101 protein-coding genes, 1 tRNA gene and 1 riboswitch are annotated in these 114,376 nt (G+C 67.0%); of the genes, 49 read left to right on the top strand and 53 right to left on the bottom strand.

What is annotated here, in order from left to right; genetic code table 11:
* Window positions 1-31: 31 nt before the first annotated feature.
* Genes tldD through AC13GA_RS06375 form a run of 4 tightly spaced genes read right to left on the bottom strand, consistent with a single transcriptional unit; the run spans window position 32 to window position 7,507 of the window.
* On the bottom strand, window positions 32-1,477 hold the full coding sequence (gene tldD / locus AC13GA_RS06390) for a metalloprotease TldD (protein ID WP_046983570.1): 1,446 nt from the start codon (window positions 1,475-1,477) through the stop codon (window positions 32-34).
* 59 nt (window positions 1,478-1,536) lie between these two features.
* A complete protein-coding gene (locus AC13GA_RS06385; protein ID WP_482997728.1) occupies window positions 1,537-5,388 on the bottom strand; it encodes a YhdP family protein in 3,852 nt (1,283 codons plus the stop codon).
* Between the two features lie 30 nt (window positions 5,389-5,418).
* Window positions 5,419-6,906, bottom strand: coding sequence for a ribonuclease G (gene rng / locus AC13GA_RS06380; RefSeq protein ID WP_482997727.1), 1,488 nt, complete (start codon window positions 6,904-6,906; stop codon window positions 5,419-5,421).
* Window positions 6,899-7,507, bottom strand: coding sequence for a Maf family nucleotide pyrophosphatase (locus AC13GA_RS06375; protein WP_046983567.1), 609 nt, complete (start codon window positions 7,505-7,507; stop codon window positions 6,899-6,901). Before AC13GA_RS06375 ends, rng begins: the two co-directional genes overlap by 8 nt.
* Window positions 7,508-7,636: 129 nt before the next feature.
* Here AC13GA_RS06375 and AC13GA_RS06370 point away from each other — a divergent pair, with 129 nt between their 5' ends.
* The 4 genes from AC13GA_RS06370 to AC13GA_RS06355 all read left to right on the top strand — a co-directional run bounded on the left by AC13GA_RS06370 (window position 7,637) and on the right by AC13GA_RS06355 (window position 13,810).
* The gene (locus tag AC13GA_RS06370; protein ID WP_046983566.1) at window positions 7,637-8,374 is read left to right on the top strand and encodes an SIMPL domain-containing protein; all 738 of its coding nucleotides are present in this window, start codon (window positions 7,637-7,639) and stop codon (window positions 8,372-8,374) included.
* 217 nt (window positions 8,375-8,591) lie between these two features.
* Window positions 8,592-9,248, top strand: coding sequence for an energy transducer TonB (locus AC13GA_RS06365; RefSeq protein WP_482997726.1), 657 nt, complete (start codon window positions 8,592-8,594; stop codon window positions 9,246-9,248).
* Window positions 9,249-9,439: 191 nt separating this feature from the next.
* A complete protein-coding gene (locus AC13GA_RS06360) occupies window positions 9,440-12,250 on the top strand; it encodes a TonB-dependent receptor (RefSeq protein WP_046983564.1) in 2,811 nt (936 codons plus the stop codon).
* A gap of 138 nt (window positions 12,251-12,388) precedes the next feature.
* Window positions 12,389-13,810, top strand: a complete 1,422-nt coding sequence (locus tag AC13GA_RS06355; protein WP_482997725.1) for a basic amino acid/polyamine antiporter — start codon at window positions 12,389-12,391, stop codon at window positions 13,808-13,810.
* A gap of 130 nt (window positions 13,811-13,940) precedes the next feature.
* Here AC13GA_RS06355 and AC13GA_RS06350 read toward each other — a convergent pair.
* From AC13GA_RS06350 to AC13GA_RS06315, 8 genes are all read right to left on the bottom strand, one after another.
* Window positions 13,941-14,017, bottom strand: a tRNA-Asn gene (locus AC13GA_RS06350).
* A gap of 22 nt (window positions 14,018-14,039) precedes the next feature.
* Complete coding sequence (gene rlmH / locus AC13GA_RS06345) at window positions 14,040-14,510, bottom strand: 23S rRNA (pseudouridine(1915)-N(3))-methyltransferase RlmH (RefSeq protein ID WP_180889768.1); 471 nt, start codon at window positions 14,508-14,510, stop codon at window positions 14,040-14,042.
* A gap of 64 nt (window positions 14,511-14,574) precedes the next feature.
* On the bottom strand, window positions 14,575-14,988 hold the full coding sequence (rsfS, locus tag AC13GA_RS06340; protein WP_012511764.1) for a ribosome silencing factor: 414 nt from the start codon (window positions 14,986-14,988) through the stop codon (window positions 14,575-14,577).
* Between the two features lie 58 nt (window positions 14,989-15,046).
* Window positions 15,047-15,712, bottom strand: a complete 666-nt coding sequence (nadD, locus tag AC13GA_RS06335) for a nicotinate-nucleotide adenylyltransferase (protein WP_480982611.1) — start codon at window positions 15,710-15,712, stop codon at window positions 15,047-15,049.
* Between the two features lie 3 nt (window positions 15,713-15,715).
* Complete coding sequence (gene holA, locus AC13GA_RS06330; RefSeq protein WP_482997724.1) at window positions 15,716-16,753, bottom strand: DNA polymerase III subunit delta; 1,038 nt, start codon at window positions 16,751-16,753, stop codon at window positions 15,716-15,718.
* A 9-nt stretch (window positions 16,754-16,762) separates the two neighbouring features.
* Window positions 16,763-17,347: an LPS-assembly lipoprotein LptE gene (locus AC13GA_RS06325; protein ID WP_046983559.1), complete on the bottom strand. Its 585-nt coding sequence runs from the start codon at window positions 17,345-17,347 to the stop codon at window positions 16,763-16,765.
* Window positions 17,348-17,483: 136 nt separating this feature from the next.
* On the bottom strand, window positions 17,484-20,126 hold the full coding sequence (gene leuS / locus AC13GA_RS06320; protein WP_482997723.1) for a leucine--tRNA ligase: 2,643 nt from the start codon (window positions 20,124-20,126) through the stop codon (window positions 17,484-17,486).
* A gap of 105 nt (window positions 20,127-20,231) precedes the next feature.
* Window positions 20,232-20,834, bottom strand: a complete 603-nt coding sequence (locus tag AC13GA_RS06315; protein WP_308518030.1) for a DUF998 domain-containing protein — start codon at window positions 20,832-20,834, stop codon at window positions 20,232-20,234.
* 124 nt (window positions 20,835-20,958) lie between these two features.
* On the opposite strand from AC13GA_RS06315, the gene trxA reads away from it, so the two are divergent.
* From trxA to AC13GA_RS06290, 5 genes are all read left to right on the top strand, one after another.
* Window positions 20,959-21,816: a thioredoxin gene (trxA, locus tag AC13GA_RS06310; protein WP_253079531.1), complete on the top strand. Its 858-nt coding sequence runs from the start codon at window positions 20,959-20,961 to the stop codon at window positions 21,814-21,816.
* A gap of 107 nt (window positions 21,817-21,923) precedes the next feature.
* Window positions 21,924-23,624 (top strand): FecR family protein, encoded by a 1,701-nt coding sequence (locus AC13GA_RS06305; protein WP_262921222.1) that lies wholly within the window; start codon window positions 21,924-21,926, stop codon window positions 23,622-23,624.
* Window positions 23,621-25,246: a CHASE2 domain-containing protein gene (locus AC13GA_RS06300; protein WP_046983554.1), complete on the top strand. Its 1,626-nt coding sequence runs from the start codon at window positions 23,621-23,623 to the stop codon at window positions 25,244-25,246. Before AC13GA_RS06305 ends, AC13GA_RS06300 begins: the two co-directional genes overlap by 4 nt.
* A gap of 76 nt (window positions 25,247-25,322) precedes the next feature.
* Window positions 25,323-25,775, top strand: a complete 453-nt coding sequence (locus tag AC13GA_RS06295) for a DUF4442 domain-containing protein (RefSeq protein WP_046983553.1) — start codon at window positions 25,323-25,325, stop codon at window positions 25,773-25,775.
* Between the two features lie 47 nt (window positions 25,776-25,822).
* Window positions 25,823-26,539 (top strand): hypothetical protein, encoded by a 717-nt coding sequence (locus tag AC13GA_RS06290; RefSeq protein WP_482997722.1) that lies wholly within the window; start codon window positions 25,823-25,825, stop codon window positions 26,537-26,539.
* 8 nt (window positions 26,540-26,547) lie between these two features.
* Here the strand turns inward: AC13GA_RS06290 and AC13GA_RS06285 are convergent, their stop codons facing one another.
* Complete coding sequence (locus AC13GA_RS06285; RefSeq protein WP_482997721.1) at window positions 26,548-27,861, bottom strand: hypothetical protein; 1,314 nt, start codon at window positions 27,859-27,861, stop codon at window positions 26,548-26,550.
* A 76-nt stretch (window positions 27,862-27,937) separates the two neighbouring features.
* Between AC13GA_RS06285 and AC13GA_RS06280 the strand changes: the two genes are divergently transcribed.
* The 9 genes from AC13GA_RS06280 to rnfB all read left to right on the top strand — a co-directional run bounded on the left by AC13GA_RS06280 (window position 27,938) and on the right by rnfB (window position 37,085).
* Window positions 27,938-28,621, top strand: coding sequence for a DUF502 domain-containing protein (locus AC13GA_RS06280; RefSeq protein WP_046983550.1), 684 nt, complete (start codon window positions 27,938-27,940; stop codon window positions 28,619-28,621).
* Entirely contained in the window at window positions 28,618-29,403 is a 786-nt protein-coding gene (locus AC13GA_RS06275) for a queuosine precursor transporter (protein ID WP_482997720.1), read from the top strand. Before AC13GA_RS06280 ends, AC13GA_RS06275 begins: the two co-directional genes overlap by 4 nt.
* A gap of 95 nt (window positions 29,404-29,498) precedes the next feature.
* A complete protein-coding gene (locus AC13GA_RS06270) occupies window positions 29,499-31,439 on the top strand; it encodes a DUF885 domain-containing protein (RefSeq protein WP_046983548.1) in 1,941 nt (646 codons plus the stop codon).
* A 16-nt stretch (window positions 31,440-31,455) separates the two neighbouring features.
* Complete coding sequence (locus AC13GA_RS06265) at window positions 31,456-32,526, top strand: serine hydrolase domain-containing protein (RefSeq protein ID WP_482997719.1); 1,071 nt, start codon at window positions 31,456-31,458, stop codon at window positions 32,524-32,526.
* Window positions 32,523-32,927: an SMU1112c/YaeR family gloxylase I-like metalloprotein gene (gene gloA2 / locus AC13GA_RS06260; RefSeq protein WP_482997718.1), complete on the top strand. Its 405-nt coding sequence runs from the start codon at window positions 32,523-32,525 to the stop codon at window positions 32,925-32,927. Before AC13GA_RS06265 ends, gloA2 begins: the two co-directional genes overlap by 4 nt.
* A gap of 424 nt (window positions 32,928-33,351) precedes the next feature.
* Complete coding sequence (locus AC13GA_RS06255; protein WP_136640082.1) at window positions 33,352-33,795, top strand: DUF2147 domain-containing protein; 444 nt, start codon at window positions 33,352-33,354, stop codon at window positions 33,793-33,795.
* Between the two features lie 102 nt (window positions 33,796-33,897).
* Window positions 33,898-35,979, top strand: a complete 2,082-nt coding sequence (gene metG / locus AC13GA_RS06250) for a methionine--tRNA ligase (protein ID WP_482997717.1) — start codon at window positions 33,898-33,900, stop codon at window positions 35,977-35,979.
* Window positions 35,980-36,055: 76 nt separating this feature from the next.
* On the top strand, window positions 36,056-36,646 hold the full coding sequence (locus AC13GA_RS06245; protein WP_046985603.1) for an HAD family hydrolase: 591 nt from the start codon (window positions 36,056-36,058) through the stop codon (window positions 36,644-36,646).
* A gap of 25 nt (window positions 36,647-36,671) precedes the next feature.
* Window positions 36,672-37,085, top strand: coding sequence for an Rnf electron transport complex subunit RnfB (gene rnfB, locus AC13GA_RS06240; protein WP_046985602.1), 414 nt, complete (start codon window positions 36,672-36,674; stop codon window positions 37,083-37,085).
* A 53-nt stretch (window positions 37,086-37,138) separates the two neighbouring features.
* Here the strand turns inward: rnfB and AC13GA_RS06235 are convergent, their stop codons facing one another.
* Window positions 37,139-37,486, bottom strand: coding sequence for a RidA family protein (locus tag AC13GA_RS06235; RefSeq protein ID WP_005418155.1), 348 nt, complete (start codon window positions 37,484-37,486; stop codon window positions 37,139-37,141).
* Between the two features lie 192 nt (window positions 37,487-37,678).
* On the opposite strand from AC13GA_RS06235, the gene mprF reads away from it, so the two are divergent.
* Window positions 37,679-40,243 (top strand): bifunctional lysylphosphatidylglycerol flippase/synthetase MprF, encoded by a 2,565-nt coding sequence (gene mprF, locus AC13GA_RS06230; protein ID WP_046985601.1) that lies wholly within the window; start codon window positions 37,679-37,681, stop codon window positions 40,241-40,243.
* A 170-nt stretch (window positions 40,244-40,413) separates the two neighbouring features.
* Here the strand turns inward: mprF and AC13GA_RS06225 are convergent, their stop codons facing one another.
* The 4 genes from AC13GA_RS06225 to AC13GA_RS06210 form a co-directional block, all read right to left on the bottom strand.
* Window positions 40,414-41,760, bottom strand: a complete 1,347-nt coding sequence (locus AC13GA_RS06225; RefSeq protein ID WP_046985600.1) for a virulence factor family protein — start codon at window positions 41,758-41,760, stop codon at window positions 40,414-40,416.
* A 78-nt stretch (window positions 41,761-41,838) separates the two neighbouring features.
* Complete coding sequence (locus tag AC13GA_RS06220; RefSeq protein ID WP_482997716.1) at window positions 41,839-42,456, bottom strand: DUF998 domain-containing protein; 618 nt, start codon at window positions 42,454-42,456, stop codon at window positions 41,839-41,841.
* Window positions 42,453-42,641, bottom strand: coding sequence for an oxidoreductase-like domain-containing protein (locus AC13GA_RS06215; RefSeq protein ID WP_136639565.1), 189 nt, complete (start codon window positions 42,639-42,641; stop codon window positions 42,453-42,455). The genes AC13GA_RS06220 and AC13GA_RS06215 overlap by 4 nt, the downstream gene beginning before the upstream one ends.
* 34 nt (window positions 42,642-42,675) lie before the next feature.
* On the bottom strand, window positions 42,676-43,278 hold the full coding sequence (locus tag AC13GA_RS06210) for an HD domain-containing protein (RefSeq protein WP_046985598.1): 603 nt from the start codon (window positions 43,276-43,278) through the stop codon (window positions 42,676-42,678).
* Window positions 43,279-43,507: 229 nt separating this feature from the next.
* Between AC13GA_RS06210 and AC13GA_RS06205 the strand changes: the two genes are divergently transcribed.
* Window positions 43,508-44,650 carry a transglutaminase domain-containing protein gene (locus AC13GA_RS06205; protein WP_482997715.1) on the top strand — a complete coding sequence of 381 codons (1,143 nt, stop codon included), beginning with the start codon at window positions 43,508-43,510 and terminating at the stop codon, window positions 44,648-44,650.
* A 7-nt stretch (window positions 44,651-44,657) separates the two neighbouring features.
* On the opposite strand, the gene AC13GA_RS06200 is transcribed toward AC13GA_RS06205, so the two are convergent.
* On the bottom strand, window positions 44,658-44,993 hold the full coding sequence (locus tag AC13GA_RS06200; protein WP_046985596.1) for a zinc ribbon domain-containing protein YjdM: 336 nt from the start codon (window positions 44,991-44,993) through the stop codon (window positions 44,658-44,660).
* A gap of 179 nt (window positions 44,994-45,172) precedes the next feature.
* On the opposite strand from AC13GA_RS06200, the gene AC13GA_RS06195 reads away from it, so the two are divergent.
* The 3 genes from AC13GA_RS06195 (at window position 45,173) to AC13GA_RS06185 (ending at window position 47,252) form a co-directional block, all read left to right on the top strand.
* Window positions 45,173-46,534 (top strand): Hsp70 family protein, encoded by a 1,362-nt coding sequence (locus AC13GA_RS06195; protein WP_482997714.1) that lies wholly within the window; start codon window positions 45,173-45,175, stop codon window positions 46,532-46,534.
* Between the two features lie 230 nt (window positions 46,535-46,764).
* Window positions 46,765-47,058, top strand: a complete 294-nt coding sequence (locus AC13GA_RS06190) for a YkgJ family cysteine cluster protein (protein WP_050559906.1) — start codon at window positions 46,765-46,767, stop codon at window positions 47,056-47,058.
* Window positions 47,059-47,069: 11 nt separating this feature from the next.
* Window positions 47,070-47,252: a hypothetical protein gene (locus tag AC13GA_RS06185; protein ID WP_012511788.1), complete on the top strand. Its 183-nt coding sequence runs from the start codon at window positions 47,070-47,072 to the stop codon at window positions 47,250-47,252.
* 49 nt (window positions 47,253-47,301) lie between these two features.
* Here the strand turns inward: AC13GA_RS06185 and AC13GA_RS06180 are convergent, their stop codons facing one another.
* From AC13GA_RS06180 to AC13GA_RS06170, 3 genes are read right to left on the bottom strand one after another with little or no spacing between them, the layout of a single operon-like run.
* On the bottom strand, window positions 47,302-48,183 hold the full coding sequence (locus AC13GA_RS06180; RefSeq protein WP_447782217.1) for a DUF4097 family beta strand repeat-containing protein: 882 nt from the start codon (window positions 48,181-48,183) through the stop codon (window positions 47,302-47,304).
* 10 nt (window positions 48,184-48,193) lie between these two features.
* Window positions 48,194-48,733 carry a hypothetical protein gene (locus tag AC13GA_RS06175; RefSeq protein WP_428710502.1) on the bottom strand — a complete coding sequence of 180 codons (540 nt, stop codon included), beginning with the start codon at window positions 48,731-48,733 and terminating at the stop codon, window positions 48,194-48,196.
* Window positions 48,730-49,308, bottom strand: coding sequence for an RNA polymerase sigma factor (locus AC13GA_RS06170; protein ID WP_012511790.1), 579 nt, complete (start codon window positions 49,306-49,308; stop codon window positions 48,730-48,732). Before AC13GA_RS06170 ends, AC13GA_RS06175 begins: the two co-directional genes overlap by 4 nt.
* 126 nt (window positions 49,309-49,434) lie before the next feature.
* Between AC13GA_RS06170 and AC13GA_RS06165 the strand changes: the two genes are divergently transcribed.
* Window positions 49,435-49,614, top strand: coding sequence for a hypothetical protein (locus AC13GA_RS06165; RefSeq protein ID WP_006382703.1), 180 nt, complete (start codon window positions 49,435-49,437; stop codon window positions 49,612-49,614).
* Window positions 49,615-49,649: 35 nt separating this feature from the next.
* Complete coding sequence (locus tag AC13GA_RS06160) at window positions 49,650-50,243, top strand: mechanosensitive ion channel family protein (RefSeq protein WP_136639571.1); 594 nt, start codon at window positions 49,650-49,652, stop codon at window positions 50,241-50,243.
* Window positions 50,244-50,807: 564 nt separating this feature from the next.
* Here the strand turns inward: AC13GA_RS06160 and AC13GA_RS06155 are convergent.
* Window positions 50,808-51,074, bottom strand: a complete 267-nt coding sequence (locus AC13GA_RS06155; protein ID WP_025879161.1) for a DksA/TraR family C4-type zinc finger protein — start codon at window positions 51,072-51,074, stop codon at window positions 50,808-50,810.
* A 158-nt stretch (window positions 51,075-51,232) separates the two neighbouring features.
* Window positions 51,233-51,790: a DUF2058 domain-containing protein gene (locus AC13GA_RS06150; RefSeq protein ID WP_482997713.1), complete on the bottom strand. Its 558-nt coding sequence runs from the start codon at window positions 51,788-51,790 to the stop codon at window positions 51,233-51,235.
* Between the two features lie 61 nt (window positions 51,791-51,851).
* Between AC13GA_RS06150 and AC13GA_RS06145 the strand changes: the two genes are divergently transcribed.
* From AC13GA_RS06145 to AC13GA_RS06135, 3 genes are all read left to right on the top strand, one after another.
* Window positions 51,852-52,352: a M48 family metallopeptidase gene (locus AC13GA_RS06145; protein WP_253079454.1), complete on the top strand. Its 501-nt coding sequence runs from the start codon at window positions 51,852-51,854 to the stop codon at window positions 52,350-52,352.
* Window positions 52,353-52,399: 47 nt separating this feature from the next.
* Window positions 52,400-53,098 carry an RNA pseudouridine synthase gene (locus tag AC13GA_RS06140; protein WP_482997712.1) on the top strand — a complete coding sequence of 233 codons (699 nt, stop codon included), beginning with the start codon at window positions 52,400-52,402 and terminating at the stop codon, window positions 53,096-53,098.
* 148 nt (window positions 53,099-53,246) lie between these two features.
* The gene (locus AC13GA_RS06135; RefSeq protein ID WP_447782223.1) at window positions 53,247-54,836 is read left to right on the top strand and encodes a phospholipase D family protein; all 1,590 of its coding nucleotides are present in this window, start codon (window positions 53,247-53,249) and stop codon (window positions 54,834-54,836) included.
* 3 nt (window positions 54,837-54,839) lie between these two features.
* Here the strand turns inward: AC13GA_RS06135 and AC13GA_RS06130 are convergent, their stop codons facing one another.
* Window positions 54,840-55,916: an HDOD domain-containing protein gene (locus tag AC13GA_RS06130; RefSeq protein WP_136639573.1), complete on the bottom strand. Its 1,077-nt coding sequence runs from the start codon at window positions 55,914-55,916 to the stop codon at window positions 54,840-54,842.
* Window positions 55,917-56,194: 278 nt separating this feature from the next.
* On the opposite strand from AC13GA_RS06130, the gene AC13GA_RS06125 reads away from it, so the two are divergent.
* Window positions 56,195-57,292 (top strand): Glu/Leu/Phe/Val dehydrogenase dimerization domain-containing protein, encoded by a 1,098-nt coding sequence (locus tag AC13GA_RS06125; protein ID WP_004153019.1) that lies wholly within the window; start codon window positions 56,195-56,197, stop codon window positions 57,290-57,292.
* A gap of 44 nt (window positions 57,293-57,336) precedes the next feature.
* On the opposite strand, the gene AC13GA_RS06120 is transcribed toward AC13GA_RS06125, so the two are convergent.
* The gene (locus AC13GA_RS06120) at window positions 57,337-60,180 is read right to left on the bottom strand and encodes a S8 family serine peptidase (RefSeq protein ID WP_482997711.1); all 2,844 of its coding nucleotides are present in this window, start codon (window positions 60,178-60,180) and stop codon (window positions 57,337-57,339) included.
* 183 nt (window positions 60,181-60,363) lie between these two features.
* On the opposite strand from AC13GA_RS06120, the gene AC13GA_RS06115 reads away from it, so the two are divergent.
* The 3 genes from AC13GA_RS06115 to AC13GA_RS06105 all read left to right on the top strand — a co-directional run bounded on the left by AC13GA_RS06115 (window position 60,364) and on the right by AC13GA_RS06105 (window position 62,573).
* Window positions 60,364-61,539, top strand: a complete 1,176-nt coding sequence (locus AC13GA_RS06115; protein WP_012511797.1) for a thiolase family protein — start codon at window positions 60,364-60,366, stop codon at window positions 61,537-61,539.
* 124 nt (window positions 61,540-61,663) lie between these two features.
* Window positions 61,664-62,005: a hypothetical protein gene (locus tag AC13GA_RS06110; protein WP_004153024.1), complete on the top strand. Its 342-nt coding sequence runs from the start codon at window positions 61,664-61,666 to the stop codon at window positions 62,003-62,005.
* Window positions 62,006-62,162: 157 nt separating this feature from the next.
* Window positions 62,163-62,573, top strand: coding sequence for a hypothetical protein (locus AC13GA_RS06105; protein ID WP_046985815.1), 411 nt, complete (start codon window positions 62,163-62,165; stop codon window positions 62,571-62,573).
* 279 nt (window positions 62,574-62,852) lie between these two features.
* On the opposite strand, the gene AC13GA_RS06100 is transcribed toward AC13GA_RS06105, so the two are convergent.
* Window positions 62,853-64,490, bottom strand: a complete 1,638-nt coding sequence (locus AC13GA_RS06100) for an acyl-CoA dehydrogenase family protein (protein WP_482997710.1) — start codon at window positions 64,488-64,490, stop codon at window positions 62,853-62,855.
* Window positions 64,491-64,603: 113 nt separating this feature from the next.
* Here AC13GA_RS06100 and AC13GA_RS06095 point away from each other — a divergent pair, with 113 nt between their 5' ends.
* From AC13GA_RS06095 to pdeM, 4 genes are read left to right on the top strand one after another with little or no spacing between them, the layout of a single operon-like run.
* Window positions 64,604-65,602, top strand: coding sequence for a ligase-associated DNA damage response exonuclease (locus AC13GA_RS06095; protein ID WP_046985813.1), 999 nt, complete (start codon window positions 64,604-64,606; stop codon window positions 65,600-65,602).
* Window positions 65,599-67,206 (top strand): ATP-dependent DNA ligase, encoded by a 1,608-nt coding sequence (locus AC13GA_RS06090; protein WP_482997709.1) that lies wholly within the window; start codon window positions 65,599-65,601, stop codon window positions 67,204-67,206. Before AC13GA_RS06095 ends, AC13GA_RS06090 begins: the two co-directional genes overlap by 4 nt.
* Window positions 67,203-69,662 carry a ligase-associated DNA damage response DEXH box helicase gene (locus tag AC13GA_RS06085; protein WP_046985811.1) on the top strand — a complete coding sequence of 820 codons (2,460 nt, stop codon included), beginning with the start codon at window positions 67,203-67,205 and terminating at the stop codon, window positions 69,660-69,662. The genes AC13GA_RS06090 and AC13GA_RS06085 overlap by 4 nt, the downstream gene beginning before the upstream one ends.
* Complete coding sequence (gene pdeM, locus AC13GA_RS06080) at window positions 69,652-70,293, top strand: ligase-associated DNA damage response endonuclease PdeM (RefSeq protein ID WP_482997708.1); 642 nt, start codon at window positions 69,652-69,654, stop codon at window positions 70,291-70,293. Before AC13GA_RS06085 ends, pdeM begins: the two co-directional genes overlap by 11 nt.
* 1 nt (window position 70,294) lies before the next feature.
* Here the strand turns inward: pdeM and AC13GA_RS06075 are convergent, their stop codons facing one another.
* The 9 genes from AC13GA_RS06075 to rlmD all read right to left on the bottom strand — a co-directional run bounded on the left by AC13GA_RS06075 (window position 70,295) and on the right by rlmD (window position 77,626).
* A complete protein-coding gene (locus AC13GA_RS06075; RefSeq protein ID WP_046985809.1) occupies window positions 70,295-70,564 on the bottom strand; it encodes a hypothetical protein in 270 nt (89 codons plus the stop codon).
* A 182-nt stretch (window positions 70,565-70,746) separates the two neighbouring features.
* Complete coding sequence (locus tag AC13GA_RS06070) at window positions 70,747-72,015, bottom strand: FAD-dependent oxidoreductase (RefSeq protein ID WP_046985808.1); 1,269 nt, start codon at window positions 72,013-72,015, stop codon at window positions 70,747-70,749.
* Window positions 72,016-72,116: 101 nt separating this feature from the next.
* Window positions 72,117-72,323, bottom strand: a complete 207-nt coding sequence (locus AC13GA_RS06065; protein WP_005410590.1) for a cold-shock protein — start codon at window positions 72,321-72,323, stop codon at window positions 72,117-72,119.
* An 88-nt stretch (window positions 72,324-72,411) separates the two neighbouring features.
* Entirely contained in the window at window positions 72,412-73,158 is a 747-nt protein-coding gene (locus AC13GA_RS06060) for an S-methyl-5'-thioinosine phosphorylase (RefSeq protein ID WP_046985807.1), read from the bottom strand.
* A gap of 82 nt (window positions 73,159-73,240) precedes the next feature.
* A complete protein-coding gene (locus AC13GA_RS06055) occupies window positions 73,241-73,795 on the bottom strand; it encodes a hypoxanthine-guanine phosphoribosyltransferase (RefSeq protein ID WP_006382796.1) in 555 nt (184 codons plus the stop codon).
* Entirely contained in the window at window positions 73,795-74,802 is a 1,008-nt protein-coding gene (gene nagZ, locus AC13GA_RS06050; protein WP_046985806.1) for a beta-N-acetylhexosaminidase, read from the bottom strand. Before nagZ ends, AC13GA_RS06055 begins: the two co-directional genes overlap by 1 nt.
* A gap of 162 nt (window positions 74,803-74,964) precedes the next feature.
* Window positions 74,965-75,660, bottom strand: a complete 696-nt coding sequence (locus AC13GA_RS06045) for a DsbA family oxidoreductase (protein ID WP_482997707.1) — start codon at window positions 75,658-75,660, stop codon at window positions 74,965-74,967.
* A gap of 112 nt (window positions 75,661-75,772) precedes the next feature.
* Window positions 75,773-76,258, bottom strand: coding sequence for a CYTH domain-containing protein (locus AC13GA_RS06040; protein ID WP_482997706.1), 486 nt, complete (start codon window positions 76,256-76,258; stop codon window positions 75,773-75,775).
* A gap of 33 nt (window positions 76,259-76,291) precedes the next feature.
* Window positions 76,292-77,626 carry a 23S rRNA (uracil(1939)-C(5))-methyltransferase RlmD gene (gene rlmD / locus AC13GA_RS06035; RefSeq protein ID WP_010482826.1) on the bottom strand — a complete coding sequence of 445 codons (1,335 nt, stop codon included), beginning with the start codon at window positions 77,624-77,626 and terminating at the stop codon, window positions 76,292-76,294.
* 127 nt (window positions 77,627-77,753) lie between these two features.
* On the opposite strand from rlmD, the gene AC13GA_RS06030 reads away from it, so the two are divergent.
* Window positions 77,754-78,482, top strand: coding sequence for a response regulator (locus AC13GA_RS06030; protein WP_046985822.1), 729 nt, complete (start codon window positions 77,754-77,756; stop codon window positions 78,480-78,482).
* 632 nt (window positions 78,483-79,114) lie between these two features.
* On the opposite strand, the gene recO is transcribed toward AC13GA_RS06030, so the two are convergent.
* The 9 genes from recO to rpoE all read right to left on the bottom strand — a co-directional run bounded on the left by recO (window position 79,115) and on the right by rpoE (window position 87,783).
* Window positions 79,115-79,834 carry a DNA repair protein RecO gene (gene recO / locus AC13GA_RS06025; RefSeq protein WP_046985804.1) on the bottom strand — a complete coding sequence of 240 codons (720 nt, stop codon included), beginning with the start codon at window positions 79,832-79,834 and terminating at the stop codon, window positions 79,115-79,117.
* Between the two features lie 18 nt (window positions 79,835-79,852).
* Window positions 79,853-80,749 carry a GTPase Era gene (era, locus tag AC13GA_RS06020; protein ID WP_006382863.1) on the bottom strand — a complete coding sequence of 299 codons (897 nt, stop codon included), beginning with the start codon at window positions 80,747-80,749 and terminating at the stop codon, window positions 79,853-79,855.
* Complete coding sequence (rnc, locus tag AC13GA_RS06015) at window positions 80,746-81,426, bottom strand: ribonuclease III (protein ID WP_046985803.1); 681 nt, start codon at window positions 81,424-81,426, stop codon at window positions 80,746-80,748. Before rnc ends, era begins: the two co-directional genes overlap by 4 nt.
* Window positions 81,416-81,799, bottom strand: coding sequence for a DUF4845 domain-containing protein (locus AC13GA_RS06010; RefSeq protein ID WP_006382889.1), 384 nt, complete (start codon window positions 81,797-81,799; stop codon window positions 81,416-81,418). The genes rnc and AC13GA_RS06010 overlap by 11 nt, the downstream gene beginning before the upstream one ends.
* A 52-nt stretch (window positions 81,800-81,851) precedes the next feature.
* Complete coding sequence (lepB, locus tag AC13GA_RS06005) at window positions 81,852-82,646, bottom strand: signal peptidase I (RefSeq protein ID WP_006382890.1); 795 nt, start codon at window positions 82,644-82,646, stop codon at window positions 81,852-81,854.
* Window positions 82,647-82,700: 54 nt separating this feature from the next.
* Window positions 82,701-84,494: a translation elongation factor 4 gene (lepA, locus tag AC13GA_RS06000; RefSeq protein ID WP_046985802.1), complete on the bottom strand. Its 1,794-nt coding sequence runs from the start codon at window positions 84,492-84,494 to the stop codon at window positions 82,701-82,703.
* 180 nt (window positions 84,495-84,674) lie between these two features.
* A complete protein-coding gene (locus tag AC13GA_RS05995) occupies window positions 84,675-86,210 on the bottom strand; it encodes a DegQ family serine endoprotease (protein ID WP_012511810.1) in 1,536 nt (511 codons plus the stop codon).
* Between the two features lie 74 nt (window positions 86,211-86,284).
* Window positions 86,285-87,166, bottom strand: a complete 882-nt coding sequence (locus AC13GA_RS05990; protein WP_046985801.1) for a sigma-E factor negative regulatory protein — start codon at window positions 87,164-87,166, stop codon at window positions 86,285-86,287.
* Window positions 87,163-87,783 carry an RNA polymerase sigma factor RpoE gene (gene rpoE / locus AC13GA_RS05985; RefSeq protein ID WP_006383094.1) on the bottom strand — a complete coding sequence of 207 codons (621 nt, stop codon included), beginning with the start codon at window positions 87,781-87,783 and terminating at the stop codon, window positions 87,163-87,165. Before rpoE ends, AC13GA_RS05990 begins: the two co-directional genes overlap by 4 nt.
* Window positions 87,784-88,017: 234 nt before the next feature.
* On the opposite strand from rpoE, the gene AC13GA_RS05980 reads away from it, so the two are divergent.
* From AC13GA_RS05980 to AC13GA_RS05965, 4 genes are all read left to right on the top strand, one after another.
* Window positions 88,018-90,081 (top strand): 3-hydroxyacyl-CoA dehydrogenase NAD-binding domain-containing protein, encoded by a 2,064-nt coding sequence (locus tag AC13GA_RS05980; protein ID WP_482997705.1) that lies wholly within the window; start codon window positions 88,018-88,020, stop codon window positions 90,079-90,081.
* A gap of 628 nt (window positions 90,082-90,709) precedes the next feature.
* Window positions 90,710-91,573, top strand: coding sequence for a pirin family protein (locus AC13GA_RS05975; protein WP_136639996.1), 864 nt, complete (start codon window positions 90,710-90,712; stop codon window positions 91,571-91,573).
* 124 nt (window positions 91,574-91,697) lie between these two features.
* Window positions 91,698-92,417 carry an aquaporin Z gene (gene aqpZ, locus AC13GA_RS05970; protein WP_136639984.1) on the top strand — a complete coding sequence of 240 codons (720 nt, stop codon included), beginning with the start codon at window positions 91,698-91,700 and terminating at the stop codon, window positions 92,415-92,417.
* 196 nt (window positions 92,418-92,613) lie between these two features.
* Window positions 92,614-93,072 carry a hypothetical protein gene (locus AC13GA_RS05965; protein ID WP_136639985.1) on the top strand — a complete coding sequence of 153 codons (459 nt, stop codon included), beginning with the start codon at window positions 92,614-92,616 and terminating at the stop codon, window positions 93,070-93,072.
* Window positions 93,073-93,155: 83 nt separating this feature from the next.
* Here the strand turns inward: AC13GA_RS05965 and AC13GA_RS05960 are convergent, their stop codons facing one another.
* The gene (locus tag AC13GA_RS05960; RefSeq protein ID WP_478473838.1) at window positions 93,156-94,007 is read right to left on the bottom strand and encodes a pirin family protein; all 852 of its coding nucleotides are present in this window, start codon (window positions 94,005-94,007) and stop codon (window positions 93,156-93,158) included.
* 215 nt (window positions 94,008-94,222) lie between these two features.
* Here AC13GA_RS05960 and AC13GA_RS05955 point away from each other — a divergent pair, with 215 nt between their 5' ends.
* Together AC13GA_RS05955 and AC13GA_RS05950 are read left to right on the top strand one after the other, a co-directional pair.
* Window positions 94,223-96,304, top strand: coding sequence for a carbon starvation CstA family protein (locus tag AC13GA_RS05955; protein ID WP_136639988.1), 2,082 nt, complete (start codon window positions 94,223-94,225; stop codon window positions 96,302-96,304).
* Complete coding sequence (locus tag AC13GA_RS05950; protein WP_006383180.1) at window positions 96,304-96,528, top strand: YbdD/YjiX family protein; 225 nt, start codon at window positions 96,304-96,306, stop codon at window positions 96,526-96,528. Before AC13GA_RS05955 ends, AC13GA_RS05950 begins: the two co-directional genes overlap by 1 nt.
* A 234-nt stretch (window positions 96,529-96,762) precedes the next feature.
* On the opposite strand, the gene AC13GA_RS05945 is transcribed toward AC13GA_RS05950, so the two are convergent.
* A complete protein-coding gene (locus AC13GA_RS05945) occupies window positions 96,763-98,013 on the bottom strand; it encodes a DUF819 family protein (RefSeq protein ID WP_136639989.1) in 1,251 nt (416 codons plus the stop codon).
* 134 nt (window positions 98,014-98,147) lie between these two features.
* Here AC13GA_RS05945 and AC13GA_RS05940 point away from each other — a divergent pair, with 134 nt between their 5' ends.
* The gene (locus tag AC13GA_RS05940) at window positions 98,148-98,558 is read left to right on the top strand and encodes a VOC family protein (RefSeq protein WP_136639990.1); all 411 of its coding nucleotides are present in this window, start codon (window positions 98,148-98,150) and stop codon (window positions 98,556-98,558) included.
* Window positions 98,559-98,661: 103 nt separating this feature from the next.
* Here the strand turns inward: AC13GA_RS05940 and AC13GA_RS05935 are convergent, their stop codons facing one another.
* Window positions 98,662-99,945 carry a sensor histidine kinase gene (locus AC13GA_RS05935; protein ID WP_136639991.1) on the bottom strand — a complete coding sequence of 428 codons (1,284 nt, stop codon included), beginning with the start codon at window positions 99,943-99,945 and terminating at the stop codon, window positions 98,662-98,664.
* Window positions 99,932-100,645, bottom strand: coding sequence for a response regulator transcription factor (locus tag AC13GA_RS05930; protein ID WP_482997704.1), 714 nt, complete (start codon window positions 100,643-100,645; stop codon window positions 99,932-99,934). The genes AC13GA_RS05935 and AC13GA_RS05930 overlap by 14 nt, the downstream gene beginning before the upstream one ends.
* A gap of 112 nt (window positions 100,646-100,757) precedes the next feature.
* Here AC13GA_RS05930 and AC13GA_RS05925 point away from each other — a divergent pair, with 112 nt between their 5' ends.
* From AC13GA_RS05925 to AC13GA_RS05910, 4 genes are all read left to right on the top strand, one after another.
* Window positions 100,758-102,479 (top strand): ArnT family glycosyltransferase, encoded by a 1,722-nt coding sequence (locus AC13GA_RS05925; RefSeq protein WP_482998087.1) that lies wholly within the window; start codon window positions 100,758-100,760, stop codon window positions 102,477-102,479.
* Window positions 102,480-102,590: 111 nt separating this feature from the next.
* Entirely contained in the window at window positions 102,591-103,358 is a 768-nt protein-coding gene (locus tag AC13GA_RS05920) for a phosphatase PAP2 family protein (protein WP_136639994.1), read from the top strand.
* Window positions 103,355-105,004 (top strand): phosphoethanolamine transferase, encoded by a 1,650-nt coding sequence (locus AC13GA_RS05915; RefSeq protein ID WP_482997703.1) that lies wholly within the window; start codon window positions 103,355-103,357, stop codon window positions 105,002-105,004. Before AC13GA_RS05920 ends, AC13GA_RS05915 begins: the two co-directional genes overlap by 4 nt.
* Window positions 105,005-105,539: 535 nt before the next feature.
* On the top strand, window positions 105,540-107,504 hold the full coding sequence (locus AC13GA_RS05910; protein WP_125895308.1) for a M2 family metallopeptidase: 1,965 nt from the start codon (window positions 105,540-105,542) through the stop codon (window positions 107,502-107,504).
* 119 nt (window positions 107,505-107,623) lie between these two features.
* Here the strand turns inward: AC13GA_RS05910 and AC13GA_RS05905 are convergent, their stop codons facing one another.
* The 3 genes from AC13GA_RS05905 to AC13GA_RS05895 all read right to left on the bottom strand — a co-directional run bounded on the left by AC13GA_RS05905 (window position 107,624) and on the right by AC13GA_RS05895 (window position 110,352).
* Window positions 107,624-108,016 carry a hypothetical protein gene (locus AC13GA_RS05905; protein WP_046985107.1) on the bottom strand — a complete coding sequence of 131 codons (393 nt, stop codon included), beginning with the start codon at window positions 108,014-108,016 and terminating at the stop codon, window positions 107,624-107,626.
* 70 nt (window positions 108,017-108,086) lie between these two features.
* Entirely contained in the window at window positions 108,087-108,983 is an 897-nt protein-coding gene (locus tag AC13GA_RS05900; RefSeq protein ID WP_046985106.1) for a siderophore-interacting protein, read from the bottom strand.
* Between the two features lie 142 nt (window positions 108,984-109,125).
* On the bottom strand, window positions 109,126-110,352 hold the full coding sequence (locus AC13GA_RS05895; RefSeq protein WP_447782265.1) for a multidrug effflux MFS transporter: 1,227 nt from the start codon (window positions 110,350-110,352) through the stop codon (window positions 109,126-109,128).
* 298 nt (window positions 110,353-110,650) lie between these two features.
* A riboswitch (glycine riboswitch) is annotated at window positions 110,651-110,753 on the top strand.
* Between the two features lie 62 nt (window positions 110,754-110,815).
* Between AC13GA_RS05895 and gcvP the strand changes: the two genes are divergently transcribed.
* Window positions 110,816-113,683, top strand: coding sequence for an aminomethyl-transferring glycine dehydrogenase (gene gcvP, locus AC13GA_RS05890; protein ID WP_482997702.1), 2,868 nt, complete (start codon window positions 110,816-110,818; stop codon window positions 113,681-113,683).
* A gap of 91 nt (window positions 113,684-113,774) precedes the next feature.
* Here the strand turns inward: gcvP and AC13GA_RS05885 are convergent, their stop codons facing one another.
* Window positions 113,775-114,185, bottom strand: a complete 411-nt coding sequence (locus AC13GA_RS05885) for a VOC family protein (protein ID WP_005410627.1) — start codon at window positions 114,183-114,185, stop codon at window positions 113,775-113,777.
* Between the last annotated feature and the right edge of the window lie 191 nt (window positions 114,186-114,376).

Below are 114,376 nucleotides of genomic sequence, written 5' to 3'. Positions count from 1 at the left end.
GGCCTGGCGGTGGCGCTGGCCATCGCCCGGTTCAGGCCTGGGTACCGCCGACGGTGATGCCTTCGATCAGCAACGACGGCTGGCCGACGCCCACCGGTACGCTCTGGCCGTCCTTGCCACAGATACCCACGCCTTCGTCGAGGGCCAGGTCGTTACCGACCATGCGCACCTTCTGCATGGTTTCCGGGCCGTTGCCGATCAGGGTCGCGCCTTTCACCGGCGCGGTGATCCGGCCATCCTCGATCAGGTAGGCCTCGGTGGCCGAGAACACATACTTGCCGCTGGTGATGTCGACCTGGCCGCCACCGAAGTTGACGGCATACAGGCCCTTCTTCACCGACCGGATCATCTCCTGCGGATCGTGCTGGCCGGCGCGCATGTAGGTATTGGTCATGCGCGGCATGGTCAGGTGCGCGAATGATTCGCGGCGACCGTTGCCGGTCGGCGCCATGCCCATCAGCCGTGCATTGAGGCTGTCCTGCATGTAGCCAACCAGGATGCCGTCCTCGATCAGCGTGGTGCACTGGGTCGGGTGGCCTTCATCGTCGATGTTCAACGAGCCACGGCGGCCGTCCAGCGTGCCGTCGTCGACGATGGTCACGCCCGGGGCAGCCACGCGCTCGCCGATGCGACCGGCGTAGACGCTGGTGCCCTTGCGGTTGAAGTCACCTTCCAGGCCGTGGCCGACCGCTTCGTGCAGCAGCACGCCGGGCCAGCCCGGCCCGAGCACCACCGGCATGACACCGGCCGGCGCCGGCACCGCGTCCAGGTTCACCAGCGCCTGACGCAGCGCCTCGCGGGCGAACGCTTCCGGACGTCCCTCGGCGAACAGTTCGGCATAACCATAGCGGCCACCGCCGCCGGCATAGCCCGATTCACGGCGGCCGTTCTGCTCGACGATCACCTGCACGTTCAGGCGCACAAGCGGGCGCACGTCGGCGCCCAGCACGCCGTCGGTGCGGGCCACCAGCACGGTGTCCACGCCGCCGGACAGGCTGACCATCACCTGCTTTACGCGCGGGTCGGCGGCACGCAGGTAGCCATCCAGGCGCTTGAGCACCTCGACCTTGGCCTCGTTGCCCAGGCTGTCGATCGGGTCCAGGGTCGGGTACAGCGCGCGCGCGTTGCCGCGCAGCAGCGAACGCCCGGACTGGGCACCACCTTCACGCGAGATCGCACGCGCCGACTGCGCCGCCGCCAGCAGCGCGTCGGCATGGATGTCATCGGAGTAGGCGAAGCCGGTCTTCTCCCCGGCAATCGCGCGCACGCCCACGCCCTGCTCGATGGAATGGGCACCGTCCTTGACGATGCCGTCCTCCACGCTCCAGCTCTCGCGGCGGGCGTGCTGGAAATAGAGGTCGCCGAAGTCGACACCAGGGCCGAGCAACTGGCCGAAGGTGCGCTCCAGGCCAGCGGTATCCAGGCCACCGGGGCGCAACAGGCGGTCTTGGGCAAGCGTCAGGGCGGTATCAGTCATGGTCTCGATCTGGGGATGCGGGGGCGCTCAGGCAAGCCCCGTGAACAGGAGGGCCACGCTCAGCGCGAGCGCGGCAGGTCGGTGACGGTCGGCGGAATGGCCGGCGCCGGCTTCGGCGCGGGCGGCGGAGTCTTGTCGCGGCTGCGTTCGATCACTTCCACTTTGGGCTCCTTCCATGGACCGGTCACCTTGTACGTGCGGGCGCCGATTTCGCCCAGTGGCTTGGACAATACCGCATTGGTGGCGGCACCGAGCGCAGCGCCCACAGGCCCGCCGGCCACCGCACCGACCACGGTCAGCAGGTTGCCGGCACGCGGGTTGACGTCGATGGTCTGGTCGAACTGCTGATTGCGAAGGTCGGCCTGGCCGCGGATGGTGATGTTCGCCGCCGGGCCCTCGATCAACACCTTGTCGGTACGTGCCATGCCCTGGCCGAACTGCATGCTGCCGTCGATCTGGTTGAACGCGAAGCCCTTGGAGAAGAAGTCGCGGAAGTCGAACATCAGGCGCCGCGGCAGCTGGGTGACGCTGAGCAGTCCCAGCACGCGGCCGGCACCCGGCTCCAGCTCCAGCAGCTGGCCGTTGCGTGCATGCAGATCGAGGGTACCCTGCAGGTTGCCCAGCTGGAAGTCCGACGGACCGCCGCTCCATGACGCCTGCAACTGCGCCCGGCCCGAGCCTCCGCGCAGCTGGCCGCCGTAGTCGAGGTTCTGCATGAGTCCACCGAGGTCTTCGCTGCGCACCTGCGCGGTCAGTTCGGTACGCGCACCACCACTGCGGCCCAGCCAACGGCCGCTGATGTCGATTTCCTGGTCCGGCGCGCGGAAGCGCAGCTCATCCACGTTCAGTCCGTTGCCCAGAGGCCGCGTACGCAGCACCGTCTGGCCGAGCACGACTTTGCCGAACTTGAGGTCGGCGATGTCCAGCGCGAACGGCGGCAGCTTGGCCGGGTCCATGTCATTGGCACCGGCCTGTACCGGCGCCGGCGCGGCAGCACCGGGGGACGGCGGCAGCGACTGCCAGTGCACGCGATCGAGCTGGCCACTGATGGTGCCGCCCTCGGCGTTGGGTACCGTCAAACGGCCTGCCAGCGTAGGTCCATCCAGGCGCACGTCCAGTGCCTGCGGGCCGGGCTGCAGCTGCAGCCGGGTCTGTTCGAAGACGCCGCCGATCAGCATCAGCTTGCCGACCTGCACATCTACCGCACGCAGCGGCATTGCATCATCGTCGCCACCACCACGGGCCAGGCTGATCCACTCCAGCGCGTCCAGGGTCGGGCTGCGGCCGTTGACGGTCAGCCCGCTCGGCGGGGGCTCCCGGTCAACATGATCGCTGCCCAGGGTGACCTGCACGCCGGTGCGGTTGTTGTGGCTGCGCGCAGCCAGGGCCAGCCGCTGGCCGAAGGCTACATCGATTCGGCCGGCGCCCATCGGCAACTGCGCAGCCACCGTGGTCGCCAGCGGCTCGCCGGCGGGTTTGTCCAGCGGCGCCGGCAGGTCAAGACGGGTGCCGACCAGGTCCGAGCTCAGCCGCAGTTCGCTGGGCGGGGCAGGTGCACCGGGCGCGACCTTCGGCAGGTTGACCGCGATGGTCCACGGCGAGACACCGCTGATGTAGGGCTTGAGCCAGGCCATCTCCGGCGCGCGGTCGATCAGCACGCCAGCGTCGAGGTTGGCCGACAGCTGCGATTCAAAAGCCAGTTTGCTGTCGTGCACAAAGCCGCCGGCCCGCAGGCTCAGGCGACCGTCCTGACCGAGATGGCGCACCGCTAGTTCCTCGGCGCCGAAACCACCGTTTCCGTAGCGCGCCTGCCCCTGCATGTTGTCGAAGGTCAGCTGGAAACGCTTGTCGACCAGCTTCACCCCCGCCAGATCTACCGTGCCCTGCAGGTGGCCGCCACCTTCATCATGGTGCAGCGGCTGCAGCAGGTCGAAGGTCACATGCGCCGGACCCGCCGCGGTCAGGTTGTCCAGGGTGTCGCCATAATCCTTGTGCAGCGGGCTCTGCCGCAGCATCGCCAGCAGCTTGCCTGCCTCGCTCTGCGTGTCGGCGCGCACATAAAGCGGCTGCTGGCCGAAGTCCGCAATGCCCGCTTCGAATTTCTGCACGGCCACACCGGCCAGGTCACCGCGCCCACGCATGTCGAAGCCCGGCCCGATGAAGGCAATATCGGCGTCGACCTGGCTCATCAGCGGCCAGTCGTGCTGGAAGCGGATATCGCCGTTGGTGATGTGGCCAGTGGCTTCGAAGCGGCCGTCATTGTTGTCGAACGGCCAGTCGTCCAGGTCACCACTGACCAGACCGATGCCGCCACGCACCTGGCCACCGGCCAGCGCCATGTCCAGCCAGTCGGTAGCGCCCTTGCTCATTCTGGAGTGGATCCAGAAGCGCTTGGCTGCGGTCATCGGCACATCGTCCAGCTTGGCCGCCAGCTGCAGCCAGGGCCGGGTGCCGTCGCCCTGGAACCAGACCCCGCCACGCAGGTCAGCGGCGTAGTCGGTGCCTTCCACGCGCATCGCCGCAGTGCCGATACGCCAGCCACCGCCCTCGTCGCGCCAACCCACCACCTGGCCGGCCAGATGCAGGTCATGGCGTACGCCAAAGCCGGTCGGCCAGTCGAACTGCAACTGGCGCTGCGGCTGCAGCTGCAGGCTGAAGCCATTGGCATCGCCCTCGAAGCGTCCGCCAAGGCCACGCAGGCCAGGCGAATGACCGACGCTGGCAAATCCCAGCGACTGCAGCTCGCCCTGTGCCCACAACGGGCCATCGCGGTCGCCGGACAGCTGCAGCTCTGCGACGTCCAGCTGCGGCTTGGACAGGAACAGCCAGCGGCGCAGGCCGGGGTCAAGGCGGTCGCTGAGCGCCAGTGCGCGCAGCGCGGTGCCGGCCTGTACTTCACCGGAGCTCATCTGCAGCTGCTTGCCGACCTGCAGCTGCAGGCCATCGAGCTGCTGCTCGCCCTCTTCCGTCTTCAAGCGCAGGCGCGGGACCTGCAGCGCCCAACCGTCGGCCTGGCGTTGCCAGCGCAGGCGTGCCTGCAGGCGCTGCAGCTGCAGCTGCGGTGCAGCCAGCTCCGGCATCGGCGCGCCGTCGATGCGTACGTCGCGCAGGTCCGAATCGGTGGTCAACGCCACCGGCGCGAAATCACGCAGGGTCAGCCACAGGTTCAGTTCGCCCTTGCCCTCGCGCAGGCGAACGCCGCCGGCCGCCAGCAGCGGCGACCAGGCATGGAAATCGACCGGGTCGGCACCCAGCCAGGCCTGGCCGTTGCCGCCTGCGCGGTCCACGTCCAGTACCGCGGTCAGCGGCAGCGCATCGGTCTGGGCCCAGGCCCGCACGCCCACCCGCAGGCGCTCGCCGTTGACGCGCAGGCGCAGGTCGATGCGTGGCAGCGTAGTGTCGATGCCGAGGCCAGGCGCATGCACGCCCAGACGACCACCGATCACCTGCAACTCGCCCAACCGGCGCAGTGCGTCCAATGGATCGCCACCGCTGTCGGATCGGGGCAGGCCGCGTACCGACCAGCGCCCGTCCTCGCCCTGCTGCAGGTCCAGCGCCAGCCCACGCAGGCGCAGCTCGGTCAGCGAGCGGCCCGGCAGCAGGCCGCTGTACATCGACACCAGCACTTCGGCCTCGCCGATGGCCAGGCCCCGCCCTGCACCGATGCGCAGGCCCTTCAGCTGCAGCAGCGGACCACGCCGGGTCCAGGCGGTCTGCAACTGATCGAAACGGACCGGCTGGCCGGCACGCTCGCTCAGCCACGCAGCAATCTTTTCAGGATGGCGCTCGGCCAGCGGCAGCAGCTGGCTGAGCGTTCCCACCAGCAGCGCAAGCCCGACCAGGCCGACCGCGCATGCGGCGATGAAATGACGGCGGATCCTTCGCAGTCGCAGGCGCGGCGGCGCGCTCATCGGCCACCGAAAGCAGACAGTCGGCCTGGATCAGAGCAGAACAACATCGAACTGCTCCTGCAGGTACTGCTCGTCCGCCTGGAAGCGGATGCTCTTGCCGAGGAACTCTTCCAGCTCGGCTACGGCCGTGGATTCCTCATCGGTGATCCGCGCCACAACCTTGCTGGACGCGATAACCAGCAGGCGCGCGGCATCGAACTGGCGCACCGCTCGGGTGATCTCGCGGAAGATCTCGTAGGTCACCGTTTCGGTGGTCTTGATGGTGCCGCGGCCACTGCACTGCGGGCAGGTTTCCGACAGCTGGCGCTCCAGGCTTTCCACCGTGCGCTTGCGGGTCATCTCCACCAGGCCCAGCGGCGAGAAGTCGTACACCGTGGTCTTGGCATGGTCGCGCGCCAGCGCCTTTTCCAGCGTGCGCAGCACCTGGCGGCGATGTTCGGCATCGTCCATGTCGATGAAGTCGATGATGATGATGCCACCCAGGTTGCGCAGCCGCAGCTGCCTGGCCACCGCCTGCGCGGCCTCCAGGTTGGTACGGAACACCGTCTCTTCCAGGTTGCGCTGGCCAAGGAACGAGCCGGTGTTGACGTCGATGGTGGTCATCGCCTCGGTCTGGTCGATCACCAGGTAGCCACCGGACTTCAGCGGCACCTGCTTGTCCAGCGCGCGGCCGATCTCGTCCTCCACCCCGAACATGTCGAAGATCGGACGATCGCCGCTGTACAGCTCGATCTTCTCGGCCAGCACCGGCATGTACTTGGCCACGAAGGCCTGCAACTGGGCGAAGGTCTCCTTGGAGTCCACCTTCACCTTGTCAACGTCCTTGCGGATGAGGTCGCGCACCGAACGCAGCGGCAGGCTCAGGTCTTCATAGATGTTGCTGCACGAGGCCGCCTCGCGGCCACGACGTTCGACCACGTTCCAGACCCGCGACAGGTAGGCGACGTCCTCGGCGATGGCCTCGGCCGGCTGGCCCTCGGCATTGGTACGCACGATGTAGCCGTAGCCGCCGTGCTGGGCTGACAATTCGGTCACCAGCGCCTTCAGCCGCGCGCGCTCGGTTTCATCCTCGATGCGCGCGGACACCCCCACCACCTTGGACTGCGGCAGCAGCACCATGTAGCGCGAGGGAATGCTGATCTGCGTGGTCAGGCGTGCGCCCTTGGTCCCGATCGGGTCCTTCACCACCTGCACCACGATGTCCTGGCCGTCGCGCAGCAGTTCGACGATCGGCACGCTGGACGGGGGTGGAAGCGTGGTGTTCTCGGTATCGGCACTGGCCACCGGCGCCGGCCGCACCACGTCGTTGGCGTGCAGGAACGCGGCGCGCTCCAGCCCGACCTCGACGAAGGCCGCCTGCATGCCCGGCATGACCCGCTGCACCTTGCCCTTGTAGATGTTGCCGACCACACCCCGGCGCCAACCGCGCTCGATGTGCAGTTCCTGCAGCATGCCGTTCTCGATCACCGCGACCCGGGTTTCGCGCGGGGTCACATTGACCAGGATTTCCTCAGACATCGGCAGCCTCCCTGGCGGCATCAGCAGTTGTGGCCGGCACGCCGCAGCGCGCCAGCAGACGATCGGTATGCAGAAGTGGCAGCCCCATGACACCGGAGTAGCTGCCGGAAAGATGTTCGATCCAGCGCTCGGCACCGCCCTGGATGGCGTAGGCGCCGGCCTTGTCCAGCGGCTCGCCGGTGGCCACGTAGGCGGCGATGTCGGCGCTGTCGATCGGCGCAAAGGTCACCTCGGAAACGACCAGCTCGCTGTCCAGTCCTTCCGCGCCGACCACCACCACCGCGGTCATCACCTGATGGGTACGCCCGGCCAGCCGCGCCAGCATCGCCCGCGCGTCGCCAGCATCGGCCGGCTTGCCGAACACCTCGCCGTCCAGCACCACTTCGGTGTCCGAGCCGAGCACCCGCGCCTGCGGGTCATCGGCCAGCACCCGGGCCAGGCCGGCACGTGCCTTGTCGGCAGCGACCCGGCAGACATACTGTTCGGCGCTTTCAGCGGGCGCGCGCTGCTCGACGACCTCCAGGTCCAGGGCCTGGAAGGGGCGTCCGAGTCGGGCCAGCAGCTGGTTGCGTCGGGGGGAGCGGGAAGCAAGATAGAGCATCGGCACAGCATAACCTGAGGCCGCCACCTGAATCGTCGGCAACCCCTCGCGGAACGCTTCCAACCCCGAACAGGCTCACAACGCGTTCATCGCTACGACACCACCCTCACCCCACAACAAGGAGATCCCATGCGCCTGACCGCCACCCCGCTGCTGCTCGCCCTGTCCCTCGCCCTTGGAACCTCGATGACCGCCCATGCTGCCCCGTCGTCGCCGTCGATCGCCGCCCCGGCCGAAGGCACCCTGCTGAACATCTCGTCCAACGCCGAAGCCACCCGCGTGCCGGACGTGGCTACCTTGTCGGCCGGCGTAGTCACCCAGGCCGCCGACGGCAACAGCGCGATGCGCCAGAACGCCCAGCAGATGGACAAGGTGCTGGCCGCGATCAAGGCTGCCGGCATTGCCGAGCGTGACGTGCAGACCAGCGGCGTCAGCCTCAACCCGCAGTACCGCTATGCCGACAACGAAGCACCGAAGATCACCGGCTACCAGGCCAGCAACACGGTCAGCCTGAAGGTGCGTGACATCGCCAAGCTCGGCAAGGTGCTGGACGCACTGGCGGCGCAGGGCGCCAACCAGATCAATGGCCCCAGCTTCGAGATCGACCAGCCGGAACCGGTCTATGACGAAGCCCGCCTGGCCGCACTGAAGAAAGCCCAGGCCCGCGCCCAGACCTATGCGAAGTCGCTGGGCCTGCAGGTCCGTCGCATCGTCAGCATTTCCGAGAATGCCGGCGGCGGCTATCGCCCGATGCCGATGATGCGGGCAATGTCGGCCGGCGCAGCGATGGACAAGGCCACCCCGGTCGCGCCGGGCGAGTCGACCGTCTCGGTCAACCTGGATGTGGTGTTCGAACTGGGTCGCTGATCCAGTTCGTCATTGCCGATAAAGGCGGATCCCGCAGGGGATCCGCCTTTTTTCATGCCCGCGGCCGGCACTGGCTGAAGGCCAGCCCAACGATCGCCCCCCTGCCTCTAGGCAGTAGCCGCCGCGCCGCGCTACTGATGCACTGCCAGCCGCGTGCGGCAACCCCGTGATCGGCCCTGGTGCGTTGAGGACTTCGTCACTGGCATGGAGGTGGACCATGGTTCGTACGTATCCCGTTGCATCCCCGCACTTCGACCCCGCCCGCGTTGCCGCCTGGAGCGCGGCCATCGCCCTGCATCTGATCGCGCTGCTGATGTTGCTGATCCCGGCGACCTACCACGCCGTCACCGCACTGCCCCGCGACAACACCACGGTGCGGCTGATCCCGAAGGAACAGCCCAGACCACCGGAGCCGCCCAAGCCGCCCACCGACCCGGAACAGGTACAGGTCAAGGCCGAGCCACGGCAGCAGACCGTGCCCACGCCATTGCCCGCTCCCACCGCCACTGCCGAGGAGGCACAGGGCATCATCCTGCCTGCTGCCGAGCCTGCGCCGGTGCAGGTGGCAGCGAGCATCGACAGCTCCACACCGCTGGCCGGTGCCCAGCTGCAGTACCGCAGCGCCCCGCCGCCGACCTACCCGGCCCCGGCGCTGCGCAACCACGAGCAGGGCACGGTGCTGCTGCGGGTGGAGGTCGACCGCAGCGGCCAGCCGGTGGCAGTCAGCATCGAGCGCAGCAGTGGCTCGCGCAGCCTGGACCAGGCCGCTCGCCAGCAAGTGCTCAGGCACTGGCGCTTCGAGCCGGCCCAGCGTGATGGCGTGGCCGTGCCGGCCATCGGCATGGTGCCGGTACAGTTCTCGCTGCCGGACTGACGTGATCGCCGGCCCGGCTATCTGCCGGGCCGGCCCTTCCGTCCGGGCGGGTACGGACGGAACAGGATCAACTGTTATCAATTAAGCAAAAATTCACGACTTCGTCACCTGTCGGAAACCTAGATTGGTCCGTCCCGGAACCTTCCGGAGACAGCCCTCAACGCTAAGGTTTTCCAGTTAGGAGAGAAGCTGTGAAACACCCGATCCAACGGCCCGCCAGCCGCCGCCGCTGCACCCTGGCATCGTCCATCACCCATATCCTTACCGGCGGCACCCTGCTGCTGGTTGGCGCCGTGGCTTCCACCTCCGCCTTCGCGCAGGAAAAGGCCACCAACCTGGACCGCATCACGGTCACCGGTTCGAACATTCCGCGTACCAACACTGAAACACCGTCCCCTGTGCAGGTGGTGACCCGCCAGGAAATCGACCGTACCGGCAAGACCACCCTTGCCGAGTATCTGCAGACCATCACCGCAGACGGCGCGGGTTCCATTCCCAAGACCTTCGGCAACGGATTCGCAGGTGGTGGCGCCGGCATCTCGCTGCGCGGCCTGGGTGCGGGTTCCACGCTCGTCCTGTTGAACGGACGCCGCATGGCCACCTACGGCCTGGCCGACGATGGTCAGAAAGTGTTCACCGATCTGAGCACCATTCCGCTCGATGCCGTTGAACGCGTGGAAGTTCTGAAGGACGGCGCCTCGGCGATCTATGGCTCCGACGCCATCGCCGGCGTGGTCAACATCATCCTGCGCAGTGACTTCCAAGGCGCCATCCTGCGTGCGTCCTATGGCCTGTCCGGCGATAGCGATGGAGATTCCAAGAAGGCGACCCTGACTGCTGGCACCGGTGACTTGGCCAGCGATGGCTGGAACGCGTTCTTCAGCCTGGACGTCGGCAAGACCGATGCGATCAAGATCAGCGATCGAAAGAACCGCAAGTGGATCGGCACCGGCGACACACGTCCGTGGGGCTACGACGCAGCCGATTCGCAGTTCCTGGGCGGCGCGTATCTGTCCAAGGGCACGGCAGGCGGCGTCGGCCCCAATGGTTCGGTCTTCGACGACCGCAATGTAACCAAGGACAATCCTGCCTTCCTGGTTGCGCTGCCGGGCTGTGCGAACCTCACCACCATTCCGGGCCAGACGGATGCAAGCGCGCAGGCGCAAGGCTGCCTGTGGGATCCGGCGCAGCAGTATCGCGACCTGACTCCCGAAGAGAAGTACATCAACGTGTTCGGCCGTGCCAGCTTCGCTTTCGGCGAAGGCGGCGAGATCTACACGGAGATCGGCTACTCGAAGAAGGAAACGATCTTCAGCAACACCCCGTCAGGCGCTGCGGGTACCTGGGGCTATCCGGGCGGCGTCGTCACCGCGAACAGTGGCTCCAAAGCCACCGTGCTCGGCCCGAACCATCCTGACAACCCGATTCCCGGCCAGGCCTCGAGGCTGCGCTATTCGGCTTGGGATGTCGGTCCGCGCGTGACCAACAACACCAACGAGTTCAACCGTTTCCTGGTGGGTGTCAAGGGCAACTGGGGTGACTGGAGCTACGACACCGCTTACCTGCATTCGGCGACCGACCTGGTCAACAAGCGCACTGGTTTCCTGCGCTACAGCGCCGTGCAGTGCGCACTGGGCAATCCGAACTGCGCAGGTGGCGTGTGGCGCATCGGCGACAATGCCAATCTGAATTCGCAGGCGTTGTACGACTACATCTCACCAACCATCAGCGCCCGTGCGAAATCCGGCCTGGACATGTTCGACTTCACCGTGTCGCGCAGCCTGATGGACCTGAAGGGTGGTCCACTGGGCCTGGCAATCGGCACAGAATGGCGCAAGACCAGCAACAGCCTGACCCCGCAGACCTACACCGACACGGGTGACATCATCGGCCTGGGTTACTCGGCCTACGATGGCACCCAGAACGTGTATGCCGGTTACGTCGAACTGTCCGCACCTGTGCTGGAACAGCTGGAACTGTCCGGTGCCCTGCGATACGACAAGTACGAAAGCGGTGAAGGCAAGGCCACGCCGAAGCTCGGCGTGAAGTGGACTCCTGCCGATTGGATCGCACTGCGTGCCAGCTATGCTGAAGGCTTCCGCGCACCGAACCCTGCCGAAAACGGTGACGGTGGCCTGGCTGCTTTCTCGAACGCATCCGACCCGGTTCGTTGCGCCATCGACTCCGACGAATGTACCGCCCGCACGGTGGCGATCATCACCCGCCCGAACAAGGATCTGAAGCCGGAGGAATCCAAGAGTTACTCGGTGGGCATCGTGCTGCAGCCGACGTCCTCGACCTCGTTGACCGTCGATGCCTGGCAGATCAAGCGCACCAACGAAATCGCCCAGGGCAGCACGACGGCAGCGATCCGGGCCGGCAACGTGGTGCGTGACATCAACAACATCGGCGGCGTTGCCAACAGCGGCAATATCCTCGCAGTCAACACGGCCTACGTGAATGCCAACTCTTCACGTGTTCGCGGCATCGATACCGACATCCGCCAGACCTTCGACATCGGCCCGGGCCAGCTGGAGATGGATCTGCAGTGGAGCCACATCCTGAAGTTCGAGCGAACCGAAGGCACTGAGACCGTCGACTATGCCGGCACCCACGGCAACTGCGACGTCACCAACTGCATCGGCACGCCGAAGGACAAGATCAACTTCGGCACCACCTGGCGGCAGGGACCGTGGAGCGTCAGCGGCGTTGCCAACTACATCGGCAAGATGGACAACACCGATAAGCGCGGCGGCACGTATCAGGCGTTCTATGCAGACGGCACGCCGGTGACGAAGATCTCCTCCTTCACTACGTTCGACCTGTCGGGGCGCTGGAACATCACCGACGCCTTCGAACTCAACGCCTCCGTGGCCAACGTATTCGACCGCATTGCTCCTCTCGATCCGACCACATATGGCGGTGTGAATTACAACCCGATGCACTTCTCTGGTGCGCTGGGCCGTTACTTCACCGTCGGTGCCAAGTACACCTTCAAGTAATACAGACACCATCCGTCAACACAGCAAATTCGAAGGCCCGGGCATCTGCCCGGGCCTTCGTCGTTCTGCCCCTTGCAGGCATGTTCACAAGCACATGGCTACCGTGTGCACGCGGCATCATCGCCGCAGGGGATCTCCATGACCGCGACATCGCAGCGCCTGGGCCTGCCCGCGTTGACTGCACTGGTGGTCGGCTCGATGGTCGGCGCAGGCATCTTTTCATTGCCGCAGAACGTGGCGCGCAGCGCCGGCCCGGCCGCCGCGCTGATCGGCTGGGCCCTGAGCGGCGCGGGCATGCTGATGCTGGCCTTCGTGTTCCAAGCGCTGGCCAACCGCCGGCCTGATCTCGATACCGGCATCTACGCCTACGCGCGCGAGGGCTTCGGCAATTACATCGGCTTCTCTGCTGCGTGGGGTTACTGGGTCGCCTCGGTACTGGGCAACGCCAGCTTCTTCGTGCTGATCTTCAGTGGTCTCGGCCACTTCATGCCGGTCTTCGGCGAGGGCAACACGCCCGCCGCCGTGGCGGCCTCGTCGCTGTTGCTATGGACCGTACACCTGCTGGTGTTGCGCGGCCTGCGCACCGCAGCCATCGTCAACGGCCTGGTGACCGTCGCCAAGCTGCTGCCGATCGCGCTGTTCCTGATCCTGGCCGCTGGCGCGTTCCGCATGGACGTGTTCCGCGCCGATTTCCTCGGCACGTCTGCACTGGGCGATCTCGGCCAGCAGCTGCGCGGCATGATGCTGGTCACCGTGTGGGTATTCATCGGCATCGAAGGTGCCAGCATCTACTCACGTCGTGCCGCCCGCCGCGCCGATGTCGGCCGCGCTACGGTGATCGGCTTCGTGGGTGTGTGGCTGCTGCTGGTGCTGGTCAGCCTGCTGTCGATGGGCGTGCTGTCACAGGCCGAACTGGCAGGCCTGCCCAATCCGTCGATGGCCTATGTGCTGCGCGCCATCGTCGGCGAATGGGGCGCGACGGTGATCATCGTCGGCTCGATTATTTCCGTGCTGGGTGCGCTGCTGGCCTGGGTGCTGCTGTGCGCCGAAGTACTCTATGCCGCCGCGGGTGACGGCACCATGCCCGCCTTCCTTGGCCGTGAGAACGCGCGTGGCGTGCCGGCCAATGCACTGTGGTTGAGCAACGGGCTGATCCAGTTGTTCCTGCTGTTGGTGCTGGTCAATTCCGGCAGCTACACCGGACTGGTGCTGCTGGCCGCATCGATGAGCCTGGTGCCCTACTTCCTGTCCACCGCGTTCGGTGTGCAGCTGGCCTGGCGCGGTCACGCCTACGCAGGTGAACCGGGTGTGCGCTGGCGCGATTTCGCGGTTGCGCTGCTGGCCAGCGCGTATGCACTGTGGCTGGTGTATGCAGGCGGCCTGGACAACCTGCTGCTGTCGGTGCTGCTATACGTACCGGGCGTAGTGTTGTTCGCGCTGACCCGGCGCCAACGCGGCGAACAGGTATTCACGCGTTGGGAGTGGGTGCTGTTCGGTGCGATCCTGATCGTAGCGATCGTCACGCTGGTGGCGTTCTGGCGAGGCAATCTCACGCTGTAGAACTGAGCCCACGCTCGGCTGGTTCATCCGCAGCAGTCGAGCATGGCTCGGTTCTACAACAGCAGTCGAGCAAGCTCGACTCTACAAAGACAAAAAAAAACCTGCATCTCGCGATGCAGGTTTCTCAAGGTGGCGCCCGAAGTTGGACTCGAACCAACGACCCCCTGATTAACAGTCAAGTGCTCTAACCGGCTGAGCTATTCGGGCAGACGACTAGTATAACCACTCTTCACGCGCGATGGTAGGGGTGATTTACCAACATCGCCGCAGCGCGATACAGCTGTTCGGCCACCACCAGCCGCACCAGCATATGCGGCAGCGTCAGCGGACCGATCGACCACTTCTCATCGGCCAGCGCCGAGACTTCCGGCGAATGTCCTTCCGGCCCACCGATCAGGAACGCGAGATCCCTGCCCTGCCCGCGCCAATGTTCCAGGCGCTGTGCAAGCTGCTCGGAACTGAGCTGGCGACCCGGTACATCCAGCGCCACCACGTAGGCATTCTTCGGCAGCGCAGCGATCACCCGCTTGCCTTCATCTTCGGTGGCGCGGCGCGGGTCACGGCCCTTGCCACGCAGGCCCGGCTCGATTTCCACCAGCTCGAAGGGCAGCCAGTGCGAAAGACGCTTCTGGTACTCGGCGAAGCCCTGCGCGACCCAGCTGGGTGCGCGCTCGCCGGTAGCAATCAGTCGGGCTTTCATCAACGGTCCTCCAAAACGTCGACGGCGCCATCGGCGCCGTCGAAGGGATGCATCAACGTGTGGCTCAGGCCACTTCGTCGTCGTCGCGGGACGGCGGCTGGTCGCCGACGGTCCACAAGCGCTCGAGTGCATAGAACTCACGCACGCGCGGCAGCATCACGTGGACGATCACGTCGCCCAGGTCCACCAGCACCCACTCGGCCTCGCGCTCGCCTTCCACGCCCAACGGCATGACATCGATCTTCTTGGCAAAACGCACGACTTCATCGGCAATCGACTTGACGTGGCGGGTCGACGTACCCGACACGACCACCATGTAGTCGGCGACGCTGGAGCGGCCACGCACGTCGATCTCGACCGGGTCCTTGGCCTTCAGGTCTTCAGTGGCTTGGCGGACGCTGGCCAGCAGTTCCGGCACGGACGGCGGCGGGCTGGGCAGATCGACCTTGATGGTCTGGGGCTGGGTCTGGTTGCTCAAAGTGGATCGACTCGATAAACGTAGGGGCGATTATACGGGGATGCTGCTGCCGCGCCATTCACGGCGTGGCCGGGCGGTACAGGCCGTGTGCAGCGACGTAGTCGGCCACGGCCGGCGGCAGCAGCGCCCGCCAGGGGCCGGAGGCGGCAATCTGGGCACGCACAGCACTGGCCGATTCTGCGCGCAGGGGATGGTGCAGGCGCAGGATACGGCCGGCCGGGCTGGAAAACAGGGCCTGCTCGCTGTCGGCCCAGCGCCCCTCCAGTGCCCGGCCCAGCTCGCTGTCCAGCGAGGACTGCAGGGGGCTACCAGGGCGCTCTGCCACCACGAAATGGGCCAATCCGAACAGGGCTTCCCACTCGTGCCAGCTGGGCAGGCCGAGCAGGCTGTCGGCCCCCACCAGCCAGGCCAGCGGCCGGCTGGGGCCAAGTTCCCCGCGCAGGTCGCGCAGGGTATCGACGGTATAGGACGGGCGGCCGGGAAAGCGTGCAGCGCGATCCAGTTCACGGCGGTCCAGCAGCAGGCCCGGCTCGTCGCCGATGGCCAGCGACAGCATGGTGCAGCGCTGTTCGGCGCTGGCACCGGGCAGCGCACGGTGCGGTGGGTCGGCCGCGGGCAGCATGCGCACCGCCACCTGCAGTTCGTCACGCGCGGCGCGCGCGATCGCCAGGTGGCCGAGGTGCACCGGATCAAAGGTGCCCCCGTAATAGATCCGCAGGCTCATTGCTCAGGCCCGCGCCAGCAGGCGCACGGCACGCGCTTCAGCCACGGCCACCAGCAGGCGCTCCAGCGCCAGCCAGGCATCGCCGTTGGCGCGTCCCTTGGCGATGCGGTCGACCAGCCCGGCCTCCGCCACGAAGCGTTCCCAGCGCTTGCCTTCCGGGTGCCGCTGCAGCGCGCGCTTGTACGGCGCCTGCCGCGATTCCCAGATACCACGGGACTTCATTTCGGCGGCCAGGTTGCCGCCACGCGCCTGCACCCGTGCCAGGCCGGCACCGGCCAGCAGTTCGCGGATCACGATCGGCATCAGTGCCGCCACGGCCTCGCCTTCACCACGCAGGCCCGCCAGCATGCGCAGCACCGCCGGCGCCTGGCCGGAGAAGGTGGCCTCCACCAGCCGGAACACGTCGTAGCGGGCCGCATCGGCCACCAGCGACTCCATCCGTTCTACATCCAGCGGCTGGCCATCGGCCAGCAGCGCCAGTTTGTCGATCTCCTGCGCGGCAGCCAGCAGATTGCCTTCCACCCGTTCGGCCAGCCGCTGCACCGCGGCCGGATCGGCGCGCAGACCCTTGCCACGCAGGCGGCGCTCGATCCAGTCCGGCAGTTCATGCGGCTTGATCGCCCAGGCCACCGACAGCACGCCGATACGGTTGACCGCCTCGGCCCACTTGCCCTGGTGGGCCTTGCTCCATTCGTTGGCGGTGATCATCAGCACCACGTCCGGCGCCGGGTTGGCACAGAACTGGCTGATCACCTCGGCCCCGTCCTTGCCCGGCTTGCCGCTGGGCAGGCGCACCTCGACCAGGCGGCGGGCGCTGAACAGGCTGGGCGCGTTGAATGTTGCGTCGAGCTGGTTCCAGTCGAAATCACGGCCGTCCGCGTCGAACACCTCGCGCTCGCCGATGCCAGCGGCACGTGCACGCGCGCGGATGGCATCCGCCGCCTCCAGCACGCGCAGGGTTTCCGGCCCGGCAATCAGATAGACCGGCGCCAGCGCGGTATCAGCGCCCTGGCTGGCCAGCTGCTCCGGACGCAGTTCCATCGTCGCGGCTCAGTGCTTCACTGCAGGGGCCGGCCCGGCCGGCACCGCGTCTTCGACCGGCGCGGTCTTCGGTGCCGACAAGCTGCCACCCTTCTCGATCTCGGCGCGGACCACGCTGTCGATGCGGCGGATGATCGAGGCCGACATCTCGCGGCGCAGCTCATTGGCCAGGATTTCGCGTTCGGTGGTGGTACCGGTGGCGTCGGTCGGCGGCGACACGTAGTCGCGCGACAGTTCGATCACCTGCTGCGGCACCAGCTCGCTGCCGTCCTCGCGGCGGAAGATGAAGATCACTGCGTAGCGCAGGCTGTATTCCTGTGCACGGCCCTGCGAATCGATGGCGATCGGCAGATCACCCCAGCGCTCGGACAGCACCTGCAGCTGCGCACTGGGTTCCTTGCTGTCCTCATCGGCCAACCTGGCGCCGGACGCCAGCAGGCTGCGGTTGAGCAGCTTGACCAGTTCGCTGTACGGCGCGGTGGAGACCACCTTCACCGGTGCCGTGTCGGTCGGCAGCATCAGCTTGCTGCGCAGATGGAAACCGCAGCCGGCAAGGCCGAGGACAAGAACGAGGGCAAGCAGGATTCGGGTCATGGAGACAGTCTGGCGGAGCCGGGCGATCACGGCAACATACAGCCTGCCCGAAGCCGCGTGAATGCAGGGCCATCAAGTGCCTGGCCCTGTACCGGAAAGAGCACCGGCCACCCGTGGGCGGCCGGTGCGGGAAGCATCAGGCAGCGACGATGTTCACGATCTTGCCGGGGACGATGATGATCTTGCGCACCGTCAGGCCTTCCATGAACTTGGCGGTGTTCGGCTCGGCCAGGGCCAGTGCCTCCACCTGCTCGCGCGCGGCATCGGCGGCCACATCGATCGTGCCACGCAGTTTGCCATTGACCTGTACGGCCAGGGTCAGCGCATCGCGCACCAGCGCGGCGGCGTCGGCCTGCGGGAACGGCTGGTCTTCCAGCAGCGTCTCGCCGTGACCCAGCACCTGCCACAGTGCGTGGCTGGCGTGCGGGGTGATCGGATTGAGCAGCAGCACGATGGCCTGCAGCGCTTCCTGGCGTACCGCTCGGCCCTGGTCGCTGCCATCGTCGAACTTGGCCAGCGCGTTCATCAGCTCCATCACTGCAGCGATGGCGGTGTTGAAGCTGTGGCGGCGGCCGTAGTCGTCGCCGACCTTGCCGATGGTTTCGTGGGTCTTGCGGCGCAGCGCCTTCTGGCTGGCGTCCAGCATGGCCGCGTCCAGCGCCGGTACGGCACCGTCGGCAGCGTGCTTCTGTACCTGCGCCCACAAGCGACGCAGGAAGCGGGCCATGCCGTCCACGCCCGCTTCGTTCCACTCCAGCGACTGTTCCGGCGGCGCGGCGAACATCGAGAACAGGCGCACCGTATCGGCGCCGTACTTGCCGACCATCGCCTGCGGGTCCACGCCGTTGTTCTTCGACTTGGACATCTTCTCGGTGCCACCGACCACCACCGGCTGGCCATCGGCGATCAGGGTGGCGCCGGTGATGCGGCCGCGCTCGTCACGCTGCACGTCCACGTCGGCCGGGTTGATCCAGTCCTTGGAACCGTCCGCGTTCGGGCGGTAATAGGTTTCGGCGATCACCATGCCCTGGCACAGCAGGTTGCGTGCCGGTTCATTGCTGTCCACCATCCGCGCGTCGCGCAGCAGCTTGTGGTAGAAGCGGAAGTACATCAGGTGCAGGATCGCGTGCTCGATGCCGCCGATGTACTGGTCAACCGGCAGCCAGTAGTTGCCGCGCTTGTCCACCGCATCACGCGCACCGGGAGAGGTGTAACGGGCGTAGTACCAGCTCGACTCCATGAAGGTGTCGAAGGTGTCGGTTTCGCGCTCGGCCGCGCCGCCGCATTCCGGGCAGGTGGTCTTGCGCCATTCCGGATCGGTCTTGATCGGCGAGCCGGTACCGGCGAAGGCCACGTCTTCCGGCAGCACCACCGGCAGCTGTTCTTCCGGCACCGGCACCGCGCCGCACTTGGCGCAGTAGATCACCGGAATCGGGCAGCCCCAGTAACGCTGGCGGCTCACGCCCCAGTCGCGCAGGCGGTAGTTGACGCGGCGCTGGCCCTGCGCCTTGCGCTCGAAACGCTCGGCCAGGGCTTCGAAGGCCCCCTGGAAGTCCAGGCCATCGAACTCGGCCGAGTTCACCAGCTCGAAGGCACGGTTCTTGTCGCTGTACCAGTCCTGCCAGCGGGTGGCGTCCCAGTTGCGCTCTTCTTCGCTGCGCGGATCCTTCAGCGCGATGACCTGCACGATCGGCAGGCCGTACTTGTTGGCCACTTCGTTGTCACGCTGGTCATGGCCGGGAACGGCCATCACCGCACCGGTGCCGTAGCCCATCAGCACGAAGTTGGCGACCCATACCGGCACCTGCTCGCCAGTGACCGGATGGATGGCGCGCAGGCCGGTGTCCATGCCGCGCTTTTCCTGGGTTTCCAGCTCGGCCTCGGACACGCCGCCCTGCTTCAGGTCGGCCAGCAGTGCCGCCAGTTCGGGGTTGTTCTTCGCCGCGTGCAGTGCCAGCGGATGCTCGGCGGCGATCGACACGAAGGTCACGCCCATCACGGTGTCCGGACGGGTGGTGAACACGCGCAGCGGGTCCAGCACGCCACCGTCGACATCACGCACGTCGAACTGGATTTCCAGGCCCTCGGAACGGCCAATCCAGTTGCGCTGCATGGTCTTGACCGATTCAGGCCAGCCGTCCAGCTCGTCCAGGCCGTCCAGCAGCTCCTGGGCGTAGTCGGTGATGCGCAGGAACCACTGCGGGATCTCGCGCTTCTCGACCAGCGCACCGGAGCGCCAGCCGCGGCCATCGATGACCTGCTCGTTGGCCAGCACGGTCTGGTCGACCGGGTCCCAGTTCACCACCGCGTTGCGGCGGTAGGCCAGGCCCTTGCGCATCAGGCGGGTGAACATGCGCTGCTCGTGGACGTAGTAATCCGGGCGGCAGGTGGCGAATTCGCGCGACCAGTCGATGGCGTAGCCCAGCGACTTCAGCTGGGTGCGCATGTGATCGATGTTCTTGTAGGTCCACGCCGCCGGCGCGGTCTTGTTCTTGATTGCAGCGTTTTCCGCCGGCAGGCCGAATGCGTCCCAGCCCATTGGCTGCAGCACGTTGTGGCCGGTCATGCGCTTGTAGCGGCTGATCACGTCGCCGATCGTGTAGTTGCGCACATGACCCATGTGCAGCGCGCCGGACGGGTACGGAAGCATCGACAGGCAGTAGTACTTCGGCTTGTCCGAGGCTTCATCGACCTCGAAGGCACGGGTGGCATCCCAGTACTGCTGGGCGGCGGATTCAACCTGCTGCGGATCGTAAACGTTGGGTTCGACGCTGGTCATGTAACACGCGGTTGCGGCGGCAAAGCGGTACAGCGTACCGCAGTGCGGCAAATGGCTCCAATCCCGCCCGCCCGACGCAGGCGCCGCCAGCGCCCGGAACCTGTCTCAGCGTGGCCGCGACAGCGGCAGGGCCAGCGCCAGCCAGACCGCCCAGCAGGCAAAAGCGACCCGCTGCGCCAGCGGTGCCGGCAGTACGCCCTGCAGGGCGAAAGCCGCCAACGCCGCCAGTACGCCGCAGGCAACCGCCACCCCGCCCAGCGCGCGGCCGCGCGCCTGGCGCAGCTGGGAGATGCCCAGCAACAGGGTGCCGGCGACGAAGCCCAGCACCCAGACCATCCAGGCACTGGCGTGCAGCTGGCTGGCCGGCCCGTGCAGATCGTCCACGTCCAGCGGCAGCAGGCCCATCGCGGCGAACGCCAGCCCGGCCAGCAGCAGCATCTGGCTGCCGACCCGCGGCGCCCAGCTGGCCGTGGCCGGCAGGCGCCGGCGCAGGCACTCGGCAACCACCACCGCCAGCAGGCCCGGCAGCACGAAGCCCAGCAGATTGAAGGCCAGCGCGTGCGGCACGCCCTGCGCACCCAGCAGCGCCACAGGGTGGCGCGCCTGCGCGTAGCCGTCCAGGCCGGCGCCGAAACCCAGCACCGCCACTACGAACAACAGCGCGGCAGCCAGACCGGACAGGCGCAGCAACGGTGACAGGGGCGACATGCGGGCTCCGGAAACGACGTCTATGGGAAGGCTGCATTGTCAGGTATTTGCCGCAACCCGGGTTGAGACCGGCATCGATCGTCACCATAGAATCGGTCTCCAGACGCCAAGCGATGCCTCCCCCATGACCGAGACGACCTACGTATTTGACGCCACCACTGCGACTTTCGAGGCCGAAGTCCTGCAGAAGTCGCTGCAGACCCCGGTCCTGGTGGACTTCTGGGCGACCTGGTGCGGGCCGTGCAAGACCCTGGGCCCGATGCTGGAAAAGCTGGCCGCTGAATACAACGGCGCCTTCGAGCTGGCCAAGGTCGATGTCGACGCCGAACAGCAGATCGCCGCCGCTTTCCAGATCCGTTCGGTGCCCACCGTGTTCCTGGTCAAGGGCGGCCAACTGGTGGACGGCTTCCCCGGCGCCATTCCCGAAGGCCAGCTGCGTGAGTTCCTGGCCCAGCACGGTGTGGTGCCGGCCGATGCTGGTGACACCCTCACCGAGGACGACGCGCCGCTGGACCCGCAGGCACAGGTGGACGTGCTACGTGCGCAGATCGCCGCCGAGCCGGACAAGGATGAGCTGAAGCTGGACCTGGCCTTGGCCCTGCTGCAGATCGGCGGCGTGGACGAAGCCGGCACGCTGATCGATGGCCTGCCGGCCAACCTGGCCACCGATGATCGCGCCGTGCGTGGCCGCGCCCGCCTGGCCTTCGCCGCTGCGCTGAAGGACGCCCCGGCCGCCGAGGTTCTGGAAGCGCGAATTGCCGCCGACGGCAAGGACCTCAAGGCCCGCCACCTGCGCGGCGTGCAGCTGCTGCTTGGTGGCCACGACGAGGCCGCGCTGGAACAGTTCCTGGAAATGCTGCGGATCGACCGCAGTTTCGAGGAAGGGCTGCCGCGCAAAGCGCTGATCGACGCCTTCAATGTGATCTCCGACGAGGACCTGGTCGGGCAGTACCGCCGCCGGATGGCGTCCCTGCTGTTCTGAACGGGAGCCCGCTTCGTTCAGAATCCCTGCACTGAACGCGGGCAATAATGCGCGGGATGGCGGCCGTACGGTCGCCACGATCCGTTCGGGGGGATGAGGTCGGGGCCATGGGGTCTTGCAGCTGCGCCCCCGCATTGCCGGGATTGCCAACTGTGACCTTCGTCCGCTCGCTGTCGTTTGCCATGCGCTTCAAGGGTGCGCTGCTCTGCGCCCTCCTCCTGCTGCCGACCGTGGCTGCGGCCCAGGACTGGAACTACCGGGTCCGCCCCGGCGATACCCTGTGGGACCTTGGTGGCGTTTACCTCAAGCCCTCGGTGCGCTGGCAGCAGCTGCAGCAGCACAACCGCATCGACAACCCCTACCAGTTGCCGCCCGGCCAGCTGCTGCGTTTCCCGATCAGCTGGCTGCGCATCGAACCGGCGCCGGCCCGGGTGCTGTCGGTACGCGGCAAGGTCGAACTGTCCGGCGCCGATGGCAGGGCTACCCGCGCCATTCTGGCCGGCGAGCAGTTGCACATCGGTGACACCATCGAGACCGAAGGCGATTCCAGCGTCACTCTCGAATTTGCCGATGCCTCGCGCCTGCAGTTGCGCGAATATTCCCGTTTGCGCCTGGACCAGCTCAGCCGCTACGGCCACACCGGTATGGTCGACACCCGCCTGCGCCTGCAGCAGGGCCGCGCCAGCAACCGCGTGACGCCAGCCCGCGGTCCTGCGTCGCGTTACATCATCGACGCACCCACCGCGACCAGCAGCGTTCGCGGCACCGTGTTCCGGGTCAGTGCCGGCGACACCCAGCATGTTGCCGCCACTGAAGTCCTGCAGGGCAAGGTACAGGTCGGCAACAGCCATGGCCGGCAGCTGGTCAAGCCTGGCCACGCCAGCCGCAGCAGCAGCGCCGATAGCGCGCCCGATGCGGTCTCCGCCCTGCTGCCTGCGCCGCAGCTGCGCAACGATGAACTGCGCCTGGCGCCGCTGCCGACCCGACTGGCCTGGGAGCCGGTCGACGGCGCCGCGCAGTACCGCGTTGAAGTGGTACAGGCGGCGACACCGGAGATCCTGCTGTTCGCCGCCACCACCACCGACACCCGCCTGTCGATCGGCGACCTGCCACCGGGCCAGCTGCGCATCCTGCTGCGCGCCGTCGATGCCCAGGGCGTGGAAGGCCTCGATGCCAGTGCCGATTTCGAACTCAGCGACCAGCCGCCACCGCCGTTGACGGTCGCACCGCTGCACGGCCAGACGATCAACAGTGACCGCCCGCGTTTCCGCTGGAGCCAGGCCCCCGGCGCGCACAGCAGCGTGCTGCAGATCGCCGCCGAACCGACCTTCCAGCAGCCGTTGCAGGAACAGACCACTCAGGACACCGACCTGCGCCTGGCACAGCCCCTGCCGCCGGGCCAGTACTTCTGGCGGGTGGCCTCGCGCGATGGCAACGACCACCAGGGCCGCTACGGCCAGGCACTGCCGCTGCAACTGAGCAATGAACCGGTCGATCCCGCCCTGCAATCACCCGAAGCCGCGCATGGCGCGCTGACCCTGCGCTGGCAGGCCGGCAGCGAGGGCCAGCGCTACCGGGTGCAGGTGGATCGCCATGGCGACTTCAAGGCGCCGCTCGTCGACGAAACCGTGACCGAGCCGCAGGTCAGCTTCAAGCGGCCGTGGAGCGGCACCCTGCACGTGCGCGTGCAGTACATCGATGACGACGGCCACGCTGGCGAGTATTCCCCTGCCCAGCAGATCAAGCTGCCTTGCCGCCTGTGCTACGGCGCCGGTGGTGGCGCCCTGCTGCTGTGGTTGTTGTTGTGAGGCGGTCGCCGCTTCCATGGTCGAAGCGGATCGTGCTGGCGCTGCTGGCAGGAATACTGACGATCGTGGCCAGCCATGGCCAATGGTTGTGGCGACAGGACGAAGCCGCCTACGACGCCATGGTCGGCAATTGGGATTACCGTCCCGATCCCAGCGTACTGATCGTGGCCATCGACGAGGGCAGCCTGCAGCGCATCGGCCAGTGGCCATGGCCGCGCTCGATCCATGCGCGGTTGCTGGATCGCCTGACCGATGCCGGTGCCGAGCGCGTGGCGCTGGACCTGATGCTGTCCGAACCTGATCGCCGTGACAGCCGCCAGGATGAACAGCTGGCGGCGGCCATACGGCGCAACGGCCGGGTGGTGCTGCCGGTCCTGGCCGCACCCGCAGCGGGTGATCGCATGGCCGAGGAAATGCTGCCGATTCCACGGATCGCAGCCAGCGCGGCGGCGATCGGCCATACCGACGTCGAAGTGGATGGCGATGGCGTTGCCCGCGGCGTGTACCTGCACGCAGGCATCGGCCGCGCGCACTGGCCTGCACTCGGGCTGGCGCTGGCCGATCTGCCGCCGGGCGCGGTACGCGGACTGCCCGATCCCGATCCTGGCGTGAACTCGCCCTATCAATGGCGGCGCGACGACTACGTGCGGGTGCGCTACGCCGGCCCCCCCGAACGCCTGCCCCAGGTCTCCTACGCCGACGTGCTCGATGGCCACGTGGACATGGCCATGCTGCACGGCCGTCGCATCGTGGTGGGCATGACCGCCAGCGGCGTCGCGCCGCGGCTGCTGACCCCGACCACCCGCGAATTCTGGATGAGTGGCAGCGAGTACCAGGCCAACATTGCTTCGATGCTGCTGCAGCACAAGCAGATCGACCTGCTGCCCCGCCTCTGGCAGCACGCCATCAGCGGCGTGCTGGTGGCACTGTGCGTGATCCTGCTCGGCTTGCGCCTGCCGTGGCTGGCTGCGCTGTGCTCGCTGCCGCTGGCGCCGCTGCTGAGCTGGCTGCTGCTGCGCGCCTGCGACCTGTGGTGGGCCCCGGCCAGCGCCATGCTGGGCATCACCCTGGTACTGCTGGCCTGGGCGACCTGGCGGATTTCGGCCTGGCACCGCCAGGCCAACCGCGATGCGCTGACCGGCCTCGGCAACCGCCTGCGCTTCGAGCAGTCGCTGCAGCAGGAATGCGATGCCGCGCGGCGCAGTGGCAAGCCGCTGAGCCTGGCGCTGATCGACGTCGACCATTTCAAGCGCCACAACGACCGCCACGGCCATCAGGTCGGCGACCGCGTGCTGCGCGATGTCGCGCGCCTGATCGGTGCGCATGCACGGCGCCCGCGCGACATGGCCGCACGCTATGGTGGCGACGAATTCGCGCTGGTGCTGCCGGATACGCCGGCCGAAGGCGCGCGCCTGGTGATCGAAGACCTGATCGCCTGCGTGCGGGCGTTGCCGGCGCCCGGTGAAGGCAGCGATGCCGGCGTCACCCTCACCATCGGCGTGTTCACCCGCGTGCCGGACGGCGAGCTGCAACCGCACGACTTCGTCGAAGGTGCCGACACCGCCCTGTACCAGGCCAAGGCCAATGGCCGCGACGGTTACGTGATCGACGGCGAGGCCTGAACACCGGCCGGGGTGCAACATACGCATGCGAATGGCTAGACTGTAGGCCTCGCCCCGCGCCCCCCCCCGGACCCACATGAACGCCCGCCTGTTCCGCTTCGGCATCAACCTCTGGCCACCGTTCCTGTTCACCGGCATCCACGTCACCCGGGTCTCGCCGGACTACCGGCAGATCGACGTAGAACTGCGCATGCGGCCCTGGAACCGCAACTACGTCGGCACGCATTTCGGCGGCAGCCTGTTTGCGATGACCGATCCGTTCTGGATGCTTGGCCTGCTGCACATCCTCGGCCGCGACTACTACGTGTGGGACCGTGCCGGTGCGATCGATTTCCTCAAGCCCGGCCGCGGCACCGTACGTACGTCGTTCCGCATCGATGACGCACTGCTGGACGAACTGCGCGCCGAAGCGGCCAGCGGCGACAAAGTGCTGCGCTGGTTCAGCAACGACGTGGTCGATGAAAGCGGCGAAGTGGTCGCACAGGTACGCAAGCAGGTCTACCTGCGGTTGAAACCACACGCACGCTGATCGGCGGCATCGGCGCTATTCTCTGCCTCCCCGCCATGGAGGCTCCGATGCGCCCGTTCGCCCTTGCTGCACTGCTGACCCCGCTGTCCTTCGCCGCCCACGCACTGGATGTGCCTCCGGTGCAGTACCCGACGCTGCCGGCGCAGGCGGCCGATGCGGCCGGCTTCGTGCCCAAGGGCTGGACGCTGGAAACCCGACTGGAAGGTGACCTCGACCACGATGGTCGCGCCGACCTGGTGCTGGTGCTGCGCCAGCAGGACCCGCGCAACGTCATCGAGCACGATGGCTTCGGTCCTTCTCCGTATGACAGCAATCCGCGCATCCTCGCCATCGCCTGGTCGCGCCCGTCCGGCTACGTGCTCGCGGCGCAGGACCACAAGCTGATTCCGCGCCCGGAAAGTCCCGTGCTCAGCGATCCGCTCGAAGATGGCGGCGTCAGCATCCAGCGCGGCACGCTGAGGGTTGCGTTGTTTTCGTTCGCCAGCGCAGGCAGCTGGTCGATGGGCACGACCGCGTTCACCTTCCGCTGGCAGAACGGCGCCTTCGCCCTGATCGGCTATGACCGCCATTCGGTGATGCGCAACTCCGGGCAGACCGAGTCGTTGAGCGTCAACTTTTCCACCGGCAAGGTGAAACAGGTTGAAGGCAGCATCGAGACCGATACCGACAGCGTGCGCTGGCAACCGCTGCGCAGCAGTCGGCGCTGGACGCTTGAAACGGTCGGCGATGGCTGGGGATTCGATCCGTTGGTCGGGGCCGGTTGAACCTGCCCTCAATCGCGTGCGGCGGTTGAAGGCGCACCTGCGGCCAGTGGTACCGACAGCCAGGCGCTTTCATCGTTGCTGCGCGGCGGCGAGCGGCGTGGCACCTGCAGGCGGCTGCCATCGGCCGACAGGCGCGGGGTGCGTACCGGCGAGCGGAACTGCGCGGGCAACCGCTGCAGTGCATCGACCGGATCACCGGCCTGCTGGCGCAGCCAGCGTTGTGCACCCAGCAGGCGCAGCATCGCCGCAGCGTCCTGGGTCCGGGACGAATACGCGGGATAGATCGGCGCCGCAATGTCGGTCAATACGCAACCCATGACGTTGGACAGGCAACCGAAATCCCGCTGCGGCGGTGTCTGCACCGGCAACGGTCGATCTGCTTCCAGCGCCGCCATGGCGGTGGCACCACAGGCCCAGCCGAGATTGCCGGCCACGCGTGCCAGGGTGCTGCTGCGGTCCAGCACCAGTACGCCGCCGAATTCGCTCGCCGAGGTTTCAATCGCTGCCCGGCTCATTGCGTACTCCCCCTGTGTCGCGCGGCACAGACTTTGTTCGTCAGCCCGCATCGGCTGCATCGCCTGCTCGCACTCGACCGGCAAGGGATGGTCGGCGGGCAGTTCCGCCAGCATGTCGGCCAGCAGCTGGGCGTTGGCCTGGACCAGGCTGGCACCGACGATGCTTTCGACCAGGTAGCTGCCCCCGGGCACCAGCCGACGGCCCAGCTGCAGGCCACGGCAACTGCCGCGCAACGCACCCTCGACGTCGCCCTGCACATAGGCCAGCGCGCGGGCGCTGGTGGCGTCCACCACCAGGCCATAGGTCGGCAACGGGACGAGAATGCCCTCGCCCTTCGGCTGGAATGGGGACACGAAGTGGTCTGCTTCAGCCAGTTGGTCCAGGCGCGTGTGCAACTGCTGGTGCCCGGCGTGGGCGTCCACGAAGCGTTGCGGGTCGGCGCGCACCTGGGCCAGGCAGTTGCTGGCGGTCGGCCCGCAACTGGCACCCGGCCGTGAGTGCAGCTCGGCGTGGCTGGCCGCCAGGTGGGTCTGGCCAATACTGCCGCCCCGCGGGTCGGCCGCCCAGCGCCGCGCGTCCTCGGCCAGCGCCTGCTCACGCTGGCGGGCATCCAGCCCGTCAAACGGAAGCGTCCACAACAGCGCATAACCATTGCGCCCGGTCGCCGGCAGGCGCGCCTCCAGTCGCTGCTGCGCCAGCACCCTCGATTCGGGCACGGGCCACATGCGCGAGGCGCACCACACCACGATCGCCAGCACTAGCAGGCCGCCCAGGGTCCAGGCCAGTCCGCGCAGGATCTTCAACACAGCTTCCCTTCCATGTGCCGTTGCCGCAGTCGATCACCCAGCGTAATCGACCGGCAGTGACCGCTACAATGCGCGCATGTCGCTCGAAGCCCCCGCCCTGGTCCCCCGCCCCTCCCTGCAGCGCCTGTTTCTCACCGGCCTGCTGACCCTGCTGCCGATCTGGCTGACCTGGGTCGTGGTCAAATTCGTGTTCGTGCTGCTGTCGGGCATTTCCAGCCCGCTGGTGGTGCCATTGTCCGAGCAGATCGCGACAAACTTCCCGCATTATCTCGGTTGGGTCCGTGCCGAGTGGATCCAGGACATCATCGCCCTGCTGGCCACCCTGCTGGTGATCCTGGCGGTGGGCGTGGCCAGCCGCCGCGTGCTCGGCCAGCGCCTGCTGCGCTGGGTCGGCGCGGTCATCAAGCGCATTCCACTGGCCAGCATCATCTACGACAGCGCCAAGAAGCTGCTGGACATGCTGCAGACCGAGCCGGGCAGCACCCAGCGCGTGGTGCTGATCGACTTCCCGCACCGCGACATGAAGTCGGTCGGCCTGGTGACCCGGGTCATCAAGGAACACGGCACCGATCGTGAGCTGGCCGCGGTATACGTGCCGACCACGCCGAACCCGACCTCGGGCTATCTGGAGATCGTGCCGGTCGAGCTGCTGACCCCGACCGACTGGACCGTGGACCAGGCGATGAGCTTCATCATCTCCGGCGGCGCGGTTGCCCCGCCCACCGTGCCGTTCACCCGCGCCGGCGATCGCGCCGAATGACCGCGGCGCCATTCGAGCGCCCGCTGCAGGATCGTGCGGTCCTGTTGTTCATCGTGCTGGCCGCGTTCTTCTGCGGCAACGCGGTGCTGGCCGAGCTGATCGGGGTGAAGATCTTCGCCCTCGAAGACACGCTCGGCATCGATCCGCTGAACTGGAACCTGTTCGGCCAGACCGGCTCGCTCAGCTTCACCGCCGGGACCCTGTTGTGGCCGGTGGTGTTCATCATGACCGACACCATCAACGAGTTCTTCGGCAAGCGCGGCGTGCGCTTCATCTCGTGGCTGGCGGTGGTGCTGATCGGCTACGGTTTCCTGTTCGCCTTCGCAGCGATCTCGCTGGCACCGGCCAGATGGTGGGTAACGTCGATGAACGGCTACGGCGTGCCCGACTACCAGGCCGCGTTCGCTGCGGTGTTCGGCCAGGGCATGTGGACCATCGCCGGTTCGCTGGTGGCCTTCCTGCTCGGCCAGCTGATCGACGTGGCGGTGTTCCATCGCATCCGCCAGGCTACCGGTGAGCGCCACGTGTGGCTGCGTGCGACCGGCTCGACCGCGATCTCGCAGGTGGTGGACAGCTTCGTGGTGATCTGGATCGCCTTCGTGCTGGGCCCGCAACACTGGCCGACCTCGCTGTTCCTGGCAGTCGCCAGCGTCAACTACGTGTACAAGATGGGCTTTGCGATTGCCCTGATTCCGTTGCTGTACCTGATGCGGCGGGCTATCACCCGCTATCTGGGCGCCGATCGCGCGGCGGCGTTGCGCGCCGCCGCGGCGGCTGACTGAAGCCCCAGCGCCACCAAGCTGACTGCGCCTTCACGCTGGCCGTACGCGCGCGGATCGTGCAAGCTCCACGGTCTGTGTTCCACGGAAGCTTCTTGATGCCGTATTCCCCCCGCGCCCTGGCCGCCGCCATTGCCGCGTTGTTCCTGTTCAGTGCCGTTCCGTCGGCCGAAGCAGCGAAGAAGAAGGCCAGCCGCCCTGCCGCCGCGCAGACCCGCCAGGCCGCCAAGCCCAAGGCCAGGCCCGCCCGCGCCACCGCGCCGGCCCGTGGCAGTTCGGCGCGCCGCGCTGCGCCACGTCCCGTCGCACCGGCCCGCGCCGTGCCCAAGCAGGTGCAGCTGGAGCGCCTGTACGACGAGTACTGGGATGCCTCGATGCGGCTGAATCCGCTGCAGGCCACCTTCCAGGGCGAGACCCGCTACAACGACCAGCTGCCCAACATCCTGTCCCCCACCTGGCGCCAGCAGTCGCACGACTTCACTACCGAATGGCTGGGCAAGGTCGAGAAACTCGGCAATGACGGCCTGCAGGGCCAGGACCTGCTCAGCTACGAGATCTTCGTGCGCGATGCGCGCGCCTCGCTGGCCGCCGAGCGTTACCCGAGCTGGATGATGCCGATCAGCCAGTACTACAACGTCGGCAGCATCATGGCGATCCTCGGTTCCGGTGCCGGCGCGCAGCCGTTCAATACCGCGCAGGACTACGACACCTGGTCGCGCCGCTCGCTGGGCATTCCCGAGCTGTTCGACCAGGCCATCGACAACATGCGGCAGGGCGTGAAGGCCGGCGTGGTTCAGCCGCGCGACCTGATGGAGAAGGTTATTCCGCAGTTGGATGCAGTGATCAAGCCAACCGCTGAGGAGAGCATCTTCTGGTCGCCGATCCGCACCATGCCGAACACCATCGCAGCCGAGGACAAGGCGCGTATCAGTGCCGAGTACAAGCGCATGATCGAACTGCGCATCATGCCGGCCTACCGTGCCCTGCGCGGCTTCATCGCCACCGAGTACCTGCCGGCCACCCGCGCCAGCAGCGGCTTGGGCGCATTGCCCGATGGCCAGGCCTGGTATGCCAACCTGATCGTGCAGACCACCGCCAGCGACCAGACCGCCGCGCAGCTGCACGCGCTGGGCGAGCAGCGCGTGCAGGAGCTGCAGGCTCAGATCGCCACGGTGATGAAGGACGCCAAGCTGCGCGGTACGCCGTCCAAGCTGCTGCGCAGCATGCGCAACGACCGCCAGTTCCAGTACGGCGACGCCAATGCGTTGATCAACCGCTATCGCCAGGTGCAGCAGCAGGTCAACGCGCGCCTGCCACAGGTGCTGGACACCCTGCCCAAGTCCACACTGGAAATACGCGCGGTGGAGCCCGAGCGTGCACTCACCTCCGCTGCGGCGGCCTACCAGCCGTCGCCGGCCGGGCAACCGGGCCTGCTGTACGTCAACACCCGAGACCTGCCCAGCCGCAAGCGCTGGAGCGTGCCGGTGCAGTACCTGCATGAAGCCATTCCCGGCCACCACGTGCAGCTGGGCCTGCAGCAGGAACTTGCCAAGCTGCCGCGCTTCCGCCGCCTGGGTGGCGACCTGGCCTTCGTCGAAGGCTGGGGCCTGTACGCGGAAACCCTGGGCGAGGATCTCGGCATCTACACCGACCCTTATGACCGCATCGGTTATCTGTACTCGCGCCTGCTGCGCGCCGCGCGCGTGGTGGCCGACACCGGTGTGAACGCGCAGGGCTGGAGCAAGCAACAGGCCGTGGCCTACCTGCAGAAGACCGTGGACATGAGCAGCGATGACGCCAACGCCGAAGTCGAGCGGATCATGGCCCAGCCCGGCCAGGCGCTGTCCAACGTGGCCGGCCTGACCACCATCGTGGCCCTGCGCGACAAGGCCAAGGCACGGCAGGGCGCAGCCTTCGACCTGCGACGTTTCCACGCCGAACTGCTGAAGGACGGCTCGATGCCATTGGACGTACTGAGCCGCAAGATGGAACGCTGGATGGCGCAGCCGGCCAGCACCACGCCCACGCCTTCGCCCTGACCCCTCTGGAGCCGTCATGCGCCCTGCCGTCGCCCTGTTCGCTGCCGTGCTGGGCCTGCTGCCTCTGGCGGGTGCCGCCGCACCGGTGCTGACCCCACCGGATACGGGCATCGACGGCCTGATGCAGGCCTACGACGGCCAGGTGCCCGGCGCCGCCGTGCTGGTGCTGCACGACGGCAAACCGGTGTTCCGCCGCGGCTATGGCCTGGCGGTGGTGGAAGACCGCACCGCAGCCACTCCGGCCAGCAACTTCCGGCTGGCCTCGGTCAGCAAGCAGTTCACCGCCGCGGCTGTGCTGCTGCTGGTGGAGGATGGCCGGCTTGGGCTCGACCAGCCGGCCCGACGTTGGCTGCCGGAGCTGCCCCCGGTGGCGGCGGACATCACGATCCGCCAACTGCTCTCGCACACCAGTGGCCTGCTCGATTACGAAGACCTGATGGACCCGGCCGGCACCCGCCAGGTGCACGATGCCGATGTGCTGGCCCTGCTGTCGCGCGCGGACCGCTTGAACTTCGCACCCGGCACGCAATACCGCTACAGCAACAGTGGCTACGCGCTGCTGGCGCTGATCGTCGGCCGCGCCTCCGGCCAGGATTTCGCGGGCTTCCTGCAACAGCGGATCTTCCGCCCGCTGGGCATGGCCCATACCGTGGCCCACCAGGACGGCGTCGATGTGGTGGCTCAGCGCGCCTATGGCTACAGCGAGCTGGACGGCCACTGGCAACGCACCGACCAGAGCACCACCAGCGCCGTGCTGGGTGATGGCGGCATCTATTCCTCGCTGGATGACCTCGCCCGCTGGGATGCCGCGCTGTATGACGACCGCCTGCTGTCGAAGGCCTCGCGCCGCGCGATGTTCAGCCCGGCCACGTCGACGCCCGAAGCCGACGTGCCGCACTACGGCTTCGGCTGGCGCCTGAACGGGCCGGTGCAATGGCACAGCGGCGAGAGCATCGGTTTCCGCAACGTGATCGTGCGCCATCCGGAAAAGCACCTGACCGTGATCGTGCTGAGCAACCGCAACGACCCCGAACCCTATCCGCTGGCGCAGAAGATTGCCCAGCGCTGGCTGGCCACCCTGCAATGAGCGATGACGCCTGCGCCCTGCTGGGCATCCACCACGCCGCACTGATCTGCAGCGACTACGCGCGCTCGAAAGACTTCTACGTGCGCATCCTTGGCCTGCGCGTGCTGGCCGAGAACCACCGCAGCGCGCGCGACTCCTGGAAGCTGGACCTGGCACTGCCCGACGGCAGCCAGCTGGAACTGTTCTCCTTCCCTTCCCCGCCGCCCCGTCCCAGCCGCCCGGAAGCCCAGGGCCTGCGCCACCTCGCATTCCGCGTCGCCATGCTGGAACCCTTCATCGAGCGCCTGGCCGCGCATGGCATAGCCTGCGAACCGATCCGCGTGGACGAATACACCGGCCGCCGCTTCACCTTCTTCGCCGACCCCGACGACCTGCCGCTGGAGTTGTACGAAGTCGGTTGAGCGTGTGTGTCGGGGTCAGATCCCTTTTCCAATGGAAAAGGGATCTGACCCCGACGCCGCCACGGAAAGTCCCATCAACACATGGCGTGGATTTACCGTGTCGACCAAGGTCGCCCCCCCCCAAGAGCAGGCAATGCCATTCCAACCGATCGCGGAACCTGTCGAAGGCGGGGTGGGTCCGGTTGCGGGGGTGTCCGCGGCATGGATGCCGCGGCCAAGCCCCCATGGATGGGTTTACGGCGTCCCCCGCCACCGGACCCACCCCGCCACCGCACGGAATGCACGCCGTTGCCGTTGACGTTGACGTTGCTGTTGCGGGTGCCGGGTGCAACCCGGCCAAAGCCCCCCTTCCCCATACCCCGCCGAATGGGTATACAGTCGAACCATACCGGCACCGTGCCGGAATGAACCCTGGGAGGGGACCATGCGCAAGACCTTCAAGACCCTGCTGCTGGCACTGCCGCTGTGCCTGGCCGCCCTGTCGGCGCAGGCCGCCGACAGCGCCGCCGGCCGCTGGAAGACCATCGACGACAAGACCGGCAAGGTGAAGTCGATCGTCGAGATCACCCAGGCCGCCAATGGCACGCTGTCCGGCAAGGTGGTCGACATCCTGCACTCGGACAAGGGCCCGAACCCGGTCTGCGACGGCTGTGAAGGTGCCAACAAGAACAAGCCGGTGAAGGGCATGACCATCCTCTGGAACCTGAAGGCCGACGGCGCCAACAAGTGGTCCGGCGGCACCATCCTCGACCCGGCCAACGGCAAGACCTACAAGTCGAAGATGGAGCTGCAGGCCGGCGGCACCAAGCTGGACGTGTCCGGCTGCATCGCCTTCATCTGCCGCGCGCAGACCTGGCAGCGCGAGTAAGCGCCACGTCCCCCGCTTCACACCCGTGACCCGGCCCCGGCCGGGTCACCTCGTTGCGGGCATGCGATACTCTGCGGTTCCCCTCGGCTTCACCCCGCGACCATGACCCGTACCGCACTCGTCACCACCGCCCTGCCCTACGCCAACGGCCCGCTGCACCTGGGCCACCTGGTCGGCTACATCCAGGCCGACATCTGGGTGCGCGCGCGGCGAATGAGCGGCGGCAAGGCCTGGTTCGTCTGCGCCGACGACACCCATGGCACCCCGATCATGCTGGCCGCGGAAAAGGCCGGGGTCACCCCGGAAACCTTCATCGCCAACATCCAGGCCAGCCACGAACGTGACTTCGCCGCCTTCGGCGTGGCCTTCGACCATTACGACTCGACCAATTCGGCAGCCAACAAGGCACTGACCGAGCAGTTCTACCTGAAGCTGGAAGCGGCCGGCCACATCAGTCGCCGCTCGGTCGCGCAGTTCTACGACCCGGCCAAGGGAATGTTCCTGCCCGACCGCTACGTGAAGGGCATCTGCCCGAATTGCGGCAGCGCCGACCAGTACGGCGACAACTGCGAAGTCTGCGGCGCCACCTATGCGCCGACCGACCTGAAGGAGCCGCGCTCGGTCATCTCTGGCGCCACACCGGAAATGCGCGATTCGGAGCACTTCTTCTTCGAGGTCGGCCACTTCGATGCGTTCCTGCGCGAATGGCTGGCCGGCGATGTCGCCCTGCCGGGCGTGAAGGCCAAGCTGGGTGAGTGGCTCAATGCCGAAGGTGGCCTGCGCGCGTGGGACATCTCGCGCGATGCGCCGTATTTCGGCTTCGAGATTCCCGGCCAGCCGGGCAAGTACTTCTACGTCTGGCTGGACGCACCGATCGGCTACCTATCCAGCTTCCAGACCCTGTGCGGCAGGATCGGCGAAGACTTCGAGGCGCACCTGCGCGCCGACACCAGCACCGAGCTGCACCACTTCCTCGGCAAGGACATCGTCAACTTCCACGGCCTGTTCTGGCCGGCGGTGCTGCATGGCACCGGCCACCGCGCGCCAACCCGCCTGCACGTCAACGGCTACCTGACCGTGGACGGTGCCAAGATGAGCAAATCGCGCGGCACCTTCGTAATGGCGCGTACGTTCCTCGATGCCGGCCTGGAACCGGAAGCGCTGCGTTATTACTTCGCGGCGAAGTCCGGTGGCGGCGTCGACGACCTCGACCTGAACCTGGGTGACTTCATCGCGCGCGTCAATGCGGACCTGGTCGGCAAGTTCGTCAACCTCGCCAGCCGCTGTGCCGGTTTCATCAGCAAGCGTTTCGACGGCCTTCTGGCTGCGCAGCTGCCCGACGCGGCCCAGTACCAGCGCTTCGTCGATGGCCTGGCACCGATCCGAGAAGCGTACGAGCGCAACGACCCGGCCGCCGCCATCCGCCTGACCATGACGCTGGCCGACGAAGCCAACCGCTATATCGATGATGTAAAGCCGTGGGTGATCGCCAAGCAGGAAGGCGCCGATGCGCAGCTGCAGGCCGTATGCAGCCAGGGCCTGAACCTGTTCCGCGTGCTGGTCACCGCACTCAAGCCGGTGTTGCCGGCCACCGCCGCACAGGCCGAAACCTTCCTGGCCGCACAGGTGAACGACTGGACCGAACTGGCGCAGCCGCTGCTGGGCCATCGCATCGCCGATTACACCCCGCTGTTCACCCGTATCGACCCGAAGAAGATTGACGCCATGATCGACGCCTCCAAGGACACCCTGCAGACCACCACCGCTGCAGTCCCCACCGCCAAGAGCGAAGCTGCCAAGCCGGCCGCGCCTGTCGCCGCCAAACCCGAAGCGAACAACGCCGATGCACCGGCCACGATCGGCATCGACGACTTCGCCAAGCTCGATCTGCGCATTGGCAAGGTGCTGGCGTGCGAGTTCGTGGAAGGTTCGGACAAGCTGCTGCGCTTCGAACTGGACGCCGGCGAACTGGGCAAGCGCCAGATCTTCTCCGGCATCCGCGGCAGCTATGGCGAGCCGGAAAAGCTGGTCGGCCGCAGCGTGGTGTTCATCGCCAATCTGGCCCCGCGCAAGATGCGCTTCGGCCTGAGCGAAGGCATGATCCTGTCGGCCGGTTTCGACGGCGGCGCACTGGCGCTGCTGGACGCCGACAGCGGCGCACAGCCGGGCATGCCGGTCCGCTGATGCCCGCGGCGGGCGTGGCCTATGGCCGCGCCCGCCGGCACCGGCCCGGGGAAGCAACGCGATGGGAGGCAACGCAATGGAACTGGCGCTGTTCGACTTCGACCACACCGTGACCACCTGCGATACCTATGGCCGCTTCCTGCGCCGCGTCGCCACGGCCGAACAGCTGGCACAGGCATGGTGGAAGATCGGCCCGTGGCTGGCTGCGTACAAGCTGAAGCTGATCTCGGCAGAACGTATCCGCGCACGCGTCACCCGCCTGGCCTTCAGCGACCGTCATAGCGATGACATCACCACGCTGGCAGCCGGTTTCTCGCGTGATGTGCTGCCCGAAGTGGTGCGGCCGGAGATGCTGGAGCAGATCCGCTGGCACAAGGAACAGCAGCACACCGTGGTGATCGTGTCCGGTTCGCTGGACCTGTACCTGAAGCCGTGGTGCGAACAGCTGGGCCTGCAGTTGATCTGCAACCGGCTGGAAAGCCAGGACGGCCGCCTGACCGGCCGTTATGCGGGCGGCGACTGCGGCCCGCGCAAGGTCGAGCACATCCGCCGCCAGTTCGATCTGTCGCGCTACGTACGCATCCATGCCTACGGTGACAGTTCCGAAGACAAACCGATGCTGGCGCTGGCGCACGAGCGCTGGTTCCGTGGCAAACCCCTGAAGTAACCCCAACGCGCAGCCTTCGCCACGCATGAGCCTGACCCCGCCCTTGACCGAACGCCTCGACCGCCTGCTGCCGCAGACCCAATGCGGGCAATGCGGCTACGACGGCTGCCGCCCGTATGCGCAGGCGATGGCACGTGGCGAAGCCGGCGTGGACCGCTGCCCACCCGGAGGCGACGCAGGCGCGCGCGCGTTGGCGCAGGTGCTGGGTGTGCCTGCGGCTGCGTTCGACCGCACGCGCGGCGAACACAAGGCGCCGCAGGTGGCATTGATCGTGGAAGCCGACTGCATCGGCTGCACCAAGTGCATCCAGGCCTGCCCGGTGGATGCCATTGTCGGCGGTGCCAAGTACATGCACACGGTGATCGCCGATCTGTGCACCGGCTGCGAGCTCTGCATCCCGCCGTGCCCGGTGGACTGCATCGAGCTGGTGCGCCTGTAACAGGGGGTCAGATCCCTTTTCCTTCGGAAAAGGGATCTGACCCCGTTCAATGATTACGGTACGGCCGCCGTCACCACGATCTCGACCTTCCACTCGGCGTGGGCCAGCTTGGCTTCGAACGTTGCGCGGGCCGGCGTTGCACCCTCGACCACCCACTCGTCCCACGCCTTGTTCATGCCATCGAAATCGGCGATGTCGGCGAGGAAGACTTCCGCACGCAGCACGTGCTGGCGATCACTGGCCACCAGCGCCAGCAGCTTGTCGATCTCGGCCAGCACCTGCCGGGTCTGCCCGGTGATGTCCTGGCTGGTGTCTTCCGGAATCTGGCCGGAGAGATAGGCGACCTTGTTGTACACGGTCATTTCGGACATGCGCGGTCCGACGTCGTAACGCTCCATCATGGGCGTGGCTCCTGCGGGTGATCAGGCCTGCATTGTCCTCCAAACCAGCCAACGGTGGGTGCATGGACGCTTTCCACGCAATGCCACTACCGGCCCATGACAGTTCTGCTGGTCAAATGCCAGCGACAGGCGCACGATGCGCCACGCCCGCGTTGACACCGCCCTCGCCCCTGCTGCCGCACCCTTGCGCCGATGACCGCCCCCTCCGATTCCATCGCTCCCCCTTCCACGCCCACCTGGAAGCGGGTGGCCACCATCGTCATCCCGCTGCTGATCCTGGCACTGGCCCTGCATGGCCTGGCCGGTGAGTTCGACGAGCATGGCTACCGTGCCATCCGCCAGGCCTTCCGCCAGCTCAGCGGTACCCAGATCGCGCTTACCGTGGTACTCGGCCTGGCCAGCTATGCCTGCCTGATCGGCTTCGACGCCATCGGCCTGCGCCGCAGCGGCATCCGCGTGCATCCGGCGCGCATCGGCATCACGGCCTTCCTCGCGCACACCCTCGGCCAGACCGTGGGCTTTGCCGCACTGACCGGCGGCGCCGTGCGCCTGCGCGGCTACCGCAGCGCCGGCCTGGACCTGGCGCAGATCGGCCAGGTGGTGCTGATGAGTACGCTCGGTTTCGTGTTCGGTGCGTGGCTGTTGATCAGCGTGGCGTTGTGCATGGAGCCTGCAGCGGCGGCATTGGCGTTGCCGTTGAATCCAGACGCGGTGCGCGTGGTCGGCGTGGCCGCCCTGCTCGCATTTGTGGGCACCGTGTTGCTGGTCGGCCGCGAGGGACGGCAGTTCAGCGTGTTCGGCCATGCACTCTGGTTGCCCGACCGCCGCACCATGCTGGGTGTCACCGTACTCAGCGTCATCGAGCTGGTGCTGGCCAGTGCTGCGTTCTATGTGCTGCTGCCCGACTCCACGCCCACCGGCCTGCCCGGCTTCGTCGGCCTGTACCTGGTGGCGGTGCTGGCCGGCCTGGTCTCGACCGTGCCGGCGGGCCTGGGCGTGTTCGAGTGGAGCCTGCTGAAGCTGCTGCCACAGGTAGCCCCGGCAGCGGTGCTGGCCGCAGCGCTGATCTACCGCGTCACCTACTACGTGCTGCCACTACTGCTGGCCACCCTGCTTGCCCTCGCGCCCGCGCTGCGGCAACCGCTGCAGGCCAGTGCTGGGGCAACCCGTGCCGGCTGGAACGCGCTGCGCCCATGGCTGCCGCAGATCATCGCGCTGGCGGTGTTCAGCATCGGTGCCGCGCTGGTCATTGACGGCACGCTGCCAACACCACGTCGTCATCTGGTCGGCGCCTCGCTGCCGATCCTGGAAACCTCGCACCTGATCGGCAGTCTCAGCGGTGTCGCCCTGCTGCTGATCGGACAAGGCCTGGCCAGGCGCAGCCACGCCGCGTGGATGCTGGCGATGGCGGTGTGCGTGATCACCCCGTTGCCGTTGTGGCTGCGCGGTGGCCAGCTGCTGATCGCGGTTTCTGCGCTGCTGGTGGCGATGGCGCTGTGGGCCGCACGCCGCGAGTTCTACCGCCAGGGCGCACTGCTCGATGAAGCCTGGTCATGGCCATGGCTGCGCAACCTCGGCCTGGTGCTGGTGGCGGTCACCTGGCTGCTGTTCTTCACCTACAGCCACGTCGAGTACCAGAACGAGCTGTGGTGGCAGTTCGCAGTGTCGGGCAATGCACCGCGCGCACTGCGTGCGTTGCTGGTGGTCGCGATCGCGCTGGTGATGTTCGGCCTGGCGCGATTGCTGCACAGCACGCGCAGCCCACTGCAACCCGCCGACGAGGCTACGTTGCAGTCACTGGCACCCGTGCTGGCTGGCGCCACTGATACCCAGGCCTGTCTGGTCCTGACTGCCGACAAGGCGGTTCTGCGTGATGAGGCCAAGCAGGGCTTCGTGATGATGCAGCGCTATGGCGGTTCGCTGATCGCGATGGGCGATCCGGTCGGTCCGCCGGACGTGGCGCGCGCCTTGATCTGGCGCTTCCGCGAGGAAGCCGACCGGCTCGGGCTGCGGCCGGTGTTCTACCAGGTCGGTGAAACCTATTGGCAGACCTATCTCGACCTCGGCCTGGGACTGGTCAAGCTGGGCGAAGAAGCGATGGTGCCGCTGCATGATTTCGGGCTGGAGGGACGCGAGCGTGCCGACCTGCGCCAGGCCTGGAACCGCGGCAAGCGCAGCGGCCTGTCCTTCCGCGTGGCATCGGTGGAAGAGATCCCAAGCCTGCTGCCGCGCCTGCACGCGATCTCCAACGCATGGTTGGAAGACAAGGCCGGTGACGAGAAGGGCTTCTCGCTCGGTAGTTACGACCCGGATTACCTGGTCCGCTTCCCGGTGGCACTGGTCGAAGCCGAGGGCCAGATCGTGGCCTTCGCCAACCTGTGGCAGGCACCTGCCGGTGCCGAGCTGTCGGTGGACCTGATGCGCCACGTCAACGAAGCTCCGAAGGGCACGATGGACTTCCTCTTCATCGAGCTGTTCCTGTGGGGCCGCGCACAGGGTTATGCGCGTTTCTCGCTGGGCATGGCGCCGTTGTCCGGGCTGGCCCAGCATCGACTGGCCGGGCGCTGGAACCGGCTGGCCGGCCTGCTGGCGCGGCATGGCGAGCGCTTCTATGGGTTCAGTGGCCTGCGCCGCTTCAAGTCCAAGTTCGACCCGCAATGGCGGCCGCGTTATCTGGCCGCACCCGGTGGCATGCACCTGCCGGCCGCGCTGCTCGATGCCACGCGGCTGATCTCGCTGGATCCGCGGCGGAATTGAGGCCGCGATCCGCCGGGCATGGCCCGGCGCTACTTGCCACCCGGTAGGTGTCGACCTTGGTCGACATGCTCGACGCTACATGCGCCCGGTAGGTGTCGACCTTGGTCGACACGCTCATCCCCAAGGCGCCCTCAGCCCCAGCGCCGACCAAGGTCAGCATCTACCAAGCGCTACATACCGCCCTTCAGGATCACTTCGGCGAGGCGGTCATAATCGCCACCGAAATGGTGATCGCCGGGCAGCTTTACCTTCTTCACACCATCATTGGCCGGCAGATCCGGGCACAGTGCGTCTTCGTCCTTGTCGCCATACACGCACACGGTCTTGGCTGCCGGCAACCTGGCCACTTCCGGTGCGATCGGCAGGCCGTCGCCACCACCGCCCAGCCAGTTGCTGACGTGGAACTCGAAGTCGGCCTTCTTCCCGACCGACAGCAGCACGATACGATCCAGCGAGTCGCGCGTACTGGCATCGAGCTGGTTGATGGTGGCCGGGAGTACGTCGGCGCCCTGCGAGAAGCCGATCAGCATCACCTTGTCGCGATGCCACTGGGTGCGGTAGTGGTCGATGATCTTCTGCAGGTCACCGGCAAAGCCCTTCGGCGTGCGCTCGCTCCAGAAGTAGCGCAGCGAATCGATGCCGACTACTGCCACGCCCTGCTCGTTGAGCGCAGACGCAACGTCCTTGTCCAGGCCGGCCCAGCCGCCGTCACCGGAGACGAACACCGCCAGCGTGTCACCGTTGCCGGAGGCCGGCACTTCCACTACTGGCAACCCCTTCAGCACAGCTGGTGGCGGGGCCAGGCTGATGCCCGCCTGTGCGCCAATCACCCGCGCCGCAGCCACCAGGCCCGGTGATGCATCACCACGCGTGGTGCGCTTGAACTCGCGCGCCATCGCGACCTGCTGCACGAACGCGCTGGCCTGGCCGACCTTGCAGCCGCGGTCGCCAGCCGCGCTCAACCACGGGAAATTCAGTTCGGCCGGTTGCAGCGCGTTGTGCTTGACCCCATCGCCGCAGACCATGCGCTGATGGTTGTGGTCCGGGCAGAAGCCAGTGGTCAGCAGGCCGGCGAACACCTGGGTGTCGGCCTGCGCCGCCAGCGTGTAGGCCATCTCGGCACCTTCGCCATCGCCGCCGACCAGCGGCAGGTGGTAGCCGGGCAGATGCAGGGAGGCCTGCAGCCAGCGCGAGAAATTCTCCACATCGCCGGAGCCGAACGAACAGGTCGGATCACCTTCGCGCTTGAGCACCCCGCGCAGGTGCGCGATGTCCACCGCCGCAACCAGCGCGCCGTCTGCACGCAGGGCCTCGATCGGCAGGCGGCTGGTGTCGCCACCGGCGGCGGGCTCATGGAACCAGATCACCACACGCTGCGGCGTGCCGGCCGGCATGTGCACCGGGATCTGCTCGAAGCGCCCATGACTGAACTGCTGTGCGGTGACCGCCGCTGTCGCCGGCAGTGCAGCCAGCGCCAGTACCACTCCCATTGCCCTGCCCAGCCCTGCATGCTTCATGTCGCAACCCCGGTGGAATGCGCACACGATACGCCGCTGCCGCGTGCACGGCATGTACCGGCGCAGTCCGTTGGGGATTCAGTCGGCTGCGGCCTGACGGCCGCGGCGGTACAGCGCCAGGGCCAAGTACAACAGCCAGCCCACGATCACCGCGATCACCACCTTCTGCCCCAGCCCGCGCGGCGGCCCGGCGCGCCACAACACATGCAGCCACAGCAGCACGAAGGCCAGCCAGGCCCAGCCCCAGAGCAGGCCGGCGGCGGTCTTCCAGCCCGGTTCGCGGCGCATGTACCAGGCCTGCAGCAGCATGCCGACGCTGGCGCACAGGAACGCGGTATTGGCCGCCAGCCCATGGATGAAAGGGGCCAGCAGCGGTGTTGCCTCGGGCAACCAGCTGTCACCGATGGCGACCGTGGCCAGGCCCAGCGCGGACACCGTGAACAACAACGGCGCCGCCGAACTGCGCCGTGGGCCGATGCTGCCGCGATACAACGCGATGCCCAGCACGGCGATCGCCAGCGCGAGCAGGCAGTACGCACTTCGCAGCAGCAGCCCCCACGGTCCGTGCAGGTAGAGGCTGAGCGTTGCCCGCACCCAGTCCAGGTCGGTGCGTGCGAACTGGGTCCACACCGCTGTGGCCACGAACAGCAGCAATGCCGCCATCGCCAGCAGCGCCGCAGGCCGCATGCGGCTCATGGCGTCGCCTCCGGATGCCGCGCCTTCCACTCGGCCAGCGCCTTGCGATAGCGCTGCAGCTCGTCGGCATACAGGTCGAGTACGCACAGCGGGCAGCCACTGCCACAGCATTCGTTGGGACCGGGTTCTTCCGGCGGCACGGGGCGGGGATCGGGATCAGTGACGGACACGGTGGCAAACGGCAATCGGTGGAAACAGGCCCCAGTGTAACGGGCGGGCTCAGGCGCCCAACTGGCGGCGCAGGTTTTCACGGGCCGCTGCGTCCAGGCGCTGGTGGAAGAATTCGCTTAGGAAGATGCGCGGCGCGCGCAGCAGGCCCTGCAGGAATCGACGCCGGCCGGCACGGTACAGGAAGCCTGGCACCACGCCCTTGTACTCCTCGGCCACACCGCGGTCGTAGGCCGTGAACACCGGTTCCGGCGCGGCCAGGATCGCCATGTCGCAGTCCAGGAACAAGGCCGCTTCGGCGTCGACATCGTCCAGCCCCAGCGCGCCATGGCGTGCGGTCAGCAGGATCAGCTGCTCCACCCGGGCCGCATCGACGCCGGCCAGTTCTGGCGCCTGCGCGATGGCCTGCACCGCCAGCTGCGCCGAACGCGCCTCGTTGTCCTTGCGCCCGGCCTGGTAGACCGCATCGTGGTAGAGCACGGCCAGATAGACCTCGGCCGGTTGCTGCCAGCCCGGGCCCTCGGCCACCTCCTGGCAGTGCTGCAGCACCGCGCGCACATGGCCGAAGTGGTGGTAGGCCCGTGGCGGCGTTGCATAGCTGTCCTGCAGCGCCTGCCACTGCGCCGGTGCAAGCGTCAGCGGAGAGAAGTCCATACCCGGATCATCACGCCTGTGCTGGCACCGGGCAAGCTGGCGGTTTTTTCACCACACCCTCACGACGCTTGCCAGGCGCGGCCTGGACGCGGTTGTCCACAGCTTTGTCGAGCGCTGGTCCACACCGGTTGTGGATGGATGGCGCTGCCGACCAACGGTGACGACGGCGGCCTCCTCGCGGGTCTACACTCGCCGCAGGCGGGAGCGCCCGCCGCTGTCGGGAGCCGTCATGTACCATCCTGCCGCTCGCTTCCTGTTCCTCGCACTGACCACGCTGGCAGCGCCGCCCGCGCTTGCACTGGGCCCCGCCGGGGCCGATGCCACCGCGATCGCCGCCTCCCCCACCATTCCGTCGCCGCAGCAGGTATCGGCGATCCCCGCTGAGATGCGCGAGATGCTGCGCACGCAGGTGATCAATCGCGGCTACTCGCGTGAGCAACGCCTGCAGGGACTGGTGGAGATGATCTTCGACCGCCACGGCATGGACCTGCAGTACGACGCCGACGCGACCCTCACCGTCAGCGAGATCTGGCAGCAGCGTCGTGCCAACTGCCTGGCCTTCACCCTGATGTTCGTTGCGCTGGCACGCGAGGCCGGCATCCAGGCGCGCGTGCAGGAAGTGGGCCAGGTGGTGTCCTGGTACCAGGACCAGGCGCAGGGACTGGTTTACAGCGTGGGCCACGTCAATGCCGGGGTTGGATTCGGCGGGCGCTTCGCCACCGTCGACCTGGACCGCAACGTGCTGTACGACCGCCACGGCCCGCAACCGATCAGCCAGGCGCGTGCGCTGGCGCATTTCTACAACAACCGCGGCGCCGAACGCATGGCCGCTGGCGACATTCCCGGCGCGCGTGCGTTCTACGCGGCCGCGCTGGGCCAGGACAGTAGTTTTGCCGCCACCTGGAACAATCTGGGCGTGCTGGAAAACCGCAGCGGCGATGTCGCTGCGGCGCGCCGTTCACTGGAAATGGCCCTACGCCTGGATGGCCGCCATGACGCCGCGTTGAACAACGCCAGTGCGCTGTACCGCAAGATGGGGCTGGTGGCCCAGGCGCAGGTGCTGGAACGGCGCCTGCAGTGGGTCCAGCGCGAAGATCCGTTCGCCCAGTACATGCTCGGCGCCAAGGCCGAACGCGCGGGCCAGCTGGATGCGGCGATCCGTTATTACCGTCAGGCAGTACGCCTGTACGACACCGCGCACCAGTTCCACTTCGGGTTGGCGCGGGTGTATTTCCTGGCCGGCCAGCTCAGGCGCGCCGACCGTGAACTGCTGCGTGCGCAGGAACTTGGCGGAGCCCCCGAGCAGGCGCGCTACCAGGCCAAGCTGGACAGCCTGGCCCGCTGGCGCGCGCAGCAGCAGGCCCGGCGCTGAACGGCGGTCAGGCCTTCTTGAGGAAGCAGGTCTTCAGGACCAGTCCCTTGATCTTGTCCGAGTTGCCTTCGATGTGCTCGGCATCATCCTCGACCAGGCGGATGTTGCGGATCACGGTGCCCTGCTTCAGCGGAATCGAGGAGCCCTTGACCTTCAGGTCCTTGATCACCGTAACGGTATCGCCGGCCTGCAGGGTGTTGCCGTTGCTGTCACGCACGACCAGGGTCGAACCGGAACCTTCTTCGGCGGTCCACTCGAAGCCACAGTCGGCGCAGATCCACAGCGCGCCATCGGCATAGGTGTTTTCCAGGGTGCACTGCGGGCAGGCGGGAACAGAAGACATCGGCAAGTACCTCGAAATGAATCAACAGCCTGCATTGTAACCGCCCGGCCTTTTTCCCATTTCCACGGGTGGTGCCTGAGGGTGCCCCGTTCCAGCCCGGCCCGCGAGGACGCAGGAACTTGCAGTCGGCCGCGAACTGCAGCAGAGTGCGCGGCCCCTGATCGTCCCCGGAACCCCCCATGCGCCTCGGCATCGACTTCGGTACCAGCAACTCCGCCGCCGCCATCGTGCGTGACGGTGAACTGCTGCCGATCCGCTTCGGTGACGCCGAGCAGTTCCGCACCAGCGTGTACTTCCCCGGCGTGGTCCCCGACCCGGACGACTTCCAGCTCGATGACGGCCAGGAACACCAGCTGCAGCAGATGATCGACAGCGCCGCGCGCGCGGCCCGCGCCGCCGGCCAGGAACGCACGCCGCAGGCGCTGCGTCGCGAAGCCCTGCGCGCCCTGCGTCGCGAATGGATGGAAGCGCGCGCCGGCAAGGAACGCAGTGCCAATGACCTGCTGCAGAACGCGATCTACGGCGATGAAGCGCTGGAAGCCTATTTCGAGGAACACGAGGGCAACCTGGTGCAGAGCCCGAAGTCGATGCTGGGCTACAACCTGCACCCGCGCGCGAAGCAGACCATCACCGGTATCGCCGCGCACATCCTCGAACACATCCGGCTGACCGCCAGCGCCCAGCTCGGCCAGCCGCTGCGCGCCGCCCTGCTTGGCCGCCCGGTGCAGTTCCGCAGCTCGATCGGCGCTGCAGGCAACGACCAGGCGTTGGACATCCTGCGCGAGGCGGCCACCCAGGCCGGCTTCGACCAGATCGATTTCCTCGAAGAACCTGCGGCGGCGGCCATGCACTACCACGCCGAAAGCCGTGAGCGGCACCAGGCGGTGATCGTCGACATCGGCGGTGGTACCACCGACATCGCCCACGCCGAAGTTGGTGGTGAAACCGCTCCGCGCATCCACCGCGCCTGGGGCATCGCACGTGGCGGTACCGACATCGACCTGGCGCTGAGCCTGTCCGGCTACATGCCGCTGTTCGGCCGCGGCATCACCCGTGTGCCCGCCCACCATTACGTGGAAGCGGCCACTGTGCAGGACATGACCCGCCAGCGCGACTTCCGCCAGCACAACTACGACCACGTCGACGCGCCGTGGGGCGCGCGCCTGCAGGCACTGCAGGACACCGGCAACACGGCCCGCCTGTACCGCGATGTCGAGCGCGCCAAGATCGCGCTCAGTACCAGCAGCGAGCACCGCAGCACGCTTGACTACATTGCCCGCGACTTGCACGCCGACAGCAGCGCCGATGGCCTGGCCGCCGCCGCGCATGGCTACCTGGAGCAGATCCGGGAACTGCTGGCCCAGGTCCGCAATGACATTGGCGGCGACCCGGATGCGGTGTTCCTGACCGGCGGCCTGTCCCGCGCAGGCTACCTCCGCAAGGCGGTGGCCGAGGCCTTCCCGGGTGCCCGCATGGTCCATGGCGAACCCTCGCTGGGCGTGGTCCAGGGCCTGGCGCTGGCGGCAGCCAGCCAGGATTAACAAAACGTTACGCGGTCTGCGCTACCCTTGGCCGGCTAGAAAACCGCTGCACCGTCCACTGGCCTCGCCGGTGTGTGTACCCATGGTGCAGCCTGGCCCGCCCAGCGGGCCTGGCGACCATGCCCTCTGGCTCGATCATGGTCCGCGTACTACCCGAGCCGCCATCGAGACCCGCTTTGGGCACCCGCCAGGCCCCTGTGGCCGTACAACCTGACGCTGAACCAGCACCCATCGACTGCCGCCGTTGTGACGCGGTCTGTTGCCGGTTGCCGGTCCTGCTGCAGCCCGGCGACCACGTGCCCGGCCAGTTCCTGTCGCGCGACACCCACGGCCGTGCCGTGATGGCGCGCAACGAGGAAGGCTGGTGCGCGGCGATCGATCCGTATCACCTGCGCTGCACGATCTATTCGCAGCGCCCGGCGATCTGCCGCCAGTTCTCGATGGGCGGCGACGACTGCCGCCGCGAGCGGCAGGACTACCTGCGCCAGGCTGAGTCCTGCGCGCTTTCCTCCCCTTCCACCTGACAGGAGCCACCATGCCCCGCAAGGCAAAGACCCCCGCGAAGGCCAGCAACAGCATCCGCAGTGAACGCAAGGGCGCATCCGCCAGCACCGTGGTCAGCAGCGACTCGATCGCTTCGGACCTGGCCGCGTTCCGCAAGAGCGGTGGCAAGATCGAAGTTCTCGGTACCACCTGGGCGCTGAAGAAAGCCAGCTGACCCTCCCCCGACCGCGGCGGCGCTGCCGCCGCGGCCTGCCGGACCGCGCTCAGCGATCCAGGCGTACCTGCACACTGCCCGAGTGCGACTGGATGCGGATGTCACCATCACCGCCGCCCAGCCGGGTGTCCAGGCGGCTGCCCGGCCCATAACGTGGCCGCTCGACGTCACCGGCGTCACTGTTGATCGAACCACTGAAGCTGTTCACCGACAGCTGTGCCGACACCGTGCGCGGCAGGCGCAGGTTGACCGATGCACTCACCGACTCGACATTGATGCGGCCACCCGGCGCCAGTCCGGCCGCGGCCAGGTCGATGCTGCCCGACACGGTTTCCACTGCCAGGCGCTGCACCCTACCCGCATCGACATCGACCCGGCCCGATACGGTCTGCGCACCGATATCACCGGACACGCCGCCGCCCGCTTCGATGCGACCACTGACCGTGTTCACGTCCAGTCTCGGCGTCTGCAGCCGTGCATTGACGCTACCACTGACCGTATTGAGCTTGCTGTCGCCACTGCGCCCTGACGCGCTCAGGCTGCCGCTGACCGTGTCGGCCTGCAGCCGGCGAACATCGATGCCACTGATGTCCTGACTGGCGCTGACCGTGCTCAACAGCAGCTCCACCGAACGCGGCACGTTCAGCACCAGCGTGGCGCCACCGTTGTTGTTGCGGCGCGGGTATTCGATCTCCCAGCGCACGCGGTTGGCACTCTTTTCCTGGCGCAGCTGCAGGCCATCGCTGAGCGTGCCGGTGAGCTGCACGTCGTTGCGGTCCCAGCCGCGCACGGTCACCTTGCCGGCTACGTTGCTCAGCTCGATGCGGCCGCCCGGGGCCAGGTTGTGCCGCTCGTCGATCCGCGTATCGGCCAGCGCCACGGCAGGCACCAGCAACAGGGCGGCGCAGCAGGTCATCAGGATTCGGGTCATGGGGGTCTCCTCAGGTCGTCAAGCCGGACTCGGCGGCATAGGCCGCCTGCCGGGTCAGTTCCAGCCGCAGCGCGTAGGTGCGCTTGAGCTGGCCAAGCAGGTGCGGGGCGCGCGGATCCTGCGCCAGTGCGGCACGGATCTGTGCCGCGCTTTCATCCAGTTCGTGCAGGGCTGGCTGCCATTCCGGCGCCCGTCCATCGGGCAGCGAAGCGACGGCCTGCTGGTACTGCTCGGTCATTGCCGCCGCCTGCAGCTGCAGCGCTGACTGTGCCGGCATCGGCGCATCCAACTGCGCATGGCGCCAAGGAGCCACCGCGTACAGCGCCAGACTGGCAGCCAGCGCCGCGCCCACCGGCAGCCACCAGCGGCGACGCGGGCGCAGCGGCAGGGCCACCACGTTGTCGGCCGGCGTGGGGTCCGCGGGCGCTTCGCGCGGCGGCAACTGCGCCGACAGGCGCGCCCAGCCATCGGTGGGTACGCTGCGTTCGGCTGGCAGCGCGCGCAGGCGTGCCAGCAGGTCGTGGTCGGAATCGTGGTCGTGTGTACTCATGTCATGTCTCCCAGCCGTGCGCGCAACAGGCCGCGCGCACGATGCAACTGTGCCTTGGAACTGCCGACGGCCATCTGCAGCTGTTCGGCGATTTCCTGGTGTTTCCAGCCTTCGATGTCGTGCAGCACCAGTACCGCACGTGCCCGTGGTGGCAGTGTCGACAGCGCCCGTTCGAGGTCGCGTTCGGTGCCGGCGCAGCGGTCGTGTACCGCCAGTTCCTGCAAGCCTCCGTCCACTTCGTCGAGACTGTCGTGATCCTGCCCGGCAGCACGCCCACGCAGTTCCATCAGCGCGGCGTTGACACCCAGGCGATGCAACCAGGTCGACAGGCTGCTCTCGAAACGGAACCCCGGCAGCGCCTTCCACGCCTGCAGGAACGCTTCCTGCAATGCGTCTTCGGCACGCGCCTGCTGGCCGCCGCACAGCCGCCACAGCACAGCGAATACACGGGGCGCATGGCGCCGGTACAGCAGTTCGTAGGCAGCGGTATCGCCGGCAGCCGCCGCCCGCACCAGGGCGGGTTCGTCGACGGCGTCGTTGGCGGCAGGCGGCGCGGGCATGGTGGTGTCGAGCATATCGCTTGGATGCACCGACCCGGAAAAAGGTTTAGAGGCAATCGACCGCCAACGCGATGCAACCTTTTCGGCGGCTGCTGCATCCATGGTAGGTCTTTCATGAAAATGACGTCCGGGAGCCCTGCCATGTCCAGCCCATCCTGCGCCGCCCTGCTGGTGATCGCCGCCTGCGTCGTGCTGCAAGCACTGGGCCTGTCGCTGCAGCTGCGCCCCGACAACGGCCGCGCCTGCCTGCAGCAGCATCGCCAGGAACTGGTCTGCCTGGCCTGGACACCCACGGTCGAATCGCCGGCACGCGCCGGGTAACATCAGAGGTTGTTACCGCCACCTGTTGTCGTCCCATGATGTTGTCGCTGAAGGATCACCTGCCCCCCTGGACCTACCCCTGGCTGCATGACGTGGGTATCGCCGTGAAGATCCTGCTGACCCTGCTTGCCGCCTGGCTGGTGAGGGTGCTGGCACGGCGCCTGATCCGCCGCTTTGCCGAGCACTACACACTGCCGCCGGAGATGGCGATGGGCGCGCGCCGGATCAGCAGTTTCGTGGTCTATTTCAGCGCGCTGCTGTACATCCTCAGCCTGCTGGGCGCGTCACCTTCGGTGCTGTGGACTGCGTTCACCGGTTTCGCTGCCGTGGGCGCGGTGGCCTTCTTCGCGGCCTGGAGCGTGCTGTCCAACATTTTCTGCACGCTGCTGATCTTCACCACCCGCCCGTTCCGCCTGCACGATTACATCGAAGTGCTGGAGAACGGCGAGAAGCCGGGCCTGAAGGGCCGGGTGATCGACGTGAACCTGATCTACACCACGCTGCAGGAAACCGGCGACGGCCACGAGGGCACGGTGCTGCAGCTGCCGAACAACCTGTTCTTCCAGCGCACGGTGCGCCGCTGGCGTGACCCGGCGCAGGCCCCCGGTGGCATCCAGGGCGACGGCTGAGGGGATTGTTCGGCAGGGCTGCGCCCTGCACCCGCAGAGGCCTTCAAACCAAGGCAACGTCAACGTCAACGTCAAAAGCCGGCATTCCGTGGGATGGCAGGGCACAGTGGGTGTGCGGGGACGCCGTGAATCCATCCCTGGAGGCTTGGTCGCGGCATCCATGCCGCTCACACCCCGCAAACCCACAGCGCCCCGCCTTCGACAATTCCCGGCTGCTGTTGGTAGGTGTCGACCTTGGTCGACACGTAGATCCACGCCACGCGTGGATGCTCTTCGATCCAATATCGAAATATTGATTTCCATCGAAATTCATCCACGCGCAACGTGGATCCAACAGACATCAGGAAACTGCCAGAGGTGGGGCGGTGTCGGATTGCGGGGTGTCCGCGGCATGGATGCCGCGGCCAAGCCTCCAGGGATGGATTCACGGCGTCCCCGCAATCCGACACCGCCCCGCCATCCCACGGAATGCCGCTCTTGCTGTTGCTGTTGCTATTGCTCTCAAGGTTGCCGGCCAGCGGCCGGCACTACCGCGGGTGCAGGGCGCCGCCCTGCCGACCACCCTTACCGCAGTTGGCTGTCCTTGCTGCCCCGGCGGTTGTAGCCACTCTGCGCCTGTTCCTCTTCGTCGTGCGCCTGCTGACAGTTCACGCACAGCCGTACGCCAGGCACTGCCTGACGCCGCGCCAAGGGAATCGGCGCGTCGCATTCCTCACAGTGTTCCAGACCCGGGCCTTGGCGCAGCTGGCGCCGCGCGCGGGCAATCGCATCGTCGACGGTGGCGTCGATCTGGTCCTGGACCGCGCCATCTCCGGCCCAACCGGTAGCCATGGCCATCCTCCGCAGGTGTGTCGCCTGATATGGGGACAATACACCCACGGAAAAGGCATCTGCGTCCGCAGCGCTTCAGCAACCTGAGCAGAAAAGGGGACGGAGGGGATTACGTCGTTTGTGGCAGAAACGACGCAATCCCCTCCGTCCCCATTTTCTTACCAGACCAGGTCGTCGGGGACCTGGAACTGTGCGTAGTAGGCGTCGTCCTCGGCGTTGCCGGTGGAGATCTCGGCGCTGGAGCCGGGCGTGCCATGGTCGACGATGATGGCTTCCGGGGCGCGTTCACGCACCTTCTCCGCTGCCGCGCGTGGCAGCACCGCGTAGCCATCGCCATGGGCCACAATGACCAGCACGCCCACCGACAGTGCCTTGCGCAGCTTGGTATCGATCAACAGGGTGCGGATCACCGCGCCATCGCTGAAGCGGTACTCGTCCTCGCCCTTGTGCGGCACGGCGTGGGCGCTGATGATCTGTTTGGCCTGGGCTTTCTGTTCAGCCTGCTTGGCCTGGGCATTGCGCTCGGCCGCCAGCGCGCGATCGCGCTCGATCTTCTCCGCGCGGGCACGTTCAGCCTCACGCTGGACCTCGGCCGAGGTCGATTCGGCCTTGCCTTGGCGGGCCTTGGCCTGCGCGCTCGCGGCGGCGCTGGCCTGCGACTTCTTGGCCAGGCCGGCCTTGAGCAATTGTTCCTGCAGCGCGTTGGGCTTTGCCATGGTCGATGCGTACCGCGTGTAATCTGGAGGCCCCATTCTACCGACGCCCCGCCGCCCCTGCATGGCAGTCCTGAAGTACCTCACCGGCTATCCCGAACCCCTGGTCGCCCAGGTCAGCGAACTACTGGCGCAGGGCAAGCTCGGCCCCTGGCTGCAGCAGCGCTATCCCGATCTGCATGAAGTGCGCAGCGACCGCCAGCTGTACGACTACACGCAGGACATGAAGGACCGCTACCTGCGCAAATCGGTGCCGCTCAACAAGGTCTGCTACGACAATACGCTGGAAGTCATCAAGCACGCACTGGGCACCCACACCGCCATTTCCCGCGTGCACGGTGGCCGCCTCAAGGCCAGCCGCGAGATCCGCATCGCCACCGTGTTCCGGCAGGCGCCTGCCGCATTCCTGCGCATGATCGTGGTGCACGAACTGGCCCATCTGAAGGAGGCCGACCACAACAAGGCCTTCTACCAGCTGTGCCAGCACATGGAGCCGGATTACCTGCAGCTGGAGTTCGATACCCGCCTGTACCTGACCGAGCTGGCCAACCGCGGCCAGCGCTGAACCGGCGTTGCGGCTACACTGCGCGCCCCCTGCCTGACCTTTCCGCCATGGAACCGACCCGTCTCGACAAACGCCTGTCCGCCCTGCTCGGCATCCCGCGCGGTGAAGCCCGGCGCTACATCGAAGGCGGCTGGGTCAGCGTCAATGGCGAGGTGGTCGAGCAGCCGCAGCGGCCGGTCGATGAGAGCGCGGTGATCGTGGTGGCCGAACAGGCCAGCGATGACAAGGCCGAGCGGGTCACCATGCTGCTGCACAAGCCTGCTGGCGTCGCGGCCGAAGCGCTGTGTGCGTTGATCAGCAGCGACAGCCGCAGTGAACTTGATGCCAGCGGTACCCGCCCGTTGCAGCGCCATTTCCATGGACTGCAGCTGGCTGCCGCGCTTCCGGCCAGCGACAGCGGCCTGGTGGTGGTCAGCCAGGATCCGGCGACGCTCGCCCACCTGCAGCGCAATCTCGGCCGCACCGAGCAGGAGTACCTGATCGAAGTGGCTGAAGGCGGACCCGAACGCGGGCCCTGGTTGATGGCGCGGCTGCAGCACGAATCCGGTGGAGCCAAGGTCAGCTGGCAGAGTGAGCAGCGCCTGCGCTTCGCCGGCAAGGGCCTGACGGCCAAGGGCCTGCGCGTGGCGGTCGGCGCCGCGGGGCTGCAGGTTGCCGCAGTGCGCCGCTTGCGCATCGGCCGCGTGGCGCTGGGGCCGATGCCGCCGGGGCAGTGGCGCTACCTGGGCAGCGACGAGCGGTTCTGAGGCCGTCCAGGGTCGGATCCCCTGCCGCAGGCAAGGGCTCTGCCCCTTCAACCCTCGGGGTCGGATCCCTTTCCGCGGGAAAGGGCTCTGACCCTATCCACGCATGGCGTGGATCTACGGCGACAGGTCTGTTGGCTTTCATCCACGCATGGCGTGGATCTACCATCGGGGCATGAGCCCGCCCAAGCCCCTGTGGCGACGCCTGCTGCGCGTCGCTGCGATCCTCCTCGCAATCCTGTTGCTGCTGGTCCTGTCCGGCCTGCTGCTGGCCGACCACCTCACCCCGCAGGCGCGTGGCGTGCCCTCGCAGGTGCTGCCACTGCAGCCGGCGCAGACCCGTATCGACCAGCAGATCGCGCCGCTGCAGGCGGCCCATCCCGGGCAATCCGGCGTGGCCTTCCTCAGCGATGGCATGGACGCCTTCGCGGCGCGCGCGATGATCACCTCGCATGCGGGACGCAGCCTCGACCTGCAGTACTACATCTGGCACGACGACCTGATCGGCCACCTGATGGCCAAGGCGCTGTACGACGCCGCCGAGCGCGGTGTGCGCGTGCGGATCCTGCTCGACGACATGAACGCCAAGGACAAGGACGCGCTGATGATGGCGCTCGATGCGCATCCGAACATCGAGATCCGCCTGTACAACCCGTTCCGCAACCGCAGCGGCATCGCGCGTACGCTGGAGCTGGTGCAGCGCGCTTTCAGCGTGAACCACCGCATGCACAACAAGAGCTGGATCGCAGACGGCCGCATCGCGATCGTCGGTGGCCGCAACATCGGCGAGGAATACTTCAGCGCGCGCGACGACGTGAACTTCCAGGACCTGGACCTGGTGGTGGCCGGGCCCGCCGTGCAGCAGGCCAACCAGATCTTCGACGACTACTGGAACAGCAGCGCGGCCATCCCGATTTCCGCGCTGGCGTCATACAGCGATGAACAGCTGCGACAGCTGGTACGGCAGTCGGACCTGGATGCGATGCATGCCAAGGCGCAGCCCTATCTGCAGCGTGTGGCCGACTCGCGCCGCCTGCAGCGGCCCAGCCCTGAGCCGCTGCACTGGAGCGCGAACGTACGCATCGCTTCCGATCCACCGATGAAGCACCGCGACGATGATCGCCGCGGCTGGCTGGTCAGCACGCTCAGTGAGGAACTGCGCAGCACCCGTCGCAGTGCATTGCTGATCTCGCCGTACTTCGTGCCTGGCGTGGAAGGCGTGGAGGGTTTGGCGGCAATGGCTGCGCGCGGTGCGCAGGTCGGCGTGGTCACCAACTCACTGGCCGCCAACGACGTGGCGGCGGTACACGGTGGCTACATGGGCTATCGCGTGCCGTTGCTGAAGGCCGGCGTGCAGCTGTACGAGCTGAAGGCGCATGGCCAGCTGGATACCAGCCTGTTCGGCAGCAGCGGCGCCAGCCTGCACACCAAGGCGTTCGTGGTCGATGATCGCCGCGGCTTCGTCGGCTCGTTCAACCTCGACCCGCGCTCGGCCTACCTCAATACCGAAATGGGCGTGTTGTTCGACGACCCAGTGCTGGGGGCGCAGCTGCGCGATGAATACCTGCGCCTGGCCAGCCCCGAACACAGCTGGTGGCTGGCACTGGGCCGGAACGATGCGCTGCGCTGGCTGCAACGGCAGCCGCCGCCGCACTGGGTCGAAGCCGAACCCGGTGCCAGCCTAGGCAAGCGCTGGACCGCGCGGGTGATCAGCTGGCTGCCGGTGGAATCGCAGCTGTAGCGCTCAGGGTGCCGTTCCGGCCTCATCCTGTGCGGCTTCATCCAGCGTTTCCACGCTGCGGCCGTGCAGGCGCCGCCAGATCCAGCGCAGCGCATGCGGTGGTGCCGACGGCAGTTGTTCAAGCAGGGCCAGCATGCGGCCCTGGCTGGCATGGCCATGCCGGCACAACAGGCTGGCCGCAGCCGCCGCGCTGGCCAGGCGGAGACTGTCGGCCAGTGGTCCGTCCGCCTCCGGCGCCAGCGCCTGGTGCACCGGCTCGGGCAGTTCCCATGCCGCTGCCACGCGCTGTGCCAACGGCAGCGACCACTGCTGCAGCAGCTGCAGGGCCAGCGCCGGCTCCACAGCTTCTCCGCGTGCCTGGGCTTCCTGCAGCAGCTGGCGCATCACCAGCGCCGCACCCAGCCCCTGCACCAGACCCAGCCACTGTGCAGCGAAGGCATCACCGAAGGTGACCGTGCGCGCGTGGTCGGCAGCCGCGCGCGAAGCCAGCAGCGCGTGCTCCCAGATGATCGTGCTGAACTGCGGGAACGCATCGCACTGCATCTGCATCACCGGCTGCACCAGCACTGCACTGATGATCTGCCGCACGCCTTCGGTACCGACCAGGGTCACCGCCCGCTGCAGACTCTCCACCGGTCGCTCGTGCACTTTGTAGGCCGGGCTATTGGCGATGCGCAGCAAATTGCCGGTCAGCACCGGGTCCTGGCCGATGATCGCGGCCATTACCCGTGCCGAGGCGGCATCGTCGTTCACGGTCTGGATCAATTGCGGCAGCAGCTGCGGACGGCGTGGAAGCTGCCGGGTGGCCCAGTCGCGGTCCTGCAGCGCGCGTGCCACCGCTTCCCCCAACGCCGGATCCTGCACCGGCGCCGGCTCACCGGCCAGCCGAGGGTAGAGCGCCAGCGCGTGCAGGCCGCGCTGCAGATGTGCCGCGATCTCCGCCGATGGCAGGGCTTCACCCTGCAGGCTGGCAGCTGCCGCCGCCACTGCCTGTCGCGATACAGCCGCCAAGCGGGACGGTGCGGCTCCGGTCGAGCGCGCCAGCCAGCCGCGCAGCGATCGCCACCAGGCCGGCGTCATCGCCGCCCGCCCTGTCGTTGTGGTGCCCGTGCCGTCACTGACTGCCCTGCCTCTTCACACGAATCCGGCTACCCGCCGTCGTCGCAGCATCGGCCGCACTTTCATCTTCTTTAACCGGAAGGCTGCCGATGTCGACGGCACCGGCCGGGGGAATGGACTAGAATGGCGCCGCGCGACCCGTCCCCCTGCACCGACGACGTCGCTTTTTTTGTTTTGGGACCCTACCGTTCACTGGCCGTTCGCTGCAGTTCGCCGTTGTTCGCGCCATCGGAGACGCCATGCTATTCGAAACCCTCGCCACCACCGGCCACGAACAGGTGGTGTTCTGCCACAACCACGACGCCGGCCTGCAGGCGATCATCGCCATCCACAACACCACCCTGGGCCCGGCCCTGGGCGGCGTGCGCATGCGTCCCTACGCCAGCACCGACGAGGCACTGGCTGACGTGCTGCGGCTGAGCCGGACGATGACCTACAAGAATGCGCTGGCCGGCCTCAACGTGGGTGGCGGCAAGGCCGTGATCATCGGCGACCCGAAGGTGGACAAGACCGAAGTTCTGTTCCGTGCCTTCGGCCGCTATGTCGATTCGCTCGGTGGGCGCTACATCACCGCCGAGGACGTCGGCACCGACGTCAACGACATGGAGAACATCTACCTGGAGAGCCAGTTCGTGACCGGCGTTCACCAGGTCCATGGCGGCTCCGGCGATCCGGCGCCCTTCACCGCCTACGGTGCGCTGCAGGCGCTGATGGCGGCGATGCGCTTCAAGTTCGGCCATGAGGAAGTGGGCAAGACCAGCATCGCGGTGCAGGGCCTGGGCCACATCGGCATGGAACTGGTGAAGCTGCTGCGCGATCGCGGAGCCAAGCTGTATGTCACCGATCTGGACAGCGCGCTGGTTGATCGCGCGGTCAGCGATTTCGGCGCCGAAGCAGTCAAGCCGGACGAGATCCACGAGGTGAACGCCGATGTGTTCGCACCGTGCGCACTGGAAGGCGCCATCAATGCCGACACCCTGCCGCGGATCAAGGCGAAGATCATCTGCGGTACCGCCAACAACCAGCTGTCGAGCCTGGAAATCGGCGATGAGCTGCACGCGCGCGGCATCCTGTATGCGCCGGACTATGCGGTCAACGCCGGCGGCGTGATGAACGTGTCGCTGGAGATCGATGGCTACAACCGCGAACGCGCGATGCGCCTGATCCGCAGCATCTACCACAACCTCACCCGCATCTTCGAACTGTCGCAGCGCGAGAACATCGCGCCGCAGCGTGCAGCCGACCGCATCGCCGAAAGCCGCATCCTGTCGATCGGCAAGCTGAAGATGCCGCTGGGCCGCAGCACCCCGCGCCTGGGCAACCTGCGCGGCGGCTGAGCCTGCCGTGGTCGCGCCGGGCATTCCCCGGCGCGACCCGATCCTCAGAAGCCGGTGCTGTAGCGCAACGCGGCCTGCCGCGCATCATTGCCACCCACGCGCTGGTCGAAGCCCAGGCTCAGGCGTCCATTGCGGCCCCACCACGATTCCAGCGCCACACCGAACAGCGCACTGCCGCGCGGCGCATCCCAGCCGGCCAGCGGCGCCCAGGCATCGACGCCGACGAAACTGGCCTGCCAGTCCGCGTCGCGTCCATCCAAGCGCTGCTGCCATTCGGCGTGACCACGCAGGGTCCAGCGTCCCCACGCGCGTTCACCACGCAGGCCGGCCAGCATCTGGCTGCGTTGCACGCGGTTGGCATCACCGCGCAGGCCGAAGCCGAACCCGCCCAGCTCGTTGAACGCATCAGTATCGACGCGGGTGCTGCTGGCCCCCAGATACGGCGTCAACGATGCCCCTGCGCGACCGAAGCGATAACCGCCTTCGACACTGGCACTGCTGAAACGGCCGCCGTAGCGTGCAGACACGCCATACGCGCCAGCGCCCAGCAGCAGCTGGCGGTCCAGCGCGCGGGTGAACTGGCCGCTGCCGAACTGGGCCAGCGCGTAGCCACGCCCGAGGGTCCAGCCGGCATACAGCTGCGCCTGTGCCTGCCGGTCGCGGCCGCGATCACCACCGAAGCTGCTGCCACCGTTGCTGCGGGTCTCGCCGAAGGCCACGCCCATCAAGCCGTTGCTGCCCAGCGGCAGATCCTGGCCCGCCATCCAGCCACGGCTGTCGGCGGTATTGCCCGCGAAGCTGCCCTGCCCGGCCTCGCCCAGCGCGCTCTGCCAGGTGCCGCGCAGCCGCGGTGCCGCCTGCACGCGATCGAAGCGCTCGGCGATCGCGCGCCGCGACATGTCGATGCTGTCGAACGTCGCCGCCTCGGCCCGCGCATGCGCCTGCCCGGACAGGCTCTGCAGGCTGTCGGCGAGACCCTGCTGGCCACCGCCGGTCCACTGCAGCGCAGCGGCTGCCGCACCGAACTGCGATCCCTGCAGGCCGGGATTGCCATCGAGCACAGCGAATGCGCCTTGCACGCGCTGCGCGGCCGCCTGCGCCGAGGTACTCAGTCCACTGGCCGCGGCAGTGACGCTGACCTGGGTCAGGTTCAACCAGGCGTTTTTGCTGTCATAGCCATAAGTGGATGACACCAGGGAGAGTCCCTGCAGACCGGTAGACGTGGCCGGGGTGCTGAAGGTGCCGCTCAGGCTGCCCGCCGCATGGATCAGATCCTGGCGGGCGCCGTTCTGCGGCACGTAGCCGGTGACCATGCCGTGCACGCGTACGCCGCCGTCGATCTTCGCGTTGCCGGTGACCTGCAGCGCATTGGCGCCGAGAGCGATCATCAGCTGCGCACCGGCCTGCTGGGTGTAATTGCCCTCGATGGTGCCGGTGGTATTAGCGGTGGTGAGGAACACACTGCTGCCGTTGGTCACGTCCCCGATCACCCGTGGCGTGCCACCGTTGAACTGCAGCCCAGTGGAGTCCGGATCGGGCTGGCCGAGAATGGTCACGTTGGAGCGGATGACGCCGCCGTTCTGCAGCGACAGGATGCCGCGCTCGATGCGGGTGGCGCCGGCATAGCTGTTGTTGCCGACCAGCACCAGCTTGCCGCCGCCCTGCTTGACCAGGCCACCGCCGCCGGTGATGTCATTGCTCCAGATCGAATTGGTCGAGCCCGCATCCACGTTGGCGACCACATCACCCCAGTCGAAGCGGCCGGGACCGTTGATCGCACGGCCGATGTCGAGCAGACCGTAGCCAAACACCGGGTCCACGCCGGGCGCGCCGATGTCCTTGGCGGTGCCCAGCAGGGTCTGCCGTACAAGGTTGTTGTCGAAGTATGGGAAGCGCTGCCAGACCAGTGCGGCAGCGCCGGAAATCAATGGCGCCGCGAACGAGGTGCCGTAGTTCCAGTAGTAGCTGCCGCCACCGGCATCGGGATAGACCGCGCTGCCCGGTGCCGCCAGGCAATAGCGTGCGGCCTGCCCACAGGCATTGGCGTAGCTGGCCAGGGTACCGGGCGCATAGGGATCCACGGCGGTGGCCACCAGCCAGCCGCGCTCGAGGTCGGCCGCGGGCAGTGAACCGGCCACGCCCTTCTGGCTGGGCAGCGCGGCCAGGCTGCTCGGCTCGCTGCGACCATCGTTGCCAGCGGCGAACACCACCAGGCCACCGTGACTGATCACGAACGGCCGGTACTCGGCAGCCACCTGCGCAGTGGTCGGCAGGTCGGTCCAGTACAGGCCGCCCCATGAGTTGTTCATCACCTTCACGTTGTAGCTGATCAGGTCCTGGTGGACCTGGGCCACGCCCAGCGGGCCGCTGAAGGAATTGCCCTGGCCACTGCCGTCATCGGTCGGTGGCTTGTCGGAAATGATCCGTGCCGACACGATCTGGGCGCCCGGCGCGATCCCCCCCGGCCACGACCCCACCGCTGCGCCGGCGGCCAGGCTGGCCACCGCGGTGCCATGGCCGACCACGTCGTCAACGCCCAGATTGTTCCTGGCCGGATCGATGTAGTTGAAGTTGGCCAGCACCCGTCCATTCAGGGCCACCGCATTGCGCTGAACGCCCGAGTCAACGATACCGATGCGCACACCCTGGCCAGTCAGTCCGGCGGCCTGTGCGGCACGCGCGTTGGTGACTGCCAGATGCGCATCGAAGGTCGGCTCCTGCGGTTTGGCCGGCGGCGGCGTGGTGGGTGGCGGCGTGGTCGGCGGCGGCACGGGGGGAGCAGGCGGATCGATGCGCACGTTGCTGCCGCCACCACCTCCACCACAAGCAGTCAGCGACAGCGCCAGCGCGGTTGCCAGGACAGACCTCATCATCGTCGTGCGTTCCATCGATTCCTTCCCATGAACGTTGGCCTGCCTTGATCCTGGCAGGCATGCGGCGGCGCCCAGCGGCGGCCCTCCCCGACCCTCTATACTTGGGCCGACCCCCACGCAGTCTGCCGGGAAACCGGGACGCTTCCAACGGCCCCCGGTTTCCTTTCCGAACATTGCTTACGCATCAACGAGATTGCCATGTCCAACATCGTCATCGCCGCCGCCAAGCGCACCGCCATCGGCTCCTTCCTCGGCCAGTTCACCGGTGTGCCGACCCCGACCCTCGGCGCGGCCGCCATCGCCGCCGCCCTGGAGCAGTCGGGTGTCCCGGCCAGCGACGTTTCTGAAGTCCTGATGGGCTGCGTGCTGCCGGCCAACCTCGGCCAGGCGCCCGCCCGCCAGGCCGCGATCGCTGCCGGCATCCCGCTGTCGGTCGGTGCCACCACCCTCAACAAGGTATGCGGCTCGGGCATGAAGACCATCATGCTCGGCCATGACCTGATCAAGGCCGGTTCGGCCCGCATCGTCGTCGCCGGCGGCATGGAATCGATGTCCAACGCGCCGCACATGCTGCCAAACTCGCGCACCGGTAACCGCTTCGGCAACTTCCAGGCGGTCGATCACATGGCCCACGATGGGCTGGTCAACGCATACGACGGCAAGGCGATGGGTGAGTTCGCCGAATGTGCGGTGGACAAGTACCAGTTCAGCCGCGAAGAGCAGGACGCCTACGCCATCGAATCGGTCAAGCGCGCGCAGGCGGCACAGGCCAACGGTGCGTTCGCCGATGAAATCGTCGCGGTGAAGGTCGCCACCCGCAAGGGCGAGGTTGAGGTCGCCACGGACGAGCAGCCGGGCCGTTCGGACATCGCCAAGATTCCGACCCTGCGTCCGGCCTTCAAGAAGGACGGCAGCGTGACCGCCGCCAGCTCCTCCAGCATCTCCGATGGCGCTGCTGCAGTGGTCCTGTTGACTGAGGAAGACGCCGCGGCGCGCGGCATCACGCCGCTGGCCCGCATCGTCGGCCACGCGACCCATTCGCAGGAACCGGAGTGGTTCACCACCGCCCCGATCGGCGCGCTGCACACGCTGCTGGACAAGACCGGCTGGTCGCTGGACCAGGTCGACCTGTTCGAAATCAACGAGGCTTTTGCCGTGGTCGCAATGGCGCCGATGCGCGAACTGGGCATCCCGCACGACAAGCTCAACGTGAATGGCGGTGCCTGCGCTTTGGGCCATCCCATCGGTGCCTCCGGCGCACGCCTGGTGGTGACCCTGGTCAACGCCCTGCGCACGCGCGGTGGCAAGCGCGGCATTGCCACCCTGTGCATCGGCGGCGGCGAAGCAACCGCAATCGCCATCGAATTGATTTAAAAAGATTTAACGATGATTTCGCAAAAATGAATGCGGGATCGCTTGACACCCAATCTTGGCTTGTCATCATGTTGTCGGCGCGCAGCATGCGCGTTGCCTAATTCTAACGACGAGGATTTACACAATGAGCATCAACAAGCTGCTGGTCGCGATGTCCCTGGCTCTGGCCCTGGCCGCCTGCTCGAAGCAGGAAGCTGCCCAGGACGCCGCTGCTTCGGCCAACGAAGCCGCCACCGAAGCCCAGGCTGCTGCCGACCAGGCCGCCGCTGCTGGCGCCCAGACCGCCGACGCTGCCCAGCAGGCCGCTGACACCGCCGCCACCGCTGCTGACGCTTCGGTTGACGCTGCTGCCCAGGCTGGCGCTGCTGCCACCGACGCCGCTGCCGGCGCCGCTGCTGACGCTGCCAAGGCTGCTGAAGGCACCGCTGAGAAGGCCAAGGACGCTGCTGAAGAAGCCAAGAAGTAATAACTTCTTTCTTCACGCTGTTCTGGAAAAGCCGCTGGTTCGCCAGCGGCTTTTTCTTTTCCCGAATGCGCGCGACTGAGCCGCTGCATCGCGACCCCGTCTTCACAACGGCATGAATAGGCTGGCGTCCCCATCCATTGCAGTACCGGAGACCGCCATGAAGATTCGTCCGATCACCACCACCCTGCTGGCCGCCTCCCTGCTGCTGGCCTTGGCCGCCTGCAAGGGCCCGGAAGCCGAACAGGCCAAGCAGGACGCACAGCAGGCCGCCGACAGCGCTGGCGCTGCCGCCCGCGACGCCGTCGACAAGGCTGCGGCTGCCACCCGCGAAGCCGCCGACAAGACCGCCGCCGCCTCCGAGCAGGCCGCCGCCGATACCCAGCAGGCGCTGGACAAGGCAGCAGACGCTACCGCCAACGCTGCCGACAAGGCCAAGGACGCTGCAACCGACGCCGCCGCACACGCCAGCGACGCCACCGCCAACGCCGCGCAGAAGGTTGCCGACAAGGCCCGCGATGTCGCCAACGACGCGAAGACCAACGCGGCCAAGGAAGAAGCCAAGCACTAAGCCCTACCGGCAGCCGAGCATCGACTCGGCGATACAGGAAAAGCCGCGGCATTGCCGCGGCTTTTCTGCTTTTCGCTCTCCGCTCTTTCTGTTGATTCCGTGGTGGACGGCACGGAAACCGCCCAAGGACGCGCGGGTGGGCTGCGCAGGGGTGTCCGCGGCATGGATGCCGCGGCCAAGCCCCCAAGGACGGGTTCACGGCGTCCCCTGCGCAACCCACTCGCGCGGCCACCGCCGATATCAGCGCCCACCACGAGGGGCTCCGCCGTTGGCCACCTCCTACGGCAGCGCGCGTGCCAGCATCGCCGACAGATCCAGCCCCATCGGCAGCGTCCCGAACGCCAGCCCGTGCTCCCCTTCCAACCGGCTGCGTATGAATGCCTCCGCCATCGGGCTGCACGCACGCAGCAGCAGCGCGGCCTGCAGCAGCAGCGCAGTGCGCTCGCAGAACAGCCGCGCCTGCGACTCGTCCGGCGGCGCCGCCGCTGCCCAGCGCTGCAATGCCGCTGCATAGCGCGCATCCCGGTCGGCCACCGACGCCAGTTCCGTGCGCAGCGCCTCCAGCGCCTCCGGCTCACGCGCCAACGCGCGCAGTACGTCCAGGCACTGGATGTTGCCGCTGCCCTCCCAGATCGAATTCAACGGCGCCTGCCGGTACAAGCGCGGCAGCATCGACTCTTCCACATAGCCCGCGCCACCCAGGCATTCCTGCGCCTCGTTGACGAAGCCCGCCGCACGCTTGCAGACCCAGTACTTGCCCAGCGCCGTACCCACCCGCGCCAGCGCCGCCTCATTGGCGTCCACACCGGCACGGTCCACTGCACGCGCGATGCGCATCGACAGCACCGTGGCCGCCTCCGACTCCAGCGCCAGGTCGGCCAGCACGTTGGCCATCAGCGGGTGCTCCACCAGCAGCTTGCCGAACGTGCGCCGATGGCGTGCATGGTGCAGCGCCTGCGACAAGGCCATGCGCATCTCCGCCGCCGCGCCCAGCATGCAGTCCAGGCGGGTCATCATCACCATGCCGATGATGGTGGCCACGCCGCGCCCCTCCTCGCCCACGCGCCATGCCTGCGCACCGCAGAACTCGACCTCGCTGGACGCGTTGGCCCAGTCACCGAGCTTGTCCTTCAGCCGCATCAACCGGAACGCATTGCGGTCGCCATCGGCCAGCCGGCGCGGCATCAGCAGGCAGGTCAATCCCCCCGGCGCTTGTGCCAGCACCAGGAAGCCATCGCACATCGGTGCCGAAAAGAACCACTTGTGGCCAACCAGCCGGTAACGCTCGCCATCGATCGGTTCGGCCCGCGTGCTGTTGGCACGCACATCCGAACCGCCCTGCTTCTCGGTCATGCCCATGCCGAGGGTAATGCCGGCCTTGTCCGTTGCCGGTACATCGCGCGGGTCGTAGACCGGCGCGGCGGCCTTGCGCGCCCACTCGGCAAGGTGCGGCTGCGACTGCAGCACCGCCACCGCTGCGTGGGTCATGGTCAGTGGGCAACTGGTGCCGGCCTCGGCCTGGTGGTGCAGGTAGCTCAGCGCCGCCCGCGCGACATGTGCGCCGGGCTGTGGCTCGTGCCAGGACAATCCAGCGACGCCGTGCGACTTCGCCGTACCCATCAGCTGGTGATAGGCCGGATGGAACTCCACCGTATCGATGCGGTGGCCCTGCGCATCGTGCGTGCGCAGGCGCGGGCGATCGCGGTTGGCATCGAAGCCGAGCCGGTACAGCTCATCACCGGCCAGCGCGCCGTACACCGCCAACCGCGGCGCGAAGCTGCCGGCGCCTTCGCGTTGCACCGCCTCCATCAACGCCACATCGTCGGTCCACAGCTGGCGGCCGGCAAACGGGGGTGGCTGGTTGAGCACCACATGGGTTTCGAAGGGCGCATTGCTGCTGAAGCTCGGTCCACTCATCCGGTCCATCCTGGCGGCAAGAAGTGTGCGTCCCGATTGTGCCGCATCGCCCGCCAAGCCCGCGTTCAGGCCGATTCTCACCCCGTGCACGAAGCGCGCGCCACAGTGATCGCATGGCAGGCAACGACGATCTGGTGGTACTGCGCCCGGAAGGGCTGTACTGCGCCGCGGGTGATTTCCATATCGATCCCTGGCGGCCGGTGCCGCGCGCGGTCATCACCCATGGCCATGGCGACCACGCCCGCCCGGGCATGGGCGAATACCACTGCAGCAAAGGCAGCCTGCCGATCCTGCGCTGGCGGCTCGGTGATGTACCGGTGCAGGCGCATGCCGAAGGTGTGCCCTTCCAGCTCGGCCGGGTGCAGGTGTCGCTGCATCCGGCCGGCCATGTACTCGGTTCGTCGCAGGTGCGCATCGATGACGGCGAGCAGGTCTGGGTAGCCTCCGGCGATTACAAGCGCCAGCCTGATCCCACCTGCACGCCGTTCGAAGTGGTGCGCTGCGATACCTTCATCACCGAGGCCACCTTTGCCTTGCCGATCTATCGCTGGCCGGACACCCCCGCAGTCGCTGCAGAGATCGTCGCCTGGCGCCGCGAATGCGAGCAGCGCGGCGAGGCCGCGATCCTGCTCTGCTATGCCCTCGGCAAGGCGCAGCGGGTGCTGGCTGAACTGCTGCCGCTGGATGATCGCCCGGTTTGGCTGCACGGCGCCATCGCCAATGGCGTGGCGGTCTACCGGCAGGCCGGCGTACCGATGCTGGAGACGCTCGCCGTGGCCGAACAGGGCCGCCAGCCGGACGCGGCGGGCCAGTTGATCCTCGCCCCGCCCTCGGCCGCGGGCACGCCATGGATGCGCCGCTTCGGCCGCCACCAGCTGGGTTTCGCCTCGGGCTGGATGCAACTGCGTGGCAACCGTCGTCGCCGCAATGTCGATCGCGGTTTCGTCATTTCCGACCACGCCGATTGGCCCGCACTGCTGCAGACCATCGAACAGACCGGCGCGCAGCGGGTAATCGCCACCCATGGCAATACCGACGCATTGATTCCCTACCTGCGCGAGCGCGGCGTGGCTGCCGAAGCCTTCCGTACCGATTTCGGGAGCGAGGAATGAAGGCCTTCGCCGCGCTCTACCAGCGCCTGGACCGCAGCACCGCGACACTGGACAAGCGTGCGGCGCTGGTCGACTACTTCCGCCATGCACGTGCGCATGATGCGGCGTGGGCGCTGTACCTGCTCAGCGGCGGCAAGGTAGGCGGCGCACGCCGCAAGATCGCCGCCAGTGGCGAACTGCGCGCCTGGATTGCCGAAGAATCGGCGCTGCCACCGTGGCTGGTCGAAGACAGCTATGCCCAGGTCGGAGACCTGGCCGAGACACTGACCCTGCTGCTGGATGATCCAGCGCAGCCTTCGCTCGACCGGCCATTGGCCGAATGGATCGAACAGCACCTCCTGGCGGTGGCCAACCAGCCCGAACCGGTACGCCGCGAGGCGGTGGTCTCGGGCTGGCAGCAGCTGTGCAGCCGCGAACGCCTGGTGTTCAACAAACTGCTCACCGGCGCCCTGCGCGTGGGTGTTTCGCAGCGTCTGGTGCAGCAGGCGCTGGCCGAATGGTCCGGCCTGGACATCGCGCGCATCGCCCAGCGCATGGTCGGCGCCTGGGTGCCCTCACCCGGGCTGCTGGGCCAGCTGTTGTCGCCGGACGAGCTGCCACTGGACCGGCAACAGCCCTACCCGTTCTTCCTCGCCTCGCCACTGGAAGGCACTCCCGGCGATCGCCTCGGTCCCGTCGACGACTGGCTGCTGGAATGGAAATGGGATGGCATCCGCCTGCAACTGCTGCGCCGGCGTGGCGAAGTGGCACTGTGGTCACGCGGCGAGGAACGCCTGGACGGCCGCTTCCCCGAGATCGAACAGGCGGCGATGAGCCTCCCCGATGGCTGCGTACTGGACGGCGAGCTGCTGGCCTGGGATGAGGCCACCGGCCTGCCGCGCGCCTTCACCGCGCTGCAGACCCGCATCCAACGGCGCAAGCCCGGTACGGCGACGTTGCGCAACACACCTGTACGGGTGCTGGCCTACGACCTGCTTGAACAGGAGGGCGCGGATCTGCGCGGACTGCCGTTGCAGCAACGGCGCATGCGCCTCGCCGAAGTCATCGGCGCACTGGGCGACACGCGTATCCAGCTCTCGCCCGAAGTTCCCGCCGATGACTGGTCGCAGGCTGCAGCACTGCGGGAAGCAGCACGCGAGCGTGGTGTCGAAGGATTGATGGTGAAGCGGCGCGCATCGGCTTACCAGTCCGGACGACGACGCGGCGACTGGTGGAAATGGAAAGTCGATCCACTCACCATCGATGCCGTGCTGTTGTACGCGCAGGCTGGACACGGGCGGCGCAGCACGCTGTACACCGACTACACCTTCGGGGTATGGGACGGCGACACGCTGGTGCCGGTAGCCAAGGCCTATTCGGGTCTGGACGACAAGGAGATCCTGGCTCTCGATCGCTGGATCCGCGCCAACACGCGCGAGCGCTTCGGGCCTGTGCGCAGCGTGCGCGCCGAACAGGTATTCGAACTCGGGTTCGAAGCGGTCAACCGCAGCAGCCGGCACAAGTCCGGGATCGCCGTGCGTTTTCCGCGCATCCTGCGCTGGCGGCACGACAAACCGGCCAGTGAGGCCGACCAGCTGGCCAGCCTGCAGGCGCTGGCGCGATGACCCGCAGCCAGGCGCTGCGCCGGCTGGAAGACTGGTTCGCGACGCGAGGCTGGCGCTCACTGCCGTTCCAGCGCGCGATGTGGCGGCATTACCTGGCAGGAGAATCCGGCCTGCTGCACACACCCACCGGCAGCGGCAAGACGCTGGCGATGTTCGGCGGCCCCTTGCTGCAGGCGATGATCGATCCGCAGCCGGCTCCCCGCCGCGCCAGTGCGGTGCGTCCGCTGCAGGTGCTGTGGGTCACGCCTTTGCGCGCATTGGCCAGCGATACCGCCCGCGCACTGCAGACCGTGGTCGATGGACTGGGACTGGGCTGGCGCGTCGGGCTGCGCAGTGGCGACGCCAGCAGCCGCGAACGCCGACAGGCACGCGAGGGTCGCGTCGATGTGCTGGTGACTACGCCGGAATCATTGGCGCTGCTGCTGAGCTATCCGGATACGCTGCCGCGCATGCGCCAGCTGCGCTGCGTGGTGGTGGACGAATGGCATGAACTGCTGGGCAACAAGCGCGGCGTGCTGCTGCAGTTGGACCTGGCGGTGCTGCGCGACGCCGCCCCCGCGCTGCAGCTGTGGGGGCTGTCGGCCACGCTGGGCAATCTTGCCCAGGCGCGCGACGTGCTGCTGCCCGACCGTCCGGACGCACCGATCGTGCAAGGCGTCCGCCCGCGCCCGATCACGGTACGCAGCCTGCTGCCCGAACCAGGCGAACGTTTTCCGTGGGCCGGGCATCTTGGCCTTGCACAGCTGCCGCGTGTGCTGGACGCGCTGATGCAGGCGCGCAGCAGCCTGTTATTCACCAACACCCGCGCGCAGGCCGAACTGTGGCACCAGGCGTTGGCCGCGGTCTGGCCGGAAGATCCACACACGTTGGCGCTGCACCACGGCTCGCTGGATCCGGTGCTGCGCCAGCAGGTCGAGGAAGGACTGCGCGCCGGCGCATTGCGCTGCGTGGTCGCCACGTCCAGCCTCGACCTTGGCGTGGATTTTCCAGAGGTCGAACAGGTGCTGCAGCTCGGCAGCCCTAAGGGCGTGGCACGCCTGCGCCAACGCGCAGGCCGCGCGCGCCATCGTCCCGGTGCCAGCGGCACCGTCCTGTGCATTCCCAGCCACGCGCTGGAACTGGCCGAGTACGCAGCCGTGCGCCGCGCGTTGCGTGAAGGCGTGGTCGAAGCACGGCGACCGCCGACACTGTCGCTGGATGTACTGGCCCAGCATGCGGTCAGCCGCGCGCTCGCCGGCGGCTTCGACAGCGATGCGTTGCTGGCGCAGGTACGTCGCACCCATGCCTTCGCCGCGCTTGCTGATGATCAGTGGCAGGCGGTGCTGACATTCATCGTGCAGGGCGGCCAGGCGTTGGCCCAGTACCCCGATTTCCACAAGGTCGTGCAGGACGCCGATGGCCACTACCGAATGCATGATCGCCGCCAGGCGCTGCGCCACCGGTTGTCAATCGGCACCATCAGCAGCGATGGCAGCGTTCGCGTGCAGTTCCTGCGCGGCGGAGGCCTGGGCGCGGTGGAGGAACAGTTCGCCAGCCGTCTGCGCCGCGGTGATCGTTTCCAGTTCGCGGGCCGCCTGCTTGAGCTGGTGCAGCTGCGCGACATGACCGCCTTCGTGCGGCTGGCGCGCGGAGCTGGCGACGGCGTTGTGCCGCGCTGGCAAGGTGGCCAACTGCCGTTGTCGATGGCGCTCGGGCACGAACTGGAAGCGGTCCTGTCAGGGGCCGACGCGAGTGCCGAATCACGCTGGCTGGCACCGCTGCTGGCACTGCAGGAGCAACTGTCCGCACTTCCGGGGCAGGACCGCCTGCTGGTGGAGGAGGTGCGGCGCCGCGAGGGCCAGTTCCTGTTCGTGTTTCCGTTTGCCGGCCGTCACGTTCACGAGGCACTGGCCGCACTGCTGGCACTGCGCATCACGCGCCGGCAGCGCAACAGCATCGGCTATGCGGTGAACGACCACGGCCTGGTGCTGGCACCGGCACAGGCGGTCGATCTGGACGCGCAGCAGTGGCTGGCCCTGTTCACCACCGATCAACTGCTCGATGACCTGCGTGCAGCGGTGAACCTCGGTGAGCTGGCGCGTCGGCAGTTCCGCGGCATCGCGCGCGTGGCCGGCCTGCTGGTGCCGAGCCTGCCAGGCGGCATGCCGCGTTCGCTGCGCCAGCTGCAGGCCTCGGCGGGCCTGCTGTACGACGTGCTGCGCGAGCACGATCCCGACCATCTGCTGCTGGCATTGGCCGAACACGAAGTGTTGCACGACAGCCTGGACCTTCCCGGACTGCAGCAGGTACTGGCGAGGATCGGCACGAAGTCCCTTTTGGTGCAGCGCCCTTCATCACTCACGCCTTTGGGGTTCCCGCTGTGGGCCGAGCGGCTGCGCGGGCAGTTCAGCAACGAAGACTGGCGGACCCGCGTGCAGCGCGCCGCACACCAGCTGGAACGCCGCCATGGCCGATGAACTTCCGCTACTGCTGGCCGGCGAGCCGATGATTGTTGCCGGCACGCGCGCACTGTACTGGCCAGCGCGGCAGGCGCTGCTGATCGCCGACCTGCACCTGGGCAAGGCTGATGTGTTCCGCCGCGCGGGAATCGCGCTGCCGAGCGGCGGCACTTCGGAAGACCTGCAACGACTGCAGGTGTTGCTGGACGAGCATGCCTGTCGCGAACTGTGGATTCTCGGCGACATCCTGCATGGGCCAGCGCATCGCGCAGCGTGGTACCAGCAGTGGCTGGGCTGGCGCGAACGGAATGCCGGGCTGGAGGTGCATGTGCTGCGCGGCAATCACGACCGTCAGCTGCCGCACGCCCAACTGCAGGTGCAGATCCACGAGGAAGCGCGACTGCCGCCATTCCTGCTCCGCCATGAACCAACACGGGATGCGGCGTTGCACGTGATCGCGGGGCATCTGCATCCGCAGGTTGCATTGCCTTCGCTGCGCCGGCGCTTTCCCGCCTTCTGGCTGCGCGAGCGGATCACGGTCCTGCCCGCGTTCTCCGCGTTCACCGCTGGCATCGTTCCTGCACCGGCACGCGGCGAGCGCATGCTGGCCTGCGTGGAAGGCAGCCTGGTGCAACTGCCAGCGCCATGACTCAGGCCGGGCGGATGTCCAGCTCCGGCATCACGCGGAAATCCGGCGTGTCATCGTCACGCCGCCGCGGCAGTGCCCGGATCGCCGCAAGCATCTCCTGCGCACAGGCGCGGATACGCGCGTGATGCTCCTGCGATGCGTGGCTGATCAGGCTGCCGACATGGAACTCGAACACGTCCTCCAGTACGTCGGGCTGGTCCTCGTGCAGCATCTGCAGCAGACCGCGCAGCTTGCAGATTTCCGATTCCAGCTCTTCGACCGCGAACAACATGGCGTCCTCCTCTTCAACATCGGGCGGCACATCCGGGCCGCAACAGGCTGCAACGGCAGGACCGCCCGGGCCACGCGCGATGTTGATCACGGAAAGGAAAACGGGCGACGCGACGTTTGCGTGCTCCCTTCTTGTCGCATATCCGCAGTGAGGCAACCGTTAATTCACGTGACGACGCGGCTTCACGCGAGTGCTTTTGCCGTGCTGATGCGGTGTGGCTCGGCAACATCGGCCAGTGCATCGATGAAGGCGGGATCGAGTGCCAGCGAGCCGAACCAGCCGTGCTGGGTGCCGCTGAGCACACGCAGCATGTGCCCACGGCCACCGGGCAGGCGCCCCATCGGTCCCAGCAGCACGTCGCGTGCCTTCGCCCACACATCACGATCGGATTGGAACAGCGGCGTCAGCCAGCGGCTCCAGCGCTGGTATACGGCCACGTGCGCACGCCGCTGCGCCTGGTAGGCCTGCAGCGCGATCGCACCGCCGCCGTGCGCGCGCAGCGCATCACGCAGCGCCAACGCATCCAGCAGCGCCATGTTCACGCCCTGCCCCAGTTGCGGGCTCATCGCATGCGCGGCGTCACCGGCCAGCACCATCCGGCCGTGATGCCAGCGCGTCATCACCGCATCGCGATAGACCGCGCGCGCCAGCTGTCCGGCGCCCTGCAGATGCGCGAAGCGCGCACTGGCCTGCGGCCACAGCGTGTGCAGTTCATCCAGCCAGGGGGCCATGCCATCGGCCTGCCAGCGTTCGAAGTCGGCGCGTGGCAGGCTCCAGAAAAAGCTCAGTCGCGGCGTGTCGTCGCCCGGGCGGGTACCCACCGGCAGCAGCCCGATCATCTTGCGCGCAGCCACATAGCGCTGGCGCAGCTCCTGTAGATGCGGCCAATCTTCGGCCGGCAACAGGCACCACAGCGCGCCCCACGGATACACACGATCCAGCCCGGCGCCCCCCTCGATGGTGCCGCGCAGCGAAGACGCTGCGCCATCGGCAGCGATGACCAGATCGAACGGGCCGTGCTGACGCCCTTCGCTGTCGCGCAGGCGGCCGTGCTCGGCATCCACCTCGACGATGGTCGTTCCGGCATGCAACTGGCCCGCGCCGGCGCGGGCTTCATCCAGCAGCGAGAACAATGCCCCGCGCTGCATCCCCAGGCCATGCAGGCGCGCGTCCAGGCCGTCGTAGCGCATGTCCATCACCGCACGCTCGCAGGGCGTATCGCCATACAGGCGATGTACCGGTGCGGCATGCGCACGCACGGCCTCGAGCAGGCCCATCTGCCACAGCACCTGCAGGCCGCTGGGCTGCAGCAGGAAGCCGGCCCCGACCGGCCCGGGCGTGGGCACACGCTCGAAGATCTCCACCTCGTGGCCGTCACGGGTGAGCAGGATGGCCAATGCCTGGCCAGCGGTGCCGTAACCAATCACGGCGATGCGCAGTCGTTCCGTCATGCCCGCATTGTGCCCGAGCCGGGCCGATGGCGAACGGGTCGCAGGCGGCAATGCAAAAAAAACCCCGCCGAAGCGGGGTTTTCAACGCACTGTCGAGTGGATCACTCGGCCGGCGTGATGTTCGAAGCCTGGGCACCCTTCGGGCCCTGGGTCACGTCATAGGTGACACGCTGGCCTTCCTGCAGGCTGCGGAAGCCCTTGGAGTTGATGGCGGAGAAGTGCGCGAACACGTCGGCGCTGCCATCCTCCGGCGAGATGAAGCCAAATCCCTTGGCGTCGTTGAACCACTTGACGGTACCGTTCGGCATGGTGATGCGAGACCTTATGCAATGAATGGGTGGTGTACGCTGAACCCGCGCACAAGCTGAGTATGCAAAGCTTGCTCAGCGAAGACAATCACCCCCGTGCCAATTCGCCCACCAGTTCCGGAAGTCCGTTGCTGGCCGCCTGCACGTTGGCCAGCACTTCGGCCATCGTGATCTCCTCGCCGTCCCCACAGCCGGCAGCCCAGTTGGCGATGATCGCCAGGCAGGCGTAATCAAGCCCCAGCTCCCGTGCCAGCGCGGCTTCCGGCATACCGGTCATGCCCACCAGGTCGCAGCCATCGCGGCGCATGCGGGCGATTTCGGCGATGGTTTCCAGGCGCGGGCCCTGCGTCGCGCCGTAGCAGCCACCGTCATGGACCGTGACACCGGTCACTTTGGCCGCCGCCAGGATCTTGCTGCGCAGCATCGGCGTGTACGGATGGCCGAAATCGACGTGGAGCACGTCGCTGCCCTCTTCTTCACAGAGGGTGCTGATGCGGCCCCAGGTGTAGTCGATGATCTGGTCCGGGCAAGCCAGCACGCGCGGACCGAAGTCGTCGCCGATGCCACCCACCGTGTTCAACGCAAGCACCCGCTGCGCACCGATCTGCTGCAATGCGGCCAGGTTGGCGCGATAGTTGATCTTGTGCGGCGGCAGCGAATGGCCCTCGCCATGCCGTGCCAGGAACGCTACGCGATGGCCGAGCAGCGTGCCCACGCGTACAGGGCCGGAGGGACGACCGAAACGCGTGTCGACCTCATGGGTCTGCACGTCGTCGAGCTTGGCCAGGTTGTAGACACCGGTACCGCCGATCACGGCCAGGGCGATCTGTTGCATTCGAAGCACTCCATGAAAAGACGAACGCCGGCACCCGAGGATGCCGGCGGTGGAAGAAGACACGCCGTGGGCGGCTGCGCCGTTATTCCTTCATCGCGTAGATGGCCGGCACGCAGCGCAGGGTTTCGTTGACGTCCATGCCGAAGCCGAACACGTAGCGGTCCGGCAGTTCGATACCGGCGTAGTCGGCAACCACGTCCGGCAGCGCGCGGTCATGCTGCTTCACAGTCATCGCGGCGATGCGCACGTCGGTCGCGCCCTGCTCCAGGCACCAGGTACGCACGCCCTGCAGGGTGTAGCCTTCGTCGAGGATGTCGTCGACCAGCAACACGCGGCGGCCGAACAGCGAGGTGGCCGGCTTGTGCTTCCATACCAGGTCGCCGCCAGTGGTTTCACCGCGGTAGCGGGTCGCGTGCAGGTAATCAAACTGCACGTCCTGGCCGCGCGCGCCCAGTTCCAGCGCCAGCTGGCCGGCAAACGGCAGCGCGCCGTGCATGATGGACAGGAACAGCGGCACCTCGCCCTTGTAATCGCGCGCGATGGCGTCGGCGATACCAGCGATGGCCTTGTCGATGGTGGGGCGGTCGACCAGCAGGTCAGCCTGGGCCAGGGCCTGGGAAATGGTGAGGTTGGGCATCAGACGGTTCTTCCAAGGGTTTCAAGCAAATGGGATTGGGTGTCACCATGGCGGGCATCGGCCAACAGGCCGTCCCAACCAAGCGCGCCGCGACCGAGCAGGCCCAGCAGCGCAGCAGTATTCAGGGAGCGTCCCTGCACCGCATGCAGGGCTTCATCGACCAGTTCCGGATGGCAGACCAGCACCACGTCGCAGCCGGCATCCAGGTGCGCATGCACGCGTGCCGGCACACCACCGGCACTGTGCGAAGCGGCCATGCCGATGTCGTCGGAGAACACTACGCCGCGGAAGCCGAGCTCGCCACGCAGGATGTCCTGGATCCAACGCGGCGAGTAGCCAGCGGGTTCCGGTGCCACCTGCGGATAGATCACGTGCGCCATCATCACCGCGTCAGCGCCTGCGGCGATGCCGGCCTGGAACGGCACCAGGTCCTGCGCGCGCAGCTCGTCCAGCGCGCGCGGATCGATCGCGGTATCGACGTGGGTATCTTCCAGCACGGTGCCGTGGCCGGGGAAATGCTTGAGCGTGGCGGCCATGCCGACCGCGTGCATGCCACGCACGTACGCTGCGGTGAACGCCGCCACCACGTGCGGGTCTTCACTGAAGGCACGGTTGCCGATGGCGCGGTTGCCACGACCAAGGTCGACCACCGGCGCAAAGCTGAGGTCCAGGCCGCTGGCACGCACTTCGCTGGCCATCAGCCAGGCATGCTGTTCGGCCAGGGCCAGCGCCTGCTGCGGATCGGTGGCGTACAGCGCACCGATGTCCTGCAGCGGCGGCAGCTCGCTGTAGCCTTCGCGGAAACGCTGCACACGGCCGCCTTCCTGGTCCACGCAGATCAGCTGCGGGCGCGGGGCGGCGGCACGGATCGCCGCGCTCAGATCGGTCACCTGCTGGCGCGAGGCGAAGTTGCGCTTGAACAGCACCACCCCGGCCACGGCATCGTGCTGCAGCCAGTCACGCTCCTGGGCAGTCAGTTCGGTGCCGGCAACGCCGATCAGCAGCATGGTCGATCTCCACAACGCGCGCCCGCATGGCGCAGTGCCGCATTGTCGCAGAACCGGCCGACAGGCGCAGTGGTCAGAAAAGGGGACGGAGGGGATTAAGTCGCAATCGGCCCCTACGGGCTGGATACGTCTTAATTCCCTCCGTCCCCTTTTGGGGTGCGCTCAGACCTTGCAGCCGTCCGGGCCGCAGGCCTCGTCTCCGTCAGCCGAAGCTGCCGGAGCGCCCTGTTCGGCAGCGATCTGGCGCAGCGCGTTGGCGAAGGCCTCCGGCGGCTGTGCCCCGGAAATGGCCCACTTTCCATCGATGACGAAGGTCGGCACCGAGGAAATGCCCAGCGCATGGGCCTGCGCCAGCTTGGCTTCGACCTCGGCCAGGCCGCGGTCGGAGGCCAGCATCTGCGCGATTTCACCAGCGTCGAGGCCGCCAGCCACGCCGGCCTTGATCAGCACCGAGGGGTCCGCCAGGTTCTGGCCATGCTCGAAGTGGGCGCGGAACAGCGCTTCGCCGACCGCATCCTGCACGCCGTGCTGGCCGGCCAGCCACAGCACCCGGTGCGCCGGCAGCGTGGTCACCCGCACCTGGCCCTGGCCGAAATCCATCGGCAGGCCTTCTGCACGCGCAGTGGTCTGGGTCTGGCCGAGGATCTGCTCGGTGCGCTCGACGCCACCGAACTTGCGCACGTAGGCCTCGCGCAGCGGGACCGGGGTGGCGTCCGCGTCCGGGTCCAGCTGGAACGGCCGCCAATGGATGTCGAGTTCAGGCGCGTCCGCGCCCAGCAACTGCACACCATGCTGGAAACGATGCTTGCCAATCCAGCACCACGGGCAGACCACGTCGGAGTAGATGTCGATTCTCATCCTTTCCACATGGGGGCCGACACCCTCGATAAAAGGGGACGGAGGGGATTAAGTCGCTTTCCGCACAGATGGGGTAAAGGCGGCTTAATCCCCTCCGTCCCCTTTTCAGGGTTCACCACTGTGAATAGGGGTGGTTGGCGAGTGCGACGTTGTAGTAGCGGGCGTCGTCGGTGACTTCGTTACCAACCCAGTCCGGCAGGTCGATAGCCTGGTCAGCGCTGTCCAGCTCAACCTCAGCCACCACCAGGCCGGCGTTGTCGCCGAGGAACTCGTCCACTTCCCAGGTCAGGCCGGCGTATTCGACCAGATGGCGGCGCTTGTCGATCAGGCGACCCACGCACAGCGCCAGCAGTGCGCGGGCATCGTCCACCGGGATCGGATAGTCGAACTCCTGGCGGGTGTGGCCGATGGTGCGCGACTTCAGGTTCAGCGCGGCATGGTCGCCTTCGATGCGCACGCGCACCGAGGCGTTCTGTGTGCCGCGATCGAGCGCGCCCAGGTCGTTGATGTACCCCTGCGCCATCGGGATGACCCGGTGCGCGGCGGCGCGCCAGCCCTCGCTGCTGACGAGGAATTTGCGTTCGATTTCGATGCCCATCGCGCCATTATGCGCGATGGGGATGACAGCCGTTCAGCGCTTCTCGAACACCGCGATGCTTTCCACGTGCGCGGTATGCGGGAACATGTCCATGGCGCCGGCGCTGACCAGGGTGAAGCCCTGCTCGTTGACCAGGTAGCCGGCATCGCGTGCCAGCGAGCCCGGGTGGCAGCTGACATAGACGATGCGCTTGAACTGCTTCAACGGCAGCTGCTGCAGCACTTCGATCGCGCCCGAACGCGGCGGATCCAGCAGCAGCTTGTCGAAGCCCTGGCGCATCCACGGCGTGCTGCGCTGGTCCTGGGTCAGATCAGCGCTGAAGAACTGGGCATTGGCCAGGCCGTTGCGTTCGGCATTCTCACGGGCGCGGGCGACAAGGCCGGCATCGCCTTCGACACCCACCACTTCGCGCACGCGGCGGGCCAGCGGCAGGGTGAAATTGCCCAGGCCGCAGAACAGGTCCAGCACGCGCTCATCCTCGCCGGGCTCCAGCAGGTCGAGGGCATGGGCGATCATCTTCTCGTTGAGCTTGGCGTTGACCTGGATGAAGTCCAGCGGACGGAACGCCAGCTCCACGTCCCACGGCGCCAGCCGGAACGACAGCGGCACGCCCTGCCCGTCCAGCGGCTGCACGGTATCCACGCCACCGGACTGCAGGTAGATCACAAAGCCATGCTGCTGGCCAAAGGCGGCCCAGGCAGCACGGTCGGCATCGCTCAAGGGCTGCAGGTGGCGCACGGTCAGCACCACGGCCTGGTCACCGGCGATGAATTCGATCTGCGGGATGTCGCGCTTGCCATCGAGCGACTCGATGAAGGTCGACAATGCCTCGACCTTGGTACCGATTTCCGGGATCACGGTCAGGCACTGGCTGAGATCGGCAACGAAGCGCGGATCCTGTTCACGGAAGCCGACCAGGGTCTTGTCCTTCTTCTCGACCCGGCGCACCGAGAAGCGGCCCTTGCGGCGGTAGCCCCAGCTCTCGCCGACCAGCGGCGCCAGCACGGTGCCCGGCTTCACATGGCCGATCCGCTCCAGGTTGTCCATCAGCACGCGCTGCTTGGCGACGATCTGCTGGTCTTCGTCCAGGTGCTGCAGCACGCAGCCAGCGCAGGTGCCGAAGTGCGGACACTTCGGGGTGACGCGCTGCGGCGAGGCCTTCAGCACTTCCACCGTACGCGCTTCGTCGAAATGGCGGCTGCGGGCGGTCTGTTCAGCCATGACCACCTCACCCGGCAGGGCGCCGCTGACGAAGGTGACCTTGCCACCCTCGCCTTCACGGCGGGCGACGCCGCGACCATCATGGCTGAGGTCGAGGATTTCGGTCTGGAACGGGGTACGGTCGATGCGGGAACGGGATCGGGCCACGTGGCGACAGGCTGCGGGCAAAAATGGGCGCGTATTGTCGCAGATCCTGACCGGCAGGGTCCGGACCCGCTTGCGCCCGCCGCCGCCGTGCTTGATGATTACAGCAGCTGACATGGAGGCAGCCCTGATGCAGATGACCCCGCGGGCCAGCCGGCCCCGCTTCCTGCTTGTCGAGGACGACATCATCAGCCGCGGTTTTTTCAAAGCGGCGTTGGAAACGTTACCGGCGGACGTGGACACCGCAGACTCGTTGGCCAGTGCCCTGGCCAGCGCCGAGCCCGGCGCGCATGACCTGTGGCTGATCGACGTCAACCTGCCTGACGGCAACGGTGCGCAGCTGTTGCGCGAACTGCGCCGTTCACACCCCGATACGCCGGCGTTGGCGCATACCGCCGACGGTGATACCTCCATTCATGCCCGCCTGCGCGAGGCCGGGTTCAGCGACACCCTGGTCAAGCCACTGGGCCGCGACCAGTTGCTGAAGGCCGTGCGCCGCGCCCTGGTCAACAGCCCCGCCGGGATCGTCATGGCACAGGTGCCGGCGGCGGTCGAGCTGCAGGTCCAGGACTGGGATGAGACGGCGGCGCTGGCCGCGCTCAATGGCCAGCGCAACCATTTGATCGCCCTGCGCGAGTTGTTCCTGGCCGAATTGCCGGGCGTGCGGGATGCGGTCGAGCAGGCGGTGGACCAGCACGACGAGCGCCAGCTGCGCAGCCAATTGCACCGGTTGCAGGCAAGCTGCGGCTTCGTGGGCGCGGCACGCCTGGCCCGTGCGGTGCGCCAGTTGCATCATGCGCCGGAGTCCGGGCAGGCCCAGGCGGGGTTCCGCGACGCGGTAGCTGCCCTGCTGCATTGAGGGTCGCTCGGCAGGGCTGCGCCCTGCACCTGCCGAAGCTTCAAGCCAGGGCAACGTCAAAGGCCAGAGCCAGAGCGGCTCTGGCTTTCTGCTTGTTGGGCGGGGCGGTGTGGGTTGGCAGGACACGCCGTAAACCCGTCCATGGGGGCTCGATGGCGCCATCCATGGCGCCAACGGTCCTGCCAACCCACACCGCCCCCCCCCCCCGACAAATTTCCGGTGACGGCTGGTAGATCCACACCGTGCGTGGATGAATTTCTGTCAGATATCGAAATTCAAACTGGGGTCAGATCCGTTTTCCTTCGGAAAACGGATCTGACCCCATGCCATTCCGACAGATCGCGGGAATCTGTCGAAGGCGGAGTGGGTCCGGTTGCGGGAGTGTCCGCGGCATGGATGCCGCGGCCAAGCCCCCAAGGGTGAGGGTGCTTTGCTTGCGAAGCACTGCTTCGCAAGCGCCCGAACGCACAGCCGCCAGCGGCTGGGCCGGACCGCGGAGCGGGGTTCACGGCGTCTCCCGCAACCGGACCCACCCCGCCATCCCACGGAATGCACGCTGTTGCTGTTGCTCTGGCTCGTGCCTTGGCCTTGGCCTCGGCAGGTGCAGGGCTGCAAGCCCTGCCAAACACCCCTCAACGCCTGGGAGCGAGCTGCTCGAGCATTTCCCAGGACTTCAGTCCCCGCGGCCCGAGGTGATGGGCCAGCACCCGCCGCATCGGCAGGCGCAGGCTCGCCAGGTCGGCGGCATCAGGCTCTTCATCGGCGGCCAGCGCCAGCAGCGCCGAGCCGGTCGCGGCTGCGCGGCGTTCGCCACCGCGCTCGCTCAGCAGGCGCTGCGCGCCTTCCTGTGGGTCCAGTTCATAGCGCGCGGCCGGGTCGATCGGCTGACCGTCGCTGGCACTGTCCAGCTCAAAACCCAGGCCCAGCGCGGTCAGCAGCTCGCGTTCGAACCGGCGCAGAGTCCAGGCCAGGCCCGCCCCCACTCCCAGTCGCGCACGCGCTTCGCCGTAGGCCAGGTACAGTTCCGGCAGCGGGTCCTGGCGCGGGGCCAGGCGCAGGGTCAGCTCACTCAGGTAGAAGCCGGCCAGCATCGCCTGGCCAACCAGACGCGGTGCCGCGTCCAGCGCCTCGGCGCCACGCAGCTGGGCCAACTCACCGCGCTGCAATGCGCTGAAGCGGATCCACTGCAGTGGTTGCAGGGCGGCGCGCAGCACCTGGCCCTTGGCAGTGGACACACCGCGCGCGAGCAGGCCGATGCGGCCATGCTGCGCGCTCAATACCTCGACCAGCAGGCTGGTCTCACGGTAGGCCCGTGCATGCAGCACGAAGCCGGTATCGTCCTCGATCAGCATCGAAGCGACCGTTCCGGGTTACTCGTAACCGAAGGCCTTCAGTGCGGCCTCGTCGTCGGACCAGCCTTCACGCACGCGTACCCAGGTTTCCAGGAACACCTTGGCCCCGAACAGACGCTCCATCTGCAGGCGGGACTTGGCCCCGATCTCCTTCAGGCGGGTACCACCCTTGCCAATCACGATGGCCTTCTGGCCCTCGCGCTCGACCCAGATCACCGCACCGATGCGCAGCAGGTTGCCATCTTCGGTGAAGCGTTCGATTTCCACGGTGGTGGCATACGGCAGCTCTTCGCCCAACTGGCGCATCAACTGTTCACGCACCAGCTCGCCGGCCAGGAAGCGCTGGCTGCGATCGGTGATCTCGTCTTCGCCGAACATCGGCGGCGCTTCCGGCAGCAGTGCCAGCACGTCGCGCACCAGGGCTTCCAGGCCGTTGCGCTTCTGCGCCGAGATCGGATGCACGGACGAGAAATCGCGGCCGGCCGTGACTTCCTGCAGGAACGGCAGCAGCGCCCCCTTGTCCTTCAGCCGGTCGATCTTGTTGACCACCAGCACCACCGGGATGCCGGCGTCGCGCAGCACATTGAAGGCCAGACTGTCTTCTTCGTCCCAACGACCCGCTTCGATCACCAGCAGGCCGGCGTCGACGCCTTCCAGCGAGCCGCGCGCGGCGCGGTTCATCACCCGGTTCATCGCCCGCTTCTGCACCTTGTGCAGGCCGGGGGTGTCGACCAGCACCAGCTGGCCTTCCGGATAGGTGGCGATGCCCAGCAGGCGATGGCGCGTGGTCTGCGGACGGTTGGAGACGATGCTGACCTTGGCGCCGACCAGGGCATTGGTCAGGGTCGACTTGCCCACGTTCGGGCGGCCGATGACGGCCACGCTGCCGCAATGATGGGGAGTTTGTTCGCTCACTTGGAATCCAGTTGTTCTAGGACGGCCGCAGCCGCCTGTTGTTCGGCAAGCCGCCGCGAGGCGCCTTCGCCCTCGGTGCTGGCGGCCGGGTCGGCTACGATGCAGCGTACCCGGAAGTGTTTGGCATGGTCGTCACCGGATTCTGACACCAGTTCATACTGCGGCAACGCCTTCTGTCGGGCCTGCAGCCATTCCTGCAGGCGGGTCTTGGGGTCCTTCTCGGGCCGGCCGGAGGCCGGCAATGCCTCGATCGAAGCGCTGAACCAGGGCAGTACCACTGCCCGGCAGGCCTCGAAGCCAGCATCCAGGTAGATCGCGGCCACCACGGCTTCCACCGCGTCGGCCAGGATCGAGTCGCGACGATGACCGCCGGACTTCATTTCGCCCGGCCCCAGGGTCAGCCGTTCGCCCAGTTCCAGGGTGCGCCCGATCACCGCCAGCGCGCCTTCACGCACCAGCTCGGCACGGGCACGGGTCATCGCGCCTTCGTCAGCCTTGGGCCAGCGCTGGTACAACGCCTCGGCCGCCATCATGTTGACGATGCTGTCGCCGAGGAACTCCAGGCGCTCGTTGTGCGGCGCACCGGCACTGCGATGCGTCAGCGCCTGCTTGAGCAGGGCCGGATCGCTGAAGGCATGACCGATCAGGTCGCCACGTTGGATGAATTTACTGGGCACCGCTTCGTGTCAGGTCCTGGGAAGAATCGAATTTGCCAACCACATCGAGGTTGCCGACCAGCGGCCGGCGCACTTCGTAGTTGACCTTGAGGGTCCAGCCATTGTCGCGACGATCAAACTTGACGTTGGCCGGCTTCACGTTGTCCGAGTAGTTGATGTACAGGCGCTTGAAGAACAGGTCCTGGATCCGCGACGGCTCCATGCTGCCCACGCCCGGCTCGTTGGCCAGGCTCTTCATCGCCGAGCGCACCGCGTAGTACTCCTGGTACATCGGGAACAGTTTCATGCCGATGTAGAGGAAGAAACCGACCACGATCAGGACCGCCAGGAACGAGGTCAGGGTCATGCCACGCTGCGTGTTCATCGTCTTCATTGCGTTCTCCCCAGATACGCGTTGGATGTGAAAATACTCAGTTGATGCCCGATCAGTTGATGCTCGAACCGATCCGCGACGGCTCGAAGCCATCCTTGCAGAACCAGCCCTGGCAGTTGAGCCAGATCAGGAATGCCTTGCCGCGCAGGTTCTCTTCCGGCAGCAGGCCCCAGAAACGACCATCGTCGCTGTTGTCGCGGTTGTCGCCCATCACCAGGTACTTGCCGGCAGGCACGGTCCACTGGCCCTGGCCGCGCGGATAGTCGGTCTCCAGCACGGTATGGGTACGGCCCGGGAGGTGCTCGACCAGCAGGTTGGCACCTTCGCCCTGGCCCTTGTGGCCGGCGTAGATACCCTTGTTGTCGTACTTCAGCGGCTCGCCGTTGAGGATCACGCCGTCGCCTTCGAAGACCACGGTGTCGCCCGGCACGCCGATCACGCGCTTGATGAAGTTCTCGCCCTTGGCCGGATCCTGGTCGCTGTGGCCCGGGAAGTGGAACACCACCACGTCACCGCGCGACGGTTCACCGACCGGCACGAACTTGGTGTTGCTGATCGGCAGGCGCAGGCCATAGGAGAACTTGTTGACCAGGATGAAGTCGCCGATCAGCAGGTTCGGCATCATCGAGCTGGACGGAATCTTGTACGGCTCGGCGATGAAGCTGCGCACGATCAGCACGATCGCCAGCACCGGGAAGAACGCGCGCGAGTAGTCCACCAGCACCGGCTCGGAATCGAGCAGGCCCGCGCGCTGGGCGCGGCGCTTGGCGAGATACAGCTTGTCCGCGAGCAGGATCAGGCCCGAGGACAGGGTCAGCACGACCAGGAGGATCTCAAACAGTTTCATTCAGGGTCCTTTGCAACGTCACCAGACGACCGGCCCCGCAGGGCCGGTGCGGGCTTACTTGTTGTCCATCTGCAGCACGGCCAGGAACGCTTCCTGCGGGATCTCCACACGGCCGACCTGCTTCATGCGCTTCTTGCCTTCCTTCTGCTTTTCCAGAAGCTTCTTCTTGCGCGAAACGTCGCCACCATAGCACTTGGCCAGCACGTTCTTGCGCATGGCCTTGACCGTGGTACGGGCGATGATCTGCGAGCCGACGGCAGCCTGGATGGCCACGTCGAACTGCTGGCGCGGGATCAGGTCCTTCATCTTCTCGCACAGCTCGCGGCCGCGGCGGTCGGCGTGACTGCGGTGCACGATCAGCGACAGCGCATCGACCTTGTCACCGTTGATCAGCACGTCCACGCGCACGAACGGGCCGGCATCGAAGCGCACGAAGTGATAGTCCAGCGACGCATAGCCGCGGCTGACCGACTTCAGCTTGTCGAAGAAGTCCAGCACCACTTCGGCCATCGGCAGCTCATAGCTGATCTGCACCTGGCTGCCCAGGTAGTTGATGCCGATCTGGCTGCCACGCTTTTCTTCGCACAGCTTGATGATGTTGCCGATGTACTCCTCGGGGGTGAGCACGTTGGCGCGGATGATCGGCTCGCGGATCTCCTCGACATGGTTCACCGGCGGCAGCTTGGCCGGGTTGTCCATGTTGATGATGGTGCCGTCGGTCTTCAGTACCTCGTACACCACCGTCGGCGCGGTGCTGATCAGGTCCAGGTTGTACTCGCGCTCCAGGCGCTCCTGCACGATCTCCATGTGCAGCATGCCGAGGAAGCCGCAACGGAAACCGAAGCCCATTGCTTCGGAGCTTTCCGGCTCGAAGCGCAGCGCAGCATCGTTCAGGCGCAGCTTGTCCAGCGCTTCGCGCAGGTCCGGGTAGTCTTCGGCATCGACCGGGAACAGGCCGGCGAACACGCGCGGCTGCATTTCCTGGAAACCCGGCAGCGGCTTCGGCGCCGGGTCGGCGGCCAGGGTCAGGGTGTCACCGACCGGCGCACCATGCACGTCCTTGATGCTGGCGGTGACCCAACCCACTTCACCGGCGCGCAGCGCCGGCAGCACCTTGCGCTTCGGGGTGAACACACCGACGTTGTCGACCTGGTGGTTGCGGCCGGTGGACATCACCTGCAGCTTGTCACCGGCCTTGATCTCACCCTGCATCACGCGCACCAGCGAGACCACGCCCAGGTAATTGTCGAACCAGGAGTCGATGATCAGCGCCTGCAGCTTGTCAGTGTCACGCGGCTTTGGCGGCGGGATGCGGTGCACGATGGCTTCCAGCACGTCCTGCACGTTCAGGCCGGTCTTGGCGCTGACCGGCACGGCGTCGGCGGCATCGATGCCGATCACGGCCTCGATCTCGGCCTTGGCGCGCTCGATGTCGGCGGTGGGCAGGTCGATCTTGTTGATCACCGGCACCACTTCCAGGCCCTGCTCGACGGCGGTGTAGCAGTTGGCCACCGATTGCGCTTCCACGCCCTGGGCGGCGTCGACCACCAGCAGCGCGCCTTCGCAGGCGGCCAGCGAGCGGCTGACTTCATAGGAGAAGTCGACGTGGCCCGGGGTGTCGATGAAATTCAGGTGGTAGGTCTGCCCATCCTTGGCCAGGTATGGCAGCGACACCGACTGTGCCTTGATGGTGATGCCACGCTCGCGCTCGATCGGGTTGGAGTCGAGCACCTGCGCTTCCATCTCGCGGGCCTGGAGGCCGCCGCAGAGCTGGATGATGCGGTCGGCCAGCGTGGACTTGCCGTGGTCGACGTGGGCGATGATGGAGAAGTTGCGGATGTTCCGCATCGAATCAGAAGACATAGGTGGCGGCGGCGCGCGGCGTCGTCAGGGTAACGGTCGATTATCGCACGCCCGGGGCCCGGCCGCGAAAACGGCCTCATCGGGCCGGGTCCGGAATGCCCGAAGCCCCGCCAGGGCGGGGCTTCGGGGGAGTCGCAATGGCCGCCAGGGCGGCCCCGGCAGGCCTTACTGGCCGGCCTTGACCGCCACGAAGGCACTGTTGCCGTTGCCGGTACGTACCAGCAGCATCACCACATCGTCCTTCTTGTAGCTGGACAGCGCGCGGTTCAGGGCATCCACGCTGCCGACCGTGGTGCGGCCGACCTGCAGGATCACCATGCCCGGCGACAGGCCCGCATCACGTGCCGCCTGGCCCTTGACCCCGGTGATGCGCACACCTTCGTTGCCGTCCAGGCCGAACTGCTTGCGCTGCGGCGCGGTCAGATCACTGACATCCAGGCCAAGCAGTGCATTGGCACCCGCCTGCGGGGCCGCATCGGGCTTCGGTCCTGCGGCCGTGCGGGCATTGCCCTGGCCGTCTTCGCTCAGCGCGGTCAGCGTGGCGCTCAGGTCACGCGGCTTGCCGTCGCGGATCACGCCCAGCGTGACCCGGCTGCCCGGCGCCATCGCACCGATCAGCGGCGGCAGGTCCGACCAGCTGTTGACCGGGCTGCCATTGACCGAGCGCACCACGTCGCCGATCTGCACGCCGGCCTTTTCCGCGGCACTGCCGGCCACGATCTGGTTGACCAGCGCGCCGCGGCTGTCCGGCAGGCCCAGGCCCTGCGCCTTCAGCGCATCGATCGGCTCAACCACCGCGCCCAGCTGGCCACGGGTGACCTTGCCACTCTTCTTGATCTGCTCGACCGCGCTCATCGCCAGGTCGATCGGAATTGCGAAGCTGATGCCCATGTAGCCGCCCGAGGCGGAGAATATCTGCGAGTTGATACCGACCACTTCGCCACGGGTGTTCAGCAGCGGGCCGCCGGAGTTGCCCTGGTTGATCGCCACGTCGGTCTGGATGAACGGCACGTAGCGCTGATCGGCGCCACCGGTGCTGCGGCCAAGCGCGCTGACGATGCCGGCAGTGACCGAGTGGTCGAGGCCGAACGGCGAGCCGATCGCGACAACCCACTGGCCCGGCTTCAGGGTATTGGAATCGCCCACGCGCACGGTGGGCAGGTTCTTGCCGTCGATCTTCAGCAGGGCCACGTCGTACTGCTGGTCGCTGCCCACCACTTTGGCGTTGAATTCGCGGCTGTCACCCAGCTTGACCTTCACCTCGCTGGCGTCAGCCACCACGTGGTAGTTGGTCAGCACGTAGCCGTCGGGCGAAATGATGAAGCCCGAGCCCATGCCGCGGCCCTTGATGCTGGGGCCACCGTCCTGCCCGCCCGGCCCCTGCCCCGGCATCGGGAAGTCAGGCCCGAAGAAGCGACGGAAGAATTCCGGCATGTCATCGTCGCCGCCCATCGGGCCACGCGAGGCCTGGCGGTTGTTGCGCACGATGGTGGTGTCGACGTTGACCACGCCCGGCCCGACCTGTTCGACCAGGTGGGTGAAATCGGGCAGGCCGCTGACCAGCGGCTGCGCCGGCGCGCGCGGGGCTGCCGCAGCGGCGGCCTGGGGCTGGGCGGCAGGCGGCGCTGGCTGGGCACAGGCCACCAGCGGCAGGGTCAGGGCGAACAGGCCAATGGCCTGCGTGCGGAGTCGGGGAGTCATCGGACGGCAACCTCCGGGTCGGATGGAAAGAGGAATACGGGCCCCGCCGACGGCGGGGCGTGAAAGCGCCCGGCTCAGTCGCGCGGGCGCGGCGGCACCGGCAGGTCATCCTGCAGGCGCGGCTCGAACGGGTAGAACGCGGCGCCACCGGCGTGGGCCGGGAAGCTGGCATTGAGCGCGCCACCGGCGGCGGGCGCCAGGCTGGAGCGCGGCCACGGTCGTGCCTGCAGGCCACCAACCTCGCCGAACGGCAGGTTGCGGCTGGCGTTGGCCGGCACGCTCGGGGTCAACGGCGCCTGCGCGGCAGCCACCGCACGCTGCGGTACATCGTCACGCTGCGCGGCACGCGCGGCCTGCTGGCTGCGGGTCGCACTGGCACGGCGAGTGTCCTGGCGGCGGCCGGCAGCGGCCATCGCCACCGCCGGGGCAGCAGCCACGGCCATCGCTGCGGTATCCACCGAGGCTTCGGTGACCGGAGCCGGGTTGCTCGGTGCCGGCGCCAGCTCGGCCTGGCTGGCGATCACCTGCGGCGCCAGCGGCTCGCCCGGCGTGGCTTCCTGCAGCTTCTCGCCGCCCATGAACAGGGCCACGGCCGCCACCGAGGCGGCCAGTGCGGCACCACCGCCCCAGGCCCGCCAGCCGGTACGCCGCACCTGGCGGCGCGGCTCGGCCTGTGGCGCGGGTTCGGCAGCGATGGCGGCGGCCACAGCGGCTCCGAAGCCGGCAGGCGCCAGCAGCGAGGCCTGGCCGCGCATCACGTCGCCGAGCAGCTGCCAACGTTCCTGGCAGCCCGCCAGTTCGGGGTCATGTTCCATGCGGCGCAGCAGGAAGCGCGCTTCATCGGCGCCCAGCTCGCCATCGACCAAGGCCGACAGCTGCTCGCGGTGGCGCTGGTCCAGGCGCTGCCCGGCAGGCGATTGATGGTTCTGCGATTCGTTGAACGGATTACTGGTCATACGCGGCTCTTCTCACGGGTGGCGCTGCCGATGTCCAACAGCGGCCGGAGTTCGGTGTCGATCGCCTCGCGCGCCCGGAAGATCCGTGAACGCACGGTGCCGATCGGGCACCCCATTTTCTGCGCGATTTCGTCGTAACTCAGTCCTTCCACCTCGCGCAGGGTGATCGCCAGCCGGAGTTCTTCCGGCAGCGCGTTGACGGCCTTCATCACCGTCTGTTCCAGCTCCTGGCGCATCAACTCGCGTTCGGGCGTGTCGGTGTCGCGCAGGCGCGTCCCGCTGTCGAACTGCTCGGCGTCGCCGATGTCGATGTCATCGGTCGGCGGGCGGCGATTGTGTGAAGCCAGGTAGTTTTTGGCGGTATTCACGGCGATTCGATGCAACCAGGTTGAGAACTGGGCATCGCCACGGAAACTTCCGATCGCGCGGTAGGCACGGATGAAAGTGTCCTGGGCGACGTCCTGACATTCGCTCCAGTCGGCGATGTAGCGACCGACCAGGGCCACGACCCGATGCTGGTACTTGCGCACCAGGACATCGAAGGCGGCACTCTCGCCGTGCTGCACGCGCCGGACCAGTTCCAGATCCAGCTCCTGAGGTGTATCAACATCGGCCATGAGGGGCCGCACTCCTGTCAGCCCAACCGACGTCGGGCAATGAGACTGCCAATCCCGGGAAAAGTTCAGTCGCCGATCACCTGGCGCCGCACCAGCTTTTAACCACCGTTCCGTTAGCGTCCCGGTTCCAGGCTCTGGATCCGGGGGCTGCACCCCCTGCTATTGGGATTTGACGCGGGGGAAACAACCTCTGGATCATAGCCGCTTCTCCATACACAACCGGATGGAACGTCCATGCTCTCAGGCTTCGATGGTCTCCGCTTCAGCCACTGGCTCCCCGAGATCCGCGACGACGGCGTGGTGGTCCTCTCCCTGGATCGTCAGGACAGCAGCGTCAACGCAATGTCGCAGGACGTGCTGCTGGAACTGGGCGACCTGCTTGAGCGTATCGCCATGGACCCGCCCAAGGGCGTGGTGATCCAGTCGCTGAAGAAGGCCGGTTTCATCGCCGGTGCCGACCTGAAGGAATTCCAGGAATTCGACCGCCGCGGCACCGTCAACGATGCCATCCGCCGCGGGCAGTCCACCTACCAGAAGCTGGCCGAGCTGCCCTGCCCGACCGTGGCGGCGATCCATGGCCACTGCCTGGGCGGCGGCACCGAGCTGGCGCTGGCCTGCCGCTACCGTGTGGCTTCGAATGACAGTTCGACCCGTATCGGCCTGCCGGAAACCCAGCTGGGCATCTTCCCGGGCTGGGGCGGCAGCGCGCGCCTGCCGCAGCTGGTCGGCGCCCCGGCGGCGATGGACATGATGCTGACCGGCCGCACCCTGTCGGCCTCGGCCGCGCGTGGCATCGGCCTGGTCGACAAGGTGGTGGCACCGGCGGTGGTACTCGATACCGCCGTGGCGCTGGCGCTGTCCGGCACCACCCGCCCGTTCAAGCAGCGCGCGACGGCCTGGGCCACCAACACCTGGCTGGCGCGCACGCTGCTGGCGCCGCAGATGGTCAAGCAGGTCGCACGCAAGGCGAAGAGGGACCAGTACCCGGCCCCCTACGCGTTGATCAGCACCTGGCAGCGCAGCGGCGGCAAGCCGATACAGGCGCGGCTGGATGCCGAACGCCGTGCCGTGGTGAAACTGGCCAGCACGCCGACCGCACGCAACTTGATCCGCATTTTCTTCCTTACCGAGCGCCTGAAGGGCCTGGGCGGTGGTGACTCCGGCATCCGCCACGTGCACGTGGTCGGCGCCGGCGTGATGGGCGGCGACATTGCTGCATGGGCTGCCTACAAGGGCTTCGAGGTCACCCTGCAGGACCGGGAGCAGCGCTTCATCGACCCGGCAATGGAACGCGCACAGGCCCTGTTCGCCAAGAAGGTGCGCGACGAAAGCAAGCGCCCGGCGGTGGCCGCACGCCTGCGGGCTGATCTGGAAGGCAACGGCGTGGCCGAGGCCGACCTGGTGATCGAAGCGATCATCGAGAACCCCGAAGCCAAGCGTGCGCTGTACCAGACGCTGGAACCGAAGATGAAGCTGGACGCGCTGCTGACCACCAACACCTCGTCGATTCCGCTGGTGGAGCTGCGCGACCACATCCAGCGCCCGGCGCAGTTCGCCGGCCTGCACTACTTCAACCCGGTGGCGCAGATGCCGCTGGTGGAAATCATCCACCACGACGGCATGGCGCCTGAGACCGAGCGTCGCCTGGCCGCGTTCTGCAAGGCACTGGGCAAGTTCCCGGTGCCGGTGGCCGGCAGCCCGGGCTTCCTGGTCAACCGCGTGCTGTTCCCGTACATGCTGGAAGCCGCCACCGCCTATGCCGAAGGCATCCCGGGCCCGGTGATCGACAAGGCCGCAGTGAAATTCGGCATGCCGATGGGCCCGATCGAACTGATCGACACCGTGGGCCTGGACGTGGCCGCTGGCGTTGGCCGCGAACTGGCACCGTTCCTGGGCCTGCAGATCCCGGCCGCGCTGCAGACGGTGGAACCGGACAAGCGCGGCAAGAAGGATGGCCAGGGCATCTACACCTGGGAGAACGGCAAGCCGAAAAAGCCGGACGTGGCCAGCGATTACCAGGCGCCGGCCGATCTGGAGGACCGCCTGATCCTGCCGTTGTTGAACGAAGCCGTGGCTTGTCTGCACGAAGGCGTGGTGGCTGATGCGGACCTGCTGGATGCCGGCGTGATCTTCGGCACCGGCTTCGCACCGTTCCGTGGCGGTCCGATCCAGCACATCCGCGCGGTGGGTGCCGACGCGATCGTCGAGCGGCTGAAGGCACTGCAGCAGCGCCACGGCGACCGTTTCGCCCCGCGCCCGGGCTGGGACAACCCCGTCCTGCGCGAACCGGTGGTTTGAGTTTATCGGCCGGGCCTGCGGCCCGGCACCCGCAGAGGCAACGTCAAGTTCCACAGCAGAAGCCAGAGCCAAAGCGGCTCTGGCTTTTCTGTTTGTTGGGCGGGGCGGTGTCGGGTTGCGGGGACGCCGTAAACCCGTCCTTGGGGGCTTGGCCGCGGCATCCATGCCGCGGACACCCCGCAACCCGACACCGCCCCACCCCTGACAGTTTCCCGTTGACGGTCGGTGAATCTCGATTCCGGTGTGGATCACTACGAACTGGTGGGTGTCGACCTTGGTCGACACCAGGAGCGAAGCGATCGGCGTTTGATTTTGATTTTCTTTTTTTCTTCTCCGTGGCTGGACGCACACGGAAACTGTCAGAGGTTGGGCGGGTGGGTTGCGCAGGACCGTTGGCGCCATGGATGGCGCCATCGAGCCCCCATGGATGGGTTTACGGCGTGTCCTGCGCAACCCACCCGCCCGACCAAGCGCGGCTTTTGATCTTGCTTCCGCCTTCAGCGACCAACCCACAGCCACGAGGGGCTGCGCCGTTGGCTGGAACAACCTGTTACCCGGACGGGGAATGTCACCGCCACCACCGCATGCGATGCTGACCGCCTTGATCCCTGCCAGCGAGAACGCCCGCATGACCACCATCATCGCTCCGCGCGTGCACGACATCGGCGGACTCGAAGTCCGACGCGCCGTCCCCACCCTGCAGGCACGCAGCATTGGTTCGTTCGTGTTCGTCGATCAGATGGGGCCCGCACTCATGCACCCCGGCACCGCCATCGATGTGCGCCCGCATCCGCACATCGGCCTGGCCACCGTCACCTACCTGTGGTCGGGCGCCATCGGCCACCGCGACACGCTGGGCTCGGACCAGGTGATCCGCCCCGGTGACGTCAACTGGATGACCGCTGGCCGCGGCATCGCCCATTCCGAACGCACGCCGCAACCGGACCGCGATCACGACAACCCGATCCACGGCATGCAGACCTGGGTCGCACTGCCGAAGTCGCATGAGGAAATCGAGCCGGCGTTCTACCACCATGCCGCGGCCACCCTGCCCGAGCAGCGTCGCAATGGTGTCTGGCTGCGGGTGATCGCCGGCCGCGCCTACGGCGAGGAATCGCCGGTGAAGGTGTTCGCCGACACCCTCAACGTGGCGATCGACCTCGACCCGGATGCGGAAATCGATATCGACAATGGCCACCGCGAGCGCGCGCTGTACATCCTCGAAGGCGACGCGCAGTTGGATGGCGTTGACATCCCCGCCCAGCACCTGGTGATCCCGGAAGCCGGTGCGGTGGGCCGCCTGCGCGCGAAGACGCCAGTCAAGGCGATGCTGTTCGGTGGAGAGCCGCTGGACGGGCCGCGTCACCTGTGGTGGAACTTCGTCTCCAGCTCGAAGGAGCGCATCGAGCAGGCCAAGCACGACTGGGAAGCCGGCCGCTTCGGCACCATCCCGGGCGATGACAAGGAGTTCATTCCGCTGCCGCAGTACTGAACATCGCGTGTTGCACACACCCGTAGGTGTATCCCTGCACCCGGCGTTGACGCTATCGTCACTCGCCGGTCACTGAAATGTGACCGACCACACAGTTCGGGCATCTTTCAAAGGAGTGCAACACATGAGCATGGGTAAACGCTTGTCCGCCGAATTCCTCGGCACGTTCTGGCTGGTTCTGGGTGGCTGCGGTAGTGCGGTGCTGGCCGCCAAGTTCGGTGGCGACGGCAATCCGCTGGGTATCGGTTTCCTTGGCGTGGCCCTGGCCTTCGGCCTGACCGTGGTGACCGGCGCCTATGCGTTCGGCCACATCTCCGGCGCGCACTTCAACCCCGCGGTCAGTGTCGGCCTGTGGGCCGGCGGTCGTTTCCCGACCAAGGACCTCATCCCGTACATCATCGCCCAGGTCGCTGGCGGCCTGCTGGCCGGTTTCATCCTGCTGCAGATCGCCTCGGGCGCCAGCGGCTTCGCCATCGATGGCAGCCAGGCTGGTGCGTTCGCCAGCAACGGTTACGGCGCACTGTCACCCGGTGGTTACAGCGTCGCAGCGGCCTTCCTGTGCGAAGTGGTGCTCACTGCGGTGTTCCTGATCGTGATCATGGGCGCCACCCACGGCAAGGCACCGGCCGGGTTCGCGCCGCTGGCGATCGGCCTGTCGCTGACCCTCATCCACCTGATCAGCATCCCGGTCACCAACACCTCGGTGAACCCGGCCCGCTCCACCGCCGTGGCCTTCTTCGCCGGCAGCGGCGCGATCAGCCAGCTGTGGCTGTTCTGGGTCGCCCCGCTGCTGGGCGGCGCGATCGGCGGCATCATCTACAAGTGGCTCGGCAACGACCGCTGAGTCCTGTGCGGACCATTGCGGCCGACCGTCGGCCGCAATGGTTACGCGTGTAACCGCGATTTGTGCGATCGCTCACGTTCCGTTAAGGTTGAGTTGACCGTCCGTGCACATGCCGGACGGGGCGGCATCCGGGGATGGGATGCCAAGGCCGCCGCCCCTGTGGCGGAGCCAAACGACACATCACCTTGGGGGATGCATGAAGTTCGCACCTGTAGTGTTGTCGAGCCTGCTGTTCGCTGCGGCCCACGCCGCCGCACAGGCTCCCACCGAATGCCCTTCGCTGCCGGCCAGCAGTGGCCTGCAATGGCAGCAGCTGGTGCAGACCGATTTCCTGGTCTGCCGCGCCAGCACCGGCGATGGTCGTGAAGTGCTGAGCCTGATGCTCAGCGCACGTGACCCGTCCATTCCCCTGAACCGTTCGCTGCGCCAGGAAAAGGGCAGCTTCGGTGGTGAGTCACTCTACTGGTACCAGCCGGACCTCGGTGGCCAGCAGCCTCCGGGCTATGCCGAGCGCCGCATCAGTGTGGTCAAGCTCGACAAAGGGCGTTACGCGCAGATTTCGCTGTATCCGGACAGCCCGCAGGAACTGGGCTCGCTGCAGCAGCTGGCGCAGGGCATGAGCCTGACCCCGTCGGCCGTGGCCGCCGGTCGCTGACCGTGACGGGGATGACTGCCTGGCAGCATCCCCGCCGCATCCAACGCGCTGGACATCCGCCGGGCATGACCCGGCGTCCCCCCTCAGAACTTGCCTTCCTGGAAATCGACGAAGGCCTGCATCAGTTCCTGCCGCGTGTTCATCACGAACGGGCCGTGCCGCATCACCGGCTCGCGCAACGGACGGCCGGCCACCAGGATCAACCGCGCGCCTTCGCTGCCGGCCGAAACATGCAGCTGTTCGCCACCGCCCAGCACCGCCAGTTCCTGGCGTGCAACGTCGCGCGCGGCGTCCTGCTCACCCACGGTCATTGCACCTTCGAACACATAGGCAAACGCGTTGTGCCCTTCCGGCAGCGCGTAGGTCCAGGCCCGATCCGGTGCCAGCGTGATGTCGAGGTAGAGCGGATCAGTGGCCGGCTGCACGATCGGGCCGTGGGTACCGTCCACGCTGCCGGCGATCACCTTCACTTCCACGCCGGCTTCCGGCTTCACCACCGGAATGCGCTCCGGCGCGAATTCCTGGTACTTCGGGTCGGTCATCTTCTCCTTCGCCGGCAGGTTCACCCACAGCTGGAAACCGCGCATCTGCCCGCTTTCCTGCTCGGGCATCTCCGAATGCACCAGGCCACGGCCGGCGGTCATCCACTGCACGCTGCCCGGGGTCAGCAGGCCTTCATTGCCGTGGTTGTCGCGGTGCCGCATGCGCCCGTCGAGCATGTAGGTGACGGTCTCGAAACCGCGGTGCGGGTGTTCCGGGAAGCCGGCGATGTAGTCCTCGGCGCGATCGGTGCCGAATTCATCGAGCAGCAGGAACGGATCCAGGTCGGGCAGCGTCGGGCCACCGATGACGCGGGTGAGGCGCACACCGGCACCGTCGGAGGTGGGCATGCCACGGATGGTACGCAGCACGCGGACCGGCTCGGGAAGGCTCATGGCGACTCCTGTTGTATGGATGCCAGTGAAGATGGACGCCACATGGCCGTACGCCAATGGATGGCACCGCAACCAATTGTTCCATCCCTGATGTTCGCTGCACGTCAGCACCCCCTGCGTACGACCAAAGTACTAACGCCGATTCGTCCTGTGCCGATTGACCCTGCCGTGGGCAAGCGGGACTCTTTGACAGTCTTTCCGGGAGAGAGCACCTCATGAAAGGGTTTTCCAAACTGGGCTGGGCGGTACTCGCTCTGCTCGGCGCGTTCTGTCTGGGCACCGTGGCATTGCGCCGCGGCGAACACATCAATGCCCTGTGGATCGTCGTCGCCGCTGTGTCGCTGTACCTCGTCGCCTACCGCTTCTACAGCCTGTTCATCGCCAACAAGGTGATGCAGCTCGATCCGACCCGGGCCACTCCGGCGGTGATCAACAACGATGGCCTGGACTACGTCCCGACCAACAAACACGTACTGTTCGGCCATCACTTCGCCGCCATTGCCGGTGCAGGTCCGCTGGTAGGCCCGGTACTGGCCGCGCAGATGGGTTACCTGCCCGGCCTGTTGTGGCTGGTGGTCGGCGTGGTGCTGGCCGGCGCGGTACAGGACTTCATGGTTCTGTTCCTGTCCAGCCGCCGCAACGGCCGTTCGCTGGGTGACCTGGTCCGCGAGGAGATGGGCCAGGTGCCCGGCACCATCGCGTTGTTCGGTGCGTTCCTGATCATGATCATCATTCTGGCCGTGCTGGCGATGGTGGTGGTCAAGGCGCTGGCGGAAAGTCCGTGGGGCATGTTCACGGTAATCGCAACGATGCCGATCGCCATCCTGATGGGCGTGTACATGCGCTACATCCGCCCCGGCAAGATCGGCGAGATCTCGGTGGTCGGCCTGATCCTGCTGCTGGCAGCAATCTGGTTCGGCGGCAAGGTAGCAGCGGACCCGACCTGGGGCCCGGCCTTCACCTTCACCGGAACCCAGATCACCTGGATGCTGATCGGCTACGGCTTCGTCGCCTCGGTGCTGCCGGTGTGGCTGCTGCTGGCCCCGCGCGACTACCTGTCGACCTTCCTCAAGATCGGCACCATCATCGCGCTGGCCATCGGCATCCTGGTGGTGATGCCGGAACTGAAGATGCCGGCACTTACCCAGTTCGCCGCCAGCGGTGATGGCCCGGTGTGGAAGGGCGGCATGTTCCCGTTCCTGTTCATCACCATCGCCTGCGGTGCGGTCTCCGGCTTCCATGCGCTGATTTCCTCCGGCACCACACCGAAGCTGCTGGCCAATGAAGCGCACATGCGCTACATCGGCTACGGCGGCATGCTGATGGAATCGTTCGTGGCAGTGATGGCACTGGTGGCCGCATCGATCATCGATCCGGGCATCTACTTCGCCATGAACAGCCCGGCCGCCGTGATCGGTGCCGATGCGGCCTCCGCCGCGCACTACATCACCAACACCTGGGGCTTCACCATCACGCCCGAGCAGCTGACCGCGACCGCGGCGGCCATTGGTGAGCCGACCATCCTGCATCGCGCCGGTGGTGCGCCAACGCTGGCAGTCGGCATCGCGCAGATCCTGCACCAGGCGATACCGAGCAGCAGCGACGCGATGATGGCGTTCTGGTACCACTTCGCGATCCTGTTCGAAGCGCTGTTCATCCTGACTGCCGTGGACGCCGGCACCCGCGCCGGACGCTTCATGCTGCAGGACCTGCTGGGCAACTTCGTGCCGGCGCTGAAGAAAACCGAGTCGTGGACCGCCAACATCATCGGTACCGCCGGCTGCGTGGCGCTGTGGGGCTACCTGCTGTACACCGGCGTGGTCGATCCGTTCGGCGGCATCCAGACCTTGTGGCCACTTTTCGGCATCTCCAACCAGATGCTGGCCGGTATCGCGCTGATGCTGGGCACGGTGGTGCTGTTCAAGATGAAGCGTGACCGCTATGCGTGGGTCACTGCCGTACCTGCCGTATGGCTGCTGATCTGCACCACCTATGCCGGCTTCATCAAGATCTTCGACAGCAACCCGGCACAGGGCTTCCTGGCGCAGGCACACAAGTTCCAGGCCGCCCTGGCCAGCGACACCATCACCGCGCCGGCCAAGTCGGTGGCGCAGATGAAGCAGATCGTGGTCAACGCCTACGTCAATACCGGCCTGACCGCGCTGTTCCTGCTGGTGGTCGGTGCGGTGCTGGTGTATTCGATCAAGACCATCCTGGCGGCACGCCGCAATCCGCAGCGGACTGACCGTGAAACCCCGTACGTGGCACTGAAGCCGCATGAAATGGTGGACCTGTGATGAGTACCCAACTGGTTCCCGTCGGCCAGTACCAGGCACACCGCCGCATCTGGCGGCGCCTGGTGCAGACCGCACGACTGTGCTGTGGCATTCCTGATTACGACAACTACGTCCGGCACATGCTGGAGAAGCATCCGGACCAGCAGCCGATGGACTACAAGACGTTCTTCCGCGAACGTCAGGAAGCGCGCTACGGCGGACGCAACGGCGGACGCTGCTGTTGAGGATTGGGTGCCGGGCTTGCAGCCCGGCGCCCGCAGAGGCAACGGCAACGGCAACGGCCGAAGCGTCGGCTCTGGTTTTCCGTGGATATGGATACCCGTGAAATGCATCCACGCATGGCGTGGATCTACCTGGTGGCAGGCAAAAAGAAAGCCGAGCGTGGGCTCGGCTCTACACGGGGAGCGCGGGTTCACGGCACTTGCCGTGAACCCGCAACATGTCCGTCAGGTCAGAACTCAGGCACCGGCCATCCACTTCAGGATCAGGCCGGTTACATAGGCCAGCCCCGTGCCTGTGGCATAGCCGACCGTACCCAGCAGCACGCCTACCGGCGCCAGTGTCGGATGGAAGGCCGCTGCGACCACCGGGGCAGATGCCGCCGCACCGATGTTGCCCTGCGAACCAATCGCGAAGAAGAACAGCGGTGCGCGCAGCAGCTTGGCCACCACCCACAGCACCAGCACATGGGTCGCCATCCAGATTGCACCAAGCAGGAACAGCCACGGCCGATCCAGCAGCGACAACAGGTTCATCTGCATGCCGATGCAGGCGATCAGGAAGTACAGGAACACCGTGCCCAGCCGCGATGCACCGGCGGCTTCCAGGCGGCGCGCGCGGGTGAAGCTGAGCGTCAGGCCCATCGCGGTGGACAGCAGGATCACCCACACGAACTGGCTGTCCAGGCTGAACTGGCTGGCCCAGCTGACGTTGGACTTGAACCAGCCCGACAGCGGCGCGGCGATCGCATGCGCAAGGCCGACGCCACCCAAAGCCACACCCACAATCACCATCAGGTCGGTCATGCTGGGAATGCGTGCGTTCTGCGCCTCGTAGGCACTGATGCGTGCCTTCATTTCGTCGATGGCACGGGTATCGGCACCGTTGCGGGTGTCGATCTGCTGCGCGCGGTTGGCCATGAACAGCAGGATTGCCATCCACAGGCTGGCGCAGGCCACATCGACTACGGCGAACTGGCCGAAGGTGGTGGCATCGGTACCGAACACTTCGCGCATGGCGACCATGTTGGCACCGCCACCGATCCAGCTGCCGGCCAGTGCGGCCATGCCGGCCCAGGTGTCACCGGCCACCGTTTCCGGATGGATCAGCTTCATCACCTGGAACGAGACGATGGCACCGAGCATGATGCCGGCGGTGCCGGCACAGAACACCAGCAGCAGCTTCGGACCCAGCTTGATGACGCCCTTCAGGTCGATCGACAACGTCAGCAGGACCAGCGCGGCAGGCAACAGCACATCACGCGCGACCGGGTTGTACAACGAAGTGTTGTGGCCATCGATGACACCGGCGGTGTTGTAGATGGCCGGAATGAAGTAACACAAGAGCAGTGCCGGCACCCAGGCGAAGATCTTCTTCAGCAAGGGCGTCGGACCACTGGCAGCCCAGAAGATCAGGGCGAGGGTGGCGGCAATCAGGCCCAGGCCAACGATGTCGTTGCTGATCAGGGCAGTAGCGGGTTCGGTCGGCATGGGATCCTCTGTCGATCGAAAGAGCGGGAAAAAAAAGCGCCGCATGAAGCGGCGCAGGATGAGATTAACATTGTCTTCACGCCGGGTCATGCTGCAGTGCCGACCACGACCACATCCCCTCAGGGAGCCCACTCATGCAGCTTGGCGCCTTTTCGGTCAGCCTCTCGGTGAAGGATCTCGCGGTTTCCCGCACCTTTTACGAAGCCCTCGGCTTTTCAGTCACCGGCGGTGACCCGGCGCAGAACTGGCTGGTGATGCGCAGCAACGGCACGGTGATCGGGCTGTTCCAGGGCATGTTCGAAGGCAATCTGCTGACCTTCAACCCCGGCTGGGACCAGCACAAGCAGGAACTGCCCCGCTTCCAAGACGTGCGTGAGCTGCAGGCCGCACTGGATGCCAAGGGCATCGAACTGGCGGTCCGCACCGATCCTGATGGCCAGGGTACGGGCTATCTGCAGCTGGCCGATCCCGACGGCAACGTGATCCTGATCGACCAGCACGTGGCGCGGCCGGCGGGCGGGGACGCGGACAGCATGCCAACCTAGATTGGCATCTACCGGGACACGGCCAGCCATTGCCTGGGTAGGCGTCGACCTTGGTCGACGGACAGCATGCCAACCCAGGTTGGCATCTACCAGGGCATCTGGATCAGGATGGGCGCGAGGCGCTGAAGTCCAGGCTCGCCCGCGTGCCACGCGGTTCGCAGGGTTGCAGTTGCAGGGTCCAGCCCAGGTGCTCGCACAGCCGCGCGATCAGGTCCAGGCCGATGCCGCCGCGGTCGGTTCGCTCGCCCCGCGCCATCCGCGCATGGATCGCCGCGATCTCCTCGGGGCTCATGCCATGACCGGGGTCCTGCAGGGTCAGCACCGCCGACGCGCTCAGCCGCAGTTCGATATGCCCACGCCCACTGTTCTCGATGGCATTGCGCAGCAGGTTGCCGATCGCCGCCTGCACCACCGCCAGCGGCGCAACAATGTCCACCGGCGCCGCCTGGATACCGATGCTCAGGTCCTTGTCGCCCAGCAGGTGTCGATGATCGTCGACGATCTCCGGCAGCAACTGGTCCAGCGCGATGCGCTCGGCACGCGAGGCCAGGCGATCGGGATCACGGGCCAGTACCAGCAGCAGCTCGATCAGCTGCTCCACGCCCTGTGCGGTGCGCAGCACGCGCTGGATCTGCTGGCGCGCACGCTCGGGCAGGCCCGGCTGCTCCAGCGCCAGCTCGGCGGCACCGGTCATCACCGCGATCGGCGTGCGCAGCTCATGGCTGGCCGTGCTGATGAACACCCGCTCGCGTTCGACGAACTGCTCGTTGCGATCCAGGTAGTCGTTCAGTGCATCGGCAATCGTGTGCAGCTCGGAGCTGCCGCGCGGATCAACATCGATGCGCTGGCCCTGCGCCCCCGGCCGCAACGTGGCAATGTGCTGGGCCAGCAGGCTCAGCGGGCGCACCATCCGTTCCATGCCGAACGAGGCCATCAGTACGGTAACGAAGATCATGATCACGCCCGCCAGCATCACCCAGCGGGTCGCGAACTGCTCCAGGTCGTGGAAGTCGGAGATGTCCAGCGCCAGCGCCACCCGTCCCATCGACTGGGTCTCGCGCACCATCACCGCCATCTCGCGGCCCTTCACCATCACCCCGTCATGCAGTCCGGGATGCAGGGTGCGCAGGCTGTCGGGCAGGTTGATCGCATCGAAGCGGTAGAGACTGAGCGTGTCCGAATCCTGCCAGCGGTAATGCGGCTCGTGTTCAACATGCTCGACGATGCTGTCCAGTTCGGAATTGAGCAGCGCGCGCCACGCCGCGTGCTCGGCATGCTCATGCACGTAGTTGCCAACGCTGAACACCGCCAGTGACAGCAGCGCCAGGTACCCCAGCAACCACCACAGCACGCGCCGGTACAGCGGGCCGGGCTTACGCACCTTCATCAGGATCCTTGCCAGCGTCGCTGCCGACGGTCACAGCCAACCGATAACCGACCCGCGGCAGGGTATGGATCAGCTTTTCGCCAAATGGCCCATCGACGCTGCGGCGCAGTTCGTAGACGTGTGAACGCAGCAGGTCGCCATCCGGCGGCTCGTCACCCCACAGGGCAAATTCCAGCTGCTGGCGGGTGACCGCACCGGGACTGGCCCGCATCAGCACCTCCAGCAGTTTGCGGCAGGCCGGGTACAGGTGCAGCACCTGGCCCTCACGCTGGGCTTCCAGGGTCGCAAGGTCCAGCACGAGGTCGCCGACCTGCAGCCGCTTGCGCGGGTTGCGCCCCTGTGCGCGCAGCAGCAGGGCCTCCAGCCGTACCTCCAGCTCAGGCAGCGCGAATGGCTTGGTCAGGTAGTCATCGGCACCGGCACGGAAGCCGGCGATCTTGTCCGGCAGTTCGTCGCGCGCGGTCAGCATGATCACCGGCACCTCCGAAGCGTGCTCGGCGCGCAGCCGGCGCAGCACCTCGGGGCCCTCCATGCGCGGCAGCATCCAGTCCAGGATCACCGCATCGTAGGGGTGGCTGCCGGCCAGGTGCAGGCCGGTGATGCCATCCGGGGCCACGTCGAGCACGTGCCCGCGCGACTCGAAATAGTCGAACAGGTTGGCCACCAGCTGGCGGTTGTCCTCGATCACCAACAGACGCATGCACGAAACATCCACGGAAGTTCGTAGCATGGTAGCGCTGCTCATGTCGGAATGCGGTCGCCCTGCCCCGTTCTGACGCTTTTTCCACCTTTGTCACCTCAAAGTGGCTGTTTTGCTCCCGGAGCCTGCCGTGCCCGTAGCCTTTCCCCGCCAATGGCGCCTGCCCCTGTTGTGGCTGCTGATCATCGCTGCGCTGGCAGCGGGTATCGGTCTTCGGCAGCCACAGCCACCGGACGAGCCGCGCTTCGTGCTGGCGGCCAGGACCATGGTCGAGAGCGGGCAATGGCTGTTGCCGCACCGTGGCGTCGAGCTGTATGCGGAAAAGCCGCCGGTATTCATGTGGCTGCAGGCGGTCGCCTATGAAATTGTCGGCAGCTGGCAGTGGTCGTTCCTGTTGCCGTCATTGCTGGGTGCCCTGCTCAGCCTGTGGCTGGTGTCGGATCTGGCACGGCGGCTGTGGACACCGCGGCATTCCGTCTATGCCCTGGCCGCGCTTTTCTGCACCCTGCAGTTCGGGTTGATGGCCAAGCGTGCGCAGATCGACATGGCGCTGGTCGGTATGACCACCGTGGCCCTGTGGGGGCTGATGCGCCATCTGTGCGAACGTCGCAACCTGCCTGCACTGTGGTTGGCGGGGTTTGCCGCCGGGCTGGGTACCGTGACCAAGGGCGTGGGCTTCCTGCCGCTGCTGATGGTGCTGCCCTGGTTCGGCTGGTGGCTGTACCAGCGCCGTCGCGGGTACACCGTGGACGGCCCGCATCCTGCCACGCTGCTGTGGCTGATTCCCGCGTTCCTGCTGGGCGTGGGAGTGTGGCTGGCGCCGCTCGGCTGGGCCCTGCTGCATTCACCCAGCGCCGAACTGCAGGCCTACGCACATGAACTGTTGTTCAAGCAGACCGGCACCCGCTACGCCAATGCGTGGCACCACCGGCAGCCGGTCTGGTACTACCTGCAGGTGATTCTGACGCTGTGGCTGCCCGGCAGCCTGCTGCTGCCGATGTTGTTCAAGCCCTGGTGGCGCCGCCTGCGTCGTGGCGACCGTCGGCAGTGGCTGTTGCTGGGCTGGGCCGTACTGGTGCTGGTGTTCTTCAGCGCCAGCCCGGGCAAGCGCGAGGTGTACCTGTTGCCGATGCTGCCGGCGCTGGCCCTGGCCGTAGCGCCGCTGCTGCCGGGCCTGCTGCGCCGCCTGTGCGTACGCCGCTACCTGTTCGGCTACAGCATGGTGCTGATGCTGGCCACCGGCGTGCTCGGCGTGATGTTGATGACCGAGCATCCCTGGGCGGTGGCCCAGTTGGAACGCCGTGCAATGCCAGACACCCTGCTGCCGGTGCTCGGTGATGGCCTGCTGACCTTCGCCATCGCCCTGGCCACGCTGATCGTGTGGTTGCGGGTACGTCGTGCTGCAACGCTGGTACTGCTCACCCACGGCATGCTGTGGATGCTCTACGGCCTGGTGTTGATTCCGGCGCTGGATCCCTACGCCTCGGCCTCAGCGCTGATGCGCAGGGTTGGCGCGAGAATCGGCCCGGACGCCGAACTGGCCCTGGTCGCCTGGCGCGAGCAGAACCTGCTGCAGGCCGATCGCCCGGTGCGCGAGTTCGGCTTCAAGCGACCGTGGGCAGAGCAGTGGCACGACGCCGGCCCATGGCTGGCCGAGGCACCGGGCAAGCGCTGGCTGCTGGTGCTGGACGACGCGATGAGCCCCTGCGTGGATCCGGCCAAGGTGATCGACATCGGTGTTGCCAATCGCAATCGTTGGCAGCTGCTTCCCGGTACCGCGTGGGACGCGGAATGCCATGCCGAACGGACCGGGTCGACCGCCGAAGAAGACTGAACGTTGGCCCGTGCCGGGCAAGCATTAACCCGGCACGAACGAGCGTCCGACCCTTCTCCGACATCCAGGTGACGAGCATGACCGCGGATTCCCGAACCGCCCTTTCCCAGCATGCCCGTCCGTCCCATTGATTCGGTAGCACCGCTTGCGACATCGCCACTGGCGTCAAAATTTGCCGTAACTCACCTCTGGCTGCCTGTCGCAATCGGTCTGCCCGTGTTTACGCTGCTGATGGGTTTCGGCGGCGACCAGTGGGTGGCCGATCATCTGTTCCGCCTCGAAGGCGGCCATTGGGCGCTGCAGGACGCCTTTGTCACCCGCACACTGGTGCACAAAGCCGGCAAATGGCTGAGCACGGCAGCAGCCCTTGTGGCGATTCTGCTGTGCTTCCACCACTGGCGTAAGGGTCGCGATCGCACCCTGCGGTGGGCGCTGCTTTATGTCGTAATTGCCATGGCGCTGGGCACGGGTGTGATCTCCCTGCTGAAGTCGCTGGTGCCGATGGAATGCCCCTGGGACCTGCTGCGCTACGGCGGCCACCAGCCTTTCATCGGGCTGTTCACCGTGCGCCCAAGCGGCATGTCGCCCCAGGCCTGCTTCCCCGCTGGCCACGCCAGCGCCGGCTACGCTTGGCTGTGCCTGTACTTCTTCGCGCTGTTGTGGCGTCCTGCCTGGCGCTGGGCCGGGTTGTGGATCGGCCTCGGTGCTGGTCTGGTGTTCGGCATCGGCCAGCAACTGCGCGGCGCCCATTTCCTTTCCCATGACATTGCCACTGCAATGATCTGCTGGCTGCTTTCGCTGGGCCTGTACCTGATCGTCAAACGCGTCCTGATCCGCCGTCAGCTGGACCGTCCCAACCGCCAGGAGGCGAACGCATGAGTGCATCGGTCCAACGCCCCGCCCGCCTCCCTGCGTTGGCGGGTCTTCTTCGCTGGCGTCCACAGCTGTCCACCGAAGCATTGATCACGCTGACCAGCCTGTTCTTCGCAGTAGCCGGCAACGGCCTGTTCTGGCACAGCGCGATGGCCAGCCATCCGGGCAGCCTGCGTTACGCGCTTTCGTTGCTGCTGTTGCTGCTGGGCGCGCACGGCCTGCTGCTGGGCATCCTGGTCTGGCGCTGGAACGCCAAGGTGGTGATCAGCGTGCTGCTGTTGGTGACCGCGTTCGCTGCGCATTACATGAGCCGCTACCACATCTATCTGGATGCGGACATGCTGCGCAATGTGCTGGCGACCGATCCCAAGGAAAGCCGCGAGCTGATGACGGTGTCGCTGCTGTGGCCGGTATTGCTGCTGGCAGTGCTGCCGATGGTGGTGCTGTGGCGCGTGCAGCTGCGCCGCCGCAGCTGGGGCCGCAGCCTGTTGTGGCGCATCGGCTTCCTGGTGGTGGCGGCGGTGACCGCACTCGGCGGTGCGCTGATTTCGTTCCAGGATGTTTCGGCACTGATGCGCAACCAGCGCGAAGTGCGTTACCTGGCCACCCCGGCCAACGTACTGCTCGGCCTGCCGCGTGCACTGCGCGGCGACAACCCGGTGCAGCGCGCACCGAAGCTTCCGATCGGCACCGACGCCAAGGCCACCCCACGCGCAGCAGCCAGCAAGCCGCGCCTGCTGGTGATCGTCATGGGCGAGACCGTGCGTGCGCAGAACTGGGGCCTCAACGGCGGGCGCAACACCACCCCGGAACTGGCACAGGCCAGCGTGGTCAATTTCCCCGACATGCATTCGTGCGGCACCAGCACCGAAGTCTCACTGCCGTGTCTGTTCTCGCCGTGGGGCCGCCACGACTACGACGAGAAGAAGATCCGCGCACACCAGTCGCTGCTGCACGTATTGAACCGCGCCGGCATCGCCCCGTTGTGGCGTGACAACCAGTCCGGCTGCAAGGGCGTGTGCGAGGGCCTGGACTTCCAGTCGCTGTCCGACGCGACCACACCGGGCCTGTGTGCCGATGGCCGCTGCATGGACGAGATCCTGTTGCAGGATCTGGCCGCCCAGGTACGTGCGAAACCGGGCGACCGGGTGGTGGTGCTGCATCAGCTGGGCAACCATGGCCCGGCCTACTTCGAGCGCTACCCACCGGCGTTCCGACGCTTCACCCCGACCTGCGACACCCGTGACATCGGCCGCTGCTCGCGCGAAGAAATCACCAACAGCTACGACAACGCCGTGTTGTACACCGATCACTTCCTGACCAGGACCATCGGCACGTTGCAGGGCATGCAGGACTACGACTCGGCGATGATCTACCTGTCCGACCATGGCGAGTCGTTGGGCGAGAAGGGCCTGTTCCTGCACGGCGTGCCTTACGCGATCGCCCCGGCCGAACAGACCCGGGTGCCGATGACGATGTGGTTCTCGCAGGGCTTCGCCAGCAGCCGCGGATTGAACCTGCAGTGCCTGCGCACACGTTCGGCAGCGTATACCGACCACGACAACCTGTTCCCGTCGGTGCTGGGTCTGATGCAGGTGAAGACATCGCTGTACGAGCGCGACCGCGACGTGTTCGCCAACTGCGAGAGTTAGGGTTTGTCGGCAGGGCTGCGCCCTGCACCCGCAGAGGCAACGGCAACGGCCGAAGCAACAGCAACAGCGGGGTTCCTGTGGGTAGGCGGGGTGGGTCCGGTGGCGGGAGACGCCGTGAACCCATCCATGGGGGCTTGGCCGCGGCATCCATGCCGCGGACACTCCCGCCACCGGACCCACCCCGCCTTCGACAGATTTCCGCTGCTGTTGGTGGGTGCCGACCGTTGGTCGGCACGGGGTCGGATCCGAATTTGAGTCTCGATTTCTGACAGGTCTCATCCACGCATGGCGTGGATCTACTGCCATCACCGAATTGCGTCTGGGGCAAAGCCCCCTGAGTCAGGGGGGCGGCCGCGAAGCGGCGGGGGTCTGGGAGCTGGTAAGTGGGGCCCGCGTTTCGCGCAGCGAAGCGTGGGAGCGACAGCGCGCATGCGATGTCGCGGTCCCAGGGCGCCGCCCGGCCGACTTCCGCCACTTGCGGTGGCAACGCCTGCCCACTAGCCTTCGGCGGTCGTTCACCACCCAAGGACCGCCCGTGAAACACCGTCATCTCCTGCTGGCCTCGGCAATCGCCGCCGCCACGCTGGCCCTGGCCGCCTGCAAGAAGGAAGCTGCGCCAGGCACCGACACCGCCAGCAGCAGCGCCCCGGCCGGCGAAACCGCCGACCAGTTCGTGGCCCGCATCAATGCCGAATTCAAGGCCGCCTACCCGGAGATGACCTCGGCGCAGTGGCTGTCCTCCACCTACATCAACAGTGATTCGGAACGCATCGCGGCCAAGGCCAACGAGCGCTCACTGACCCAGCTCAACAGCTGGATCGAACAGGCCGCCAAGTTCGATGGCAAGCCGATGAGCGAGGACAGCAAGCGCGCGATCCACCTGCTGAAGCTGATGTCCTCGATGCCGGCACCCCGTGACCCGGCCAAGCTGGCAGAACTGACCCAGATCGCCACCCGCATGGAAGGCAGCTACGGTGCCGGCAAGTACTGCACCGATGCCAACGATCCGAACTCCTGCCGCCAGCTGGGCGAGCTGGAGCAGGTGCTGGCGCGCAGCCGCGATTACGACAAGCAGCTCGACGCATGGCAGGGCTGGCACAGCACCACCAAGAGCATGCGCGGCGACTACCAGAAGTTTGTCGGCCTGGTGAACGAAGGTGCCAAGGGCATGGGCTTCACCGATGCCGGGCAGATGTGGCGCAGCGGCTACGACATGCCGCCGGAGCAGATCGGCCCGGAAACCGACCGCCTGTGGGAGCAGGTCAAGCCGATGTACGAGCAGCTGCATTGCTATGCACGCGGCAAGCTGGACAAGACCTACGGCAAGGACAAGGCCGAAGTGGGCAACGGCCTGATCGCGGCGCATCTGCTGGGCAACATGTGGCAGCAGGACTGGTCGAACCTGTGGGACCAGCTGGAACCGTACCCGGGTGCCGGCAGCCTGGACATCACCGCTGCGCTTGAAAAGCAGTACCAGACCAACCTTAGCGCGGCGCTGGCCAAGGCCGGCAAGGATGCCAACGTAGCGGCGCAGTACAAGGCGCAGCGCGAGGCCGAACTGCGCACCGCCAAGCAGATGACCGAGCGCGCGCAGGACTTCTACGTGTCGCTGGGCATGCCGTCGCTGCCGCAGTCCTACTGGGAAAAAACCCAGTTCATCAAGCCCGATGACCGCGATGTGGTCTGCCACGCCAGCGCTTGGGACATGAACATGGAAGGCGACGTGCGCACCAAGATGTGCATCAAGCCGAACGAAGAGAACTTCACCACCATCTACCACGAGCTGGGCCACATCTATTACGACCTGGCCTACAACCCGCTGCCGCCGCTGTTCCAGGGCGGTGCCAACGATGGCTTCCATGAAGCAATCGGCGACACCATCGTGCTGGCGATGACGCCCAAGTACCTCAGCTCGATCGGCCTGGTCGATGCGCCGACCGAAAGCCGCGAGGCGGTCATCAACAACCAGATGCGCATGGCTCTTTCGGGTGTGTCGTTCCTGCCGTTCGGGCTGATGATCGACCGCTGGCGCTGGGGTGTGTTCGATGGCTCCATCACCGCCGACAACTACAACAAGGCGTGGTGGGACCTGAAGGCCAAGTACCAGGGCGTGGCCCCAGCCAGCACCCGCGGCGAAGAGTTCTTCGATCCGGGCGCGAAGTACCACGTACCGGGCAACACTCCGTACACCCGCTACTTCCTGGCGCGCATCCTGCAGTTCCAGTTCTACAAGGGCCTGTGCGATGCCTCCGGCTACAAGGGCCCACTGCATGAGTGCACCTTCTACGGCAACAAGGAAGCTGGCCAGAAGTACTGGGCGATGCTGAGCAAGGGTGCCAGCCAGCCGTGGCAGGCCACGCTGAAGGAACTGACCGGCACCGACAAGCTCGATGCCGGCCCGATGATCGAGTACTTCAGCCCGGTCAACGAATGGCTGAAGCAGCAGAACGAAGGCCAGATGTGCGGCTGGCAGGCCAACGCGGCCCCGGCGGCGAAATGAAAAAAGGGGCGGATCCGCGAGGATCCGCCCCTTTCTGGTAGTGCCGGCCGCTGTCCGGCAACTACGCGATGAAGACCCAACGGGCAGCCGGCCAGCGGCCGGCTCTACCGAAATGCTTGTCAGCTGTTCTTCTTCGCGGCCATCGCTGCGGCCAGCTCGGCCTTGAATTCCTCGAAGGTCTGGCCCTTTTCCTTCGCTTCGGCCTGCGCAGCATCACGCAGTGCATCCGAGTACACCAGGCGCACCGGCGTGCCGTTGCGTTCGTGCAGTTCGCCGGCCTGCATGATCAAGGCCAGCACCTGGGCAGCACTCTCGCTCTGGCCGGCGATGCGGCCATCCATGCCCAGCACCCATTCGCCATCGCGCCGGACGATACCGGCCAGCAGCGTGCGCTGCGGGTCGCGCAGTTCGGCATGCGGCTCCACCGGCGAGGCCTGCGCGGCTGCCTTGTTGGCGGCCTGCTTTTCCTGGCGACGGCGCTGGTCGCGGCGGATCTTGGAGCTGGTGGACATGATGCGGTACCGCTGCGAGGGGGGCGCAAGGATAACGCACCCCGCCCGCAGCACCGCTTCACGCCACCGCTCAGTCCAGCACTTTGCCGTGCCGCCAGTAGCCCATGAAGGTGATGGCGCGGCGGTCCAGCCCGCAGTCACGCACCAGATGGCGGCGGATCGCCATGACCGCACCCGCCTCGCCGGCCACCCAGGCATACAGCGGTCCGGCCACGCTGGCATCGGCCTGCTCCCACAGGATCTGCGCGTCGACATCGATCTCTTCCAGCGCATCGCCGGCAGCCACGCTCGAGGTCGCTGCCAGCCGTTCCTGGACCGCCTGCAGCAGCGGCTGGCCATAGGCGGCCTGCCCACGCGGCAACCACACCAGCTCGGCGGTGCCCGGCGCTTTCAACGGCACCGCGTCGCCGGCCTGGGCCACTTCCAGCAATGCCAGCGTGCGCGGCGGATCAGGCATGGCCGCCAGTTCCTCCAGGATGCCCGCCACCGCAGGCAACGCCGTCTCATCGGCCACCAGCAGTACCTGGCCGACACCGGCCGGCGGCTTCCATTCCCAACCTTCGCTGCTGTCGGCACAGTCGGCATCGGGGGCCAGCAGCACGACACGGTCACCCGGCCGCGCATGCATGGCCCAGCGCGAAGCGGGCCCGGTCACGCCGTGGATGACGAAATCAACGTCGACCTCGCCCTGCTCGGCACGCAGCTGGCGGATGGTGTAGGTGCGCATCGGCGGCCGCAGCTCATCAGGCAGGGCCCGGTAGCGCGGATACCAGTCCTCGCCGCTGGGCACCTGTGGCACCTCCTGGCCGGGCAAGGGGAAGAACACCTTGATCCGCTGGTCCGGGCCTTCGGTCTTCATCCGCGCCACGTCGGCACCGGTGAACACCATGCGGTCCAGGGAAGGGGAAAGAACGCGGCGCTCCTTCAGCGCCACCTCGAACAGGCGGTAGGTCTGCTGTGCAGCCATGGGGGTACCTCATGCGACGACATCGGATTGGCTGGCTGTCGTGCATCCACGCACCGGCTGGCTGGAATGCCCAGCCTAGTCCGGTTGTCCGCGGCTGCAAGGATGTGCCGGCATCCCCGCCAACCCTACCCCTGCACGCTGCTCAATGGCCCGTGCAGGCTGCCTGCGCCGCGCGCTCGCGCTGGTGTTCCCAGTACCAGAACACGAAGCCGGCGCCGAAGAACGCGGCCTGGCCCAGCGCCAGGTGCAGCGGGCTGGCGCTGAGCAGCGGCGACACTACGCCAGCCACCACGGTGCTGATCATCAGCTGCACGAACGCCTGCAGCGACGAGGCCAGGCCGCGCTGGTGCGGGTACATGTCCAGCACCGCCAGCGCCAGGATCGGGAAGATCAGCGCCATGCCCATGCCGCCCAGGAAGATCGGCATCACCGCCCACGGCAGTGCGAACTGCGGTGCCAGGCCGACGTAGCCGATGTTCAGCAGCACCGACAGCGCGCACAGGCCGAAACCGATGGCGACCTGTCGCGTAGGGCTGCTGTGCCCGGCCATGCGCCCGGACAGGAACGAGCCGGTGGTCATGCCGCCGATGGTGGGAATGAACAGCCAGGCGAAGCCGCCCTCGCCCAGGTGCAGGTGCTGCATCACGAACACCGGCGCCGAGGAGATGTACAGGAACACGCCACCGAAGCCGATGCTGCCGGCCAGCGCCAGGCGCAGGAAACGCGGATTGAAGCCGATGCGCACGTAGTCGCGCAGCAGCACGCGCGGTGACAACGGCACGCGCGCCTCGACCGGATGGGTTTCCGGCAGGTAGCGTGCAGTGGCCGCCAGCAGCACCAGCGCGAACACCACCAGGAACCAGAAGATCAACGGCCAGCCAGCGCCGCTGAGCAGGATCCAGCCACCGATGATCGGGGCGATGGCCGGGGCGATACCGAACAGCATCGACACCTGGCTCATCAGCCGCTGCGCGTCGTGGCCGTGGTACAGATCGCGGATCACCGCGCGGCCGACGATCATGCCCACGCCGGCGGACAGGCCCTGCAGTGCGCGGAACGCCAGCAGCGTGGTCAGGTCGGTAGACAATGCACAGCCCACCGAGGCGCCGACGAATATCACCAGACCGCCGAGGATCACCCGCTTGCGGCCCCAGGCGTCGGACAGCGGTCCATGGGCCAGGCTCATCAGGCCGTAGAACAGCAGGTACACGCTGATGGTCTGCTGCACCGCCACTTCGTCCACCGCCAGGCGCTGGGCCAGCTGCGGGAACGCCGGGAAGATGGTGTCGATCGAGAACGGACCGAACATGGCCAGGCCAGCAAGCAGCAGGGCCATGCGGCGGGTGGAAGGAGCAACAGCGGCGGTCATGGAGAGGCGTCCGGCAGGGCCATGCGCGGCACGCACGGCGGGCGCCAGTCCCCTGAAACAGGGACAGCGCCAGATGAATTCGGGTATCCGCCCATCATAGGTGGGGATTGCGCCCCGCGCCATGCACGGATGCACAAAACGCACGGCCGGGCCATCGGCCATTCAGGCGCAGCGGCGCCTCCCGGGAGCGGCCGGCCGGCGCGCAACGGGCTATAATCGGCGGGCAACACGGTGGGAGAAGCGGAACACCGCTGCCGAAGGCGCAACGCCCGTAATCGCTCAGGCCCGATACCACCCGTAACAGAACTCTGGAGAGACCGGTTCAATCCGGCGCCGAAGGGGCAAGAAGCAGCGGTCCGCCGCGCTTTCAAACTCTCAGGCAAAAGGACAGAGGGGCGCCCCGCAGACCGCCGACCGGCGGCTTGTGCCCGTGCGTGTGCCCTTTCCTGACGGATCCTTCGCCATGTCCCAGAACACCCCTTCCCTGCGTGAGCTCGAGCATCATTCGGCCTTCGTCGAGCGCCACATCGGCCCCAACGATGCCGAGATCGCGCAGATGCTCGGCGTCATCGGCCACGCCTCGCTGGATGCGATGACCGATGCCATTGTGCCGGCCAAGATCAAGTCGCCGGCACCGCTGGCGCTGCCGGAGTCGATCACCGAAGTGCAGGCGCTGGCGAAGATCCGCGCGATCGCCGACAAGAACACCGTACTGCGCAGCTTCATCGGCCAGGGCTACTACGGCACCCACACGCCGAACGTGATCCTGCGCAACATCCTGGAAAACCCGGCCTGGTACACCGCCTACACCCCGTACCAGGCGGAAATCTCGCAGGGCCGCATGGAAGCGCTGATCAACTTCCAGACCCTGTGCGCCGACCTGACCGGCATGGAAATCGCCAACGCCTCGCTGCTGGACGAAGCGACCGCCGCCGCCGAAGCGATGACCCTGGCCAAGCGCTCGGCCAAGTCGAAGTCGGACACCTTCTTCGTGCACGACGCCGTACACCCGCAGACGCTGGAACTGCTGCGCACCCGCGCCGAACCGATGGGCATCGTGCTGCGCGTGGGCACCCCGGCCGAAGCGCTGGAAGCAGAAGCCTTCGGCCTGCTGCTGCAGTACCCGGACACCTTCGGCCAGGTGGGCGACTACAAGGCACTGGTCGATGCCGTGCACGCGCGCGGCGGCCTGGTGGCCGTGGCCACCGACCTGCTGGCACTGACCCTGCTGGCTGCCCCGGGCGAATGGGGTGCGGACATCGTGGTCGGCAACAGCCAGCGTTTCGGCGTGCCGTTCGGCTTCGGTGGCCCGCATGCTGCGTTCATGGCCTGCCGTGACGCCTACAAGCGTTCGATGCCGGGCCGCCTGATCGGCGTCTCGATCGACGCACAGGGCAACCCGGCCTACCGCCTGACCCTGCAGACCCGCGAACAGCACATCCGCCGCGAGAAGGCCACCTCCAACATCTGCACCGCACAGGTGCTGCTGGCGGTGATGGCCTCGATGTATGCCGTCTACCACGGTCCGGAAGGCCTGACCCGCATCGCGCGCCGCACCCACCGCCTGGCTTCGATCCTGGCTGCGGCACTGCGCAAGGCCGGCGTGCAGGTCGGTGGTGACTTCTTCGACACCCTGCATGTCACCGGCGTGCACGCCGATGAGATCCACGCCAAGGCCCGTGCCGCCGGTTACAACCTGCGTGCGATCGACAGCGACTCGGTCGGCATCAGCCTGGACGAAACCACCACCCGCGCCGACATCGTGGCCGTGGCTGCCGTGTTCGGTGCCTCGCTGGACGTGGACGCACTGGATGCCAGCACCGCCGACGCACTGCCGGCCGGCCTGCTGCGCCAGTCTGAATTCCTGACCCACCCGGTGTTCAACACCCACCACAGCGAGCACGAGCTGCTGCGCTACCTGCGCTCGCTGGCCGACAAGGACCTGGCGATGGACCGCACGATGATCCCGCTGGGCTCGTGCACCATGAAGCTCAACGCCACCGCCGAGATGATTCCGGTGACCTGGCCGGAGTTCTCGCAGATCCATCCGCTGGTGCCGGCCGACCAGGCGCTGGGCTACAAGGAACTGATCGACTCGCTGGAAGCGATGCTGGTCGAATGCACCGGCTACGACGCAGTGAGCCTGCAGCCGAACTCCGGCGCGCAGGGCGAGTATGCCGGCCTGCTGGCGATCCGTGCCTACCACCGTTCGCGCGGCGAAGACCATCGTGACATCTGCCTTATCCCTGACTCGGCGCACGGCACCAACCCGGCCTCGGCGCAGATGTGCGGCATGAAGGTGGTGGTGACCAAGACCGACGCCAACGGCAACGTCGACGTCGAGGACATCCGCCTCAACGCCGAGAAGTACAGCGACCGCCTGGCCGCGATCATGATGACCTACCCGTCCACGCACGGCGTGTTCGAGGAAGAAGTGGTGGAGATCTGCGAGATCATCCACAAGCACGGCGGCCAGGTGTACACCGACGGTGCCAACATGAACGCCTTGGTCGGCGTGGCCAAGCCGGGCAAGTGGGGTTCGGACGTTTCCCACCTGAACCTGCACAAGACCTTCTGCATCCCGCACGGCGGCGGCGGCCCGGGCGTTGGCCCGTGTGCGGTCAAGGAGCACCTGGCGCCGTTCCTGCCGGGCAAGCTGGGGGACAACGGCCCGGTCGGCATGGTCAGCGCGGCCAGCTTCGGCAGCGCCTCGATCCTGCCGATCAGCTGGATGTACATCGCGATGATGGGCCGCGACGGCCTGCGCAAGGCCACTCAGGTTGCGCAGCTCAACGCCAACTACATCGCCAAGCGCCTGGCCCCGCACTTCAAGACCCTGTACACCGGCCGCAACGGTCTGGTGGCGCACGAGTGCATCCTCGACGTGCGCCCGCTGGAGAAGACCAGCGGCATCGGCGCCGAGGACGTGGCCAAGCGCCTGATCGACTTCGGCTTCCATGCCCCGACCCTGAGCTTCCCGGTGGCCGGCACGCTGATGGTCGAACCGACCGAGAGCGAATCGCTGCACGAGCTGGATCGCTTCATCGACGCGATGATCCAGATCCGCGAGGAGATCACCGCGATCGAAGACGGCCGCCTGGACCGCGAGGACAACCCGCTGAAGAACGCGCCGCATACCGCCACTGCGGTGACCGCCAGCGAGTGGACCCACGCCTACCCGCGTGAACTGGCTGCGTTCCCGCTGGCCAGCCTGAAGCAGAGCAAGTACTGGCCGCCGGTGGCGCGTGTCGACAACGTGTACGGCGACAAGAACGTGATGTGCGCCTGCATCCCGGTCGATGCCTACAAGGATGATGAAGTCGAGGCTTGATTCCTCGCTGCATCGGTAAAGAGAACGGCCCGCGCAAGCGGGCCGTTTTCATGAGGGTGTGCGGACCAAGGCCACACCCACAACAATCCGGTCACGGGTCCGGCATCTGCCCCAGGCTCAACTGCCACGACACCCCGAAGCGATCCTGCACCCAGCCGTAGCGGTTGCTGAAGTCGTAGTCGCCCACCGGCATCAGCCAGTGGCCGCCCTCGCCCAGCACACGCGCGGCACGCTCGAACTGTTCGGCGCCGGAGCACTCGACGAACAGCGAGATCGACGGGCTGAAGGTGAAGTCGTGCACGTCCAGGCTGTCGAAGCACAGGTAGTGGGTGCCACCCAGCAGGAAGATGGCCTGGCGGACCTGCCCGGGCACGCCGGCACCGGCGCCATCCGGATGGCGCTGCATTGCCAGCAGGCGGAAATCGGCGAAGGCCTCGGCGTACAGGGCCAGCGCGGCTTCGGCCTGGCCGGTGAACATCAGGAAAGGGCGACTGCGCAGCATGCGGTACTCCTGGTCGACGGGCCTATGACGGCCTGCCTGCACAGTGCCACGCGGAGTGTGTGCCTGTTGTAGAGCCGAGCCCATGCTCGGCTGGCGACCGCGCAAACAGCAGCCGACCGTAGGGTCGGCTCTTATCTCTTGCGACTCTGGCACCTTAGGTGCCGAGAGCCCGGCGCGGGCGACCGTTCGGC

This window comes from Stenotrophomonas sp. 22DLJC03, assembly GCF_056861405.1.
Note: the sequence above shows the minus strand (reverse complement) of the source record. Positions and strands in the feature narration are given on the sequence as shown.

Coding starts and splice junctions, on each gene's coding strand:
- AC13GA_RS05955 (WP_136639988.1), top strand. CDS start 94,223: ATGAAAGGGTTTTCCAAACTGGGCTGGGCGGTACTCGCTCTGCTCGGC.
- AC13GA_RS05975 (WP_136639996.1), top strand. CDS start 90,710: ATGACCACCATCATCGCTCCGCGCGTGCACGACATCGGCGGACTCGAA.
- AC13GA_RS06180 (WP_447782217.1), bottom strand. CDS start 48,183: ATGACCCGAATCCTGATGACCTGCTGCGCCGCCCTGTTGCTGGTGCCT.
- AC13GA_RS06185 (WP_012511788.1), top strand. CDS start 47,070: ATGCCCCGCAAGGCAAAGACCCCCGCGAAGGCCAGCAACAGCATCCGC.
- AC13GA_RS06385 (WP_482997728.1), bottom strand. CDS start 5,388: ATGAGCGCGCCGCCGCGCCTGCGACTGCGAAGGATCCGCCGTCATTTC.
- AC13GA_RS06370 (WP_046983566.1), top strand. CDS start 7,637: ATGCGCCTGACCGCCACCCCGCTGCTGCTCGCCCTGTCCCTCGCCCTT.
- AC13GA_RS06160 (WP_136639571.1), top strand. CDS start 49,650: ATGATGTTGTCGCTGAAGGATCACCTGCCCCCCTGGACCTACCCCTGG.
- AC13GA_RS05990 (WP_046985801.1), bottom strand. CDS start 87,166: ATGACCAGTAATCCGTTCAACGAATCGCAGAACCATCAATCGCCTGCC.
- AC13GA_RS05930 (WP_482997704.1), bottom strand. CDS start 100,645: ATGCGTCTGTTGGTGATCGAGGACAACCGCCAGCTGGTGGCCAACCTG.
- AC13GA_RS06100 (WP_482997710.1), bottom strand. CDS start 64,490: ATGAGTGGACCGAGCTTCAGCAGCAATGCGCCCTTCGAAACCCATGTG.
- AC13GA_RS06305 (WP_262921222.1), top strand. CDS start 21,924: ATGGGGTCTTGCAGCTGCGCCCCCGCATTGCCGGGATTGCCAACTGTG.
- gcvP (WP_482997702.1), top strand. CDS start 110,816: ATGTCCCAGAACACCCCTTCCCTGCGTGAGCTCGAGCATCATTCGGCC.
- AC13GA_RS05950 (WP_006383180.1), top strand. CDS start 96,304: ATGAGTACCCAACTGGTTCCCGTCGGCCAGTACCAGGCACACCGCCGC.
- AC13GA_RS05995 (WP_012511810.1), bottom strand. CDS start 86,210: ATGACTCCCCGACTCCGCACGCAGGCCATTGGCCTGTTCGCCCTGACC.
- AC13GA_RS06225 (WP_046985600.1), bottom strand. CDS start 41,760: ATGAAGCATGCAGGGCTGGGCAGGGCAATGGGAGTGGTACTGGCGCTG.
- AC13GA_RS06085 (WP_046985811.1), top strand. CDS start 67,203: ATGACCCGCAGCCAGGCGCTGCGCCGGCTGGAAGACTGGTTCGCGACG.
- AC13GA_RS05980 (WP_482997705.1), top strand. CDS start 88,018: ATGCTCTCAGGCTTCGATGGTCTCCGCTTCAGCCACTGGCTCCCCGAG.
- AC13GA_RS06045 (WP_482997707.1), bottom strand. CDS start 75,660: ATGAGAATCGACATCTACTCCGACGTGGTCTGCCCGTGGTGCTGGATT.
- rlmH (WP_180889768.1), bottom strand. CDS start 14,510: ATGAAAGCCCGACTGATTGCTACCGGCGAGCGCGCACCCAGCTGGGTC.
- AC13GA_RS06365 (WP_482997726.1), top strand. CDS start 8,592: ATGGTTCGTACGTATCCCGTTGCATCCCCGCACTTCGACCCCGCCCGC.
- trxA (WP_253079531.1), top strand. CDS start 20,959: ATGACCGAGACGACCTACGTATTTGACGCCACCACTGCGACTTTCGAG.
- AC13GA_RS06295 (WP_046983553.1), top strand. CDS start 25,323: ATGAACGCCCGCCTGTTCCGCTTCGGCATCAACCTCTGGCCACCGTTC.
- AC13GA_RS06120 (WP_482997711.1), bottom strand. CDS start 60,180: ATGGAACGCACGACGATGATGAGGTCTGTCCTGGCAACCGCGCTGGCG.
- AC13GA_RS05935 (WP_136639991.1), bottom strand. CDS start 99,945: ATGAAGGTGCGTAAGCCCGGCCCGCTGTACCGGCGCGTGCTGTGGTGG.
- AC13GA_RS06290 (WP_482997722.1), top strand. CDS start 25,823: ATGCGCCCGTTCGCCCTTGCTGCACTGCTGACCCCGCTGTCCTTCGCC.
- AC13GA_RS06040 (WP_482997706.1), bottom strand. CDS start 76,258: ATGGGCATCGAAATCGAACGCAAATTCCTCGTCAGCAGCGAGGGCTGG.
- AC13GA_RS06170 (WP_012511790.1), bottom strand. CDS start 49,308: ATGCTCGACACCACCATGCCCGCGCCGCCTGCCGCCAACGACGCCGTC.
- AC13GA_RS06130 (WP_136639573.1), bottom strand. CDS start 55,916: ATGACGCCGGCCTGGTGGCGATCGCTGCGCGGCTGGCTGGCGCGCTCG.
- AC13GA_RS06275 (WP_482997720.1), top strand. CDS start 28,618: ATGACCGCGGCGCCATTCGAGCGCCCGCTGCAGGATCGTGCGGTCCTG.
- AC13GA_RS06095 (WP_046985813.1), top strand. CDS start 64,604: ATGGCAGGCAACGACGATCTGGTGGTACTGCGCCCGGAAGGGCTGTAC.
- AC13GA_RS06125 (WP_004153019.1), top strand. CDS start 56,195: ATGCTATTCGAAACCCTCGCCACCACCGGCCACGAACAGGTGGTGTTC.
- AC13GA_RS06145 (WP_253079454.1), top strand. CDS start 51,852: ATGGCAGTCCTGAAGTACCTCACCGGCTATCCCGAACCCCTGGTCGCC.
- metG (WP_482997717.1), top strand. CDS start 33,898: ATGACCCGTACCGCACTCGTCACCACCGCCCTGCCCTACGCCAACGGC.
- AC13GA_RS05915 (WP_482997703.1), top strand. CDS start 103,355: ATGAGTGCATCGGTCCAACGCCCCGCCCGCCTCCCTGCGTTGGCGGGT.
- AC13GA_RS06210 (WP_046985598.1), bottom strand. CDS start 43,278: ATGGACTTCTCTCCGCTGACGCTTGCACCGGCGCAGTGGCAGGCGCTG.
- AC13GA_RS05920 (WP_136639994.1), top strand. CDS start 102,591: ATGCCCGTCCGTCCCATTGATTCGGTAGCACCGCTTGCGACATCGCCA.
- AC13GA_RS06070 (WP_046985808.1), bottom strand. CDS start 72,015: ATGACGGAACGACTGCGCATCGCCGTGATTGGTTACGGCACCGCTGGC.
- AC13GA_RS05965 (WP_136639985.1), top strand. CDS start 92,614: ATGAAGTTCGCACCTGTAGTGTTGTCGAGCCTGCTGTTCGCTGCGGCC.
- AC13GA_RS05945 (WP_136639989.1), bottom strand. CDS start 98,013: ATGCCGACCGAACCCGCTACTGCCCTGATCAGCAACGACATCGTTGGC.
- AC13GA_RS06150 (WP_482997713.1), bottom strand. CDS start 51,790: ATGGCAAAGCCCAACGCGCTGCAGGAACAATTGCTCAAGGCCGGCCTG.
- AC13GA_RS06205 (WP_482997715.1), top strand. CDS start 43,508: ATGTACCATCCTGCCGCTCGCTTCCTGTTCCTCGCACTGACCACGCTG.
- AC13GA_RS06105 (WP_046985815.1), top strand. CDS start 62,163: ATGAAGATTCGTCCGATCACCACCACCCTGCTGGCCGCCTCCCTGCTG.
- AC13GA_RS06315 (WP_308518030.1), bottom strand. CDS start 20,834: ATGTCGCCCCTGTCACCGTTGCTGCGCCTGTCCGGTCTGGCTGCCGCG.
- AC13GA_RS06220 (WP_482997716.1), bottom strand. CDS start 42,456: ATGAGCCGCATGCGGCCTGCGGCGCTGCTGGCGATGGCGGCATTGCTG.
- AC13GA_RS06235 (WP_005418155.1), bottom strand. CDS start 37,486: ATGATGGAGCGTTACGACGTCGGACCGCGCATGTCCGAAATGACCGTG.
- tldD (WP_046983570.1), bottom strand. CDS start 1,477: ATGACTGATACCGCCCTGACGCTTGCCCAAGACCGCCTGTTGCGCCCC.
- AC13GA_RS06355 (WP_482997725.1), top strand. CDS start 12,389: ATGACCGCGACATCGCAGCGCCTGGGCCTGCCCGCGTTGACTGCACTG.
- AC13GA_RS06075 (WP_046985809.1), bottom strand. CDS start 70,564: ATGTTGTTCGCGGTCGAAGAGCTGGAATCGGAAATCTGCAAGCTGCGC.
- AC13GA_RS06010 (WP_006382889.1), bottom strand. CDS start 81,799: ATGAAGACGATGAACACGCAGCGTGGCATGACCCTGACCTCGTTCCTG.
- AC13GA_RS06065 (WP_005410590.1), bottom strand. CDS start 72,323: ATGCCGAACGGTACCGTCAAGTGGTTCAACGACGCCAAGGGATTTGGC.
- AC13GA_RS06175 (WP_428710502.1), bottom strand. CDS start 48,733: ATGAGTACACACGACCACGATTCCGACCACGACCTGCTGGCACGCCTG.
- AC13GA_RS06280 (WP_046983550.1), top strand. CDS start 27,938: ATGTCGCTCGAAGCCCCCGCCCTGGTCCCCCGCCCCTCCCTGCAGCGC.
- AC13GA_RS06055 (WP_006382796.1), bottom strand. CDS start 73,795: ATGCCCAACCTCACCATTTCCCAGGCCCTGGCCCAGGCTGACCTGCTG.
- AC13GA_RS06165 (WP_006382703.1), top strand. CDS start 49,435: ATGTCCAGCCCATCCTGCGCCGCCCTGCTGGTGATCGCCGCCTGCGTC.
- AC13GA_RS06155 (WP_025879161.1), bottom strand. CDS start 51,074: ATGGCTACCGGTTGGGCCGGAGATGGCGCGGTCCAGGACCAGATCGAC.
- AC13GA_RS06140 (WP_482997712.1), top strand. CDS start 52,400: ATGGAACCGACCCGTCTCGACAAACGCCTGTCCGCCCTGCTCGGCATC.
- AC13GA_RS06090 (WP_482997709.1), top strand. CDS start 65,599: ATGAAGGCCTTCGCCGCGCTCTACCAGCGCCTGGACCGCAGCACCGCG.
- AC13GA_RS05960 (WP_478473838.1), bottom strand. CDS start 94,007: ATGAGCCTTCCCGAGCCGGTCCGCGTGCTGCGTACCATCCGTGGCATG.
- AC13GA_RS05895 (WP_447782265.1), bottom strand. CDS start 110,352: ATGACCGCCGCTGTTGCTCCTTCCACCCGCCGCATGGCCCTGCTGCTT.
- leuS (WP_482997723.1), bottom strand. CDS start 20,126: ATGACCAGCGTCGAACCCAACGTTTACGATCCGCAGCAGGTTGAATCC.
- lepB (WP_006382890.1), bottom strand. CDS start 82,646: ATGAAACTGTTTGAGATCCTCCTGGTCGTGCTGACCCTGTCCTCGGGC.
- AC13GA_RS05905 (WP_046985107.1), bottom strand. CDS start 108,016: ATGTCCACCAGCTCCAAGATCCGCCGCGACCAGCGCCGTCGCCAGGAA.
- AC13GA_RS06135 (WP_447782223.1), top strand. CDS start 53,247: ATGGCGTGGATCTACCATCGGGGCATGAGCCCGCCCAAGCCCCTGTGG.
- AC13GA_RS06115 (WP_012511797.1), top strand. CDS start 60,364: ATGTCCAACATCGTCATCGCCGCCGCCAAGCGCACCGCCATCGGCTCC.
- AC13GA_RS06375 (WP_046983567.1), bottom strand. CDS start 7,507: ATGCTCTATCTTGCTTCCCGCTCCCCCCGACGCAACCAGCTGCTGGCC.
- AC13GA_RS06060 (WP_046985807.1), bottom strand. CDS start 73,158: ATGCAACAGATCGCCCTGGCCGTGATCGGCGGTACCGGTGTCTACAAC.
- AC13GA_RS06245 (WP_046985603.1), top strand. CDS start 36,056: ATGGAACTGGCGCTGTTCGACTTCGACCACACCGTGACCACCTGCGAT.
- rnfB (WP_046985602.1), top strand. CDS start 36,672: ATGAGCCTGACCCCGCCCTTGACCGAACGCCTCGACCGCCTGCTGCCG.
- rpoE (WP_006383094.1), bottom strand. CDS start 87,783: ATGGCCGATGTTGATACACCTCAGGAGCTGGATCTGGAACTGGTCCGG.
- AC13GA_RS06270 (WP_046983548.1), top strand. CDS start 29,499: ATGCCGTATTCCCCCCGCGCCCTGGCCGCCGCCATTGCCGCGTTGTTC.
- AC13GA_RS05900 (WP_046985106.1), bottom strand. CDS start 108,983: ATGGCTGCACAGCAGACCTACCGCCTGTTCGAGGTGGCGCTGAAGGAG.
- nadD (WP_480982611.1), bottom strand. CDS start 15,712: ATGAGCCTGCGGATCTATTACGGGGGCACCTTTGATCCGGTGCACCTC.
- gloA2 (WP_482997718.1), top strand. CDS start 32,523: ATGAGCGATGACGCCTGCGCCCTGCTGGGCATCCACCACGCCGCACTG.
- holA (WP_482997724.1), bottom strand. CDS start 16,753: ATGGAACTGCGTCCGGAGCAGCTGGCCAGCCAGGGCGCTGATACCGCG.
- pdeM (WP_482997708.1), top strand. CDS start 69,652: ATGGCCGATGAACTTCCGCTACTGCTGGCCGGCGAGCCGATGATTGTT.
- AC13GA_RS05940 (WP_136639990.1), top strand. CDS start 98,148: ATGCAGCTTGGCGCCTTTTCGGTCAGCCTCTCGGTGAAGGATCTCGCG.
- recO (WP_046985804.1), bottom strand. CDS start 79,834: ATGCTGATCGAGGACGATACCGGCTTCGTGCTGCATGCACGGGCCTAC.
- AC13GA_RS06325 (WP_046983559.1), bottom strand. CDS start 17,347: ATGACCCGAATCCTGCTTGCCCTCGTTCTTGTCCTCGGCCTTGCCGGC.
- lepA (WP_046985802.1), bottom strand. CDS start 84,494: ATGCGGAACATCCGCAACTTCTCCATCATCGCCCACGTCGACCACGGC.
- AC13GA_RS06110 (WP_004153024.1), top strand. CDS start 61,664: ATGAGCATCAACAAGCTGCTGGTCGCGATGTCCCTGGCTCTGGCCCTG.
- nagZ (WP_046985806.1), bottom strand. CDS start 74,802: ATGCTGCTGATCGGCGTTGCCGGCACCGAACTGACTGCCCAGGAGCGT.
- mprF (WP_046985601.1), top strand. CDS start 37,679: ATGACCGCCCCCTCCGATTCCATCGCTCCCCCTTCCACGCCCACCTGG.
- rng (WP_482997727.1), bottom strand. CDS start 6,906: ATGTCTGAGGAAATCCTGGTCAATGTGACCCCGCGCGAAACCCGGGTC.
- AC13GA_RS05885 (WP_005410627.1), bottom strand. CDS start 114,185: ATGCTGCGCAGTCGCCCTTTCCTGATGTTCACCGGCCAGGCCGAAGCC.
- AC13GA_RS06255 (WP_136640082.1), top strand. CDS start 33,352: ATGCGCAAGACCTTCAAGACCCTGCTGCTGGCACTGCCGCTGTGCCTG.
- AC13GA_RS06030 (WP_046985822.1), top strand. CDS start 77,754: ATGCAGATGACCCCGCGGGCCAGCCGGCCCCGCTTCCTGCTTGTCGAG.
- AC13GA_RS06200 (WP_046985596.1), bottom strand. CDS start 44,993: ATGTCTTCTGTTCCCGCCTGCCCGCAGTGCACCCTGGAAAACACCTAT.
- aqpZ (WP_136639984.1), top strand. CDS start 91,698: ATGAGCATGGGTAAACGCTTGTCCGCCGAATTCCTCGGCACGTTCTGG.
- AC13GA_RS06195 (WP_482997714.1), top strand. CDS start 45,173: ATGCGCCTCGGCATCGACTTCGGTACCAGCAACTCCGCCGCCGCCATC.
- AC13GA_RS06265 (WP_482997719.1), top strand. CDS start 31,456: ATGCGCCCTGCCGTCGCCCTGTTCGCTGCCGTGCTGGGCCTGCTGCCT.